This is a genomic window from Agrobacterium sp. El2ro-1b (genome assembly GCF_048298475.1).
Classification (GTDB): Bacteria; Pseudomonadota; Alphaproteobacteria; order Rhizobiales; family Rhizobiaceae; genus Agrobacterium; species Agrobacterium fabrum.
Window position 1 is genome coordinate 710001 of sequence record NZ_CP103459.1, and the last position, 115343, is coordinate 825343.

Here is a 115343-nt window from a genome sequence, read left to right on the forward strand (position 1 = left end):
GCAGCAGGGCCTGCGCCTTGTTTTAGCCCGCTTCCTCGCTAATTGCTTTGCTAACGAAGCGTTAAGAGGGGCCTGTTTGTGCGGGTCCCTATATAGTGCGCTGCAATGTATTTGCCTTGACGTCGATGGATTTGACTCACGGCTTTGAAAGTTGCACATCTTCGCCTGAAGTTTCTGGAGAGCGCATGACCGACGGGGCACAGCTAGTATGACTGCGGATCGCAACGTGATCCGGTCGCTAGGCACGGAGCCGCCAATTCTGGCGGAAGGACGCCGTGCACCCGATCGTCGCGAAATTTCGCTCCGATGGCTCTCCGGTACGTTCCTGACCGGTATTACCTCTTCCATATTGATGGGTGTTGCGCTGTTTGCCGCTCTCGACGGCCGCCAGCAGCTTGCCATTCCCGCCGAGGCCTTCGCCAAAGCGGATATGGGAAACAATGCGACCGAAGCTGCCCGCCGTGGCACGCGTCTCGTCGCACCGAATATCGCGGCCCGGCCGTCCGACCGGTCGATCATGGAAGTTTCCACCGTCATCAATGAAGGCGACAAGGAAGTGGTCCGCAAGGTCCCCTTCTCTCACGTCAAGATTCCGCTGGCTTCCAATTACGCCAAGCAGGACGACTATCCTGCCTTCGACCCTCTGAATATCTTTGCAAGCAATGACGACAAGGATGCTCCCGCCCCGGCGGCGAGCCGCACGGGCACGATCTACGGTTCCGAAGTGGAGTCCGAAGTCAGCCTGAAAACCGTCGCCTTTCCCGTCCAGCATTCCAAATATGCCTTTGCCGGCTCCCTGAGCTTCGATGAGGTCGAGGAGGCGGTACGTTCCAACGGCTCGATCCTGACCGACGGTAACGAGCAGGTTGCGGCCCTTTATTACATCGACCCGCGCCGTTTCGATAATGATGAGGGTGATGTCGACATTACTGCGGGCCTCGCTGCCCGCGTCGTTGAACAGAACATGTCGGTTTCCACTCCACAATCACCCTCGGTGCCGGTCAAGGAATATGCCGACGACGTGATCCCTTCCCGCCAGAACGAGACGATCGAGGCCGCCCTGTTCGGCGCCGGTTATTCGAAGGCGCAGTCGTCCGAGATTGCGAAGCTTCTGTCGCCGCAGATCCAGTCGGAGAATGTCGAAAGCGGCGATGTCCTGCGTGTCGGCATTATTCAGGAAGACGAAAAAAGCGACATCGTGCGCGTCAGCCTTTACCGCAAGGGCCGCCACATGGTCACCATGGCCATCGACGACCGCAAGAATTTCGTCAAGGCCAGCGAACCGCCGAAGCTCGACGCGGTGGCGACCGCCTTCGACAGCACACCGGCGCCGGCCGCTGGCCGCGATCTGCCCAGCGTCTATGACGGGGTTTACCGTGCGGCTCTCGCTTATGGCATGAACCAGAGCATGGTCTCCCAGCTGATCAAGCTTCTCGCCAGCAGCGTCGATTTCCAGGCGCAGCTTAAACCGACCGATACGCTGGAAGCCTTCTTCTCGGTGGAGGATGCGGACGGCAAGGCGACGGACAAATCCGAACTGCTCTACGTCAACGCCAAGTTCGGTGACAACGAGACACGTTTTTACCGGTTCCAGAGCCCGGAAGATAACAGCGTCGATTATTTCGACGAGAACGGCAAGAGCATCCGGCAATTCCTGTTGCGAAACCCCGTTCCGAACGGCCGCATGACCTCCGGTTTCGGCATGCGCCGCCATCCCGTCCTGAAATTCAGCCGCATGCATACCGGTACAGACTGGGCGGCAGCCCGTGGCACGCCGATCATCGCGACCGGCAACGGCACCGTGGAAAAGGCCGGCTGGGCCTCCGGTTACGGCAACCAGACCTTGATCCGCCATGCCAATGGCTATGTATCCTCCTATAATCACCAGAGTGCGATCGCCAAGGGCGTCACCGAAGGTTCCAAGGTCCGGCAGGGTCAGGTGATCGGTTATGTCGGTTCGACCGGCCTTTCGACCGGTGCGCATCTGCATTACGAGCTGATCGTCAACGGCACCAAAGTGGATGCGATGAAGGTGCGCCTGCCGGGCGGCAAGTCGCTTTCCGGTGTGGCGCTGGCGCGTTTCTCCGACGAGAGAAAACGCATCGACAACCTGCTCAACATCGATGAAAAGCCCAATCAGGTGGCGAGCCGCTGATCGCCAGCGAATTCCAGACCGACAGTGTCGACCAAATGAAAAGGGCTCCGTTTCCGGAGCCCTTTCGTTTTATGCCGCATCGGCCGTTTCAGTCTCGGCCTCACCCTTGGCGGGCTTGACCTTGAACAGCAACCGGTCGGTGCCCGAGGTTACCTTGACCCGCGAACCATCGGGGATTTCACCGCCGAGGATCATTTCCGCAAGCCGGTCCTGAACCGATTTCTGGATCACCCGCTTCAGCGGGCGCGCACCATAAGCCGGATCGTAACCCTTGTTGGCAAGCCAGTTGCGGGCATCCTCATCCAGTTCGAGCGTGATCTTGCGATCGGCCAGAAGAGAAACGAGGCGCGTCAGCTGGATTTCCACGATCGCACCCATTTCGTCACGCCGCAGGCGGTGGAACAGGATGATATCGTCGATACGGTTGAGGAATTCCGGCCGGAAATGCGACCGAACCCGCTCCATGACCAGTTCGCGAACCGAATCCACATCGTCGTTGTCGCCCATCTGCGTCATGAATTCCGAACCGAGGTTCGAGGTCATGATGATGATGGTGTTCTTGAAATCGACGGTGCGACCCTGGCCATCCGTCAGGCGGCCATCATCCAGCACCTGCAGCAGGACGTTGAAGACATCCGGATGCGCTTTTTCGATTTCGTCGAACAACACGACCTGATAAGGCCGGCGTCGAACCGCTTCCGTCAGGGCGCCGCCTTCTTCGTAGCCGACATAACCGGGAGGTGCACCGATCAGCCGGGCAACGGAGTGTTTCTCCATATATTCCGACATATCGAGGCGAACCATCGCGGTTTCGTCGTCGAACAGGAAGCGAGCGAGCGACTTGGTCAGCTCGGTCTTGCCCACGCCCGTCGGGCCGAGAAAAATGAACGAACCGATCGGCCGGTTGGGATCCTGCAGGCCGGCGCGCGAACGGCGAACCGCCTTGGACACAGCCTGAACGGCCTCACCCTGCCCGACAACGGACTTGGCAAGCTCGTCTTCCATGCGCAACAGCTTTTCACGCTGGCCTTCCAGCATCTTGTCGACCGGAATGCCGGTCCAGCGGGAAACGACATGGGCGATATTATCAGGCGTCACCACTTCCTGCACCATCGAACCGGCACCGCTGCTGTCGCGGGCTTCCGCCGCTGCCAGTTCCTTTTCGAGGCCTGGAATGATGCCATAGGTCAACTCGCCGGCACGCTGGAACTGACCGTTGCGCTGGGCGATCGCCAGTTCGTTGCGGGCCTCGTCGAGCCGCTTTTTCAGGTCAGCGGCATGGCCGAGCTTCTGCTTTTCCGCCTGCCAGCGGGCCGTCAGCGCATCCGCCTTTTCTTCCGTATCGGCCAGTTCGTCCTCGAGCTTTCTCAAACGGTCGACGGAGGACTGGTCCGTTTCCTGTTTCAGGGCTTCGCGCTCAATCTTCAGCTGGATGATGCGACGATCCAGTTCATCCAGCTCTTCCGGCTTGGAATCCACCTGCATGCGAAGACGCGAAGCGGCCTCGTCCATCAAGTCGATTGCCTTGTCCGGCAGAAACCGGTCGGTGATGTAACGGTTGGAAAGCGTCGCAGCCGCAACCAGGGCCGAATCCGAGATGCGGACCTTGTGGTGCTGTTCGTATTTTTCTTTCAGACCGCGCAGGATTGAGATCGTATCTTCGACGTTCGGTTCATCCACCAGAACGGGCTGGAAACGGCGGGCAAGGGCTGGATCCTTCTCCACATGCTTGCGATATTCATCAAGCGTGGTGGCACCGACGCAGTGCAGCTCACCGCGGGCAAGCGCGGGCTTCAGCAGATTGGACGCATCCATTGCGCCATCGGCCTTGCCGGCGCCGACCAGCGTGTGCATCTCATCGATGAACAGGACGATGCCGCCATTTTCGGCCTGCACCTCGTTCAGCACAGCCTTCAGGCGCTCTTCGAACTCACCGCGATATTTCGCACCGGCGATCAGCGCGCCCATATCGAGCGCCATCAGCTTCTTGTCCTTCAGGCTTTCCGGCACATCGCCATTGACGATGCGCAGCGCAAGCCCTTCGGCAATCGCCGTTTTACCGACGCCCGGTTCACCGATCAGCACAGGATTGTTCTTGGTGCGGCGCGAAAGAACCTGGATCGTGCGACGAATTTCGTCGTCACGACCGATGACAGGGTCGAGCCTGCCCTCGCGGGCTTCCTCCGTCAGATCGCGCGCATATTTCTTCAGCGCGTCAAAGCCCTGTTCGGCGTTGGCGCTATCGGCCGTGCGGCCCTTGCGAATGTCGTTGATGACCTGATTGAGCGCCTGTGCGGTCGCACCTGCTTTTTTCAGGGAAGCCGAGGTGGAAGCCGAGCTTTCGATCGCAAGCGCCTGCAGCAGACGCTCGACGGTCACGAAACTGTCGCCAGCCTTCTTGGCAAGGTCTTCTGCGGTTGAAAATACCTTGGCGAGCGGAGCCGTCAGCGAAAGGCCGCCATTGCCGCCGGAAACCTTGGGCAATTTTGCAAGCGCCGCGTCATTGGCGAGACGCGCTTCCTTGGCGTCGCCGCCCGCACGCTCGATCAGCGATGCGGCCATGCCCTGCTCATCATCAAGCAAAACTTTCAGAACATGTTCGGGCGAGAACTGCTGATGGTTTTCGGCAAGCGCAAAGGTTTGCGCCGATTGCAGAAAACCGCGAACGCGCTCGGAGTATTTATCAATATTCATAGTCGAACCTCCATAGACCGGCCCGCCCGCTTTCGGCACGGCTCCGGGTGTTAGGGTTGAGGCTCCCTCAAAGGCAAGCCCCGCTACGACAGCCGTGTTCAAAGGATTTCACGATCGTCGCCTCTCGATGGTCGGTCGCCGTCGAATGCGGTTTCCGTCCATCCTGCACGAATATGGGAGGCATTTTCATGGGTTTAAAGGGGCGAAAATCCACTGCGCGGGAAATTTTCGCCTGACTTGACCGGCATCAATTCCGCCCTGCGATCAGACTTGGACGGCGACCGGTCTCACACCCATCGCCAAAAACAAAAAAACTCCGGCAAGCCGGAGTTTTTCAATCGCAGAGCTTGTTTGATGACGCTGCTTATTCAGCAGCATTCTCAAGCGTCGTTGCTGCAGCATCTTCACCAGCCGGTGCTTCTTCACCGTCGGCACCTTCCGTAGCGGCGGTGCGACGCGGACGACGCGGACGCGGACCGGTTGCCCGACGCGTCTTGGGTGCTGCGGCCGGTGCTTCCACCTGCTGCTGCTCTTCCTCGACGGCCACTTCCATGGGCGTACCTTCGATGACGGGCTGTGGCGCCTGGCTGGCGTCGTAGACCGGCGGCTGCTGGTCAGTGGCCACCTGCGGCTGGCGCGGTTGACGCTCCTGCCGTTCGCGGCGTTCGGGACGCTCACGACGCTCCTGGCGTGGCTCGTTCCGCTCAGTACGTTCCTGGCGTTCCGGCTGCTGCGCGCGCTCGACCTGTTCGGCCTGCTGCTGCGGTGCAACGAAGTTATCGTCGCCGTCGTTCATATCCATCTCGTCGCCATCGGCGGCATTGTACTCGCCGCGGTCGTCGCGCTGGAAGCGTTCCTGCATCTGGGCCTGAGCCGACGCGATGATGCGGTTGTAATGTTCAGCGTGCTGCAGATAGTTCTCAGCGATCACGCGGTCGCCGGAACTCTGCGCGTCGCGCGCCAGAGCCGTGTATTTTTCCGCTATGTGCTGGGCTGTGCCACGGATTTTAACATCGGGGCCGGAGCTGTCATAAGTCCTGGTGAGCGGGTTACCGCCCTTGCGGTTAAAGTTGTTGTTGTTACCGCCACCATTGTTATTGTTGTTGCTTCCACGCCCCCGGCCGCGCTTGTTCTGCTGTCCTGGCCTCATCAATTGCTCACCTGAATTCTGTTTTGCTGACAATCTGATTATTTTCATGCAATTCCGGGCGGAAAACCGCTGGAAATTTTTCCTGAAATTGCTGCACCACGCGCCCTGCTGAAGATAACCCCAGACAAGACCTCGCGTATGACGACCGGTCGCGCAAAATGCTGCAACGAGCCACCTGCGAACAAAGTTTACTGATTCACATGCCGGAAACGCCCAGCCTTCAGGGCTCTAAAAGAACCCGCTTCGGGACTGAGACCCATACCCTGACGAATCTAAATTCGTGCTCAGCCACCCGGCATGTGGGCGCAAACTATCCCGCTTCCCGCGGAAATCCAAGCCTTTTCTTTTGCTGTGCAAAATATCCTTGCAAAAAATCCGCAGACATATCGCGAACAACTATCTCCGGAAGGTCAAAACTCTGTCGTTACCGCCATAATCCTTCACGGCATCCAGAAGAGAGAAGCCGTGGGACGCAAATATAGCGGAAACATCAAGCCTTTGATCGTAACCGATCTCCACACCGACAATCCCGTTTTCCACAAGAAAGCGGCCTGCGTCGGCAGCGATGAGGCGGTACGGTGCAAGGCCGTCCTGACCTCCGTCCAGCGCGGCCATCGGATCGTGGTTACGAACCTCTGGGTCGAGCGTTGCGACGATATCAGTTCTTATATAGGGCGGATTCGACACAATTATGTCAAAGCGACCAGAGATTTTTTCAAACCAGTTACTGCGAATGGTTTCGAAGCGTGAATCGAGACCATTTCGAGCGGCATTTTTAGCAGCCGTTTCCAGCGCATCGGCTGAAATATCACTACCGATACCGGACGCCTGCGCACATTCCTTTAAAAGCGCCAGACAGATCGCACCCGTTCCCGTGCCCAAATCCAGAATGCGGGCGCTACCCGTTCGGGAAACCGCCTCTTTTAACGCCGGTAACAGCGTATCGACGAGAACCTCTGTATCCGGGCGCGGTTCGAGCGTTTCCTTCGACAGAAGAAGATCAAGGCCATGAAATTCGCGGTGGCCGAGAATGCGATGCACGGGTTCAGCCTCAGCCCGCCTTTCGATCATAGCCGCAATACGAGCGCTTTCGTCCTGCGTGACTGGATGCTCAGGTTTCATCACGAAATCTGTCAGTGAGAAACCGGTGACATCAGCAATCAGCAGGCGGGCATCAACGAGCGGATCGGCGACACCAGCCGCCTGCAGCCGTTTGCGGGCGGCGATAAGCTCTGCCGAAACCGTCGCGTCACCGCCGCCTCTCAAAGCTGTTGTTCGCCAAGCTGGGCGAGTTGACCCGCCTGATAATCGGCGATCAAAGCATCCACAAGTTCATCGATCTCGCCTTCGATCACGCGATCGAGTTTATAGAGCGTGAGATTGATGCGGTGATCGGTAACACGGCCCTGCGGAAAATTATAAGTGCGGATGCGTTCGGAACGGTCGCCGGAACCGACCTGGCTCTTGCGGTCGGCCGAGCGTTCGCTGTCCACCTTCTGACGCTCGATGTCGTAAAGGCGGGAGCGAAGAACCTGCATGGCTTTGGCACGGTTCTGGTGCTGCGATTTTTCCGAGCTGGTGACGATCAGGCCCGTTGGAAGATGGGTGATGCGAACGGCGGAGTCGGTGGTGTTGACGTGCTGGCCACCTGCGCCCGAAGCACGCATCGTGTCGATGCGGATATCTTCCGGGCGAATTTCAACGTCGATGTCTTCCGCTTCAGGAAGGACTGCGACGGTGGCGGCCGACGTGTGAATGCGACCGCTCGCTTCCGTTTCCGGTACACGTTGCACACGGTGCACGCCGGATTCGAATTTCAGCTTGGAGAACACCCCACGCCCGGTGATCGTGGCGATGATTTCCTTGTAACCGCCCGCTTCGCCTTCGCTGGCGGAAAGCACTTCCACCTTCCAGCCCTTGGTCGCAGCGAAGCGCTCATACATGCGGAACAGATCGCCGGCAAAAAGGGCTGCTTCGGACCCGCCGGTGCCGGCGCGAATTTCAAGGATCGCGCTTTTTTCATCCGCCGCATCCTTGGGAAGCAAAAGGACCTGCATGTCCTTTTCAAGCTCACGGATGCGCGTCTCAACTTCCGGCAACTCCATTTCCGCCAGATCGCGCATGTCCTTTTCGGTGGTTTTATCGGCAAGCAGCGCTTCCAGATCGGCGGCCTCGGAAATCGCTTTTTCGTAGTCGCGGATTTTCTTCACCACCGGCTCAAGTTCGGAATATTCCGAAGCCAGCTTCACATAGACATCCGCTGCCGGCCCGGCCGACATACGCGCTTCGATCTCGCCGAAACGCCGTTCCAACTCGCGCATTTTTTCGACGGGAAGCTTCGCCACCAGTCACTCCAATAATGAAACAGGTCTTTTAGAGCGCTTTGGCTTTTCTTCGAAACGCGAAAACGCTCTAACTTTTTGCTTTAACGCATTTCCGGACGGAAAACCGGGGTCCACTTTTCCTGGAAATGCTCTAAATAGGAATGGAATGCGTCGCGGCAAAGCGTAACAACACCTCGCGCGCACTTTCCAGCGAATTGTGATCATCCAGCGCCGCGTTCAACTCTTCGGCAAGCTTTGCGGCATCGAGCCCGAGCAGCATCGCCTTCACCGGACCGATCGCCGTCGGCGACATGGAAACCGAGCGGAATCCGAGGCCGATCAACGCCATGGCCGAAAGTGGCTTGCTTGCCATTTCGCCGCAAAGTGTGACGGCGGTGTGGTGTTTCTCACCGGCGCGCACGATATCGCGCAGAATGCGCAGGAACGGCTTGCCAAGATTGTCGAAACGATCCGACACCCGTGCATTGCCACGATCCACCGCCATCGAAAACTGGAACAGGTCGTTCGAACCGACGGAAACGAAATCCACCTCCTGCATCAGCTCATCGAGCTGCCACATCAGCGACGGCACTTCCAGCATCGCGCCGAATTGCAGCTTTTTCGGCAGCGCGTGGCTGAATTTCGAAAGATGCTGCACTTCTTTCTGCAAAAGGTCGCGCGCGGCGCGGATTTCCGACACTTCCGTCACCATCGGCAACATCATGCGCAGTTCAGCACCGGAGGCAGCGCGCAGCAGCGCGCGCATCTGCGTGCGCATCAGGCCCGGACGGTCGAGCGACAGGCGGATCGCCCGCCAGCCGAGTGCCGGGTTTTCCTCTTCCTGGCCGCGCATATACGAGACGACCTTGTCGCCGCCTATATCGAGCGTGCGGAAGGTGACGCTCTTTCCCTTGGCCTGCCGCAGAACGGAGCGATAGAAAGCTTCCTGCTCCTCGCCCTTCGGCATGTTGGAGGCGATCATGAATTGCAGCTCGGTGCGGAACAGGCCAATGCCATCGGCGCCGGATTCCTCCAGCTGCGGCAGATCGACCAGCAGACCCGCATTCATCTTCAGATTGACCTTCTGGCCATCCTTGGTGATCGGCTCGACATTGCGCAGCGCGCGGAACTGCTCCTGCCGCTTGGCCCGCAGGCGCACTTTTTCCTCATAGGCGCGCTGCAAATCCGACATCGGACGCAGATGCACCTGGCCGTCATCGCCATCGATGATGATCGGATCGTTATTTTCGGCAAGTGCGACGATGCCGGTCGCCTGCCCGATGATCGGGATGCCCATGGCGCGCGCGACAATGACGACGTGGCTCGTCACCGCGCCGTCTTCGAGCACCAGTCCGCGCAACTTCTCACGCGGATAATCCAGCAATTCGGCAGCACCCATGGCGCGGGCAAGCACGATGGCATCGAGCGGAAAATCCTGCGCGGGATTATGACCGCCGAAACCGATCAACTGGCGCAGCAGCCGGTTGGCGAGATCGTCGAAATCATGCATGCGCTCGCGCAGATAGGGATCGGTCAGGCGCATCATGCGCGCCTTGGTGTCGCTCTGCACCTTCTCGACCGCGGCTTCCGCCGTCAGGCCGTTGCGGATCGCCTCTTCCATGCGCCGCACCCAGCCCTGATCGTGGGCGAACATGCGGTAGGTTTCCAGAACTTCGCGATGTTCGCCTTCCGTAGGCACGTCGCGGCGTTGCAACATGTCGTCGATGGAGAGCCGCAGCGAACCTATCGCATCGGCAAGACGCCGGATTTCCGTATCCGCATCCTCGTTCAGAAGATTGGTGACGACGATTCGGGGATCATGCAGCACGACATGACCAAGGCCGATGCCTTCGCCGTAGGCATCGCCATCGATGGACACGGCGCGCGTCAGGTCGAGTTCCACGCCGGGGCGGGTGATCTTCTTCAATTCACCGCTCGCCACTATTTCAGCGATGAGCATCGCAGTTGTCTCGAGCGCTTCAACCTCATCCTCCCGGTACGTTCGGCTGGCCTTGTTCTGGACCACAAGAACGCCAAGAGTACGACCAGAGCGCAAAATCGGCACGCCGAGGAAGGAATGATAAATTTCCTCACCGGTTTCAGGAAGATAGCGGAAAGCGGGATGTGCCTGCGCATCGGAAAGATTGAGCGGCTGGGCGGAAGCGGCAATGGTGCCGACAAGACCCTGCCCCATTTTCAGCTGGGCAAGATGCACGGCATCCTTGTTCAGACCTTCGGTGGCATAAAGCTCCAGCACGCTGTCGGAGCGCAGCACATAGACCGAGCAAACCTCCGCCACCATGTTGCTGGCTATCTGACGGACGATCTGGTCCAGACGCTCCTGCGGCTCAAGGTGCTCCGCCATCATTTCGCGCAGCCGCTTTAGCAGGACGCGCGGACCTGCGGAAAGATCTCTCATCGCGTTTGCTCCCCGACGCTTCCGATCCGAATGTCATAATATTCCGGAATCAAAACGTCATTTAAAAATTTATAGCGCGAGAAGCGCGTCCCGCAAGGGACACGCTTTCATGAAACGCCACATCGGAAGAACGCAACTCCGAAGAATCGGAGCATCGGGAACCGATGTCTCGGGTTCAAGCCTTATCGAGACCGTAAGCGGAATGCAAAGTGCGAACCGCAAGTTCGGCATAGGCGCCGTCGATCAGGATCGAAATCTTGATCTCGGAAGTGGTGATGGCCTTGATGTTGATGTTCTTCTCGGCCAGTGCCTTGAACGCGCTGGCGGCAACGCCGGCGTGGCTGCGCATGCCGATACCGATGACCGAAACCTTGGCGAGGCCCGTTTCGTTCTGCGCGACGTCAAAGCCGATCTGGGCCTTGTTGTCGTCGAGAACCTTGAGCGCCTTGACGACGTCACCGGAAGGAACCGTAAAGGTCATGTCTGTGCGCGAGCCATCTTCGGAGATGTTCTGCACGATCATGTCGACGTTGATATGCGCTTCGGCGAGCGGGCCGAAGATCGCGGCGGAGACGCCCGGACGGTCGGCCACGCGGCGCAGCGAAATCTGTGCTTCATCCTTGGCATAGGCGATGCCGGTTACGACTTCCTGTTCCACGATTTCATCCTCGTCACAAATCAAAGTACCGGGCGGGTTGATGAGGTCGCCCATGCCCGGCGCATCGGGATCCTCGAAACTGGAGCGAACGAAGGTGCGCACCTTGTGTACCATGGCAAGCTCGACCGAGCGAACCTGCAGAACCTTCGCGCCGAGAGACGCCATTTCGAGCATTTCCTCAAAGGCGATCTTCTTCATGCGACGAGCCTTGGGCTCGATGCGCGGATCGGTGGTGTAGACGCCATCGACATCGGTATAGATGTCGCAGCGATCCGCCTTGACGGCAGCGGCGATGGCGACAGCCGACGTATCCGAGCCGCCGCGGCCAAGCGTCGCGATGCGATTATCCGGGCCGATGCCCTGGAAACCGGCAACCACGGCAACCTGTCCCTCACCCATGCGCTTGACGATATCGGACCCGTCGATCTCGAGAATGCGGGCGGCGCCATGCGCATTGTCGGTGCGGATCGGGATCTGCCAGCCCTGCCAGGAGCGTGCATTGATGCCCATGGATTGCAGGGTGATTGCCAGAAGGCCAGAGGTCACCTGCTCGCCGGATGCGACAACCGCGTCATATTCGCGCGCATCATAAAAGGAGGCGGCATTGGTGCCGGCCACCTTCGCAGCATTCTGCACCCAGTCCACCAGCTCATTGGTTTTGCCGGACATGGCGGAAACGACCACGGCCACTTCATGGCCGGCATCCACTTCGCGTTTCACATGCCGTGCGACATTGTGAATGCGTTCGAGGTTCGCGACGGACGTGCCGCCGAATTTCATGACAATGCGAGCCATAGCCTTGACCAGTACCATCCCATTTTCCCGCCGGCTCCTTCAGGAAAACGGACGGACAAGAACAAACCCAGTCGGCCCTTTCTTAAAAAAGAGCCTCAAGTTGCGGGTCTCTTAGCGAAAAGGAGGGGGGCACGCAATGCCGTTTATGAACCATGCGGTACGCCTTTTTTGCCGCCTTCAAAACGGAGGAAGACGCCGCAGAACCGTTAGCAGGATAAAACACCCGTAAAAGAGCGTACCGCGGTGCACTGTACAAACGGGCCTATTCGCAGTATGAGCGCGGCAATGCAACCGGCCAAATGGCCGAAATGGCCTGTATCGGCTGCCCCGGAGACATTAGGACCTATTGGTTTCGGGCGGATGCGGGCAGCTTCATATCCGAAAGACGGTAGATGACAGACACCCAGGGTATCGCCCCGGCGATCGCGCAGGCGTTGGAAAAACGCGGCTATAAAGACTTGACCCCCGTGCAGCAGGCCATGCTTGCGCCCGAACTCGCCAACAAGGACGCGCTGGTTTCCGCGCAGACAGGCTCCGGCAAGACGGTTGCCTTCGGCATCGCGCTTGCGACCACGCTGCTGTCGGAAAATACCCGCTTCGGTCAGGCTTCCGCGCCGCTGGCGCTGGCAATCGCACCCACCCGCGAACTGGCCATGCAGGTCAAGCGCGAGCTGGAATGGCTTTATGAATTCGCCGGGGTCTCCATCGCATCCTGCGTCGGCGGCATGGATATCCGCAACGAGCGCCGGGCGCTGGAGCGCGGCGCCCATATCGTCGTCGGCACGCCTGGTCGCCTGTGTGATCACATCAAGCGCAATGCACTCGATCTGTCGTCGATCCGCGCTGTTGTGCTTGACGAGGCCGACGAGATGCTCGATCTCGGCTTCCGCGAAGATCTGGAATTCATTCTGGAAGAATCGCCCGACGATCGCCGCACGCTGATGTTTTCGGCCACCGTGCCGCGCAGCATCGCCAAGCTGGCCGAAAGCTACCAGAAGAATGCGGTGCGCATCGCCACAGCTTCTGAACAGAAGCAGCATGTCGATATCGAATATCGCGCGCTTCTGGTGTCGCCTTCCGATCGCGAGAACGCCATCATCAACGCGCTGCGCTTTTACGAAGCCCGCAACGCCATTGTGTTCTGCTCCACCCGCGCCGCGGTGAACCACCTGACGGCCCGCCTGAACAATCGCGGTTTTTCGGTCGTGGCTCTCTCCGGTGAATTGACCCAGAACGAGCGCACGCACGCCCTGCAGGCCATGCGTGACGGTCGCGCCCGCGTCTGCGTGGCGACCGACGTTGCCGCCCGCGGCATCGACCTGCCCGGCCTGGAACTCGTTATACATGCCGACCTGCCGACCAATTCCGAAACGCTTCTGCACCGTTCCGGCCGTACCGGCCGCGCGGGTCAGAAGGGCGTCAGCGCCGTCGTGGTACCTGTCAGTCAGCGCCGCAAGGCCGAGCGCCTGCTTGAGGGCGCCAAGGTCAGCGCCGCATGGGTGCGCCCGCCTTCGGTTGAAGAGATCGTGGAGCGCGATGGCGCCCGCCTTCTGGCCGACCCGACGCTGAGCGAAGCGGTAACAGATGACGAACGCGATTTCGTCAACAAGCTGCTTGAACAACACGGCGCGGAAAAAGTCGCCGCCGCCTTTGTGCGCCTTTATCATTCGGGACGTTCGGCACCGGAAGACATTTTCGAAGTCGCGCTCGACAACACTCGCAAGCCCCGCCGCGACAGCTTCGAAACAACCGAAAACAACGCGCCGCGCCGCGACCGCTCCGATTTCTCCGACAGCGCATGGTTCTCGCTGTCCGTCGGCCGCAAGCAGAGCGCCGAGCCGCGCTGGCTTATCCCGATGCTGTGCCGCTTCGGCAAGATCACCCGCCAGGATATCGGCGCGATCCGCATGCAGCAGACGGAAACCTTCGTGGAACTGGCGGCCGATGCCGTCGACCGTTTTACCTCCGCTATCGGCAAGGACATGATGCTCGAAAAGGGCATTCGCCTGAAGCAGATGGAAGGCAAGCCGGAAATGACCGGCAACGCCCGTGAAGACACAAGGCCCGCCACAGCGCAGCGCAAATTCGCAAAATCCGACAATGCGGGCGCTCCCCGAGACGACCGCAAGGCTGACGACAAGCCCTGGAAGAAGAAAAAGGCCTTCGGCGACAAGCCGAAATACGAAGGCAAGAAGGACAAGCCGTTTGAAAAGCGTGGGCCGAAGCCGACGAAAGGCTGAGATCACTCTGCCACTGACGACGACGGGGCGTACCTGCTCTCAACGTCATCCTCGGGCTTGTCCCGAGGATCTACTAACTATTGGTTTTTCAACGGGATTGGATCCTCGGCACAGGGCCGAGGAAGACGTCGCGTAGCTGGTTAGGCTCCTCTTTCCATCGACTGGCACTACGCCCGTTTTGCGTCCAGTGCGTGATAGATAAAGCCAAGAAAAAAGCCCCGCTTTCGCGGGGCTTTTCTGTCTCTATCCAGCAAGAATGCTGCGCTTAGAACTCCAGCGCGCGATCGCCGTTTTCGTCCTTGATGCGGTTCGGCAGGCCGATTTTGTTCAGGATGTTCAGGAACGGCTTCGGCGGCAGTTCTTCCACATTGGCCATCTGCTTCACGTCCCATTCGCCGGTGGCGATGAGCATAGCAGCGGCTACCGGGGGAACGCCGGCGGTGTAGGAAATGCCCTGCGAGCCAACTTCTTCGTAAGCTTCCTTGTGGTCGGCCACGTTGTAGATGAAGACTTCGCGTTCCTTGCCGTCCTTGATGCCCTTGACGATATCGCCGATGCAGGTCTTGCCGACATAGTCAGGCGCCAGCGAGGACGGATCGGGCAGCACGGCCTTGACCACCTTTAGCGGCACGACTTCCAGACCCTCGGCCGTCTTGACCGGCTTTTCCGAGAGCAGGCCAAGGTTCTTCAGCACGGTGAAGACGTTGATATAATGATCGCCGAAGCCCATCCAGAAGCGCACATCGGCACCGTCCATATTTTTCGACAGCGAATGCACTTCGTCATGGCCGGTCATATAGGCCTTCTGCTTGCCGACGACAGGCAGATCGAACTCCTGGCCGACTTCGAACATTTGGTTCGTCTGCCACTCACCCTTCTGCCAGGAATAAACGACGCCGGTGAATTCGCGGAAGTTGATTTCCGGATCGAAATTGGTGGAGAACCAGCGGCCGTGGCTGCCAGCATTGATATCGACGATATCGACCGAGGTGACCTTGTCGAAATAGTCATCCTTGGCAAGGCGGGCATAGGCATTGACCACGCCGGGGTCGAAACCGACGCCGAGAATGGCGGTAACGCCCTTTTCCTTGCACTCTTCAGCGCGCTTCCACTCGTAGTTTCCATACCACGGCGGCGCTTCGCAGATCTTGGTTGGATCCTCGTGGATCGCGGTATCCATGTAGGCAACACCCGTGTCCATGCAGGCACGAAGAACGGACATGTTGACGAAAGCCGAACCGACATTGATGACGATTTCCACGCCGGTTTTTTTGATCAAGGCTTTCGTCGCCTCGATATCCATAGCGTCAAGCGCATGGGCCTCAAGTTTCACATCTGTCTTGAGGCTCTTCTTTTCGCGTACGGACTCGACAATCTTGCGGCACTTTTCCAAAGTCCGTGACGCAATATGAATGTCTCCCAATACATCGCTGTTCTGGGCGCATTTATGCGCCACGACCTGTGCTACGCCACCGGCGCCGATGATCAGAACGTTCTTCTTCATTTCAGGTGATGCCTCCTTTTCCCCGCAGGGATAAGCTTCGTTGGATGTTGAAACAGGGTTTTAAGACAGGCTTTGCTCGAAATCGGCAAAGTCGAATTCACGAACGGCGCGCACGGTACCGTCGAGTTCCTTGATGGCGATCGCCGGCATCTTCACACCGTTGAACCAGTTCTTCTTGACCATGGTGTAACCGGCCGCATCCTCAAAGGAGATGCGGTCGCCCACCTTCAGCTCCTTGTCGAAACGGAAATCGCCGAAAATATCGCCGGCGAGGCAGGACTTGCCACAGACCATGTATGGGTGTTCGCCCTCGTTCGGCGATACCTTGGCGGTTTCGCGATAGATCAGCAGATCGAGCATATGCGCTTCGATGGAGCTGTCGACGATGGCGAGGTTCTTGCCGTTGAACAGCGTGTCGAGAACCGTCACCTCAAGTGTGGTGCTTTTGGTGATCGAGGCTTCGCCCGGCTCCAGATAGACCTGCACGCCATATTTTTCGGAGAAGGCGCGCAGACGGTCGCAGAACTGGTCGAGCGGATAATCGTCACCGGTAAAGTGGATGCCGCCGCCAAGGCTCACCCATTCGGCACGCGACAGCAGCGATCCGAATTTCTCCTCGATCTGCGTCAGCATGCGGTCGAACAGCGAGAAATCACCGTTTTCGCAATTATTGTGGATCATGAAACCGGAAATACGATCCATGACCTTATCGACCTTCGCGACATCCCACTCACCAAGACGGCTGAAGGGACGCGCAGGATCGGCAAGATCGAAGCTCGATGAGCTGACCTGCGGATTAAGGCGCAGACCACGGGTGATGCCCGATGCTTTATCCGCAAAACGCTCCAGCTGACCGATCGAATTGAAGATGATCTTGTCGGCATTGGCGATCACGTCGTCGATTTCATAATCGGCATAGGCAACGGAATAGGCATGGGTCTCGCCACCGAATTTCTCGCGGCCGAGGCGCACTTCATAGAGCGAAGACGACGTGGTGCCGTCCATATATTGCGACATGAAATCGAACACCGACCATGTGGCGAAGCATTTCAGCGCCAACAGCGCCTTGGCGCCGGATTTTTCCCGCACATAGGCAATCTTCTCCATGTTGCGAAGAAGTTTTGTCTTGTCGATGAGGTAATAGGGCGTCTGGAGCATGTCGTTTCACATATTGATTGAAGTCAAGGTCGGTCTTGGATGATGGGCCTTATATGATGCTTGTGACAGGAAAACAAATGTCCGGGGTCGAATTCCTCGAAAATCGCCCCCGACTGGAAATGCCGGTAAAGAAAACACATGGCCGCGCGGAACCAAGCCGCCATGGGCGCGTTTGAATGGCGGATAGACGGGTGTCTCGCCCGCCGAAACGAAGGTTCAGGAACGGTGGCAATCAGTGACATGCACTCGTTCCATCAACGGTGTTCAGGAAGGACTTCCCTATGGCAAGCGTGCGTAGCAGCGTTAACGACAAGATCCAGCAATCCCTCGAAAACGGTGATGCAGCCGATGTAGCGGCACAGCTGGCTCAGCTTCGCGAAGATCTGGCAAATCTTGCCAAGAGCGTGAAGGCTCTCGGCGTCGGAGCGTCGCACGAGTTGAAGGCGCAGGCTGCCCGCGTTGCCGATGACGCAATCTCGGCGTCGAGCGACATGGCCGACACGGTCCGCAACGAAATCTCCACGCTCAACGATAATCTGACGGACCAGGTTCAGAAGAACCCGCTCCAGTCGCTCGGTATTGCGGTCGGCGTCGGTTTCGTCCTTGCTCTCCTGACCCGCCGATAAGCCCATGCTTGAAGCATTGCTGGTCTATCTGGGGGAGACCCAGCGTGAAGGGCGCGTCGTCACGCGACGATTGCGCACGACGATCATCCTGTCGGTTCTGACCGCGATCTTCTTCCTGATCGCCTTCATTGCCGCGGTGGTGGCAGGATCGATCTATCTCGCCAAACATGTCGGCGCAGGCCCTGCGGCACTCGTTGTTGCCGGCTCTGCCTTCCTGCTCGGCGTCATCATGCTGGTGGCGCTCACCATCGTCAAACGGCCAAGAGTATATGCCGCAAGGCCCGCCTTTGCGCCCTTGACGGCGGCACCGCTTGCGGCAGCGCCCCTCGCCCTGCAATCGCTGCTGACGCTGGCCATTCAGGCGCGTCCCTATGCGACGCTTGCCGTGGCTGTTGCGGCCGGTTTTCTGGCCACGAGGGTCGGCACCAAAAAGACCAAGTAATTTCTTGGCGACACGCAAAAGGCAAACCGCGCATCCAGGCCATGGATGCGCGGTTTTTTTTATGTTACCGGCGAAGGATAGATTGGTTGATGGCATCCCGCGCCACGCCGCCCTTATTTGAACAAAGTGACATAGAGTCTCGGCGCGTCCGTAATTTTCTGAAAGGCCATTGATGAAGAAGAAAGTCCTTGTCGTCGGCGGTGCCGGCTATATCGGTTCTCACACCTGCCTTCTCCTGTCCGAGCGGGGATATGAACCGGTTGTTTTTGACAATCTCTCCAACGGGCATGAAGAATTCGTCCGCTGGGGGCCTTTCGAACAGGGCGATATTCGCGACCGGGCGCGGCTGGACGAGGTCTTCGCCAAGCACCAGCCGGAAGCCGTCCTTCACTTCGCCGCGCTGATCGAAGTCGGCGAATCTGTCAAGCAACCGGTCGCCTTTTACGACAATAACGTCATCGGTTCGCTCAACCTGCTTTCCGCCGCCATCGATGCCGGCGTCACATCGTTCGTTTTCTCCTCCACCTGTGCAACCTACGGATTGCCGGAACAGGTGCCGATCGACGAGACACACCGGCAGGCGCCGATCAACCCCTATGGCCGCACCAAATGGGTGGTGGAGCAGGCGCTGAAGGATTACAGCACCTATAAGGGGCTGCGCTCGGTGATGCTGCGTTATTTCAACGCTGCGGGCGCGGATTTCGAAGGCCGCATCGGCGAATGGCACAAGCCGGAAACCCACGCGATACCGCTCGCCATCGAGGCGGCCCTCGGCCGGCGTCAGGGCTTCAAGGTGTTCGGCACGGATTACGACACACGCGACGGCACCTGCGTGCGCGACTATATCCACATTCTCGATCTTGCCGATGCGCATGTGCGGGCAGTGGATTACCTGCTGGATGGCGGCGAGACTGTCGAACTCAACCTCGGCACCGGCACCGGCACTACGGTAAAGGAGTTGCTAGCGGCAATTTCCGAAGTCTCCGGCCGCCCCTTCCCCGTCGAATATACCGGACGGCGCAATGGCGATTCCACCACCCTCGTTGCCAATAACGACAAGGCCAGAGATGTTCTCGGCTGGGAACCGCGTTATTCCCTCTCGGATATCATCAAATCCGCCTGGGCGTGGCATTCCTCCCGCAATGCCGAGGACTGAACAACCTTAAACCAACATAAAAAAGCACCGGCCAAATGGCCGGTGCTTTCGCGGGACGACTGATAATCGCCTGTCCCGCTCCTGCCTCCCAGGTATGGGAATTAGGGCTTGGTTGCCGATGTGGTCGTGCTGTCAGGGGCGGCTGGCATTGCCGCATTCTTTTCGCTGGCCTTCTGTTCCAGCGTCTTGAATTCCGGCGCTGCCTTCAGCGTTTCCGCTGTTTCGGTCGTGGTCAGGCGGATAGTGCCGTCCTGCGTGTTGCGCGTCATCGTGACCTTGTCCATGGGAACGGCTACATCCTTGGCGCCGATGCCGAGGAAGCCGCCGACACCGATCACAGCTGCAACCAGACCGCCATCCTGTTCCATGATGAGATTGGTGACATTACCGATGCTCTCATCGGCGCCGGTATAAACGGACTTGCCGATGTAATCATTGGCGCTGACCTGATTTTCACCCTGTTGGGTGATGTAAGCACCACCAGTGGTCGCTGCGGCGCTATCGGCCGCGGTCGGGGCAGCCGGTGTCATCGGCGTTGCAGAAGGGCTTGCCGGCTCGGTCTGAGCGCTCGGGTTTGCCGGTGCAGGCTGTGCGGTTCCCTGAGCGATGGCGAGCGGCGCGAAAGCAGTCGTACCCATCAGTGCGGCGGTAAAGATAGTCGCGAATTTCTTGGTCATTTTCGTACCTTCCTTTCATCGTTCTCAACTGGCCGGCGGTGATATTTCCTCCCGCTCCTCGACCGGTTCGATTGGCAAACGGCACGGTTGTGGAAATAGTTCCGATTTTTTCGATCACGGCTTCGGGAGATACCGTGAACCGCAGCAACCAAAGGTAAAAAATCAGCCATTGCTAACGGAGGACAGCGCGCTATTATTCCTGCCGTAACAATGCCATGACTGCCGGAGTTTTTTATATGCCTCGACCCGGCAACAGACTGAAAGAAACCATTTCGGCTTTGCGTCGGCGCAGCGCCAATTTTTTCCCGACGGCCTCCATCGGCACCTATCTGGTGGTGATGGCGACCGTCATTACGCTGCCGCTTATCCTTTTCGTCGGTTATCTGATGCTGCGCCTCGAAGCGGAAAAACGCGACGACCTGCAACGGGAAACCATTGAGGATGTGCGGGTGGTCTCCCGCAATATCGACCGTCGCCTGCAGGAAATCGCCACGTCACTCAATCTGCTGTCGCAATTCCCGGAGCTTGAGAATGGCAACCTCGCGGCGTTTCAGGGGCGTGTGGCCGAAAGTTTGAAACGGGAGGGCCTCTATGCCCTTCTCGTCACCAAAGACGGTCAGCAGCGCCTTAACACGCGCGTTCCCTACGGTCAGCCGCTGGGCAAGATCCCGACCGAAGCAAATCTAGCCAAGGCGATTGAATCCCGCCGCATCACCGTCTCTGACCTGTTTTTTGGTTCCACCAGCAAGGAATGGGTATTCAACATCACTATGCCACTCGATCCGGAACTCGGATCGGCCGGAGACGCGTTGATCCTGACGCAGAATGCCAGTGATCTCAGCCGGCTCATTCCCACGGAAAACCTGCCGCGCCACTGGGCGGTCGCGATCATCGATGGCACCAACCGCGTGGTCGTTTCCAGTGCGCAGGATGAGGCGCAAGTGGGCCAACCATTTGTCAATCCCGCCATACTTTCGGAAATGCAGGCCTTCAGCGGCAATTTTTTCGACGGAAAGGGCAATCTCTACGCCTATGCGCAGCTGCCGGGCTGGCAATGGAAGACCGTGATGTGGGGGCCGCTTGCCGCGAGCCAGGCGGCGCTGATCGACACCTGGCGGCAGATGATGATCGGCAGCTTCGTACTGGTGCTGATTGCCATCGGCGGCGCCTATCTGGTCGGCCGGCAATTGCGCAGCTCCATCCGCGATCTGACCCACATGGCCGAGCGCATCGGTGAAGGCGAGATCGTGGCCCCCGTCGATACCAAGATCAAGGAGGCCAACCAGGTCGCCATCGCACTCTCCAACGCCTCCTTTGACAGAAGCCAGTCGGAAGAGCGGTTGCAGCTCTTGCTGCACGAACTGGTGCACCGCTCCAAGAATATTCTGACCCTGGTTCAGGCGATGATACGGCAGCTGGGCAGGGAGAATAAAAGCATTCCGGAATTCCAGAAGGAGGTGGACCACCGCCTGCGCGGCCTTGGGATGTCGATCCGCGCTCTCGCGGAAGTTCAATGGCAGGGTCTTCCGATCCGCAAGCTGATCGAAACCCATCTCGATGTCTTCGGCACGGTCGTGGAACGCTTCAGCCTGGAGGGCGACGATTTCATGCTGTCTCCGGAAGCGGCGCAGAACTTTGGCCTGGTGGTGCATGAGCTGACGACGAACTCCATCAAATATGGAGCACTTTCGGTTCCGCCGGGGCAAATAACCATAAGCTGGAAAGAGCTTGAAAAAGACGGCCGGCAGATGCTCCGTCTGGTCTGGACCGAGACAGGCGGACCGCCCGCAACCGAGCCAAGCCGCAGGGGCTTCGGCACCACCGTCATCAAACGCCATGCGGAAGGTGCTTTCGGCGGAAACGTCACCACCGAATATCGCAAGACCGGCTTTGAATGGTCGCTGGAGGCGCCGATGCGCTATTTCATCCCCAAGCGGACCGAGCAGACACACTGAGCCCTCATCCGATCAGCGAAAATTCGGTCATCGTCAAAAAAAATGCATTCTGTGGGAACCGAATGCGGCAGCGTGCATTTTTACTGCAGGCCAAGCAATTCCCCCGTCCCCGCCTGAAGCTTGGCTGACTATAACGGGTTTCGCCCCTGAAAACCCGTCATAAAAATAGCACGGCTCTCTAATGGGCCGTGCTTTTTTATTTCGGGCGTGGAAACGGCCGCGCGGCCTCACTCTTACCTCCGCAATCGTTGTCAGGCGACCGCTGCGTCACCCGAGGGGAATTTGAGACTATAGACGATCCGTTCCGGCGTCAGCTTGTATTCAGCAACGCCACCGAGAGCGGAAGGCACCACTTTTTCCAGCACCACGCTGCCAAAACTGCCACGTCTGGCCTCAGCCGGCTCCTTCGATGGCATCATCGGCTCGTTCCATTCGACGATGTAAAAATCACCGTCCTGGCGACACTGGAGAGAGATCGGCGGGTGATAGGCGAGATTGCCGCTGTGGCTGACGGTGTTGACGACCAGCTCATGGAAGGCGAGCCCGATATAAAGCGCACCATTCGGGTTGAGCAGCAGGTTTTCGCCTTCAATATGGATGAGGTTCGGATACTCAGGCACATAAAGATCGAATTGCTGCCGCAAAAGCTCGAATATGCGCGCACCGCGCCAGTCCGAATCCGTGATGAGATCCTGGCTCTGGGCAAGGGCATGCAGCCGGCCGCGGAACTTGCGCAGGAAATCATCCTTGGTGAGGCTGAAACGGGCCGTCTGGCCGGCAAGGCTCTGAATGATCGCCAGAAGGTTCTTGGAGCGGTGGCTGACCTCGCGCAGCAGCGAGCGCAGAAGCTGTTCGCGCCGCCTTTCCGCCGTCACCTCGCGGATGGTGGTCTTCATCACCACCTGGTTCGACTGGTTGAAGGTGGAGTGGACCTGAAACTGGAAGACGCGGTCATTGCCGGCATTGACTTCCAGCATTCCACGGCTGCCTGCCGTCTTCATGTCCCTCTTGAGTTCAGCCAGTCGGGCGGAGAGATCATTGCCGAACAGATTTTCATCCGTCGGGTGCGAATCCGCCGGAAGTTTCCAGACATCCGGCAGATTGGCCACGAATATATAGTCGCGGTTCCAGTCCTGCAGCATGACTGTCTCGCCCGAATCGAGCAAGGCAAGGACAAGCGAATCGTGAAGCTCGCTTTCGTCCCTCTCCGCGTTATGCCATGCCAGCCGATGCAAATTCATCTCCTTGCAGAAAGCCGCGGGAAAGCCCCACGACCATAACCGCCAACGCCCGGGCACCACACTGGTTCCCGGTCAGGCTGCGGTTTCGGCAAATTTCAAGCCGCGACGCGTGAGCTTTCGTTGAAAAACAGGGCCTGGCTGATAAGCGCTTTCACCATGTCCGGATTAAACGGCTTCGTCACGAGGAAGGTCGGCTCCGGTCGCTCGCCTGTCAAAAGACGTTCGGGGAAGGCCGTGATAAAGATCACCGGGAGGGTGGTCATCTGCAGGATGTCCTTCATCGCGTCGAGACCGGAGCTGCCGTCGGCGAGCTGGATATCGGCAAGGATCATCTTGGGCTGCGTGCGGTGGAAGAGATCGAGCGCTTCCGTATGGGTGCGGGCGATGCCCGTGACGCGATGGCCGAGATCGGTCACCATCTGCTCGATATCCATGGCTATCAGAGGTTCGTCCTCGATGATCATGATATCGGTTGCCACCTGCCTTGCGATTTCAGAGGCCGCCTCGTCGATCAGTCTGCTGACCTGATCTTCGGACACCCTCAGAACCTCTGCGGTTTCCGATTGCGTGAACTCTTCGACCGTCGTCAAAAGGAAAGCCTGACGGGCCAATGCCGGCACGGCGGAGAGGTTCGCGGAGGCGCGTTTTTCCCAGCCAGACAGGTTTTCGTCGGTCTTAATATTGATCGTGACGGAACTAAAGATCGATACGAACAATTGATAGAGCGAAACGCGATCGCTGCTTGTCTGCGGAAAAATGCTGATATCGGCGATCAGAGCTTCGAGTGTTGCCGCAACATAGGCATCGCCCGTTGATTGTGAGCCGCAAACGGCACGCGCGAACCTGCGAAGATATGGCAGGTGCGGTGCGATGCGTGTAGAAACTGACATGGAATTCTCCCCTTTCATGCGGTCTGCAACGCAAACCCAAGATAGCAACGTGTGTATCGCAAAAAAAGTTCCGGACCGCCGGAACTATTTTTTTAACCGCGCATTCTTGCCACGACACAAAAGGAATACCGGACGTTATGAGCATGTTTCAATCGGACCAAGATTCGCCGGACAACTCGGCGCCCCCCCAGGTTCCACATTCCGGGCGGGCGGTGATTTCCCGCAAGCTCAGGGAGCTCTATGATGCCGTTCAGGAAGAAGGCATCCCTGATAAATTCCTCGATCTTCTCGAAAAACTCGATGAAGCCGAAAGCAAAGCCAACATGAAGGCTTCGGAGGAATGATGGCGAAAGAGCCGGAGCAGACAGAATACAATTTCAAGCGGGAAATGCTGGCGGCTTTGCCGAACCTGCGCGCCTTTGCGATTTCGCTTATCCGCTCGAGGGACCGTGCAGACGACCTCGTGCAGGACACGATTATGAAGGCCTGGGCAAAACAGGACAGCTTTCAGCCCGGCACCAATATGCGGGCATGGCTGGTGACGATCCTGCGCAACGAATTCTACAGCCAGATTCGTAAATCCGGCCGTGAAGTGCAGGATACGGACGGGGTCTATACCTCGCGCCTCTCCGTGCCGCCGGAACAGCACGGTTCCGTCGACCTTCAGGATTTCCGCACCGCGCTTGCAAAATTGCCCGACGACCAGCGCGAAGCCATCCTGCTGATCGGCGCCTCGGGTTTTGCCTATGAGGAAGCTGCCGAGATTTGCGGTTGCCCGGTCGGCACGATCAAGAGCCGTGTGAGCCGTGCGCGGCTGCGCCTGCAGGAACTGCTCGGTATCGAAAACGAAAATGAATTCGGTCCTGATGCGCAGATGAGCGCGGTCACCGCCGCCGCCACGGCGGGCTGAAAGAACGGAACTGGCAATGACAATGAACGGGCGGACTCGCGTCTGCCCGTTTTTCCGTATCCGCTTTTCAAATACCCGTTTCCTTGACCGACTGCATGACCACGAAGGTCGAGGTATTGGCCACCGACGGCAGGCTCGAGATTTTTTCGCCGAGCACCCTGCGGTATTTGCGGATATCGCTGGTGCGCACCTTCAGAAGATAATCGAAGGCGCCGGCGATCATGTGGCACTCCTCCACTTCCTTGATCTTGCGCACCGCCGTGTTGAACTCTTCCAGCGCCTTTTCCCGCGTGTCGGAAAGCTTGACCTCGGCGAAGGCAATGTGATCGACGCCGAGCTTCTGCGGATTGAGCATGGCCCTGAAGCCGAGAATATAGCCCTCATCCACCAGCCGCTTCAGCCGTGTCTGGCAGGGCGTCTTGGAAAGGCCGACCGTTTTTGAGAGTTGCAATACGGACATGCGCCCATCTTCGCTGAGCGCCTCGAGAATCTTGAGATCGAAGTGATCCAGACCGTCTGTTTTTTGACTGTTTGCCATGCGATTTTACGCTGTTCTCTCATCATAAAAGTTCATATTGCCTGTTTTATCCTGAAAATAAGGCCATAGCAATTTTTGCGGTAATGATATTGTGAGTGCCAGGATGACAAGCGGCGGGCGGAGGACACGCTGCCGCCGACGATCTGCCTTCAACAGCGTTTTCAGGATTTTCAGAATGGCCGATGGTGCAAACAACGCCGCTCTTGCGATGAACGGTATCTTCCAGAATTTTGCGCCGCCGGTGCGCGAACAGAGCCTGCTGCGCAAGGCGGTCACTGCCGCATACCGCCGGGCAGAAGAAGAATGCATGGCGCCTTTGATCGAAACGGCGACGGTGACGGCTGACCAGGCGAAAGCCATTCGCGACACCGCCCGCAAATTGATCGAAGCATTGCGTGCCAAAACCAAGGGCACAGGCGTCGAAGGGCTGGTGCAGGAATATTCGCTTTCCAGCCATGAGGGCGTGGCGCTGATGTGCCTTGCCGAAGCGCTGCTGCGCATTCCCGACACCGCCACCCGTGACGCGCTGATCCGCGACAAGATCGCGCGCGGCGACTGGAAGTCCCACATCGGCGGCGGGCGCTCGCTTTTCGTCAATGCCGCTACCTGGGGTCTCGTCATCACCGGCAAGCTCACTTCGACCGTCAATGACAGCGGCCTATCGGCGGCCTTGACCAAGCTGATCGCCCGCGCCGGCGAACCCGTCATCCGCCGTGGCGTCGACATGGCGATGCGCATGATGGGCGAGCAATTCGTGACCGGCGAAACCATCGGTGAGGCGATCAAGCGGTCGAAGCCGCTTGAGGAGCAGGGCTTCCAATATTCCTACGACATGCTGGGCGAAGCCGCGACCACCGCAAAGGATGCCGAGCGTTATTACAAGGATTATGAAAACGCCATCCACGCCATCGGCAAGGCCTCCGCCGGCCGCGGCATCTATGGCGGGCCGGGCATCTCCATCAAGCTTTCGGCGCTGCATCCGCGTTACGCCCGCGCGCAGGCCGAGCGGGTGATGGCGGAGCTTCTGCCGCGCGTGAAATCGTTGATGCTGCTCAGCAAGACATACGATATCGGCCTCAATATCGATGCGGAAGAAGCCGACCGGCTGGAACTATCGCTCGATCTTCTCGAAGAACTGGCGCTCGACAAGGACCTTGCCGGCTGGAACGGCCTCGGTTTCGTAGTGCAGGCCTATGGCCGCCGCTGCCCGTTCGTTCTGGATTACATCATCAATCTCGCCCGCCGGTCGGGCCGCCGCATCATGGTGCGTCTCGTCAAGGGCGCTTATTGGGATGCGGAAATCAAGCGCGCGCAGGTGGAGGGGCTGGAAGACTTCCCGGTCTTTACCCGGAAAGTGCATACCGATGTCTCCTACATCGCCTGCGCCCGCAAGCTGCTCAACGCGCGCGATCTGGTCTTCCCGCAATTTGCGACCCACAATGCGCAGTCCATGGCGACCATCTATCACCTCGCCGGTCCCGATTTCAAAATCGGCGACTACGAGTTCCAGTGCCTGCACGGCATGGGCGAACCGCTTTACAGCGAAGTCGTCGGCAAAAAGAAACTCGACCGCCCCTGCCGTTTTTATGCCCCCGTCGGCACGCATGAGACGCTGCTGGCCTATCTCGTGCGCCGCCTTCTGGAAAACGGCGCGAACTCCTCCTTCGTCAACCGCATTGCCGATCCCGCCGTGCCGGTAGACTCACTGCTGGAAGACCCGGTCGCGGTCGTGAAGGCCCACGCCGTCCCCGGTGCACAGCACGACCGTATCGCCGCCCCCGCCGGTCTCTTCGGCCCGGAACGGAAAAACTCCGCCGGCCTCGACCTCTCCAATGAAACAACGCTCTCTGCCCTCGACAAGACCCTGAAGGCCGGCGCAGCAACGGAATGGAAGGCCGCCGCGCCACAGGCGGGCGGCCAGACGCGCCCGGTCCTCAACCCCGGCGACCACAGCGATATCGTCGGCCATGTGACGGAACCCACCGAGGCCGATGTCGAAGCAGCCATGCAGCGGGCGGCGGCCTCAAGCTGGCCCTATACGCCGGTGGAAGACCGTGCCGCCTGCCTGGAACGCGCGGCTGACGCCATGCAGGCCGAAATGCCCACGCTGCTCGGGCTCATCATGCGCGAGGCGGGAAAATCCATGCCGAACGCCATTGCCGAGGTGCGCGAAGCCATCGACTTCCTGCGTTATTACGCGGCAGAAGCCCGCAGGAACTTCAAATCGGATGAAAAATCGCTCGGTCCCGTCGTCTGTATCAGCCCGTGGAACTTCCCGCTCGCCATCTTCATCGGTCAGGTGACCGCAGCGCTGGTTGCCGGCAACCCGGTTCTGGCAAAACCCGCCGAAGAAACCCCGCTGATCGCCGCACAGGGTGTGCGCCTGCTGCATGAGGCGGGCGTTCCGCAAGACGCCGTGCAGCTTCTGCCGGGCGATGGCAAGACGGGTGCGGCGCTCGTCGGCTCACCACTGACGGCGGGCGTGATGTTCACCGGCTCGACGGAGGTAGCGCGGCTCATTCAGGGCCAGCTTGCCGGCCGGGTTCTGGCCAATGGCCAGCCGGTGCCGTTGATTGCCGAAACCGGCGGCCAGAACGCCATGATCGTCGATTCCTCCGCGCTTGCCGAACAGGTTGTCGCCGATGTCATCGCGTCTGCCTTCGACAGTGCCGGACAGCGCTGCTCGGCACTGCGCATCCTCTGCCTGCAGGAAGATGTGGCGGACCGCACGCTGACCATGCTGAAAGGCGCGCTGCACGAATTGCGCATCGGCCGCACGGATCGGCTTTCCGTCGATGTCGGCCCCGTCATCACCGCCGAGGCCAAGGGCATCATCGAACAGCATATTGACGGCATGCGGTCGCTCGGTCACCGCATCGAGCAGATCGCAATTGCGGGAGAGACCGGCAAGGGCACCTTCGTGCCGCCGACCATCATCGAGATGAAATCACTCGCCGATCTGAAGCGCGAGGTCTTCGGGCCGGTGCTGCACGTCATCCGCTTCAAGCGCGATCATCTCGACCGGCTGATCGATGAGATCAACGCCACCGGTTACGGCCTGACCTTCGGCCTGCACACGCGTCTCGACGACACGATCCAGCATGTGCTCTCCCGCGTTGCGGCCGGCAATCTTTATGTGAACCGCAACATCATCGGCGCGGTGGTCGGTGTGCAGCCCTTTGGCGGGCGCGGCCTTTCCGGCACCGGTCCTAAGGCCGGTGGCCCGCTTTATCTCGGCCGCATGACGGAGAAAGCGCCAAAGATAGACCGCATCGCCAGCCAGCAGGATCAGGCCGCCGTCGATCTCGCCCGCTGGCTGGATGAAAATGGTCAGACTGTTGCGGCAGAAGCCGCACGGCAGGCGGCAGCACTTTCCGGCCTAGGCTTTGAGACCGAGCTGACCGGCCCGGTCGGCGAGCGCAATGTCTATGCGCTGCATCCGCGCGGCAAGGTCCTGCTGGTGCCGGCAACCGAACAGGGGCTTTACCGCCAGCTTGCGGCAGCGCTTTCCACCGGCAACTCGGTTGTCATCGACAATGCTTCGGGACTGGAAAAGGCGATCTACGGCCTGCCGGCAACCGTCACCTCGCGCATCGTCTGGGCGGATGACTGGGAAAAATCGGCACCCTTTGCCGGCGCGCTGGTCGAGGGCGATGCGGAACGCGTGGTGGCGATCAACCGGAAGATCGCCGCCCTGCCCGGGCCGCTGGTTCTGGTTCAGGCCGCCACGACGGACGCACTTTCCGGTGAAAGCCAGCCCTATACTCTCGACTGGCTGGTGGAAGAGGTCTCCGTCAGCGTCAACACCACGGCCGCCGGCGGCAATGCCAGCCTGATGAGCATTGGCTAAAACATGGTCCCGGCAAGGTCTCGGCCCTGCCGCTCCATCCTTTATCCGTTGATATCACCACGGCCGAAGAGCTGGTTCAGAACCTGCTCTTCCAGCCTTGCGAATTCCGGCGTGCCGTGGCGGCGCGGGCGTGGCAGTTTTACATCGAGATCGAGCGCGATGCGCCCCTCATCGATGACGACGATGCGATCGGCAAGCGCCACGGCCTCCGACACATCATGGGTGACGAGCACGGCGGTGAATTTCTGCTTGCGCCAGATACGCTCCAACAGAAGCTGCATTTCAATGCGGGTCAGCGCATCGAGCGCGCCGAGCGGCTCGTCCAGTGCCAGGATTTGCGGATGGGCGACCAGCGCGCGCGCCAGCGCCACGCGCTGCTTCTGGCCGCCGGAGAGCACATAGGGCCACTCGCCCGCCCGGTCCTTGAGACCGACCTCTTCGAGAATGCCGAGCGCCTGTTCCCTTGCCGCTTCGCCTTTGGCGATGCCAGTCAGTCCCACCGAAACATTGTTTGCGATCCGTTCCCACGGCAGAAGCCGCGGCTCCTGAAACATCATGCGGGTGCGGTTCGATGGGTCTTTCGAGACGGTGCCGGTGGTCGGCGTGTCGAGACCGGCCAGGATGCGCAAAAGCGTGCTTTTGCCACAGCCGCTCTTGCCGATAACAGCCAGAAACTCGCCTTCCCGCACATCGAGATCGATGCCACGCAGGACCAGCTTGTCGCCAAAGCTTTTCGTGACGTTGCGAAAGCTGAAGGCGACCTTGCCTTCAGCCGGTTTGGCACGGTGTTCGATCTTCGCCTCGGTTCCGGCCGGAAGGGATGGCGGGGCTTCGGGGCGTCTCAGCGTCGTCACATTACCGGTCGACATGGGTTACCTCAGACTTTCTTGAAGGCTGGATGCCATTGCAGGAAGATGCTTTCGAGGAAGCGGGCGAAACTGTCGGCGAGCTTGCCGAGAAGCGCATAGATGAGGATCGACAGCACAACGACATCGATCAGCAGGAACTCGCGCGCCTGCATGGCCATGTAGCCGAGGCCGGAGGACGAAGAGATGGTTTCCGCCACGATCAAGGTCAACCACATGATGCCGAGCGCATAGCGCAGGCCGGTGAAGATGGACGGCAGCGCGCCAGGCAGGATCACCCGCCGGAACAGCGTGAAGGGCGACATGCCGTAGGTGCGGCCCATCTCCACCAGTTGCGGATCGACCCCCTGAATGCCGAGCAGCGTGTTGATGTAGATCGGGAAGAAGACCCCGAGCGCGACGAGAAAGAGCTTCGCTTCCTCATCTATGCCGAACCACAGGATGACGAGCGGAATGAGCGCCAGATGTGGAATATTGCGGATCATCTGCAGCGTCGTATCGGTGAAGCTGCGGGAAAATCTAGACAGGCCATTGGCGAGCCCGAAGATGAAGCCGATGGAGCCGCCGATGGCAAAGCCGGCCAGTGCGCGGGCGGAACTGACGCCGATATTGGCGATAAGCTCACCCGAGAGCAGAAGCCGCCAGAAGGCTTCCGCGACAGCGGAGGGGGCGGGAAGCACGTTGGCAGAAATCAGGCCGACACGCGCCGCCACTTCCCATCCTGCAAGGATGAGGGCGGGAAGCAGCCAGCCGGTGGCGGCGCCACCTATCTCGATACGCTTTCCAGTGCTCATGGCATCACCTCCGGTCCGGCTCAGTTGGTCGCACCCGACCAGATGGCATCCTTGATGCTGATCTGTTTCGGGATGAGGCCCAGGCGATAAAAGCGGTCGGCGGTTTCCTGCTGGCTGGCGACGATTTTGTCGTCGATCCTGGTGATGCCGAATTCCGAGCGGTTGGCGGCGAGCGTCTGCGCCTCCAGCGGAACGCCCGTCACCTCATGCAGCGCGGCGGCCACCTTGTCGCGGTTGGCGGCAGACCATTTCGCCGCTTCGCCCAGCGCACCGACGGTGGTGTTGATCGTATCCGCATGGGATTTGGTATAGTCGCGATTGGCGAGGAAATAGGTTTTGACGTCAAGGACCTCGCTGGTGCGGGCAAGAGTCACCGGTTTGTAGCGGGTTTCGGCAATCGCATAGAACGGATCCCAGACGGCCCAGGCATCGATCTTGTCGCTGGCGAAAGCGGCCGCGGCATCGGCGGGGCTGAGATAGGTCACATCGATATCACTGAGTTTCAGGCCGTTCTTCTCCAGCGCCGCGACCAGCAGATTATGGGCACTGGTGCCCTTGCCGACACCGACCTTCTTGCCCTTGAGATCGGCAACCGACTTGATGCCGCTCTCAGGCTTGGTGAAGATCGCCTCGCCCTTGCCGTTCGAAGGAAGCGCCGCGACATAAACGATGGCCGAACCGGCCGCTTGACCGAAAATCGGCGGCGCGTCACCTGTCCAGCCGACATTGATGGAACCGACATTCAAGGCTTCCACCAGCGGCGGACCTGCCGTGAATTCCACCCACGACACCTTCACGCCCTTGGCCACGAGCGCCTTTTCAATCACGCCCTGCTGCCTTGCGATAACAGGCAAGCCGGTTTTCTGGTAACCGATCTTCAGTTCTTCCGCAGCCTGTGCGGCAAAGGCCAGAGTTGAAAAGGCGGCGGCGGCGAGAAGACCGGTGGAAAGGGCGCGTCGGGTCATGGCTGGCATTTCATCTCCTATCACCAGCCCCTCTGGCCGGTTTGTGACATGGAGCAATGCTAGGGTTTTCGATAAAAACGATAGAGAGACAATAATTCAATATAACTGATATGGCGGGAATAAAATTCCGCCGCCATCGGGCTTTCCCGCAAATATTGGCGGCGGCTCATTTTTAGCCCCCAAACGAAAACGCCGGCGCAATATGCGCCGGCATAGGGATCAATCGGGATACGATCGACTTATTCGATATCGAAGGAAACACCCTGCGCCAAAGGCAGCGCCTTGGAATAGTTGATGGTGTTGGTGGCGCGGCGCATATAGGCCTTCCAGGAATCCGAACCGGATTCACGGCCGCCACCGGTTTCCTTCTCGCCGCCAAACGCGCCGCCGATTTCCGCACCCGATGTGCCGATATTGACGTTGGCGATGCCGCAATCCGAGCCTTCCGACGACAGGAAACGTTCCGATTCCTGCATGTCGCGGGTGAAGATGGACGAGGAAAGACCCGCGGCAACGGCATTATGCGCGTCGATCGCCTGATCGAGATCGCTATACTTCATGACATAGAGGATCGGCGCGAAGGTCTCTTCCAGAACGGGGCCAACCTGCTTCGGCATTTCGACGAGTGCAGGTTTCACGTAATAGGCATCTGCTGCACCGGTATCCACACGGCCGCCGCCATTCACCACGCCGCCGGCCGCCTTGGCAGCCTCAAGCGCCTTTTGCATGCCGTCAAAGGCTGCCTTGTCGACCAGCGGGCCGACGAGTGCGGAACTTTCCAGCGGATTGCCGACGGAGACGGACGCGTAAGCCTTTTTCAGGCGCGGCACGAGCTCGTCATAGACGCTGTCGTGCACGAAAAGCCGGCGAAGCGTCGTGCAGCGCTGGCCCGCAGTGCCCATGGCACCGAAGGCGATAGCGCGCAGCGCCATGTCGAGATCGGCAGACGGGCAGACGATGCCGGCATTGTTGCCGCCAAGTTCCAGAATGGCGCGGGCAAAGCGCTTGGCCAGACGCGGGCCGACATCACGGCCCATACGGGTCGAGCCGGTGGCAGAGACGAGCGGCACCTTGGCATTGTCCACCATGGCTTCACCCACGGCGCGATCGCCTATTAGCAGCTGCGACAGACCTTCCGGCGCATCGCCGAAGCGGGCGGCGGCGCGCTCGAAGATGCCCTGCACGGCAAGGGCCGTAAGCGGGGTCTTCTCCGAAGGCTTCCAGACCACCGAATTACCGCAGACGAGGGCAAGTGCGGCATTCCACGACCAGACGGCGACGGGAAAATTGAAGGCCGAGATGACGCCGACGACGCCAAGCGGATGCCAGGTTTCCATCATGCGGTGGCCGGGACGTTCGGTAGCGATGGTGAGGCCGTAAAGCTGGCGGGAAAGACCGACAGCGAAATCACAGATATCGATCATCTCCTGCACTTCACCGAGACCTTCGGACGGGATCTTGCCCGCCTCCAGAGACACGAGACGGCCGAGATCGGTCTTGAAGGCGCGCAGTTCTTCGCCCAGCAGGCGGATCAACTCACCACGACGGGGCGCCGGCACATTACGCCAGGTCCTGAAGGCCGCATCAGCCTTGTCGACAACCGCTGCGACACCCTCGACCGACACTGTCCTGAGGCTGGCGATCTGCTCACCGGTCACGGGGCTGAAGGACGCCATGTCGCCGCCGGTATAAAGATCGCGGGCAACACCCATCCTGTCGAGCAGAGCCGCGGCTTCCTGTTTCACGTCAAGCTTCGTCATCGCATCCATATCCATCGTCCTTTTGGTTGAAAAGGGGAGGAAAGGCCGTTTGGATAAGGCGCTTTCAACTCCCGTCACTCATCTTTCCCCGAATTTTTCATTCGTTCTCTGAAACTGGGTCCGGCAACGCCGAAAAGACCGTTCCATTCTTTCCCGTAATCATATATGCCCATAACAACCCTTTTCCAATGAGGAAATCGGGTAAGTTGATGCGAGAATGGAATGGATCCGCGCAGAAGACTGGTTCCTGATATCGTTACCCTGCAGGCGTTCGAATGCGCGGCCCGGCATGGCAATTTTACGCGCGCGGCTGAAGAACTCAACCTCACGCAGAGCGCTGTCAGCCGACAGATCGGCGAGCTGGAGGCGCAGACGGGAATGCAGCTCTTCGAGCGCATCCGCAGACGGGTCGTGCTTTCGGAAGCAGGGCGTAAATTCCTGCCAGATGTGCGACGCCTGTTGCAGCAATCCGAACAGTTGATGGTGCGTGCGGTTTCTGCCGGGACGTCGCATGCATCGCTCTCCGTCGCGACACTGCCAACCTTTGGCAGCCGCTGGCTGATGCCGCGGCTTCACCGCTTCATCGATGCCAACCCTGATATGACGATCACGATCGGCTCACGCTCGCACCCCTTCGATTTTGACGAGGAAGGTTTCGATCTCGCCATTCATTATGGCCAGCCAATCTGGGCGCATGGCACCTGCACGTTCTTATGCAACGAGGTGATCGTGCCGGTTGCGAGCCCTGCCCTGCTCCGTCGCGCCGGCGTGAGCCGGGCGCAGGATCTGGCCGGGCAACCGCTGCTGCATGTCACAACCCGGCCGAAACTTTGGACGGAATGGCTGGAAATGAACGGCGTGACCGCCGACAATGCCTATCAGGGCAGCCGTTTCGACCAGTTCTCGATGATCATCGAAGCCGCTGCAAGCGGCATCGGTTTTGCCCTTCTGCCGCGATATCTCATCGAGGCGGAACTGGCTTCCGGCCGCCTCGAAATCGTGTTCGACATCCCCCTGCAGACCGACAAGAGCTATTATGTCGCCCTGCCGGAAGGACGTCAGGACAATGTGCTTGCCCGCGCCTTTCAGGCGTGGCTGCTCGATCAGGTGGGCAAGCCGGTCTAGGCCGTTATGTACGCCTGTGGCGATAATCGACGATCAAAGTCGATTGCGGAAAAACGGGTTCCACCGGACAGTGCCGAGCCTGACCTTTTCGCGGATCATCGTCAGAAGCCCCGATGCGGCGATGACGGCGAGACCCAGCACCGCGATGGCATCGGGGTATTCGTGGAAAAAGGTCATGCCGATCGCCACGGCCCAGAGGATTTGCGAATAATGCGACGGCGCGATCTGGCTTGCCGGCGCGATGCGGGTCGCAACCAGAAGCGTGATCTGTCCCGTCGCCGTGCAAAGGCCGATGAAGGCAAAGGCCAGAAGCTGGTGCAGGTTGGGCATAACGAAATCGGGAATGGAAGCGATGCCGTTAAACGTCAGGCCGTAAATCAGAAGCACCCCCATGATCGAGGTGCGTTTTTCCTTGCCCGCCAGCGAGCGCAAAAGCACGATGGTCATGGCCGCCAGGAACGCGACGCCGATGGCGGCGATATGGCCGAGTTCCAGCGTCTTGAAGCCCGGCCGTACGACGAGGATGACACCGACGATACCGGCCAGAACCGCTGCCCAGCGCCATGGACCGATATTCTCCTTGAGCACCAAGGCAGAAAGCACGGTGACGAAAAGTGGCGACAGAAAGATCAGCGCATAGGCCTCCGCCAGCGGAATGGTGGTGAAGGCATAGATGCCGAAAATGCCGGCAAAGAGACCGGAGATCGCACGCCCATGCACCGCAAAGGGCCGGCTCATGCGCCAGAATTCACGCCATCTTTCCTCGCGTGGTTTGCTGAAGAAGATGAAGATGCCAGAGAAGAGAATGCTGAAAAAACCGATTTCGAAAACGCTGATCTGTGACCCGAGCGACTTGATCGTGGCATCGCCCAGGGAAAAGGTCGCATAAGCGAACAGACCGAGCAGAAAACCCTTTTGCATTTGACTTCCCCGAACATCGACCGCAACGCAAAGCATCCCCCGGCCGCGTGACGCGACCCGAGCACCCTATTTAAAGGGCAGACAGTCTGGCAGATTTGATCCTCGACCCTATGGCTAGACCCGGCTACCTATGAGTGCAAGCCGCAAAACAGGCAAAAATGGGCGATCTCACAGCATCGATGCAATCGGCTGCAAGGTGCGGCAAATTTGTCCCGCCACGGCCATCACATCACCGTCATGGAAAGAGGTTAGCCGGTGTTGATCGTGGCGCTTGGCGACGGACATGAAGGCGGCTAAACATCATCATGCGATTTTTCACCCGCCGATTTCCCCGGCCGGTGCTGCCGCGTTAACATGGCCTCGCTAACCGAAAGGAAAAAGAATGCGGATTGTGATGATCGGTTCGGGTTATGTCGGCCTCGTGTCCGGCGCGTGTTTTGCAGATTTTGGCCATGACGTGGTCTGCGTCGACAAGATGCCGGAGAAGATCGAGGCCCTGAAAAGCGGCCATATTCCGATCTTCGAGCCGGGTCTGGAGACCATCGTCGCCAACAACGCCAAGGCTGGCCGGTTGAGCTTCACGACGGACCTTTCCGCCGCCGTCGCCAATGCCGAAGTCGTCTTCATCGCGGTTGGCACGCCCTCCCGGCGCGGCGATGGCCATGCCGATCTCGGTTATGTCTATGCGGCAGCGAAAGAGATCGCCCATGCGCTTGATGGTTTCACCGTCATCGTCACCAAATCCACCGTTCCCGTCGGTACCGGCGACGAGGTGGAACGTATCATTCGCGAGGAAAACCCATCCGCCGATTTCGCCGTGGTGTCCAACCCGGAATTCCTGCGCGAAGGGGCTGCCATCGAGGATTTCAAGCGACCGGACCGCATCGTCGTCGGCCTTTCGGACGAGCGCGCCCGCCCTGTGATGACGGAGGTTTACCGGCCGCTTTACCTCAACCAGTCGCCGCTGCTCTTCACCACAAGGCGCGCTTCCGAACTCATCAAATATGCCGCCAACGCCTTTCTGGCGATGAAGATCACCTTCATCAACGAAATGGCTGACCTCTGCGAAAAGGTCGGAGCCAATGTGCAGGACGTGTCGCGCGGCATTGGTCTCGATGGCCGCATCGGCTCGAAATTCCTGCATGCCGGCCCCGGTTATGGCGGCTCGTGTTTCCCGAAAGATACGCTGGCGCTCGCCAAGACCGCGCAGGATTATGATGCACCGGTACGGCTGATCGAAACCACCATCGCCGTCAACGACACGCGCAAGCGCGCCATGGGCCGCAAGGTCATCAACGCGGTGGGCGGCGACGTGCGCGGCAAGAAGATCGCCGTGCTGGGCCTCACCTTCAAGCCGAACACCGACGACATGCGCGACAGCCCGGCCATCGCCATCATCCAGACCCTGCAGGACGGCGGGGCGAAGGTGGTGGGCTATGATCCGGAAGGCATGGCGAATGCCCGGCACCTGATGGAAGACATCGACTATGCGGCCGGCCCTTACGAGGCAGCGGAAGGCGCCGACGCCGTCGTGATCGTGACGGAATGGAACCAGTTCCGCGCACTCGACCTGCCGCGCCTCAAAGCCATCATGAAAAGCCCTGTTCTCGTGGATTTACGCAATATCTACCGCACGGATGAGGTTGCCGGCCATGGCTTCATCTATGCCGCGGTGGGTCGCCCGCATGAAGGCAGCCCGGGTAACGAAACCTGAAGGCTTCGCTTTCGCAATTTCATCAAAAGATTTTCCGCGCTTCGGTCTGACCGCAAACGCACCAACGGATTCGGGACATAGTCATCATGCGTTATCTGGTCACCGGCACGGCAGGCTTCATCGGTTTTTACGTTGCAAAACGGCTGCTGGATGCCGGACACTTCGTCACCGGCTTCGATGGCATGACGAAATATTACGATGTCAGTCTGAAGGAAAAACGTCACGCTATCCTTGCCCGCTCCAACGGCTTCCGGGCCGAGATCGGCATGCTCGAAGATACAGATGCGCTGAAGCGGGCGGCAGAAGCCGCCGAACCGGAAATCATCATCCACCTCGCCGCACAGGCCGGTGTTCGTTACAGCCTTGAAAATCCGCGCGCCTATATCGATTCCAATCTCATCGGCTCGTTCAACATGCTGGAGCTTGCGAGAAGCCTTAAGGTCAAACACCTGATGCTGGCATCGACCTCCTCCATTTACGGCGCCAATGAAAAAATCCCCTTTGCGGAAAGCGACAAGGCCGACGAGCCGATGACGCTTTATGCAGCCACCAAAAAATCCATGGAATTGATGGCGCACAGCTATGCGCATCTGCACAAGCTACCGACCACCGCTTTCCGTTTCTTCACGGTCTACGGCCCGTGGGGACGGCCGGACATGGCGCCGATCAAATTCGTCGACGCCGTCTCCAACGGCCAGCCGATCGATATTTACGGGCAAGGCAATATGAGCCGCGACTTCACCTATATCGACGATCTGGTCGAAGGCATCGTCCGGCTGAGCGCCGTGATCCCATCAGAGGAAAACCGCGTGACACAGGAAGGCGTGACCGACACGCTTTCGCACCATGCACCTTTCCGTGTCGTCAATATCGGCGGCGGCCAGCCGGTGGAGCTGATGCACTTCGTCGAAACGATCGAAAAGGCAGTCGGCAAGCAGGCGATCCGCAACATGCTGCCGATGCAACAGGGCGACGTGCCGCGCACCTTCGCCTCGCCCGATCTCCTGAGGGCATTGACCGGTTATGTACCGCAGACCCCGGTCGAAGAGGGCATCAAGGCCCTCGTCGCCTGGTATCGCGGGATGAACGGAAACCTCACGGAATAGTCAAAGCGTAGCCAGCAGCCTGTTCGACAGGGCACCACCGGATGCCGCCTGCATCGACACCTTGGTTTCCACCGCCTCGATGATCGTATCGCTGAAATCGACATTGGTGAGTTCAAGGATATTCGCCAGCCCGCCCGGCGAGAACACGTTCACCTCCAATATCTTGTCACCGACGATATCGAGGCCGACAAGGAACATGCCATCCTCCACCAGCTTCGGCCGCATCATTTCGGCAAGCTCGACGATCTCATCCGTCACCTTCACCGCTTCAGCCGTGCCGTTCGCATGAATATTGGAACGAAGGTCGCCCTTGGCTGGCACACGGCGAAGCGCGGCATATTGCCCATCGCGCATCAACGGCCTGCCGTTCATCATGAAGAACCGCACATCGCCCTCTTTCGCGGCCGGCAGATAAGCCTGCGCGATCAGATACCCCTCAAGGCTCACCGCCTCGAAAATCTGGTTGAGATTGGTCTCCTTGCTCGACCCGATCTTGAAGACGTTTTTGCCGCCGGAACCCTGCAATGGCTTGACGATGACGCCCTTGGGATGCGTATCGGCAAAGGCGCGGATTTCTTCGACATTGCGGGAAATCAGCGTCGTCGGGCGCACGATTTCCGGAAAGCTCTGGAAATAGAGCTTGTTCTGCGCAAGCGCCAGACCTTCGGGATCATTGAGCACCACGACGCCGCGCTGCTCGGCAAGCCGGCCAAACAGGATGCCCGCATGGACGGCCCATGGCCGCGTCGTCTGGTCGAGCGAAGGGTCGTTTCGCAGCATCAGTGCGTCGATTTCCTCCACATCCATGGTCATGCGCTCCAGCGCCTTGTCCTGGAGTGCCGCATGGAAAGCCTCGGACTTCTTGTATTTTCCCTTGCGGATGACAGTGGCGTGAACCGCCAGCGTGTCATCGGAGCGCAGGGTAAAATCCCCCGGTGTCAGATAGACCACATCATGGCCGCGATTGAGGGCCGCCATGGCCAACAGGCCCGTTGCGAATGTCGGCCCTTCGGTTTCGATGGAATTGACGAAAAATGCGATACGCATGAAGCCCCTCCTATAATGTCGCCAGTTCGGCGATTGATAATCCCGCCCGGATTTTCTCCAGGCGCTCATTGGCCTTGGCGGGCAATAAAAATGCAGGCCTGACCCCAGGTGGCCGTAACAGGCCGCGCAAGGCCAACTCCTGCATGACCGGAAAATGTTTGGCGGCGATCTTGCCCATCCAGAAGGGATCGAGCGCGCCACCCTTGCGCAGATGGTCCAGCACCTCGGCCAGCCCGCGCAGATAAATCGCATCCTTGGAAAGACCGCCGCCGCGATAGATGCGCAGCACCATGTTAAAGGCGCCCGCCTCATCAAACCCATGATCGCGGGTCATGATGCGGAAGGTGTCTACGAAAGTCGCGCCGTCCAGCATGGCGGCGCAGCCAACAACGCGGCCGGCGATCAGCCGCAGGCGCTCCCGCGTCATGCCGCCGGCCAGATGCTCCGCCAGTACCGCCAGCCCCTCCTGCACGCCCTCATAACCGGAAAGGCCGGTGCGGAAGAGCCTGAGGCCCTGGGACGAGCCATTGAAATAGGTGAGAAGATGCACGCCGATTTCATGCGACAACAGCGCCTCGACACGGCGTTCTTCCATGACCGTGTGACGGGAAATCAGCAGCTTTTCGCCCGTCACCATCAGACCGGGCGGCAGGTCGTCGCGGATTTCGACACGGGCCTTGAACTCCGGTTCCTCTGCCAGATAGGTCTCGACCATCTCCCGTGATTTCTTGGCGACCGCGTAACAATCCACCATGGCGATTTCGCTGGTTTCTTGCGCGCGCGGGCAATCCTCGAGCACACGAAGTGCAAGGGTCAGAAGCGCGGGTTCGACGGCGCCATAAAGAGCGCGCGAAAAATCGGTGAAGGTGCGACGGTGCAGGCTTGCAAGCATCGTCAGTTGCAGGTCGATCTCCTGCTGTTTCTCACGGTAGAGATGATAGAGAACCGGGTCTTCCAGATGATCGAAAACAACGGAATAGAGCTTGCGTTTCTGCTCTTCGACATCGACGCCCAGCGGCCGGTAAAGCAGGCGCGGCGCAAACTGGAAGCTGCCATCACGGAACTCCTCGAAGGCCCGGCGGGCATTGATCGGTGTGACGGATAGAAGAAAATCGAAGGATGACACGATCTCATCAACCGAGCGGTCAGCGCGCCGGACGGCGTCGACAAAGGCCTTGCGGCCGAGCGCCCGATGGCTGGTGACCGTCAGCGCATCCGTACCGGATGAAAATGACGAGAATGCCTGTAAACCCGCGTCGAAAAGATCGGCGATCATCGTCTCACGCAGGCCGGGATAATCCGCACCGGATTCCGGCTGGCGGTAGATCGGCGCAAAACGCACGCTGATGCACGGAAAATCCAGTCCGGCATTCTGAAACCGCAGGACCGGATCGGCTTCCGGCTCCGGCCGGGTGATACGCGGTGTGCGAAAACGCACTTCGGCATCACACACCGCCTTGATAAAGACCCGGCGGGCCTTCTGCGTTTCCGGTTCCGAAGTCGCAGAGACGGAAACCTCGTAATGCGGCAGGAAGGGGGAATCGTCAGCCAGCAGGATATCGTGTTCGAGTTCACCGATATCGAGCACGATGAAAGCGCCGAAGCGCCGCCGCATCGCAACTCCTACGGCCTCGATCAGGGGTGCCGCCTCCTGAATGTTCGAAGCGATGAGATAGGAGGCATGGGCGGCGGCGATATCGCGCGCGGCGAGATTTTTCGTACCCCCGGTCAGGTGCAGGCAGAGGAACGGCAACGGCCGATCGATATGCAGCCTGCCATCCTTTCCCACATCACGGCGGATCGCCTTGCCATCCTCAAGACAGGAGACGACGTCATCCACGAGATCGGCGACGAGGGAAGGTTCGCGGCGGGCGGGGGAACCGGCCATCACCGCGACCTCAGACAATCTTCGAGAACCGGCTGAAGGGCGGCGATCGTCTCTCTGATATCCGACACCACACGCCTGTCCGGTTCTCCCGTCCATTCATCCATGAAGAATTTCTTGAATTCGATCGCAATGGCGCAGCCATTTTGGGCAAAGCGTTCGTGGATGAAGCGGGTCTGTTCCCCCTTGCCCTGAAACGCCACGTTCTCGCGCACGTCGAGCCGCCGACCGCCGATGGTCGCGGATGCGAAATGCTCCCCGACCACACTGACGACATCGCTCCAGCGGCTGCGGTCCATGGAGAAGGTGCCGATATTGATATCGGGTGCTTCCGCCTGCGCCGTCGGCGGCTCGCCGGCGCCCTGGCGGCGATGATTGTAGCTGTGCACATCCAGCACCACGAAAGCCCCATGCCGCCGCTCGACGGCCAAGAGAACGCTCTCAAGCATCGCGTAATAATCCGCGTGGAAATCAAGTGACTGGCGAACAGCGTCTTGCGATGGCTCCTCGCTCCAGACCTCAAGCCCCCAGGATTGCTCCGGCTTCAGATAGATCGCCTGATCGGCCGCACGATTGAGATCGATTTCAAAACGCGAATGGTGAACGACGAGGCGGTTTGTCAGGCCCGCAATCATCTCGCCGGTGAAGGGGTCTTCCTCACGCAGCCTTTGTTCCGGAGAAAGCGCCATCAGATCGGCTATATCCGAACGGATGAAATGACCATCATGAATGGCCGTGCCGATGACTGGCGACCGGCCGAAGTCGATCGTCCAGAAACTTTTGTTTTCAGTATCGCCGCGATATTTGTCGTTTTGTCTGGCTGCCATGCTGCCTCCCTGCATGGGGTGTAAAACAATGGAAGACGCCGGTTTGTTCCGGTTAAAATTGCGCACTATTCATTTGCGCGTGGCGATAAAGCCGTTCGGAAAACTGGGGAACCATACCGGAAAGCCCACGTTGTTTTGGCAGGAGGGCCGCCGTGTCAAACGGACACGATGGTGCCGAAGAACACCGGGATTTTTCCGTTTTCTCCCGGTGGCCAACGAAATGGCAGCCGAGCTTCTCACCCATCCGGCGTCCCTCCGTCCACCCTTAAGGAGCCGCGACATGGAAAAGACCGAAACGCGCAAACTTGCGGAAGAATATCTTCGGCTTGGCGGCACACGTCAGGTGATGATCGACGATAACAAGACATTCGTGCGCCAGTGGGAGAACGAACCCGCCGACGCCGAACAGTTTTGGCAGGCGCACATCGAAAAACTTGATGCCGAGCGCCGCAAGGACGTGGAATTTTTCCTGCCATCCATCAATTCCGACGAAGAAGACTGAATTTAGAAGGAGACAGACATGACTGCCATTAATGCTGCAAAAATCCTCATTCTCGCAACCGACGGCTATGAGCGCTCTGAGTTGCGCGTGCCCTATGACCAGTTGAAGGCCAAGGGTGCCGACGTGAAGATCGCCTCCATCAAGGAGGGGGAAATCAAGAGCTGGGATGAAAAGAACTGGGGCGACAGCATCGCCGTCGACCTTTCCGCCAAGGCAGTGAAAGTGGATGATTTTGACGCGCTGGTTCTTCCCGGCGGCCAGATCAACCCCGATATTCTCCGCCACGACGAGGATGCGATGCGGGTCGTCCGGGATTTCGTCAAGTCCGGCAAGGTCGTTGCCGCAATCTGCCACGCGCCGTGGCTTCTCATTGAAGCTGATGCGCTCCGTGGCCGCGACGCCACCTCTTATTGGTCGATCAAAACAGACCTCAAGAATGCCGGCGCCAACTGGAAGGATGAAAAAGTGGTGACCGACAAGGGGATCATCACCTCCCGCAGTCCTGACGATCTCGACGCATTCGTCGCTAAGATCGTGGAGGAGGTCGAAGAAGGCCGCCACGAACGTCGCGCCGCTTAAGATAACAATACCTTATGGTGCCGCCGGCTTCCGGCGGCACTTTTTTGGGAGAGCGATATGAAAAGCAGATTACTGGCGGGCGGCGCGGAGCGCACCTTCATCCTCATCATAGACCCAGATGAGGAGGCCTTCGACGCTATCACCCGATTTGTCAGGGCAGAAAACGTCAACGCTGCTTCTGTGACCGCCATCGGCGCCTTTGCGACCGCGACGCTCGCATTTTTCGATCTTAGGACGCAGGACTATCAGAAAATACCGGTGGCCGAGCAGAGTGAGGTCCTGAGCCTGCTGGGTGATATCACGCTGGACGAGAACGGCGTGCCCAATCCGCATCTGCATGTGGTTCTCGGTTTTGCCGATGGGTCCACCAGAGGCGGACATTTTCTGAAGGGCGTGGTGCGCCCTACGCTGGAAGTGGTCATTCGCGAAACACCCGCAGAACTCCGGCGCAGCTATAACAGGGAATTCGGCATTGCCCTGATCGACCCTGCAAAATAAACCGGACGGAACCGGAAAAACGCCATCGCGTTATCTCCTCGCATGAGGGGTCGGGATGGCGGCAGCAGTCAATCGAAAACACGCAGATGATGACGAGGTCAGACAGTTTCTGACCGGCCTTGCGCGCGGCACCGCGGGCGCATTGTTGTTTGCGCTGCCCATGCTGATGACCATGGAAATGTGGTTCCTTGGATTATACGTCAATCCATGGCGGCTTCTGTTGCTTTGCATCCTCAATCTGCCGCTGCTCTTTCTGCTCGCACGCCGCATCGGTTTCGAAAAGACGGATTCCTGGCGCCAAGCGTGGCGCGACACACTAACCGCCTATGGGCTTGGCATCGTAGTGAGTGCAGCCGTACTCTTGTTGTTCGGCATTCTGAACGACCAGCTGACCGCCTCCAATATCGTCGCCAAGATCGCGTTGCAGGCGGTGCCGGCCAGCATCGGTGCCCTGCTCGGCCGCAGCCAATTGGGCCAGCACTCCGACGAGCAGGACGACGAGCAGGGCGAATATTCAGGCGAAACCGGTTATCTGCACGAGCTGTTCATGATGATGGTCGGCGCGCTCTTCCTCAGCCTCAATGTCGCTCCGACGGAAGAAATGATCCTGATCGCCTATAAGGTGACGCCCTATCACATCCTGGCATTATGCCTGCTGTCGATTGCCGTCATGCATGGCTTTGTTTACGCGCTTCACTTCAGGGGCTCGCATCGCCTGCACGAAGGCCAGCAATGGTGGCAAGCCTTCATTCGCTTCACCCTACCCGGCTATGTCGTTGCCATCGCCATCAGCATCTACACGCTCTGGACCTTTGAGCGCCTCGACCACACCTCGCTGTCCCAGATCATGAATGCCGCCGTTATTCTCGGCGTTCCAGCCTCTATCGGCGCGGCATCCGCCCGGCTGATCCTGTGAGGATAAGATGACAATATCGAAAGATGGAAAACAGATGGAAAGCGCCGACCCTCATTGGATCGAATGGGTGACGGGAACCATCTCCACCTTGCTCGTCGCCGCCATGCTCGGCTGGATCGCCTATGACATCTACCGCTATTCACCTGAAGAGGCCCGCTTCGAGATCGCCGTCACCGGCGTGGAGGGGCAGACCGGGCAATATCGAGTGAAATTCGCCATTCATAATCTTTCCATGACCACAGCGGCGCAGGTGCATGTGCGTGGCGATCTGGAGAAGAACGGCGCCTCATCCGAAAACGCCGACGTCACCTTTGATTATGTCGCCTCGGAATCAAAGGACTACGGCACGCTTTTCTTCCGCGGCGATCCCCGCAGCGGAACACTCACCCTCACTGTCGCCGGCTATACCGAGCCTTGACCCATCCAGGATACACCCATGCCGACATCGGAACTGACGAAAGAACGCGATCTCAGGGAATCAAAGTCGATCTGGGCCGATAGCCCGCGCATCGGCCTGCGCAGCACGCACACACCGGCGGCCAACCATTACGACACGATCGTCGTCGGCGCCGGCATCAGCGGTGCGCTGGTATCCCATGCGCTGCACAGGCCCGGACAGACAACGCTCATCATCGACAGGCGCGAACCTGTCATGGGCAGCAGCGTGGCCAGCACGGCGATGATACAGCACGAGATCGACACGCCACTGACGGAACTCAGAAAGATGATCGGCAAGGACGCCGCCGACAGGGCATGGCAGCGTTCCGCCCGCGCCGTCCTGCGTCTGGAGGAAATCGTTGCTTCGCTCGGAATTTCCTGCAGCATGAAACGCAAACAGGCGCTTTATCTTGCCGGAGACGAAATGGGATCGCGCGCACTGAAAGCCGAAGCGGCCGCGCGCGAAGAGGCCGGCATCGAAGCCCGCTTCCTCTCCACCGGGGAATTGCGGGAACAATATGGGCTGGATCGGACCGCCATCCTCAGCGACATCTCGGCCTCCGCCAATCCCGCGCAGCTGACGGCCGGCCTGTTGCGCCATACGGCAGCGGCAGGCGCCGAAATCGTCTCGAAGCTTGAGATTACCGATCTCAGAAATCTCGGCGACGAGGTGGTCCTCGCCACCGCCGACGGCAAAATCCTTTCCGCCCGCAGCGTCGTCTTCTGCACCGGTTATGAATTCCTGAAAATGCTGGAAAGCCCGAAACATCAGATCATTTCCACCTGGGCGCTGGCGAGCAAAAAGGGGCTCGATCTGCCCGACTGGCTGGAGAGCCATATCGTCTGGGAGGCGTCCGATCCCTATCTCTACCTGCGCACCGACCGCGACGGGCGAGTGATCGCGGGAGGCGAGGATGAGGAAAACCCCACCGCCTATCAGTCGGAGCGCAAACTGGCCGCCAAGGCGGAGGCGATCCGCCGCAAGGTCGAAAAGCTTCTCGGCATCGACATGGGTGAGCCGGATTATCGCTGGGCGGCAGCCTTTGGCACCACTACGACCGGCCTGCCACTGATCGGCGCCGTGCCGGGCATGAAAAACGTCTATGCCGTGATGGGTTTCGGCGGCAACGGCATCACCTTCAGCCAGATCGCTGCCGAAATCGTCGCAGCCGCCGTCAATGGCGGCAAGGACCCCGACGCCGATCTCTTCCGCTTCGGCTGATACCCGTTAATCCTCCTTGATGCCGGCGGTTACGGCTCCCACCATCAGGATGGGATCGAGCCCTGCCGCACCGGGTTCGCAGGAAGATGTCGGTTCCGCGCGACAATATAAAGGTTGCACGCAACGGAGCCGGAACCATCACAGCGGCGAAAGGTTTGCCTCCCGTGCGCATGGACGCACGTCATACATTTTCACTTCATGGGAGAAGAAACGATGGCCGAGAAGAAACTCGACGACCTGTTTTACGACACGCTGAAGGATATCTATTACGCCGAAAGGCAGATCCTGAAAGCCCTGCCAAAAATGGCGCGGGCAGCGACTGATCCGAAGCTGAAACAGGCTTTTGAAAAGCACAAGGAAGAAACCCAGGGCCACATCGAACGCCTGCAGGAAGTGTTCGAGATCATCGGCAAGCGGGCACAGGGCAAGACCTGCGAGGCCATTCAGGGCATCATCGCCGAAGGTGAAGAGATCATCGAGGATTTCAAGGGCACGCCCGCCCTCGATGCTGGTCTGGTGTCCTCGGCACAGGCGGTCGAGCATTATGAGATCGCCCGCTACGGCACGCTGAAAGCCTGGGCGGAAAAGCTGGGCCACACGAAGGCGGTCTCGCTGCTGGATGCCACGCTCAAGGAAGAATCCAAGACCGACGATGCGCTGACGGCACTCGCCAAGACCTCCGTTAACGCTGCCGCTGAGAAAAAGGCGGCGTAAGGTGCACAGCCAAAACAAAAACCGGAATGGTCACCCATTCCGGTTTTTTTGTGCCTGAAAGTCCGTAGACCCTACGGCAGCGTATAAGCGACGACGTAATCACCGGGCTTGGTTCCAACCGAACCGTGACCACCCGCCACCATCACCACATATTGCTTTCCGTTTTCGAGCGAATAGGTCATGGGCGTTGCCTGACCGCCGGCCGGCAGACGCGCTTCCCAGAGCTCTTTGCCCGTGGTGAGATCATAGGCGCGCAGATAGTTGTCGACGGCCGCACCGAGGAAGGCGACGCCGCCCTTGGTGATCATCGGTCCGCCAATGCCCGGCACCCCCACCTTGAAGGGTAGCGGCAGCGGCGTCATGTCATAGACCGTGCCGTTCTTGTGCTTGTAGGCGATATCGCCGGTCCGCAGATCGGCACCAGCGACATACCCCCATGGCGGCGCCTGGCAGGGAATTTTCAGCGGCCCAAGGAAGGGTCCCATGAAGACGCCATAGGGAGCACCGTCATTGCGGTTGAGGCCCTGTTCGCTGCCCTTTTCATCCTGTCCCTTCGGCGGAATGTCGGCGCGCGGCACGAGCTGCGAGGTGAAGGCGAGATAGGTCGGCATGCCGAACATCACCTGCCGCTCGGGATCCACCGCCACGCTACCCCAGTTGAACGTGCCGAAATTGCCGGGATAGATGATCGAGCCGTTGAGCGAAGGCGGTGTATAGCGGCCCTTGTAATTCAGCTGATGGAAGCGGATGCGGCAGGCGAGCTGGTCGAACATGGAGACGCCCCACATGTTCTTTTCCTGCAGCGGCTCCGGCTTAAACGACAGCGCCGAGGTTGGCTGCGTCGGGGATGTGAAGTCTTCAGGGATGGCTCCGGTCGGCGCCGGTTCCTCGGTAATCGGCAGAAGCGGCTCACCGGTGCGCCTGTCGAGCACATAGATATCGCCCTGCTTGGTGGGGCCGACGAGGGCCGGAACCGTCTGGCCATCCTTGGTGATGTCGAGCAGCACCGGCTGCGCTGGCACATCCATGTCCCAGAGATCGTGATGGACCGTCTGGCGCACCCAGCGGTCCTTGCCCGTATTGATATCGAGCGCGACAATCGAGGAGGAATATTTCTCCACATTCTCACTGCGGCCCATGCCAAGCTGATCCGGCACCTGGTTTCCGAGCGGTACGTAGACGAGGCCGAGACCTTCGTCATAACTCAGCACCGACCAGCTGTTGGGCGAGTTGGTCGTGTAGGTCTCACCCGCCGCGATCGGCTCGGTCTTCTGTGGATTGCCGGAATCCCAGTTCCAGATGAGAGCACCGCTGTTCACATCGAAAGCGCAGATGACGCCGGACTGCTCCTGCGTCGAATAATTGTCGTTCACCGCGCCGCCGATGATGATCTTGCCCGCCGCGATGACCGGCGGCGAGGTCGAGTAATAATAACCGGCGGGATTGTATTTCATGCCCTGTTCAAGATGCAGCACACCCTGATCCGCAAAAGAGGTGCAGACCTGGCCTGTGGCTGCATCGAGCGCGATCAGGCGAGCATCCGAGGTCGGCAGGTAGACGCGCTGGGCGCAGGCAGTGCCGGCAGCAGCGTTCGGTTCGGCATAATAGGAAACGCCACGGCACGTCTGGTGCTGGCGATCAGGATTGAGACCGACATTGGGGTCGTATTTCCATTTTTCCTTGCCGGTGGCGGCATCGATGGCGATCGCCCAATTATGCGGCGTGCAGATGTAAAGCGTTTCGCCGATCTTCAGCGGCGTGACCTGATAGGTGGTCTCGCCGACATCATCAGGCAGCTTCACATCACCTGTCTGATAACGCCAGGCTTCCTTGAGCTGCGAGACATTGTCGATATTCACCTGCGTCAGCGGTGAATAACGCTGACCATAGGGTGTGCGGCCATAATGATGCCAGTCACCGTCAGGCACTTCGCCGCCATAGACGGGTGCCGCAGATGCAATCTCCTGCGGCAGCGAACCCGCCTGATCATGCGGATCCTGCGCCATGGAATAGCCGGCAACGGCGAAGGAGGCGAGAACGGAAAGCACCAGCGGCCAGGCGTTAGGGCCGTAACTCAGACCGGTCGGGCTTGAAAAACCGAGCGGTTTTCTGACCCATGGCACCAGCAGCCAAAGGCCAATGAGAATAATGACGCCGCCGCGCGGTCCAAGCTGCCACCAGTCAAAGCCGACTTCCCATACCGCCCAGGCAAGCGTCGCTCCAATAAAAACGGCATAGACGTGAAGGGCGGCGCGATTGCGATTGAACAGCAGAACGGCGGTGGCAAGGAAAGCCAGTCCGGAAAGCAGATAATAGAAGCTCCCGCCCAACATGACGAGCTGAGAGCCGAAACCGAACAGCGCAAGGCCGATCAGCGTGAGAATGACCGCAGTGACGGTGACTGCCATGAATGAAACCCCCGATTCCTGTCACTTTGTGTGAAATGGAATCGGGCGCAATCTGGTTCCATACAAATTATCATCATGAGGATTTCACGCCGTGGTCATGGATTTCGCGGCGCTCCGGTCGAATCCTGCGGCGCAGGATTGGTCTCGGTCGATGCCGGCGGTACCGCGCGACCGTTGGCCGGATTATTGTCGAAGGTGCCTGATCCGGACGGCTGCTGCGGAACCGGTGCAGTCTCGGTCTGCGGGTTCTGCGGCAGGTTCTCATCCGGTTCGAAAACCGAATATTCGACGACAGCCCACACAACCAGCGCAAGCAACACGCTGACAATCAAGATGACGAGAACGGGACGTCCGCGGGATCCCTGCCGTACGCGCGTTGCCGTCTCGCTTTTCGGCGCATCCCGACTGTCGAGATATTCGGTATTTTCCCTGGCCATGTCTTTCACTCCCTGTGACCCTTTGGGACCTAATCCCCCGGGATAGGGTTTTGTTCCAGACGGCAGAAGACCGACCTTAACCGCACTCGACCGGCAGACGGGATCGGTTTGAACCGTCACAGTCCGCCACCTCCACCGCACTGAAGCTTTGCCCGACGCCGAGCCAGGAGACGGGCTGCCGGGCTTCGTCCTCATCCGTTTCCCACGGACAGTCTGCGGAACTGCCGAAACCCGCCAACGGCAAGGGTGGCGTCGCACTTCGGAAGTCCGAGCCGAAACGGGCAAAGGAAAGGTATTTTCTCGCCGCGGGGCGCCATCCGCGCCAAAGGGTCAACAGGTCCAGAAAAGCAGGCATTCGCAACATCATGATCATCAGGCAATATTTCTATGAAAAATAACCCGCAGATTTTGACATGTTGGACGCGCATTTGCACCCCTGTTGCAACGCAACCGGGACGAATGGTTAAATTGTGCCAGCGAACCGTCATAAAGTGCCAGCTAAAATGCGACCGATCTGTATCAGCGACCCAGTTGCACGATCCAGCGCGTCCACTCCGCACTATCAGGCTTCAGAATATCCGAGGTGACGTCACGGTTTTCCGACGCGAAATGCCGCATCTGGCGCGGGGAGAGGCCGAAGGTCTTTTTAAAGACGCGGCTGAAATTTTCCGGATTGGCGAAACCGTAAGCCGCCGCCACATCGGCAATCGTCATGTGTGATGATTGCGGTGCCCGCAGAAAATCCATGGCGCGTTCGAGACGGCGATGGGTGATGCAGGCCGAAAAGCCGCCAAGCGGCTCGAAGAGTCGATAGACAGTGCGGCGCGACACACCGAATTCGCCCATCACCTTTTCCACCGACAGGTCGGGATCGAGCAGGTGATTGTCGATATAACGCCGGATGGAGGCCTGCAGCGCCCGCTGCACGCCCTGCGCATTGTCTTCCCGGACGTGGTTGTTAATGGCGGCGGTTGCGAGCTCCAGAAGCGGCGAGACCGTGGCCGCGCCGTCATTGGCATTCATGACGTCGAAATGGCGATAGATGCTCGTCATCGTTTCCCGCAGGAGCGATACCAGCGGCAGACCGGCCGGCAGCACACGTTCGTGATGATTGCCGGAGCCGATAAGCCTGCCTTCCAGCAACCGGCGCGGCACCACCAGGCTCAGATGATCATGATCGCTCGTCGCGGTGGCGAGCGGTTGCGCCATGTCGATGATATAGAGGTCTCCCGGGCCGGCCGTTTCACCCGTGCCTCGCCGCGACATGCTCTTGCCGCTGGCATAAAATTGCAGGAGAAAACCGTCCATGCCGTCACGGGCGAGCTTGTTGCGCGACCGGTCGAAATCCTGCGCGGAGGATTGCGTGCGGCCGAGTGCGACATTGCCGATGAACGCGGCATCGACGCTGGCGAAGAAACCATCATCCTGCGAGCTGCGCAGCCTGGCATCGAACAGCACGTTGATCGAATCCCGCCACAACCCCATCGCATCGCGCTTCGGCACCTTGCGCGTATCGAAGCGCGATCGCGCCAGCGGCGCTTCAAAAGACTCTGTGTTCATCATGCCGCTTTTCCGCGAACACGGCGCTGACCTCGCCGTCCACGAAAACTATACAGGATTGAAATCGCCTAACAATGCCGGAAGCCGGCGAGACGGTTCGCAAAGGGCAGACGCATAAAAATTATTTCGCCGTCCAGCCGCCGTCGATGGAAATGGTCGTGCCGGTAATGGAGCGCGCCATATCGCCTGCAAGATAAAGCGCCATTTCCGCCACTTCCTCCGGCTGCACGAACCGTCTGGTCGGCTGTGGCGCAAGCATCACCTTCTTCACCACATCGTCCTCGCTCATGCCATGCACCCGCGCCTGATCAGCCACCTGGGCTGCGACAAGAGGGGTCCAGACATAACCGGGGCAGATGGCGTTGCAGGTGATGCCGAGTTCGGCCACTTCCAGCGCCACGCTTTTCGTGAGGCCGACCACGGCGTGTTTGGTCGCCACATAAGGCGCTTTGAAGGGGGAGGCGCGTAGTCCGTGCGCGGACGCGATGTTGACGATGCGGCCCCAGCCCCTTTCCTTCATGCCCGGCAAGGCCGCGTGGATCGTATGAAAAGCGCTGTCGAGCGAGATGGCGACGATGCGGGAGAAATCGGCAAAATCGAATTCGTCTATCGGCGCGACCTTCTGGATGCCGGCATTGTTGACCAACACATCGATATGGCCGAACTCGGCGATGACTTTTTCCGGAAGGTGCGCGCTCTCGTCGTAATGGGCGAGATTGGCGGAAAAATAGACCGGCCGGTGGCGCGCCACTGTCGCAACCGCTTCAAGGGCCTGCGCGCCCTCCTCCGCCGTCTCCACACCGTGGACGGCGACCAGAAACCCGGCTTCGGCAAAACGTTTGGCGATGGCAAGCCCGATGCCGCTGGTGGAACCCGTGACCAGCACGGTTTTTGGTTGATCCTCCATCGGTCTAGTCCTTTAGCTGCGGCAAATTGCGGAAAAGTTCGAGCGATTCCGGATTTGCGAGTGCATCGGTATTTTTAACCGGCCGGCCATGGATGGTATCGCGCACCGCGATTTCGGAAATCTTGCCCGAACGGGTGCGGGGAATGGCGCTGACGGCGATGATCCTTGCCGGCACATGCCGCGGCGTCGCACCTGAACGGATGCGGCTGCGAATGGTCTTTTCCAGCTCCTCCGTCAGGACCGCGCCTTCCTTCATGCGTATGAAAAGGATCACCCGCTGGTCGCCGTCAATATCCTGCCCGACGGCAATGGCCTCCTCGACATCAGGCACGGTTTCCACCTGTCGATAAATCTCCGCCGTGCCGATACGCACCCCGCCGGGATTGAGCGTCGTGTCCGAGCGGCCATGGATGACATAACCGCCGGAAGGACGCAGTTCGGCGAAATCGCCATGCGCCCAGATGCCGGGAAAACGATCGAAATAGGCGGCCTGATAGCGTGAGCCATCCTCATCGCCCCAGAATCTGACCGGCATGGACAGGTGAGCATTGCGGCAGACAAGCTCAGCGGCGACGCCGCGAACGGAACGGCCTTCATCATCGAGCGTATCGATATCCATGCCGAGCATCGCGCCCTGCAATTCACCGCGATGAACGGGCTGCAGCGGATTTCCGCCAAGAAAACAGGCGCAGATATCGGTGCCGCCGGAAATGGAGGCAAGATGCACATCCGCCTTCCAGTCGCGATAGATATAATCGAAGGATTGCGGGATGAGCGGCGAACCGGTGGAAAGGATCGTCCTCAGAGAGGACAGGTCATGGCTTTCACGTGGTTTCAGCCCGGCCTTCAGGCAGGCATCGATGAACTTGGCCGAGGTGCCGAAGGTAGCGATCCGTTCCGCGTCGATGAGATCGATCAGCCGCGCAGGGTTGGGATAACCAGGATTGCCGTCATAGGTGACGAGCGTTGCGCCAAGCGCCAGACCGGAGACCTGCCAGTTCCACATCATCCAGCCGCAGGTGGTGAAATAGAAGAAGCGCTCCCCCTGCCTGATATCGCATTGCAGCTTCTGCTCCTTCATGTGCTGAAGAAGCAGCCCGCCGCCGGAATGGGTGATGCATTTCGGCTTGCCTGTCGTGCCGGAGGAATAAAGGATCGCCAGCGGCGCCTTCACGGGCAGAGGGTTGAACGCAATCTCGCCCGCCACATAGGGCGCGACGAAATCCGCAAGCGTCACGCAGCCAAGATCGGCGAGGCTTTCGCGAACGGCGTTACCAATCAGCACGATCTTTTCAGGCCTGGCACTTTCCGCCACGGCGCGGATGGTGGGGCCGACATCGATGCGTTTGCCGGCATAACCATATTCCGGCACGGCGATCAGGATTTTCGGATCGATCTGCGACAGACGGTCTGAAGCCCCTGCCGGGCCGAAATCCGGCGAGCAGGACGACCAGATGGCCCCGATGGCGCTGACGGCTAGATAGCTGGTGATCGCCTCGATATCATGGGTAACGATGGCGCCGACACGGTCGCCCTCTTTCACGCCCGCATGGACCAGCGCCTGCACCATACGGGACACGTCATCATAAAGAGCCCTACGGCTTATCTCTCGCCGTGTGCCATCGTCGCGATGGGCGATGATGGCGAGCCGCTCATCGGCATCGCGCAGCAGGTTTTCCGCATAATTGAGCCGCGCGCCCGGATAAAATTCGGCGTCCCGGATCGTCGCACCGGCTTTGAATGCCGCTTCGCCGCGCGTACCGATGATCGCGAGTTCGTCCCACAGCGCATCGTAAAACTCATCCGGGGCATCGATGGACCAGCGCAAGAGGCCGGCGTAATCATCGGCAGCCAGCCCGTGCAGCGGTGCGGTTTTCGCCGCGAAAGCAAAAAGCGCCGAGTGCTCCAGCCTTTGCCGCGGCGGCACCCACAGAATATCGGATGGCACGGCCTCCATCATGCTTCGCCTCCGCGCAGCATTTCGACAATGGCGGAAAAATCCCGCCCGCCGCCACCTTCGCCGACGAAGTTTTCATAAAGCGCCGATGCCGCAGCTCCGAGCGGGGTGGAAACACCCGTGCCATTGGCTGCTGCCTGCGACAGCTTCAGATCCTTCAGCATCAAGGCCGCCGCAAAGCCGGGCTGGTAATCCTTGTTGGCAGGCGATGTCGGCACGGGCCCGGGCACCGGGCAGTAGGTGGTGAGCGACCAGCACTGCCCCGAGGAGGTGGAGGCGACATCGAACAACGCCTGATGCGAAAGGCCGAGCTTTTCGCCAAGCACGAAGGCTTCCGAGACCGCGATCATGGAAATGCCGAGGATCATATTGTTGCAGATCTTCGCCGCCTGGCCGTTGCCGCCCTTGCCGCAATGGACGATCTTCTTGCCCATCGCCTCCAGCACCGGCCTTGCCGCCGCAAAAGCCTCCGGCTCGCCGCCGCACATGAAGGTCAGGGTGCCGGCCGCCGCCCCGCTGGTGCCGCCGGATACGGGAGCATCGACCGAAGAGCAACCGGCGGAAGCGGCCAGTTCATGCGCCTTCAGCGCGCTTTCCATATCCACCGTCGAACAATCGATCAGCAGCGTTCCAGCAGATACCTTTTGGACCAGATCGCCATAGACCGAAACGACATGTTCGCCCTTGGGCAGCATGGTGATGATCACCTCCGCCGCGTCGGTCGCTTCGGCAGAATCCGCTGGCACGGGAATGCCCGCCTCCTTGGCCGCCGCACGGCAGGCTTCGGCAAGATCATAGCCCCTAACGGTGTAACCCGCCTTGACGAGATTGGCGGCCATCGGCAGGCCCATATGTCCCAGCCCGATAAATGCGACGGTCTTCATCGGTGCGTTCCTTTCAGCGATTATCCGCAAGGATCATGTCGGCGGCCTTTTCGGCAATCATGATCGTCGGGGAATTGGTGTTTCCGGAGGTGATGCGCGGCATTACCGAGGCGTCGGCAACGCGCAGCCCGGCGAGCCTGCGGAATTTCAGCCGCGCATCGACGACGCTCTCCACATCCGACCCCATGCGCAACGTGCCGACGGGGTGGAAGATGGTGGTGCCGATATCGCCCGCCGCCCTGGCCAGATCATTGTCGTTTTCGAAAGACGGGCCGGGCCGGTATTCCTGCGGGTTGAAGCGGGAAAATGCCGGCTGGGCAACGATGCGGCGCGTCAGCCGCATGGCGTCGATGGCCACCTGACGGTCGCCTTCGGTGGAAAGATAGTTCGGGCGGATTTCCGGCTGCATGGCGAAATCCGGTCCTTTCACATGCACTGAGCCGCGGCTTTCCGGCCGCAGATTACAGACACTTGCGGTAATGGCCGGAAAAGTGTGAACCGGATCACCGAACTTGTCGAGCGAAACCGGCTGGACATGATATTCCAGATCAGCGGTTTCCTTTTCCGGCGAAGAACGGGTGAAAACGCCAAGCTGGCTCGGCGCCATCGACATCGGTCCGGAGCGGGTCAGCGCATATTCAAGGCCAATCCTCGCCTTGCCGAACAGGGTGGAGGCCCGTTCATTCAGCGTCAGGACACCGGAGACCTTATAGACCATGCGCAATTGCAGATGGTCCTGCAGGTTTTCGCCCACGCCCTGAACCTCTGCCACCGTGTCGATACCGGCGGCCTGCAAAACGTCGCCACGGCCGACACCGGAAAGCTCCAGAATATGCGGCGAACCGATCGCGCCGGCTGATAGCACCGTCTCGCGCCGTGCGCGCATCTTTTTCAGGACGCCGTCATGGTGGAACTCGACGCCCGTAACCCGGCCCTCCTCGATGATCAGCCGCTTGACATGCGCCTTGGTCAGGACCGTGAGGTTCTTGCGGCCAAGCGCCGGTTTCAGAAACGCCTTGGCCGTGTTCCAGCGCCAGCCAGAGCGCTGGTTGACGTCGAAATAACCCGCACCTTCATTGTCGCCCCGGTTGAAGTCATCGGTCGAGGGAATGCCGGCTTCGCCTGCCGCCTTCTGGAAGGCATCAAGCACATCCCAGCGCACCCGCGCCTTTTCCACCCGCCACTCACCGCCGGCGGAATGCAGGTCGCTTTTGCCGCGATAAAAATCTTCCGACTTCATGAAATAGGGCAGGATGTCGCTCCAGCCCCAGCCTTCGCAGCCGAGCTGACGCCAGACATCGTAGTCCCGCGCCTGGCCGCGCATGTAGATCATGCCGTTGATGGAGGAGCAGCCGCCCAGAACCTTGCCGCGCGGATAGATCAGCGCGCGGCCGTTAAGGCCCGGCTCTTCCGCGGTCTTGAAACACCAGTCGGTGCGGGGATTGTTGATGCAATAGAGATAACCGACGGGAATATGGATCCAGTGGTAATTGTCATTGCCACCCGCCTCCAAGAGCAGGACACGGTTGTTCGGATCCTTTGAAAGGCGGTTGGCAAGGACACATCCGGCACTCCCCGCCCCGATGACAATATAGTCATATTCGCCCATGTCGTTCTCCATGCGCCACCCTTGCCGCGTCGTCCCGGACGCGGAGGAGGCATTTCAAGTGTTTTCAAAAATATCTAGCCGCGGTGCTGGAAGCCGAGTTTTCTCCCAAGCCGCGACGCGTAAAATTCGCCGATCAAACCGCGCCGGAACACCAGGACGCAGGCCATGAATACAAGGCCGGTGATGATGGTGACCGGGAAATCCGATGTTGCGAGATAGTTCTGCAAGGTGACGACGAGGCCCGCGCCGAAAATCGGGCCAATCATGGTGCCGATACCGCCGAGCAGCGTCATCAGGATCACTTCGCCGGACATCTGCCAGGTCACATCCGTCAGCGTCGCAAACTGGAAGACCAGCGCCTTCAGGCCGCCCGCAAGACCGGCCAGCGCCGCCGACATGACGAAGGCGCCGAGCTTGTAACGCTGCACGCTATAGCCGAGCGAAATGGCGCGCTGTTCGTTTTCACGGATGGATTTCAGGATCATGCCGAAGGGCGAATTGACGAAACGCCAGATGACCAGCAGTGCCAGCACGAAGGCTGCCAACACCGTGTAATAGATGTTGAGCGGCGCATTAAGGTCGAGAAGGCCGAAGAGATGGCCACGCGGCACGCCCTGCAAGCCGTCTTCGCCATGGGTAAACGGCGCCTGAAGGCAGAAGAAATAAAACATCTGCGACAGCGCCAGCGTGATCATGGCGAAATAGATGCCCTGGCGACGGATGGCGAAGAAGCCGATGACGAGGCCAAGAAGGGCCGCACCGGCCATGCCGATGACCAGACCGATCTCCGGCGTCACGCCCCATTCCTTCACCGAATAAGCGGTGAAATAGGCCGCACCGCCGAAAAATGCCGCATGGCCGAAGGACAGCAGTCCCGTGTAACCGATCAGCAGATTGAAGGCGCAGGCAAACAGTGCAAAGCACAGGAGCTTCATCAGAAAGATCGGATAAACGAACATCGGCGCGGCTATGAGGACGGCAAGCCCCGCCAGAATGAGCACGGTCTTGATGGTGCCCGCAGTCGTCGAAACTTCGGCCTGGGGCATCGCACCGGCAGTGGGGTTATGGGAGGCTTTGGACATATCAGGCGTCCTTTCCGAAAAGTCCGGCGGGGCGGATGAGCAGCACAAAGGCCATGATGACGAAGATGACGATATTGGAGGCCTCGGGGTAGAAAACCTTGGTCAGGCCTTCGGCGATGCCCAGCATGTAACCGGTGACGATGGCCCCCATGATCGACCCCATGCCGCCGACGACGACCACGGCGAAGACCACGATGATGAGGTTGGTGCCCATCAGCGGTGACACCTGATAGATGGGTGCGGCCAGCACGCCGGTGAAGCCTGCAAGGCCGGCACCCAATGCGTAGGTCAGCGTCAGGAGCACCGGCACGTTGATGCCGAAAGCCTGCACCAGCGTCGGGTTTTCCGTCGCCGCCCGCAGATAGGAGCCGAGCCGCGTCTTTTCGATCAACGCCCAGGTGGCGATGCAGGCGACCAGCGAGATGACGACAACAAAGGCGCGATAATTCGGCAGGAACATGAAGCCGAGATTGGTGCCGCCGGCAAGCTCACGCGGCACCGAATAGGGCTGGCCCGCTGCACCGTAAAGCCAGCGGAACGTGCCTTCCACCACAAGCGCCAGGCCGAAGGTGAAAAGCAGCCCGTAAAGCGGGTCGAGATCATAAAGCCGCGACAGCATGAAACGTTCGACGATCGCACCGAAAAGCGCGACGACGAGCGGCGTCACGATGAGCGCCATCCAGAAATTGATGCCGAAATATTGCAGGCCGAGGAAGGCGACAAAAGCGCCGAGCATATATTGCGCCCCATGCGCAAAATTGATGACGCGCAGCAGGCCGAAAATGACGGCAAGGCCGAGCGACAGCAGCGCATAAAACGAGCCGTTGATCAGGCCGATCAACAATTGCCCGAGCAGGGCCTGAATTGGAATGCCGAAGATCATCGTCATCGTTAAACCCCCAGCACTTTATTGAGTTCGCCCATGCGGGCCGAAAGCTCGCCCACCGGAAAATTGCTGACCATCTGGCCATGATCCATCAGGTAGAAGCGATCAGCGATACGGCTGGCAAACCGGAAATTCTGCTCGACCAGAACCACGGTCATGCCTCGGCTCTTCAGTTTTTGCAGCACTTCGCCGATGCGCTGCACGATAACAGGCGCAAGCCCTTCGGTCGGCTCATCGAGCAGCAACACTTTCACGCCGGTGCGCAGGATGCGCGCCATGGCCAGCATCTGCTGTTCGCCGCCGGAAAGCTTGGTGCCAGGGCTGGTGCGGCGTTCGTAAAGGTTGGGAAACAGCTCGTAGATTTCATCGAGCGTCATGCCGCCGGATGCGACGACGGGCGGCAGCATCAGATTTTCCTCGACGCTCAGCGTCGCGAAGATACCCCGTTCTTCCGGCACGAAACCAATGCCGTATTTCGCCGTGCGATGCAGCGGCACCGGCATCATGTCCTTGCCGCCAAGCTTGATCACGCCCTTGCGGTTGCGGATGATGCCCATAATGGTGCGCAGCGTCGTGGTTTTGCCCACACCGTTGCGGCCGAGAATGGTGATGGTTTCGCCTTCGCCGACGGTCAGATCGACGCCGTGCAGGGCCTGGCTTTCGCCATACCAGGATTTCAGGTTGGAGACTTCGAGCATTGCCGCCATATCAAGCCTCCTCCGTGCCCATATAGGCCGTGCGCACGCGCGGATCGGCGGAAACGGCGGCGTAATCGCCCTCCGCCAAGATTTCACCGCGTTGCAACACCGTGACCTGATGGCAGATATCGGCCACGACCTTCAGATTATGTTCGACCATCAACACCGCGCGGGTTTTGGCCACCTCGCGGATGAGTTCGGCGACGTGGGAGACATCTTCCCCACCCATGCCGGCCATCGGTTCGTCCAGCAGCAGAACCTTCGGATCGAGCGCCAGCGTGGTGGCGATTTCGAGAACCCGCTTGCGACCGTAAGACAGATCGGCCGCAAGCGCATTTTTTTCCCGCGTGAGGCCGACCATGGCGATCAGTTCCTCGGCACGGGCGTTCAGCCTGTCGAGCGAGGAGAGCGGCAGCCAGAATTGCGTTGCAAGACTATTGGGCCGCTGTAACGCCACCCGCACGTTCTCGAGAACCGTCAGATGCGGAAACACTGCCGATATCTGAAAAGAACGCACGAGGCCGAGACGCGCCACCTTGTCCGGCGGCGTCTTTGTTATGTCAGTTCCCATGAAGGTGATCGCCCCGCCAGTCGGCTGGAGAAACTTGGTCAATAGATTAAAGACCGTCGTCTTGCCGGCGCCGTTCGGACCGATCAGCGCATGCACGCGGGCATGATGCACGTCGAGATCGACGTTTTTCACGGCCGCGAATGCGCCGAAGGTTTTGGTGAGACCACGCGCCGAGAGAACAACGCGTGGTTCGGCCTGCCCGGCGGGGGCGGGAGCGATCATCATGAAACTTTCCCCTTTTTTACGTCAGTCTTTTATTGCGTCACCAGCGGGCAACCGCTTTTTGTGGGGTCCATGAAGGCTTCCTTGCCGGGGATGGTGGCGAGCACCTTGTAATAATCCCAGGGCTGTTTGCTCTCATCCGGCTTCTTCACTTCCATGAGATACATGTCGTGGATCATGCGGCCGTTTGCGGCCACATGGCCGTCCTTGGCGAAGACGTCGTTAACAGGCATTTCCTTCATGGCCTTGGCAACGGCATCTGCATCGTCAGTGCCAGCCTTTTCAATGGCTTTCAGATAATGAAGCACGGCGGAATAAGTGCCGGTATGGATCATGTTGGGCATGGCGCCGGTGCGTTCCTTGAAACGCTCACCAAATTTGCGCGATTCATCGTCGCGGTCCCAATAAAATCCTTCCGTCAGCGTCAACCCTTGAGCCGCCTCAAGACCGAGGCCATGCACTTCCGCAAGCGTGAAGAGGAGAGCGGCAAGCCGCTGGCCGCCCGCCACGATGCCGAATTCGGACGCCTGCTTGATGGCGTTGGAGGTATCGAGACCGGCATTGGCAAGACCGATGACCTTCGCACCCGAGGACTGCGCCTGCAGCAGGAACGAAGAATAATCCGTCGTCGCCAGAGGATGGCGCACCGAGCCGAGCACCTTACCACCATTGGCCTTGACGAAATTGCTGGTGTTTTCTTCCAACGAATAACCGAAAGCGTAGTCGGCCGTCAGGAAGAACCAGCTGTCACCGCCCTGCTTGACGAGCGCGCCGCCGGTGCCGACCGCCAGCGAATAGGTGTCATAAGCCCAGTGGAAACCATAGGGGCTGCACTGTTTGCCGGTCAGTTCGGTGGTTGCCGCACCGGTGTTGATGGTAATCTTCTTCTTGTCTTTCGAGAGCGCCTGTACGGCAAGACCCACCGACGACGAGGTCAATTCCATGATCGAATCGACCTGCTCGGTATCGTACCATTGCCGGGCAATGTTGGAGGCGACGTCCGCCTTGTTCTGGTGATCGGCGGTCACGACATCAACCGGCGCACCCAGCACCTTGCCGCCGAAATCCTCGACCGCCATCTTCGCGGCTTCATAAGAGTATTTGCCGCCGAAATTGGCGTAGACGCCCGACTGGTCGTTCAGGATACCGATCTTGACCTTGCCGTCCGAAATCTCGGCCGCATAAGCGGCAGTGCCGGCGGCCAGTGCCATGGCCGTGGATAAAACGATACTCTTGCGCATGACTTCTCCTCCCAGAGATGATTGCGAGCCTCAGATTGTATGTGCAGCGGTGAACCGAAACCGTTGCACCCGAATGGCCGCACCGCCCTCCTCAAAGCGATGCATCCTCAGCCTAGACTTCTCGAATTCGGCCGTTGACACAAGAGCCGGGCATCATCAAATTGCGAACAGGAACTGTTCATTTTTGAACAGAACTCTTGACGGGAGACGGAAATGGCCACGCCTTTTACCTGGGACGACCTGCAATATTTCCTAGCGGTGGCCCGCACCGGACAGCTCTCATCGGCCGCCCGCAGCCTGCGCACCAGCCACGCCACCGTCTCCCGCCATATCGATCGGCTGGAATTTTCGCTTAAAACCAAGCTGTTCGAGCGAAACCCGCGCGGTTACGAGCTGACGACAGTGGGACGGCGGCTGGTGGATACCGTCGAGCGCATCGAGGCAGAGGCGGAACGGCTGCAATCGGATATTTCCGAAAGCGGCAGCCTGCTGCGCGGCGTGGTGCGCTTGAGCGCTCCTGAAGGTTTTTCCAATTTTTTCTTCGTGGAAAGGCTGAAGGACTTCGCCGCAACCCATCCCCACATCATGGTGGAAATGGTGACGATCCAGCAGATCATGGCTTTGTCTCGGAAAGAGGCGGATGTGGCGGTCACACTCGATCCGCCGAAAGCCGGTCCATACATCAACGAACAGATCATCGATTACACGCTGCATATCTATGCCTCGCGCTCCTATCTTGCTGGCCACCCGAAAATCACCCGGCGCGAGGATCTGCCGAATCATTTCTTCATCGGTTACGTGCAGGACCTGATCTTCTCGCCCGGCCTCGATTATATGCGCGACGTGTGGCCCGGCCTGCGCCCCAACTTCCAGTCCTCGAGCATTTTCGCGCAGCTGACCGCCACGCTGAGTGGCCGTGGCCTTTGCATCCTGCCGAACTTCATCGCCGCTCGCTTTCCTGATTTGCAGATGGTGCTACCAGGCGATGTCGAGCTGCGGCGCGGTTACTGGCTGACTAGCCATCAAGATTTTGCCAACGTGCCGCGTGTGCGCTCGCTGATGGATTTCATTCTCACCACCGCGCGTGCGCATGAAAATCTCTTCATTCTCAAGCGCGGAATGATGGTCTGAAATACCGATCGTTCACATTTCGGCAACACCCTGTCTATGCCTGGCAGGTTGGAGGATGCGGGCCGTTGCTTATATGAGTGACAACAACGATGTCGCTGCAATAGCCGACATCCTCCAAAATCTGGAAGGTCATTATGAAAAAGATTGGATTTTTATCCTTTGGCCACTGGACGCCCTCGCCCCAGTCGCAGACACGCTCGGCGGCCGACACCCTGCTGCAATCGATCGACCTCGCCGTGGCTGCGGAAGAACTGGGGGCAGATGGAGCCTATTTCCGCGTGCACCATTTTGCCCGCCAGCTGGCCTCGCCCTTCCCACTTCTGGCCGCCGTCGGCGCCCGCACGAAGAAGATCGAGATCGGCACCGGCGTCATCGACATGCGTTATGAAAACCCGTTCTACATGGTGGAGGATGCCGGCTCGGCAGACCTCATCGCCGGTGGGCGCCTGCAGCTCGGCATCAGCCGCGGTTCGCCGGAGCAGGTGATTGATGGCTGGCGTTACTTCGGTTATCGCCCGGCCGAAGGTGAGAGCGAAGAGGACATGGCCCGGCAGCATACCGAGGTCTTCCTCGAACTTCTGAAGGGCGAAGGTTTCGCTGAGCCGAACCCACGGCCGATGTTCCCGAACCCGCCCGGTCTTCTGCGCCTTGAACCGCATTCAGAAGGGCTGCGCGAGCGTATCTGGTGGGGATCGAGCTCCAATGCGACGGCTGTCTGGGCGGCAAAGCTTGGCATGAACCTGCAAAGCTCCACCCTGAAGACGGACGAAACGGGTGAGCCTTTCCACGTCCAGCAGGCGCAGCAGATCCGTACCTTCCGGGAAGCCTGGAAAGAAGCCGGCCATACGCGTGATCCGCGCGTTTCGGTCAGCCGCAGCATCTTCGCGCTCGTTAATGATCGTGATCGGTCCTATTTCGGCTACGGCAACGAAGGCGACGACAAGATCGGCTATATCGACGACAAGACGCGCGCGATCTTCGGGCGCAGCTATGCCGCCGAACCCGAAAAGCTGATCGAACAGCTGAAGGCCGACGAAGCCATCGCTGAAGCCGATACGTTGCTTCTGACCGTGCCGAACCAGCTGGGCGTCGAATACAACGCCCATGTGATCGAGACGATCCTGAAGCAGGTAGCGCCGGCTCTCGGCTGGCGATAACGGCTAGTTCTCGAAATGAGTAAGGCGGCGCATTCTCTGCGCCGCCTTTTTTTATTTCACCGCCTTGCCATAACGGGTGAAGCTTTCAGCCAGCGGCGTGGTGCTCGCGCCCGGCTGCTCCGGCCGTTTGTAGACACCGTCACGCACATGGATCGGCTCTTCGAAATGATCCTTGATCCACGGAATATATTCGAGGATGGTCGACGCCGGGTGCCAGTAGCTTAGATGCACATGCACCTGGCTCATCTCACCCGCATGCGGCACGACGGGCAGGCGGTGGGCGAGTGCGAGATCAGCCACCTGGATATATTCGGTGATGCCGCCAAGCCGCGTCACGTCAGGCTGGACATAGGCAACCGCGCCGGCATCGATGAAGGAACGGAACGCATCCACCGTATAAAGCTGCTCCCCCAGCGCAATCGGAATGGAGGTGTTGCGCGCCAGCCGGGCATGGCTGGTGACGTCGTCATACCAGAGCGGTTCCTCAAACCAGTAGATATCCAGATCTTTCGCCGCCGCGCAGAAACGCTGGCAGGTTGGCAGGTCCCACTTGCCGTTGCCATCAATGGCAATACGAACAGCGGAACCGACACGTTTGCGAACGGCGGTAAGGCGGGCAATATCTATATTCGGATCGTCATGTCCGACCTTGATCTTCAGGCGCGTGAAACCGTCTTCCTCCACCGCCCTGGCGCTGCCCGCCAGCAAGTCTTCCAGCGAGAAGGAAAGCCAGCCGATATCGGTATTATAGGCCTCCACCCCTGCCGTGCGGGCGCCGCCGAGATAGTGCCAGAGCGGCACGCCGGCCTTTTTTGCCTTGATATCCCACAGCGCCACGTCGATCGCGGCGAGCGCCAGATGGGTGATCCCGGCCCGGCCGACCCATTGCAGAGAGGGATAACGGGCTAGTTTCGTCCAGAGCCTTGAATGGTCAGATGCATCCTCGCCCAGCAGAAGGGGCGCATAACAATCGCTGATGCAGGATGTGATCAGCCTGTCGGACGGCAGATGCGCGTGCGTACCTGTGAAACCATAACCCGCGATCCCGTCGCTCGTCGTGATTTTCGCACCGACAACGCCCCAATGGGTGATGCTGTGGGTGGAATCGGAAATGGACTCCGATGTCAGCGGCAGATGCAGGATGAAAGGTTCGACAGCAGTTATTTTCATGATCGGTCATTCCTCGTTGCTTGAACGGTTTGCGAGGAGAAACGACACGCTTCCGCGATCCACGAACGCGGTGACGGTTTTGGTGAAGCGACCTCCCGCCCTCCTCCGGCGGTTGGTATCCAATGGAGATAGAGCTAACGGAAAAACAATCTTTGTAAAATAAAAAATTTTTTATTTTTAATATTCAGCCATTGCCTGTCCCGCGAAGCTGGGGGATGATGCCCTCATGAACACGCTGGTCAAAGTCACACTCGCCGATCAGGCACATCGGGAATTACGCGCCCGTATCGTCAGCGGCAGATTACGCGGCGGCGAACGCCTGCTGCCGAATGAGCTTGCCGCCGATCTCGGCATCAGCCCGACGCCCGTCAAGGAAGCCTGCCTGAAGCTCGAGGCCGATGGCCTGGTGGTCAATTCCTCCAGACGCGGCATGGTGGTGCGTGATTTTACCGTGGAGGATGTGGAGGAGCTCTACGCCGCCAGAATGCTGCTCGAAAAAGGTGCTGTGGAAGTGGCTTTCGATGCCGGGCAATTAGACGACGCCTTGCATGCGCAACTCGTGGAAAGCCTTGCGCAACACCGCGCATTCGCCAAGGGCTCAACGCTCGATGAATTGTCGAAAGCGCTTTTTTTCGATCGCAGCTTCCATGCAACCCTCGTTTCCGCCGCTCGCATTCCGGTCATTTCCGGCACGCATGAACGTATTCTCGACCAGACCCACACGGTGTTCGTGTCGATTCTTGGCGATTACGCCCGCTCTGTCGAAGAACACCAGAATATCGCCGACGCCATCGCCGCCCGCAGCAAGGTCCAGATCGTCGATGCGCTTTGGCGCCATCTGGAGCGCAGCCGGCAGAACACGTTGCGGCAAGTTCGTCTGCTGAAAGAGGCCGTTGGCTAAGCCGAAAAAAGAAAAGGCCGGAAATCCGGCCCTTTCGACTGTTGATCGTTCCACCCATCGACCTCAGGCCGTCGCGGCCTGCCGTGCCGCCTTGCGGCGCTCCACGCGGGCGCGGATGGCGTCGACATCCGTGATCGGTGTCGCGGCAAAAAGCTGACGCGTATAGGGATGCTTCGGATTAGCGAAAAGTTCCTCGCGCGAGCCCTGTTCGACGGCCTCGCCCTTGGAGATGACCAGCACGTCGTCCGCGATATAGCGGACCACGGAAAGATCGTGGCTGACGAAAACATAGGTCAGTTCGAACTCTTCCTGCAGATCGCGGAGCAGGTTCAAGACCTGCGCCTGCACCGAAAGATCGAGCGCCGAGACCGGCTCATCCAGAACCAGCAGCGCCGGGTTCAGCATCAGCGCGCGCGCAATGGCGATGCGCTGGCGCTGGCCGCCTGAGAACATGTGCGGATAACGGTTGAAATGCTCAGGGCCGAGGCCGACTTTGACCAGCATGGCCTCAGCCCGCTCGCGGCGCTCGGCAGCCGGTATTTTTGTGTTTATGACGAGCGGTTCCATCAGCACGTCGCCCACTTTCTGGCGCGGGTTGAGACTGCCATAGGGGTTCTGGAACACCATCTGCACCTTGGAGCGCATCTGCGTGTCCGGCCGACGCTTGGAGATATCCACCGGCTTGCCGTCGATCTTGAGCTCACCGCCCGATGCCGGGTCGATCAGCGCGATGATACGGGCAAGCGTCGACTTGCCCGAACCGGATTCGCCGACAATGGCCAGCGTCTTGCCGCGCTCAACGGCAAAATCGATGCCCTTCAGGGCCTGAACCGTCTTTGCGCCGCCGAACAGGCCGCCCGGAACGTGATAATGGCGGGTAATACCCTTGCCTTCGACAACGATACTCATCGAACGCCCTCCTTGCCGAAGAAATCGGAGACCGTGGGCAGACGGTCGCCGGTGGCATTTTCCGGCAGGGCCGAAAGCAGTGCCTTGGTATAGGGATGCTGCGGGGCTTCGAAGAGACTCAAGACATCCGCCTCCTCCATTTTGCGGCCCTTATATTGCACGACGACGCGGTCGGCGGTTTCCGCCACCACACCCATGTCATGGGTGATGAGGATCAGCGCCATGCCATATTCTTCCTGCAGCTTCATCAGCAGGTCGAGGATCTGCTTCTGGATCGTCACGTCGAGCGCGGTCGTCGGCTCGTCGGCGATCAAAAGGCGCGGCTTGGAGGCAATCGCGATGGCGATCATCACACGCTGGCACTGGCCGCCCGACATCTGATGCGGATAAGCCTTGAGCTTGGTTTCCGGCTCGGGAATGCCAACGGCCTGGAAGAGTTCCAGAGCACGCGCACGCGCGGCAGCACCGCTCATGCCGAGATTGAGGCGCAGAACTTCCTCGATCTGGAAACCGACCGTGAAGGACGGGTTGAGCGAGGCGACGGGTTCCTGGAAGATCATGGTGATCTCCCGGCCGATCACCCTGCGGCGCTCCTGCGACGACATGTTCAAAAGGTTCTTGCCGTCGAAGGTCATCTCATCGGCGGTGATCGTCGCCGTATCGGGCAGGAGCCCCATGACGGCAAGCATGGATACCGACTTGCCGGAACCGGACTCACCAACGATGGCCAGTACCTCGTGCTTGTCGACGGAAACATCGATGCCGTCGACAGCCGTGAAGGCACCGGTGGCAGTGGCGAATTTGACGGTGAGGTTCTTGATTTTCAGCAGGCTCATTGCTCAGCTCCGCTTCAGTTTGGGATCGAGCGCATCACGCAGGCCGTCACCCATCAGGTTGATGGCCAGCACCGAGATCAGGATCGTCAGGCCGGGAAGGGTCACGACCCACCAGGCACGCAGGATGAACTCCCGCGCTTCGGCGAGCATCGTGCCCCATTCGGAGGCGGGCGGCTGTGCACCCATGCCGAGGAAGCCGAGCGCCGCAGCATCGAGAACGGCGGACGAGAAGGACAGCGTCGCCTGAACGATCAGCGGCGCAAGGCAGTTCGGCAGGATCGTCTTGAACATCAGCCGCAGATTGCCGGCACCGGCCACGCGGGCAGCGGTGACATATTCACGTCGCAACTCGCTCATGACAGCGGCGCGCGTCAGGCGCGCAAAATGCGGCTGATAGACGATGGCGATGGCGATCATGGCGTTGGTCAATCCGGGACCCAAGATCGCAACCAGCACCAGAGCGAGCAGCAGCGACGGAAACGCCAGGATGACGTCCATCACGCGCATGATGACGGTATCCACCCAGCCGCCGAAAAAGCCGGCGACGAGACCGATGACGATGCCGCCAACAAGGGCGATGGAAACGACGACGACGCCGATGAACAGCGAGTACTGCGCGCCGTAGATCAGCCGGGACAGCATGTCGCGACCGACGGCGTCGGTGCCGAAGAAGAAGCCCGCACGGCCACCTTCCTGCCAGACCGGCGGTACGAGCAGCGCATCGCGATATTGCTGGGTTGGATCATGCGGCGCGATCAGCGGCGCAAAAACCGCCACCAGCACCAGCAGAATGAAAACGGCAAGGCCGATGACGGCACCGCGGTTCTGGCGGAAATAGAACCAGAAATCGGCGATCATCCGGCGGCGGATGGCAGCGTCCGAAAGGCGGACGCCGGGGGTGGTGATCACATCGGTCATTTGTGACGGATCCTCGGATTGATGAGGCCATAGGTCAGATCGACGAGCAGGTTGACGATCATCACCAGACCCGCGATCAGAAGCAGGCCGCTCTGCACGACGGGATAGTCGCGGCGCGAGATGGAATCGATCATCCACTTGCCGATGCCCGGCCAGGAAAAGATGGTTTCGGTCAGGATGGCACCAGCCATCAGCACGCCGATCTGCAGGCCGATGGTGGTGATGACCGGGATCATGGCGTTGCGCAGCGCATGAATGCCGACGACGCGGGAGGCCGACATGCCCTTTGCCCGTGCCGTGCGAACATAATCCTCACCCAGGACTTCCAGCATCGCCGAGCGCGTCTGGCGCGCGATCACCGCCAAGGGAATCGTGGCAAGCACCACCGAGGGCAGGATGAGATGCGATAGGGCAGACGCGAAAGCGCCCTTCTGTCCTGAAATCAGGCTGTCGATCAGCATGAAACCGGTGACGGAGGGGAAGAAATACATCAGCGAAATACGGCCCGACACCGGTGTCCATTGCAGGATGCCGGAGAACATGATGATGAGCAGCAGCCCCCACCAGAAGATCGGCATGGAGAAACCGACAAGCGCCGTCGTCATGGAAATCTGGTCGAACCAGGAACCACGGCGAATGGCGGCGATGACGCCGACCGGCACGCCGATCAAGGTTGCAATGATGATGGCGACAAGGCCAAGCTCGACCGTCGCGGGGAAGAGCGCCAGGAACTCGGTCAGAACGGGTTTCTTGGTGACCAGCGAATTGCCGAGGTCGCCCTGAAGCAGCCGTCCGAGAAAATGAAGATATTGCTGCCAGATCGGCTGGGCGAAGCCGAGCTGTTCGGCAAGCTGCGCATGCCGCTCAGGCGATATGCCACGTTCGCCCGCCATCAGCAGCACGGGATCTCCCGGCAGGACGCGTACGAAGGCGAAGGCGACGATGGTAATCCCGAGGAAGGTCGGAACGAGATAGAGAAGTTTGCCGAAAATGAACCGGATCATGGTTTTTTCCTGAAAAGACGCGCGGAAGAACAGGGTTCTTCCGCGCGTCCAGTTGTTTGGGATTACTCAGCGATATCGACGTTTTCGAAGGTGAAGTCGCCAAGCGGGCTCATGGTGAAGCCGGAAACCTTGGCGGACATCGGAACGAACTGCGTGGAGTGCGCAAGCGTCGCCCACGGAGCCTGTTCCTTGAAGATCACCTGCGCCTGCTCATAAAGCTTGGTGCGCTCGGCAACATCAGTGGTCTGCTTTGCCTTGGAAAGAAGTTCGGAGAACTCCTTGTTGCACCATTGCGCACGGTTTGCACCGCCTTCGCCGGTTGCGGCGCAGGAGAGCAGAACGCCCATGAAGTTGTCAGGGTCACCGTTGTCGCCGGTCCAGCCGAGAATGACGGCACCGTCGCGGTTCACTTCGGTCGACTTCTTGAGGTATTCACCCCATTCGAAGGAGACGATCTCGGCCTTGACGCCAACCTTTGCGAAATCCGACTGGATCAGCTCGGCGGTGCGGCGGGCATTCGGCATGTAAGGACGCTGAACCGGCATCGCCCAGATCTTCATCGTCAGATCCTTGACGCCAGCAGCTTCGAGAGCCTTCTTGGCCGCTTCCGGATCATACGGATCGTCCTTGATGCTGTCGTTATAGGACCACATGGTCGGCGGGATCGGGTTCTTGGCAACCGTGCCGGCACCCTGGAACACGGCGTCGATGATAGCCTGCTTGTTCATCGCCATGTTCAGCGCCTTGCGCACTTCCGGCTTGTCGAAAGGCGCGACGGTCGTGTTGTAGGCGAAGTAGGCGACGTTCAGACCCGGCTGCTCGTCGAGCTTGAGGTTCTTGTCGGCGCGGATCGTGGAAAGGTCAGCAGGAGCCGGGTAAGGCATCAGGTGGCATTCGCCGGCCTTCAGCTTCTGCAGGCGAACGGCGGCATCCGGCGTGATCGCGAAGATCAGATCGTCGATCTTCGGTGCATCACCCCAGTAGTCGGCATTCTTCTGGTAGCGGATGACCGCGTCCTTCTGATAGGCGACGAACTTGAACGGACCGGTGCCGATCGGCAGGTTGTTGAAGTCTTCCTTGGTGCCGGCCTTCTCAAGCGTATCGGCATATTCCTTCGAGACGATCGACGCGAAAGGCATGGCGATGTTGGCGAGGAACGGCGCTTCCGGGCGGGTCAGCACGAACTTGACGGTGTAATCGTCAACCTTGACGATTTCCTTGATCAGCGACGGCATTTCCATGGAGTTGTAATATTCGTAGGTGATGCCTGCGATATACTGGTTCCACGGGTTCTTGGTATCACCCTGACGGTTGTAGCTGAAGATCACGTCATCGGCGTTGAAATCGCGGCTCGGCGTGAACTTGTCGTTGGAGTGGAACTTCACACCCTTGCGCAGGTGGAAGGTATATTCCAGACCATCGCTCGAAACGTCCCATTTTTCGGCAAGGCCCGGCTCGACCTCGGTCGTGCCCTTCTTGAACTCGGTCAGACGGTTGTAGACCGGATGCGCGGAAGCGTCGAAGGTGCCGCCTGCGGTATAAGGCGACGGATCGAAGCCCTCCGGCGATGCCTCGGAGCAATAAACGAAGGTCTTTGCCATGGCTGGCATGGCGGAAGCCATGGCAAGCGCAGAGGCGATAAGCAAACTGCGGGTCAGCGTTTTCATCTGGTGGTCCTTTCCCTCTTTTTCTAAGTTCCTGCGGCCCCGTTGGGGGCCTACCTCTTCTGGTCAGCGACGACGCGGAAACCCGTGTCGCCGTTCGGTCTTTCGCCTTCCGACCAATTACCCGGCGACCGGCTGAAACAGCCGGTCGAGGTTCGTTTCCGGTGGGCAGAACCAGCGTGGCCCCGCCTCCGTCATGTAAGCAATATCTTCGAGACGGACGCCGCACTCGCCATAAACGCACAACATCGGCTCGATGGAAAAACACATGCCCGGCTCAAGCGCCGTGGCATTTCCTGCAACGATATAGGGTTCTTCGTGAATATCCAGCCCAAGCCCGTGACCGGTGCGGTGCGGCAGGCCGGGAACCTGATAATCGGGGCCGAAACCGGCCGCTTTCAGGCTGTCGCGCGCCGCCTTGTCGACATCCTGGCAGGCGGCACCCAGTGTGGCGGCCGCAAAGGCCGCAGCCTGCGCGTCGCGTTCGGCGTTCCAGAGAAAACGCTGGCGCTCGGTCGGCGTGCCGAAGACATAGGTGCGGGTGATATCAGAACGATAGCCGTGAAGAATGGCGCCGAGATCGACCAGCACCATATCGCCTTCTACAAGCGTCTGCGCATAGGGCACGCCATGCGGATAGGCCGTCGCCTCGCCGAACTGCACCGCCACGAAAAGCGGCTTCAGGCCGAGCGCAATATGGGCGGCGTTGACGAAATCGGCGACTTCGGTGGTCGAGATCCCCGGACGCAGCCCTTCGAAGACGGCCTTCTGCACGCCGTAGCTCGCGTCCATAGCGGTCTGAATGAGCGCGATCTCGGCAGCGGACTTGACCTGCCGCTGGGCGACGATCATCGGCTGGGCGGAAATGATCCGGCCTTCCAGGCGCTGCATCAGGGCGGATGCGAAGACAAACGGGGTTGCGGGATCGATGGCGACAAGATGACCGGGACAGGAAAGCGCGCCAATGCGGCTTGCCATCAGGTCGAAGGGACTCTCATCCTCTTCCCACACGGCAACGTCACCCGCAATGCGGATGAGTGTCTGCAGTTTCGGCTCTTCGAAGGTCGGGCTGATATAAAGCGGCGCACCCTCGGCTGGAATGAGAGCACCGTGAATGCGCTCGGAAAGGCCAAGCGAGAGACCAGTATAATAGGTCAGCGACGACGATGCATCGAGCCAGACCGCCTTCACATTTTGCTGGATCATCCGCGCCTGAAGGCCGCGTAGTCGCAATCTGAACTCGTCTTCAGCGATCGATGAAACCGCGATCGGCTGAAATCGCTTCAGCGCCTCTTGAAACTCTGCCATTCTCTCCCCGCCGCTTTCGGGCTCACGGACACAAGCGTGCCGGCAGCCTCCCAAGCGTTCTTTTCCACATGCTTAAACACAGGCATGGGCCTAAGCAATGGGCTGACAGGGTGCAGCGCCATAAAACTGTGCATATTTATCTAGACATAACGAAATCGTGATCGACGCACGCCGGATTCCCGCGCAGCTTGCCTTGACGCCGTAATATGAAATTCCCCCGGAAATCCAAGGGTAATATGCCCCACGTCCCGAACAGAGCCGGGACGCCGCAAAAAACACCAGAAGAAAAAAGATGCCCAGAAAAGGAAAAAGCCTGCCGCGGGAGGAGGTGCGGCAGGCTTCAAACTTGATCGGTGATTGGGAGGAGGAGTACCACCGATCCACATCGAGCGACACTGGGAGGAGGAGTGCGTCGCTTCGATGATTTAAATATAGCGGTCTCAGCGATTTTTTCCAGAGCAAGTCTCGCAATGCAGCATTGCATTTTTGCATAGCTCGAAAATTCCTGCTTTGTTTTTTAGCACTCCCACAGAAATCGTTGAGAAATCAGCTTTCCCGATAGACCTGGAAACCGGCGAAGGACTGGTTGACGGGCATCAGTTCAAGGCTGTTGATGTTGATATGCTTCGGCTGCGAGGCGACCCAGTAGATCGTATTGGCGATATCGTCGGCCGTAATCGGATTGACGCCCTTGTAGAGATTATCCGAGGCTTCCTGATTGCCGCCGGTGCGCACCAGCGTGAATTCCGTTTCGCACATGCCGGGTTCGATCGAGGTCACCCTGACACCCTTGCCGTGCAGGTCGGAGCGAAGACCGAGCGAGAACTGCCGCAGGAAGGCTTTGGTGCCACCATACACATTGCCACCCAAATAGGGGTAATGGGCGGCCACCGACGAGAGGTTGACGACAATGCCCTTCTGCTTGATCAGGGTCGGCAGAAGATGATGGGTGATGTTCAGGAGACCGGTGATGTTGGTATCCACCATGGTCTGCCAGTCCTTCAGCGCCACCTGCGGCGCGGGCGCGGTGCCAAGTGCCAGACCGGCATTGTTGACGAGAATGTCGATATCCCTGAAATCAGCAGGCAAAGTCGCCAGCGCCTTTTCGGTCGCATCCTCGTCGGTGATGTCGAAGGCGATACCATGAAAGGCCGGGCCGAGTTCAGCCGCCAGCGCCTCCAGCCGCTCCGCCCGCCGGCCCGTGCCGATGACCTTCCAGCCTTCCTTGACGAAACGCCGTGCCGTGGCCTGCCCGAAACCAGACGTCGCGCCGGTGATGAGGATGGTGCCGCTCATGATGATGCCTCCACTATATCAGTTTTTTCAGGGTCAGTTTGTGTCAGTAGTTTTTCAGCGGCCGCCGCGAGACAACGTTTATAGGCGGCCAGATCCGTATAAAGCGCCGCTTCCGGCGCATCGCCAACGATGATGATACCATCGCGCCGCAAAATTCCGCCATGCAGCATGAGATTGTCGACCATGTCGAAATTCTCGATCGACAGCCCGTCCGGTCCACGATACCGGCCTGTTTCATCCAGCGCCACAACGTCGCTATAATGCGCCTTGATGCGGGTGAAATGATTGGCGGCGACGTTGGTATAGGCGAAAACCGGCTTGCCCAGCGCGCACATGAAGCCCAGCTCGTAGCTCGTGCCGGTATCGGCGGCGATGCCGCGGAACGGGGTGAGATTGGCAATCACCGCATCGGCTTCCAGCATCATCCGCTCGTCGACTTCATTGATATTGCAGCCATGGCCGATCCGCGTATCCGCCGGCGGAATCTGCAGGTCACCCGGCGACAGCGGGATAAATCCTGCCTCCCGCGCCAGCGACGCCTTGAGGTCGAGCATTTCACGCGCATTCGGGAGAAAGACTTCCGGGCCGGCGAGATAGATTTTCTTTGTCATCGGGAATTCATGCGATCTGTCAGGAAAGGATGATCCGAAACTAACCCGGGGTGTTTCGCAAAGGCAAGCCGCAGCAGCACGGAAACGGTCCATAAAGCGGTATCGCCCAGACGCTCTTTCCTTTATAGCCGGTGCCACAGACAGGAAATTTCCGGAGCAAGACATGGCAGCCACCATCCGTTATCACGAAGGCGATATTTCCGCCGAAGATGCCGCGCGCTACAAGGGCGCCATCGCCATCGATACGGAAACGCTGGGGCTGGTGCCGCGACGCGACCGTCTCTGCGTCGTGCAGCTTTCGTCCGGCGACGGCACGGCGGATGTCATCCGCATCGCGGCCGGCCAGAAGCAAGCCCCGAACCTCGTCCACATGCTGGCCGATCCCGCCCGCCAGAAGATTTTTCACTATGGCCGTTTCGATATCGCCGTTCTCTTCCACACGTTCGGGGTCACGACCACGCCGGTCTTCTGCACCAAGATCGCCTCGCGCCTCTGCCGCACCTACACAGATCGGCATGGGCTGAAGGACAATCTCAAGGAAATGCTGGAAGTCGATATTTCCAAGGCGCAGCAATCCTCCGACTGGGCGGCCGAGACGCTGTCGCCCGCGCAGCTCGAATATGCCGCCTCCGACGTGCTCTATCTGCATGCCCTGCGCGACAAGCTGACGGCGCGTCTTATCCGCGATGGCCGCATCGAGCATGCCGACGCCTGTTTCGCCTTTCTGCCGACCCGTGCGAAGCTTGATCTTCTCGGCTGGGACGAGACGGATATTTTCGCCCATAGCTGAGCGTGTCTGCACTTGGCTTAAGCACTGATTTACCGAAATTGCCTATTCTCGGCCGCAACTTGGACGGCCGGGGACTTTAAAGGATGATCACTCCGCTACAGCAGACGGCGGGCATTGCAGTCAACGACATCATGCGGTCGATGGTGGAAGCCATCGAGGACCGCCAGCGCGAAGAGCGTGAAAAGGCGAACGGCACCAAAAAGGACGATGCGGTCAAAACCCAGCCGCAACCGGACGAAAGCCATCGCGTCGCCAATGAAAAGATAAGTTCCTACCTGTTCGGCATCATGAAGCCGGACGCCGATGCTTTCGCCTCCCTCGTCTCGCGCTTTTCCTCCGCTCTCGGCGTCACGCAGGAAGCCGACGAGTCGAGTTTCTCCTTCGCCCGGCGACTTCAGGATGCGCTGACCCTCACCGACAATTTCGAAAAGACCGATGCGCAGGGAAAAGCCACGACGATTTCCCTGACCTCCTTCGGCGTTTCGGAAACGCAGGTCACTGATGTGCTGAACAACGGCGTCACCGCCAAGACCGATCCCATGGCCGCCCTCGCTGCCCGTATCGCAAAGGGTGCCGGACTGACGGGCAAGGAAGAGGATTTTGGCGAGCAGATGTCGAAAGCCATCATGGCGATGCGCGCGACCTTGCCGAAAAATGTCAGCGATCTCGAAGAATCTACCGGCCTCAAACAACTCGGCATCTCCGCCCGGCAGATGATCGCCGCCATCGCCAACCCCTATGGCGACGAGGCGCGCGCCGTGAAGGATGCCCTGAACGATCAGGCGCAGGGCACCCGCTTCATGACGCGGGAAACCCTGAAAATCATCCAGCGCCTCGAAGACGTCGCGGACCCGAAGACCAAGGAAGAGTTGCAGGCCGAGCGTGGTGAAGAACGCATCGGCGAAATCAATGATGCCGAAGTGAAGGCCGAGCGCGAAAAAGATATCAAGGCACTCGATGTGCAGGGCAAGCTTGAAGACGTACAGGAACTTCAGGATGTCGTGAAGGAGCATATCGATGCTTCCAAGAACGACAAGACCGAAGGTGCCGACACACAGAAGCCGGTCGATATTTCACCGGAAACCGCCCTGATCTCCGTACTTGCGGCAACACCGAAGGAAGAAGCCGGCCCGGCTGAAAACGAAAATGAACCCGCAAACACAGAGGCGGCCGCCAATCCCGCCGATGCGGAAAACGAGGCCAAAAAACTGCTCAATGCGCAGGGGCTCGTCAAAGACGCCCGCACTGCGATTTTGCCGATCTCGATCGACGATAATGGCCTTTACGAACTGCTGAAGAAAAAGGCGGCATGATAGCCGTTTGCGACGTCACTTGAGCGAAACATGATGTGAGTTCAGACATGACCGATATTTCCGGCCTATCCCGCAGCGTCGTTTACGACAACGAGCCCGATGCGGCGCAGGCACTGCTGTCCATGGCCGCCCCGCCACTCGTTCCCGATGACGCGGCCTTTGCCGCAGCCGGTGACGAGGACCAGCCCATCGCGCCCGTGGAGATGCAACCGGAGCGACGCCTTCCCAAAGCAAGCTGGCTCGACGCCATGCCACCAGAAGCTTTTGAGGATGCAACCAGCGACCCCGACCATATTTCCTCTGTCAACTCCGACGATAATGGCCTTTATCGCATGTTCATCGGTATCTCGCCCTGAGCGCGCCGTCGCGCGCAATGCGTTGGTTAGCCAAATCTTAATATCTGCAAGCCAAGATTGAACCAGATGATTCTATATGCGCAGAAACCGGGATAACGGCCGGGGCGCATATGGCGCTCCCGCATGAGCGGGCGAGATGACACCTGTACATCACCGGCGCGGCGATTTTTCAACATTCAAGCCAGATGCGGATCAGAGAGCCAATGGGGATTGGTCCTTTCGCAGCCAGCCGCGGTCACCGATAGGAACGGAGCGCAGCATGTTACCGCCTGTACAGAAAATTGCGGCTGCCGATGCCGCCTATGGCACGAACTTACCGCTGACACCGCGTGCACAGGTGAAGGATGGCGTGCCACCGCAGACGAGCAATCCTGTCCCCGAAAATAGCAGCAGCCTTTTCGCCCGCGCGGCAATCGCCTCCCTTACCAGCGAATTCCAGCTTTCCCGCAGCACGGCAGTTCTGGCGGAAGCGCTGGGCAAGCTGATGAACCTGCCCCGGCGGGATGGTGAAGCCATAGAGACCTATGTGACGCGGCTGACGGAGGCCCTGCGCACCCTGCCCGCTGCCCAGCGTATGGCGCTGGAACAGCAGGTCGGAAAAGCCCTGCAAGGCCTGACCCTTGCGATGCTCGCCGAAATCCTGAAACAGCCGACCGGGCCGGATGCCGCCCGCCTGGCGCTACTGATCGAGCTTTCTCGATACAGGGGAATGGATCTCGCGACCAAGGCGGTCGTGTCTTCCTACCAGCAGAACAATCCCGCTCCTGCACAGCCCGTCCAGCCGAAACAGCCGAACGCTCCGAGCCAGCATGCGGAAAGCCGACAAAACCCGGCGGCGACGGCACAGCCGGCGAGTTCCGCGATGGCGAGCCGGCTGCTGCCCCTGCTTATCGGCCCGCTTGCCTTCAGCGGAGCGGCGGTGAAGGCCACGGTGGCGGCGCTGACCGCACAGCAGGATGTACGCGTCCCTCTTGCCGCCCCGCCTGCCGACACAGCCGAACCGCCCAGCGATGCGACGAAACCCGGTGCGAAAATGGAAAACACCCTGCGTCCGCTTCCGCCGCAAACGGACAGCGCGCCCAAAGAAATCCCGGCAGAGCCACGCCCGGCCGATGTACCACACGCGGAGACCAGCGAGACACGCCCTGCCCTTCCGCATCGCGAGGTGATGAAGATCGAGCAAAAGGAAGCCCGCCCAGTCTTGCCGTCCATCATCGGCCAGGTGGAAGGCGACGGCGAGACCGTCGCCAATCTTCTGCTGGCCGCCGCGACCGGCAAACTCCCTGCCAGAGCGAACACGACTCAGCAGCTCCCGGTCATGCCACAGGGCGCTCCAGCGCAGCCTCTTGAAGACCAACCCTCCGAAAAAGCCGCCTTCGCCACGGCCAATGCCCGCCCTTCGGGCGACGACACTGAAACCATGACCGCTCGCCCCGATGCCCAGCCGTTGCCCCGCGGCACATTGGATCCGGAAGCGAAAATGGCCATGCTGGAGCAATCGGCCTCGCAATCCCTGATCGCCGCTGCCCTCGTAAAGGACGGCACGCCATTGCCGCTCGTCGCTTATCCGCCGGCGGATGAAGATCATGAATCGGAAACACCGCCCCGTGGTGGCGGTCCATTTTCCGAGGATGAAGCAGAAGGCGAGGCCGAGGCCGGCGCTGACAGTTCCGATGATCAGGGGGAAACGGAAGAACGCATCGCCGCCAATGACGCGATCGACGAGCAGGAAAGCGCGCCCGCAGCGGCTTCCGACGACAGTGCGGAGAATTATTATCTCAGGATGAGCGGCATGCTCTGAGAGGAGTGCGGCTGTTCCCGCTCACCTGCTCAACATGCGAGCAATAAAAAACCCGCCGGAAAATTCCGGCGGGTTCTTCATGTCATAAGATCGAAGCGATTATTCGCCGCGGTTCTTCAGAGCCGCGCCGAGGATGTCGCCGAGCGAAGCGCCCGAGTCGGACGAACCGAACTGTGCGACGGCTTCCTTCTCTTCAGCGATTTCCAGAGCCTTGATCGAAAGCATGACCTTGCGGTCCTTCTTCGAGAAGTTGACGACGCGGGCGTCGAAAACCTGGCCAACTGCGAAACGCTCCGGACGCTGATCGTCACGATCGCGTGCGAGGTCGTTGCGGCGGATGAAGGAGGTGATGTCCTCGTGGTTGACGAGCTTCACTTCCACGCCACCGTCGTTAACGGCGATGACTTCGCACGAAACGACTGCGTTCTTGCGCAGGTCGCCGGATGTTGCGGCTTCACCGACAGCATCCTTGCCGAGCTGCTTGATGCCGAGCGAGATGCGTTCCTTCTCGACGTCAACATCGAGAACGACAGCCTTGACCACGTCACCCTTGTTGAACTCTTCGATGACCTGTTCGCCCGGACGGTTCCAGTCGAGATCCGACAGGTGAACCATGCCGTCGACATCGCCTTCGAGGCCGATGAACAGGCCGAATTCGGTCTTGTTCTTGACTTCGCCTTCGACTTCAGTGCCGGCCGGATGGCTGAAGGCAAATGCCTGCCACGGGTTTTCCAGCGTCTGCTTGAGGCCGAGCGAGATACGGCGCTTGGACGGATCGACTTCGAGAACGACAACGTCGACTTCCTGGCTCGTGGACAGGATCTTGCCGGGATGGACGTTCTTCTTGGTCCAGGACATTTCGGAAATGTGGATCAGGCCTTCGATGCCCGGCTCCAGCTCAACGAATGCACCGTAGTCGGTGATGTTCGTGACGGTACCGGAGATCTTCTTGCCAACCGGGTACTTGGCGGAGATGCCATCCCACGGATCGGACTCGAGCTGCTTCATGCCGAGCGAGATACGGTGAGTTTCCTGGTTGATGCGGATGATCTGAACCTTGACCTGCTGGCCAATGTTGAGGATTTCCGAAGGATGGTTGACGCGGCGCCATGCCATGTCGGTAACGTGCAGCAGGCCGTCGATGCCGCCGAGGTCAACGAACGCACCGTAATCGGTGATGTTCTTGACGACGCCGTCAACAACCTGGCCTTCTTCGAGGTTCTGAACGATTTCAGAACGCTGCTCGGCACGCGACTCTTCGAGAACCGTACGGCGCGAAACAACGATGTTGCCGCGACGCTTGTCCATCTTGAGGATTTCGAAGGGCTGCGGGTTGTGCATCAGCGGGGTAACGTCGCGGATCGGACGGATGTCGACCTGCGAACGCGGAAGGAAGGCAACAGCGCCGTCCAGATCGACGGTGAAACCACCCTTGACCTGGTTGAAGATAACGCCTTCGACGCGCTCGCCAGCTTCGAACTTGGCTTCGAGCTTGACCCAGCTTTCTTCGCGGCGAGCCTTCTCGCGCGACAGAACGGCTTCGCCGAGGGCATTTTCGATGCGCTCGACGTAAACTTCGACTTCGTCGCCGACCTTCAGCGTGCCGTCCTTGGACTTCGCGCCGAATTCCTTGAGCGGAACGCGACCTTCGACCTTCAGACCGACGTCAACGATCGCGACGTCCTTCTCGATTGCCGTGACGATACCCTTGGCAACATAGCCTTCGGCAAGATCGTTGGAGGCAAAGGATTCTTCGAGAAGCGCTGCGAAATCGTCGCGCGTGGGGGTAGATACTGACATGAAATCTCCTGAATGCATCCGCGCAGAGGCGAATACAAAGCGCCGGTGGGCTAGTGTTGTTGATACCCGAACCCATGCCCGCCTTTTTAAAAGGCTTTCCGGCGCAAGGACATGTCTTCAGGCAATTCCGGACTAAACGCAGACGGCGGCAAGCCGTTCCGCGAAAAACCTATCTCTTCAGAGCGGCGTCGATAATCGTGCGCGCGGCCTGAAACGCCGCCTCTATACTCATTTCCGACGTATCTAGCAAGTGCGCGTCTTCAGCCGGCCTCAACGGGCTGTCGGCGCGGCCCATGTCGCGCTCGTCGCGTTTTTTCACCTCGGCGAAAATGGCATCATAATCGCCACCACCGCCATTAGCCAGAATCTCATCGTAACGGCGCCGCGCCCGAACGTCGGCAGAGGCCGTGACGTAGAGCTTCACCGGCGCGTCAGGGCAAACCACGGTGCCGATATCGCGTCCGTCAAGCACCGTGCCCGGCTCCCTCAAGGCAAAAAGCTGCTGGGCTTTGACGAGCGCACGCCTCACCGGCGTCATGACAGCAATTTTCGACGCCGCCTCGCCAATCTCGTGCCGGGAGAGAACGGCGCGGTCGAGCCCCGCAAGGTCCAGCTCCAGCGCCATTTTTTCCGCGACCGCTTCATTATCGAGCGGCAGGCCGGCATCGAGAAGAGCCTTGGCGGTTGCCCTGTAGGTCAGCCCGGTATCGAGATGATGAAAACCATAGGTCTCCGCGATCTTGCGCGAAAGCGTTCCTTTGCCCGCCGCAGCCGGCCCGTCTATGGCAATCGTAAAGGTCATGAAGCGTCCCGTCCGTGCATCCGTTATAGATATAATAAAGTGTGTCATGCCTCTCTTTTTATATCAGCATTCACACATGGGGCTTGCGCCATGGGAGGCAGCACCCGAAGTTTGTCTTTGACACGAAAGAGCGCAACGATTAAGGGGACCGGCTATAAATTTTACCGTCTATGCCGGTTTTACGGCGTACACACCGAAACTCATTCGACAATTTGAGGCTTAGACAGTGGCAAAAACGGAACTTGGTACCAAGCGTACAGACCCCGATACCGGCAAGAAATTCTACGATCTGAACCGCGACCCGGTCGTTTCTCCCTATAGCGGCAAGTCCTGGCCGCTCTCCTTCTTCGAGGAAAGCACGGCTCAGGCCAAGATGGAGCAGGCTGAGGAAGAGGAAGTGGCGGAAGTCGACGCCGAAAACACGGAAGTCGAACTCGTGTCGCTGGAAGATGCCGATGGCGACAACAGCGGCGACGATATCCCTGATCTGGGCGACGACGACGATGATGTCGAAATCGACGACGACGACGACACCTTCCTCGAAACCGATGACGAAGATGACGACGACGACATGTCCGGCATCATCGGCGTACCGGGCGACGACGAAGAAGCTTGATTTCACTTGATAATTCGGCCCGACGACAAAAAAATGACGCCGGGCCGTTTTTTATGCTTGCACTCGCCGGAAAGCCGCAGTAGTAAGCCGCCACCGAACGGAACAACAACCGCTTCGGTTCCCGGAACCGGAAGAAATGCCGGAACCCTTATGGGGCTATAGCTCAGCTGGGAGAGCGCTTGCATGGCATGCAAGAGGTCAGCGGTTCGATCCCGCTTAGCTCCACCAAATCTTCCAAGACAGAATATATCGCATATGGCCAAAAGGTTTATCACGTTGCGCAACGCGGCTTGAAGCAATCGTTATTGCAACAACGCCCGCACATCCTGCCCGTTGATACGGCATTCCACAGATCGGGGCGCACTGCCCTTTTCCCCCATCTCGCGACACTCCAGATATCGGCCGCGCAGACGGTTCTGCAGCGCCTTGAAGGCATTCAGCCCGCAGGCGTAACGGCGGCCGTCGGGACCGGTGCAGACGCGGTTGCGTTCGATCTCCTCCACGCCGGCGAGTTGGAATTCCTCACCCTTGAAGGTGAAGCGGCTGCTGGAGATCACCCGCAGGCGCTGGTCGGCATGCATTTTCAGCTGATAGAGATCGGGCGGTGTCGCAATACGCTCGTAAGTCTGGCTGCGAGGATCCACCCGCACCGGCTCGGTCGTCCACAGCAGCTCCGTATTGGCGGCCAGACCCGTCGGCGCGGAGGTCGCCTCGCCATCGACCAGCGAGGCGATACGGATGCCTGCTATGCCGAGGCCTATCGCCAGAAGGATCTGAAACAGCAAAATCGCGATCTGCCGGACCATGTCACCGCAACATCAAATAATGAACGACATAAAATAGATGGACCGCCTCATAAACCTGCGGCCACGGCAATCACATCAATAAAATCTTGCCCGCGCTGACATCCCGCACCGTGCCCATGGCCATGATCGGGATACGGTCGCCATCCAGGATCACTCTGCCCGTCGTCCGCAACCAGCGAAAACCGCCGGATTTGAGCCGAATGCGGTATTCCTGATCGTAGAACACGCCATTCGTCAGCGAATTATAAACCGCCTTGGCGACGCGGGCCCGCGAGCCGCTTTCGATCTGCGCAATGAAGTCTTCAACCGGAATGCCTTGGGCGGCTTCTTCCGGGGAGAATTCACGCAGGCGGGCGCTTACGGCATCCAGATAGACCAGATTTTGCCCGACGTTCCAAGTGTAGTAACCCACAAGTGTCTCTTCGAGAGATATGTTTTCCAGCATCGGCCTTCTACAGTCTGAAATGCTTGTGTGGGGTCTGTAACACACATGACGGCAGACGGCTAACCACAAGAATTCATCCTTTTGTCTGATGAAATCCCGTTTTCGCGCCGCCATTTATCGACAGGCCTTTTCGGCCGCCATGTTGGCGAAGCAACCTTCCTGTGCCAAGAAGGCTGATACCGCAGCCAGTGACCAGAGGAGCCGCCGTGACCATCGGGCTTGCCCATGCCGAACTCATCGCCGTCGTCACCGCCATCACCACGGATGAACCACGCGTCATGACCGTTCGCGAAGGGGCGGCCCTTCCCTCGGGTCCGTTCGAATTCGGACACAGGACGCTCCAGAGCGGGCTGCGGGAATGGATCCACGAACAGACCCACCACCCCGTCGGTTATCTCGAACAGCTCTATACTTTCGCCGATCGCGACCGCAACAACGAGATTTTGGGCGGCAGAACCATCTCCATCGGTTATCTCGGTCTGGTGCGCGAGCAGGAGGCGCCCAGTGGCAAAAGCGCCTTCTGGCACGGCTGGTACGAATATTTCCCGTGGGAGGACCATCGCCAGGGACGCCCCGATATTCTCGACGGCATTATCGACAGGCTGCGCGCCTGGGCCGATTCCGAGTCCGATAGCAGGGCCCAGCGTCACCTGCGCGCCGATTTCACCTTCGGGCTGGATGGCGGCGGCTGGAACGAAGAACTGACCCTGCAGCGTTACGAGTTGCTGTATGAGGCGGGACTTGTCGAGGAAGCGCAGGGCGAACCGCGGATCAATTTCGGCAGGCCGATGTTTGCCGACCATCGCCGCATCCTTGCCACCGGCATCGCCCGTCTGCGCGCCAAGATAAAATACCGGCCAGTGGTCTTCGAGCTTATGCCCGACAGCTTCACCCTGCTGCAATTGCAGCGCGCCATCGAGGCGCTGGCCGGGCTGACGCTGCACAAGCAGAATTTCCGCCGGCTGATCGAACAGCAGCAGCTGGTGGAAGAAACCGGCGACATGGCGACCGAAACCGGCGGCCGCCCGGCGAAGCTTTTCCGCTTCCGCCAGACCGTTCTCGATGAACGCGCCCTTTCCGGAACGAAACTGCCCCTCTCCCGCAATTGACATATACTCACAATGAGAATATGCCTTTGTGCTAAATATACTCAAAAAGAGTATAAATGGGAGAGCACCGTGAACGAGCAGATTTCCGCCGCCAGCCTTTACGACCGCGTTGCCCGTGTCATTCCCAAGGCCGAATGGATGGGCTTTCAGGATGATGTGGAGGCAATCCTTGAATTGAAGCGCAAGCGCAACGCCGTCATCCTCGCCCATAATTACCAGACACCGGAAATCTTCCACGGCGTCGCCGATATTGTCGGGGACAGTCTCGCCCTTGCCCGCAAGGCAATGGAGGTGGAAGCGGATGTGATCGTTCTGGCCGGCGTGCATTTCATGGCCGAGACGGCAAAGCTGCTCAATCCGGAAAAAACCGTGCTCATTCCGGATATGGCCGCTGGCTGCTCGCTCGCCGATTCCATCACGCCGGAAGACATCGCGCTTCTGCGCAAGGCCTATCCCGGCGTTCCTGTCGTCACCTATGTGAACACGTCAGCGGCGGTGAAGGCGGCGTCCGACATCTGCTGCACGTCAGGCAATGCCCGCCAGGTGGTGGAATCGCTCGGCGTGCCGCGTGTGCTGATGCTGCCGGATGAATATCTGGCGAAAAACGTCTCCAGGGAAACCAATGTCGAGCTGATCGCCTGGCGTGGCCATTGCGAGGTACATGAGCTTTTCACCGCCGATGACATCAGGGAACTGCGCGAGAGCCATCCCGGCGTTATCGTGCTGGCGCATCCCGAATGTCCGCCGGAGGTCGTAGACGCTGCGGATTTCTCAGGCTCCACCGCCGTCATGTCTGACTATGTCGGCCGAGAGCGCCCTGCCCGCGTGGTGCTTCTGACGGAATGCTCGATGAGCGACAACGTCGCCGTGCATCATCCCGATGTCGAATTCATCCGCCCCTGCAATCTCTGCCCGCACATGAAGCGCATCACGCTTGGCAATATCCGCACGGCACTGGAGGAAAATCGCCATGAAGTGACGGTCGATCCGGCCATCGCCGGTGCAGCCCGCCGCGCCGTGGAAAGGATGCTGCAGATATGAGCGAGTTTTTGCCGCAGCGGGACTGGACGGTCATCGTCGGCAGCGGCATTGCCGGGCTGATGGCGGCGCTGACGCTGGCGCCGCAGCCCGTGCTGCTTGTGACGCGCGGCGCGCTCGGCGGCGAAACCTCAAGCGCCTGGGCGCAGGGCGGCATCGCGGCCAGCCTCGGGACCGATGATCGCGCAGCCCTGCATGTCGCCGATACGCTCGCTGCGGGCGATGGCCTTTGTGATGAAGATGTGGTGGTTGGCATCGTTTCCGCCGCCCCCGCCGTCATCGATGCACTGGAGCGGGCGGGCGTTCGCTTCGACCGGGACGCCGGCGGCAACTATGTCTTCGGGCTGGAAGCCGCCCATAGCCGGCGGCGCATTCTGCATGCCGAAGGCGACGGGTCGGGTGCGGCCATCGTCAGGGCTCTTGCAGATGCCGTTCGCCGTACGCCTTCGATCACGGTTCTGGAAGGCACGGAAGTGCGCCGCCTGTTGACGGAAGACGGCGTCATCGCCGGTCTCGCCTGCGCCGGCCCGAACGGCAGCTTCCTTCTGCCGGCAAGCCGGGTGGTTCTGGCCACCGGAGGCCTCGGCGGGCTTTATGACGCCACGACCAATCCCTCCGGCAATTTCGGACAGGGCATCATGCTCGCCGCCCGCGCCGGCGCCATCCTTGCCGACATGGAATTCGTGCAGTTTCACCCGACAGCACTTTCCTCTCCCCGGCGACCGCTGGCGCTGGTGAGCGAGGCGGTGCGGGGTGAAGGCGCCCTGCTTCTCAATGAAAACGGCCAAAGGTTCATGGCGGCGGTGCCGGGCGCGGAACTGGCGTCGCGCGATATTGTCGCCCGCGCCATCGACCGTGAAATCCTGCGCGGCGGCAGGGTCTTTCTCGATGCCCGCCAGGCGCTCGGCTCCGGTTTTGCCAGCCGTTTCCCGTCGATCGACCTGCTTTGCCGCGAGGCGGGCATAGACCCCGCCCGCGAACTCGTGCCGGTCCGTCCGGCCGTGCATTACCACATGGGCGGCGTCGCCACGGACGATAAAGGCCGAAGCTCGGTGCCCGGGCTCTGGATTGCCGGAGAAACCGCCTGCACGGGCCTGCACGGCGCAAACCGGCTTGCCAGCAACTCCCTGCTGGAGACGGCCGCGATGGGGATGCGTGCGGCGCAGGATATTGCCGGCCGGCCCGCATCTGCGGCAAGGCCAGAGGCTGCCGTTTCGCTCAAAGCTACAGCTGATTTTTCACGCGCCGATCTCACCGCTGTCAGGCCCATCGTTTCCCGTCATCTCGGCATCGTCAGACATGCCGCGGGATTGGCCGAAGCCGTCAGGGATTTGCTGCCGCTTGCCGAGCGGAACGGCCCGGCATCCGACCCGGCGGTGGTCGCCCTCTGCATCGCCGTCTTCGCAGCCCTGCGGAAGGAATCGCGCGGCGCGCATTTCCGTGACGATTTTCCGCAAAGGGACGCCAAGGCCATGAGACGCCGACTGAGCCTGAACGACGTCGTCACCGTCGCCCATGAGCTTTCTTCTTCCAGCCTTTCAACAGCCGGTTTCGCGCGGAGCGCCTGACATGACCCTTTCCCCCCTGCCCCGTCTCATCATCGAACCGCTCGTGCGTAATGCCCTTCTGGAAGACCTGGGCCTCGCGGGCGACATCACCTCCACCGCCGTCATTCCCGCCGATCACCGCTCGGTCGTTGTCATGGCCGCGCGGGAGCCGGGCGTCATCGCCGGGCTCGATGCGGCGGAACTTGCTTTCCAGCTTGTGGACCCGGCGATCAGGATGAGCAGGCACATTGCGGATGGGGCAGCCGTGGCACCCGGCGATATCATCGCAACCATCGAAGGGCCGTCACGGGGGCTTCTGACCGGGGAACGCACGGCGCTGAATTTCCTCGGCCATCTCTCGGGCATCGCCTCCGTCACTGCAGAAATCGTCACCGCCATTGCCGGCACCAAAGCGTCGGTTGCCTGCACCCGCAAGACGACGCCGGGGCTGCGGGCGCTGGAAAAATATGCCGTACGCGCCGGCGGCGGCATGAACCACCGTTTTGCACTTTATGATGCCGTTCTCATCAAGGACAACCATATCGCCGTTGCCGGCGGCGTGCGTGAAGCCATCAACCTCGCAAGGCAGGGCGTCGGACATCTCGTCAAGATCGAGGTCGAAGTCGATACGCTCGTGCAGTTGCACGAGGCCATGGAAGAGGGCGTGGATGCGGTTCTTCTCGATAATATGACGCCGGAACAGCTGCACGAGGCGGTAGCGATCGTTGCCGGTCGCGCCATCACCGAAGCCTCCGGCCGCATCAATCCGCAGACGGCGGCAGCCATCGCCACCACAGGTGTCGATCTTATCTCCATCGGCTGGATCACCCATAGCGCGCCGGTTCTCGATATCGGGCTGGACTTTGAGAACCACGGTTGAGTTTGCGGTAACGTACACGCCTTACGGAACAAAACCTCCGCGTCTTCGTTAATGATCGCCTGGGGTCAATTCAAGGCGGGGGGACGTGCGCAAAAAATGCGGGTCCATATGCCTATGACCTCTCTCTAGAAAGGAAAGGCTTGTTATGGAAGACGCACAAGTTGGCTGGATTGCAGCAATCATCATCGGCGGCGTGGCCGGTTGGCTCGCCGAACAGTTCATGAAAAGCAATATGGGTGTTTTCATGAACATCATCCTCGGCATTATCGGCGCCATCGTCGCCAATTTCCTTCTGGGGCTCATCGGCGTCTCGCTCGGAGGCTGGATTGGCTATCTCATCGCCGGTTTCATCGGCGCCTGCATACTCATCGCCATTGGGCGGGCATTTCGCAGATAAGGGGAGGACAGAATGAGCTTTTTCAACAAGATCAAGGACGCGATTTTCGGCAAGGCCGAGGCCGCGCCGCAGACTTCGGCTCCGGCCGGCACATCCACAACCACCGCAAGCCCGGCAGCACCGGCCCAGCCTGCCTCACCGGCACCGACAGCTGCGGCTCCCGCGCCCACCGGCACCGTCGACGTCGCCTCCATCCTGGATGCGGCAGTCAAAAAGAACGGACAGAAACTCGACTGGAAACATTCCATCGTCGATCTTCTGAAGGCGCTCGATCTGGACAGCAGCCTCACTGCCCGAAAGGAACTGGCGAGCGAACTGGGCTACACCGGCGACACCTCGGATTCGGCGACCATGAATATCTGGCTGCACAAGGCGGTCATCAAAAAACTCTCCGAAAACGGCGGCAAGGTTCCGGCCGACCTTCTGGATTGAACCGATAAACGGGAGAACCGCGATGGACGACTATTCCAGCCTGAGAGAGCAGATCGGCCAGGATCTCGACACCCTGCACAGGACCGAGAACCCGAAGTCGATTTTCGAAATCGCCGATGACTATCTGCTGGGAGATCCAAATCTCAAGCGAGCCATCGTCGAAGACATCATCAAGGAAGAAGCGGACAAGCGCGGTATCGCGATCCACTGAACACACGCGACAAGCGCGGCTGTTTCACACGAAGGGCGGCATCCAGACCGGGTGCCGCCCTTTTTGCTTCAAGCGTCATTTTTCCGGCTTCGCTTCGGCCTTCTTCGCGTTTTCTTCCATCAGCTCATACCACATGGCGTTCATGACGGCGAAGATGGCGGCGAGAGGCAGGCCGAGCAGCCAGGCGAAATACCACATATTCGATCTCCTTCTTTTCAAACTTTTCCTGGAATTGCGTCAATAAGCGTGGCCGCTATCGTCACGGATTGCCTTCTCATCCACCTTGCCCCACAGCACGCGATAGACCCACGAGGTGTAGGCAACGATCATCGGAACGAAGATAAGCGTGACGACCAGCATGTTGAACAGCGTCATGTGGCTGGACGAAGCATCCCACACCGTCAGGCTCGACTTCGGATCAACCGAAGACGGCAGGATGAAGGGAAACATCGTAAGTCCGACGGTGGCGATGATGCCGAAAATCGCGAGCGAGCTGGACAGCAGAGCCAGGACTTCCCTGCGGGCCCTGAAAAGGATGAAAGCGACGAGCGGGAACACAAGACCGAGCGCCGGCGCCAGCATCATCCACGGATGTGCCGCATAATTGGCAAACCAGACACCACCCGCAACCTCGACCGTCTTGGACAGCGGGTTGGAGGGACCATCGGTCACGACTTCAGAGGTGAAGCGATACCCATCGACCCCGAGCCAGAGGAAGACACCGCCGAGCGCGAAAAGAACTGTGGTGGCAAGGGCCGCAATGCTGCCGAAACTGCGCGCACGGGCAGCCACCGGACCTTCGGTCTTCAGTACCAGCCACGCCGCACCATGCATTACCAGCATGGCGACGGAAACGAGGCCGCAGAGAAGGGCATAAGGGTTCAGAAGCTCGAACAGCGTCGTGCCGTCGTAGAAAATCCTGAGATCGTCGTTAAAGTGGAAAGGAACACCCTGCAGGACGTTGCCGATAGCCACGCCAAAGATCAGCGTCGGCACGAAGCCGCCGACGAACAGGGCCCAGTCCCAAGCGCTGCGCCATGCCGTGCTCTCCCGCTTGGAGCGATATTTGAAACCGACCGGCCGCAGGATCAGCGCGAACATGATGGCGGCCATCGCCAGATAAAACCCTGAAAACGACACCGCATAAAGTGGAGGCCAGGCGGCAAAAATCGCGCCGGCACCGAGGATCAGCCAGACCTGGTTGCCCTCCCAGACCGGGCCGATGGAATTGATGACGACACGGCGCTCGATATCCGTTTTCGCCACGAAGGGCAGCAGCGCGCCCGTGCCAAGATCGAAACCGCCCGTCACGGCAAAACCGATAAGCAATACGCCGAGCAGCAGCCACCAGATGACGCGAAGGATTTCATAGTCGATGAGTTGATGCAGGATCATGATATCTTACTCCGCAGCGACGAGTTTTTCAGGAACGAGCGGTGCCTCCGGCTCATGGTCCGGATCCGGCCCCTTGCGGATCGCCTTCAGCATCAGCCCCATTTCGACGATGAACAGCACCGTGTAGATGGCGATGAAACATAAAAGCGTAATCAGGACCGTCGAAGCGCTGAGGCTGGAGACGGCAGCGGCCGTTGGCAGCACGCCCTCGATGATCCACGGCTGGCGGCCAAATTCGGCGACCACCCAGCCCATTTCGGCGGCAATCCACGGCAGCGGAATGGCAAAGACCGCCACTTTCAGCAACAGCGGATAATGATCCAGCCGGCGGCGGGCAGAGAGATAGAAGAAGGTCGCCGTCAAAAGGATGAAGAACATGCCGAGGCCGACCATGATCCGGAACGACCAGAACAGGGTCGGCACATGCGGGATGGTATCAGCCGCAGCTTTCGCGATCTGTTCTTCGCTCGCCTGACGCGGATCGTCGACATAGCGCTTGAGCAGCAGCGCGTAGCCAAGTTCATGGCCGACTTCGGCGAAGGTGCCGCGCACCTCTTCGGGCAGCTGTGCGCCCTTGCCGGTGGCGCGGATCTGCATCAGCGCGTCATAGGCCTTGATGCCGTCGCGGATGCGGGTCTTGGCCTGCTCGACAAGATCGTTGATGCCTGGGATTTGCGTATCGAGCGAACGGGTGCCAATGAGGCCCATCACCCACGGGATCTTCACCGCAAAATGCGTCTCGCGCGCTTCCTGATCGGGAAAACCGATGGCCGTGAAGGGGGCGGGCGCCGGCTCGGTTTCCCACATGGCCTCGATGGAGGCGAGCTTCATCTTCTGGTGTTCTGTCGAGAGATAACCGCTTTCGTCCCCCAGCACGACGACCGAAAGCGCAGACGCTAGACCAAAGGAGGCGGCAACCGTCATCGACCGCTTGGCGAGATCGACGTGGCGGCCTTTCAGCACATACCAGGCGGAAACGCCGAGTACGAAGATGGAGGCCGTCACGTAGCCGGCGGAAACGGTGTGTACGAATTTCGCCTGCGCCACCGGGTTGAACAGGACCGCGAAAAAGTCAGTCACTTCCATGCGCATGGTCTGGGGATTGAAGGCGGAGCCCGTCGGGTTCTGCATCCAGCCATTGGCGATCAATATCCACAGCGCTGAGAAATTCGAACCGATCGCCACGCACCATGTCGCGACGAGATGGCCGAGTTTCGACAGCTTGTCCCAGCCGAAAAAGAACAGGCCGACGAAGGTGGCTTCCAGGAAGAAGGCCATCATGCCCTCGATCGCCAGCGGCGCGCCGAAGATATCGCCGACATAATGGCTGTAATAACTCCAGTTCATGCCGAACTGGAACTCCATGACGATGCCGGTGGAAACACCGAGCACGAAATTGATGCCGAACAGGGTGCCCCAGAATTTCGTCATCTGTCGCCAGATCGCCCGGCCGGTCATGACATAGACCGTCTCCATGATGGCGATCACCACCGACAGCCCGATCGTCAGGGGAACGAACAGGAAGTGATATAAAGCCGTCACTGCAAATTGCAGGCGCGACAGCGCTACTATGTCGAGTTCCATAGTCTTACCCACCTTTTCCGGAAGGCCGGCCTTCCATTTTCAAAACGACGCCGGCTCTCAAAAAATCTCAGTCCGGGCGCAGTGTCTCAAGCACTACGCCGTATTCCGGGGTGCCGCTTTGACATTGATCAAGTTGGCGTCCCTCTCTCAGCACGATGATACGATCGGCAAATTCCGCCTCGCGGCGATTATGGGTGATGATCAAGACAGTCTTTCCCTCTGCCCTCGCAAAGAGCCGGCCGAGCACGTCCCGGGCGGTTTCGCCGTCCAGCCCTTCCGTCACCTCGTCGAGAAGCCAGAGCGGCCTGTCGGCAAGCAGGAAACGGGCAAGCGCCAACCGGCGCGACTGGCCGCCGGAAAGACCCTGCCCGGCCTCGCCGAGCCTCGTTTCCAGCCCTTTCGGCAAGGTTCTGACGTGCTCGGCTAGACCCGCCGCCTCGAGCGCGTCCCATAACTCACGCCCCGTGGCCGCAGGTTTTGCCAGCCGCAGATTGTCGGCGATGCTGTCACGGAAAAGCTGGCTGCGCTGCGTCATCAGGGTGGATGGCAGAGCACGGACCGAACCCGCAGCCGGGCGCAACTCACCCGCCACCAGTTGGATGAGGCTCGTCTTGCCCGCGCCGCTTGCACCGACGATCGCGACCCGTTCCTCGCAGGCGATTGCAAGGTTGATATTCGTCAGGATCGGATTCTCATTCCCCTCCCGCTCCAGACGCACGCCTCTAAGCTCCGCCGCGATGCCACTCGCGGGCAAGGCAGGACAGTGTGCCTCGGCCGTTGCAGAAAGGCGCGGCGCAATACGCCTTGCGGAAAACAGCGTGCGGCCCAGCTCCATCGCCCCGCGGCGCAGCGCCGTGAAAGGCTCCAGCGCAGCGAAACAGACCAAAAGGCCAAGTGCGGCGGCCGGTGCGCTCACCGCCCCATGCTCCGCCAGCCAGGCCATGCCGAGAAGGGCGGCGCTCACGAGAATGGCCGCTGAAAGACCAAAGGAGAAACCGGCATTGGTCTCGATGCGGTTGAGGCGATCATCACAGGCGGCGAGATAGTCATCCGCCCGCTTTACCGCGGCAATCTGCGCGGAAAGCCGGCCCGTGGTCAGCAATTCCGTCTGTCCGCTCACCAGATCGGCCGCGCGGGCGCGTAACGCCTCGAGCCCGATGGCCCGCCGGCGCGAGAATTTTTCCGCTCTCAAGGCAGAGCGCGCAGAAATGCCCAGCCCCGCCGCAATGAGGAAGGTTGCCGCCAGCACACCGGCAAGCGGGTGCAGGAAAGCAAGCCCGAAGCCGGTCACGAGCGCGGCAAGGATGGCGACGGCGGCGGGAACCAGGACGCGCAGATAAAGTGAATCCAGCGCATCGATATCCGCCGTCAGCCGATTCAGCAGGCGCGCGGGCCGCGCCTCCAGAGATTTCGCCGCCTGCGGTGCGGCAAAACCGCGAAACAGTTTCTCCCGAAGCGCCGCAAGCACGGAAAGCGTGGCTTCGTGGGTCGTCATGCGCTCGCCATACCGGGCGGCGGTGCGCGCCAGCGCCAGAAGCCGAATAGCCGCTGAGGGGGCAAAAACATCAAAGGCGAAGGCCGTCGCCGGAAGCAGGCCGGCAATGGCCGTCGCGGTAATGAACCAGCCGGACACGCCGAGAAGACCGATGCCTGCCAGAACAGTCGTGACCGCCAGAACCGCACCCGCAAGCAGCATGCCGCGCCGTGTCGACCAGAACAGGGCGATGACGGGTCTCAATATGGCAAAACGCGTGATCATGGCTGCCCCCTCGAATGGATCGCCGTCATATCCACGATCCTGTCCATGCGTGCCGCAAGCACCGGATCATGGGTCGCGACGATCAATGTCCTGCCCTTTGCCAGTTGCAGCAGGTTATCCGTGACGAGAGCCGCCGTTTCCCGATCAAGATGCGCGGTCGGCTCATCGGCCAGGACAAGCTGCGTTGCCGGGTCTGCGAAAGCGCGCGCTATGGCAAGCCGCACCGCCTCCCCACCCGAAATGCCATATCCGCCGTCACCGATCTGCAAATGCCGGCGCGCCTGCGTCAATCCATCCAGCCCGGTGCGGTGCAGGGCCTCTTCCACCATGGCGTCGCTGACATCAGGGCGGCCAAAACGAATATTCGCCTTCAGGGACCCCGTAAAAAAGAACGGTTTCTGACTGACCCAGCCGATCGTTCCGCGCAACCCATCCGCCGTTGCATCATCAAGCGTGATACCGCCGATCCTGATTGCGCCCTCATCCGCCTCGGCCAGTCCGGCAATCAAGGAGAGTACAGTGGATTTGCCACAACCGGAAGGCCCAAGAATCGCAACTCTCTCACCCTGCTGAACCATCAGGTTGAAATTGCGGATGACAGGGGGAGCATTCGGGTAGGCAAAGGACAGGTCGTCCATCTCCAGCAGGCCTGATGTCGAAGATGGCGCGCGCACCACATCCGCACCCTCACCCACGATGGAAGCACCGCCGGCCGTTAAAGTGGCGAGCGCATTAAGTGACGCCTCGCCAGCCGCACGATCATGCCAGACGGCGGAGAGCTCGCGCAATGGCTCGAAAAAAGCGGGTGCAAGCAGCAGGATGAAGAGGCCTTCGGCCAGCGTAAGCTTTTCGCCCCAGGCGCCGAAATCGAGAAAACCGAGCAGGTGGAAACCGATATAAACGGCGGTCATGGCAACGCCGATCGCAGCGAAAAGCTCCAGCACGGCGGAGGAGAGGAAAGCGATCCTCAGAACGGCCATCGTTCGCTTCTTGAGGTTCTGGGCATCGGCACCGAGACGGGCCGCCGTCAGGTCAACGGCCTTGAGCGTGCGGATCGTTTCCAGCCCGCGCAGGCGATCGAGCAGGAAGGCATTCATATTGCCCGTCTCGGCCAGCTGCTTTTCACTGGCGGCCTTCGCCTGCCAGCCGATCAGGGCCATGAAAAGCGGGATGGTGGGCATGGCGAGCAGAAGCACAAGCGCCGCAATCCAGCTAAAGGGCAGGATGGTGAGCACGAAAACCAGGGGGACAATCGTGGCCTTCATGCGCGCCGGCTGGAACCGGGAAAGATAGGGTACCAGCGCTTCCGCAGCCTCCGCCACGATACCTGCCGCCTCACCCGAGGCCGTGCGCGACAGATCGAGCGGGGAAACCTTCGCCACCGCCTGCAACGCCTCGAACCGCCGCTGCGAAAGTGCTGCGCGCGCGGCCCGGAAGGACAGCCGCCCCGCGACTTTTTCCAGCCACGCCTTGAGAAGCCCGAGGATAAGGACCGCAACGGCCGCCGGCATGATCGCCATCATCGGCTCACCATCGGCAATTTTTCCAACTGAAAAGGCCAGCAGGCCAGCCTGCGGCAGCCAGAGCAGCGCCGGCAACACATGCAGCAGGGCGACGGATCTGCCAACCGCGGGCGCATGTTGCGTTTTTACCGCAGTCTTGTCGGGGGCAACGTTGCGCCGGGCTCTACCGAAGAACCGCCTTTGCCCGGCACCGGGCACGGGACAGTTTGCTGCATCACCATCGGCCGACCGGGGGATGTGTGCGGACATGGTCACGACCGATCACCTCACCCTTTCTTCTTCGTGCCGCGGGGTCTGGCAAGCGAGACGATCTTGTCTTTCGCCTCCAGAAGCTTCGTGACCTTGGAACCGAGCGCCAGAAGCGAGGCCAGCCTCTCCGTCTCCAGCCGCTTCACATCGTCATACCAGCCGGTCAGTTGCTCGATCAGCGTCTTCATCTCGTCGATGCGCCTTTGCGCATGCCGCTCATCTTCGTTTTCCGGCGTCTCCATCAGGATTTCGCGCAGCACGCTGAGGGTGGGATCGATCTCGCGCTTTTTCCGCTCTTCGGCTAGCGTGCGCAGAATCTGCCAGACATCATCAGGCGTCGTGAAAAAATCCCGCCTGTCGCCAGGAAAGTGCTTGAGAATTGCAAGGTTCCACGCCTGAAGTTCCTTCAGGCTCATCGACACGTTGGAACGGGAGATGCCAAGCGCCTCGACGATCTCGTCCGCACAGAGAGGCTGCGGCGAAATGTAAAGCAAAGCATAGACTTGCCCGACGGTGCGGTTGATTCCCCAGCGGCTGCCCATCTCGCCAAAATGCAGCACGAAGGACTGGACAAGCGGTGACAGGCTGGTTGGCATTTCTTCACTTCCTGAATTTTCAGTAATTTCTGAAATTTCGATAACGCAAAAAACCGCAGGCGGCAAATCACCTTTTTGACCTGCGTCAAAATGTGCAAACCGGTGGAGCGGATCGGCAAAGGACGGTCAGGGGCCGCAAAATATGAGACTGGAATCTCAGCACCAGAGCGGATTGCGCCGGTTGGGGCCGCGGCCTCATCGCAAATCCATGATATCGGTAACAGCGCCGCTGGATCGCGCCACGCCCAAAACCATGCAAAAAATCGGCGGCGGAATTATCCGCCGCCGATTAAAAATGGCTTCATCCCTGTTAGCAGCAAATGCTCTTAGGAAAAGGCGATCTGCACCTTCATGGCGCGGCTGCGATCCGAGGCGAATTCGAAGGCCGAGATGGCGTCGGCAAGATCGACGGTCTGGGTGATGAAAGGTTTGACGTCGATCAGGCCCTTGCGCATCAGCTCGACGCCGGTGGCGAATTCCTCGTGGAAGCGGAAGGAGCCGCGCAGGTCGAGTTCCTTGGCGGTAATCGCCATCATCGGCAGGCTCATATCGCCGCCAAGCCCGACCTGGACGATGATGCCGCGCGGCCGCAGTGCCGTAATGCCGCCGGCAAGCGCCACGGCCGCACCCGAGCATTCATAGAGAACATCGAAGGTGCCCTTGTTTGCGCCATAAGCGGCGAGCGCATCGGGCTCATCCTTGCTGTTGATGACACGGTCCGCCCCCGCTTCCCGCGCCTTGGCGAGCGTGAAGTCGGAAAGGTCGGTGGCGACGATTTCAGCCGCACCCGCCCGGCGCGCAGCCAGAATGGAAAGAATGCCGATGGGGCCGCAACCCGTGACGAGCACACGTTTTCCCAGCAAATCGCCGGCCCGGCGTGTGGCATGCAGCGTCACCGCCAGCGGTTCCGCCATGGCGGCTTCCCCGGCGCTGAGACCATCGGCCGGCACGCATTGCAGGGCGTCCGCCACCAGGATTTCACGGAACGCGCCCTGAATATGCGGGAAAGGCATGGCGCTGCCATAAAACCGCATGTTGAGGCACTGATTGTGCAGACCCTCCTGGCAGAAGCGGCAGGTTCGGCATGGGCGCGACGGCGAAACCGCCACCAGACCGCCGATCTTCAGCCCCTCAACGCCTTCGCCCAGTTCCTCGATGACGGCCGAAACCTCATGGCCCAGCACCATGGGTTCACGAAGCCGCACGGCGCCGAAACCGCCATGATTGTAATAGTGCAGATCACTGCCGCAGATTCCGCCCCTCGCCAGACGGAGCCGCACCTCGCCCTGACCCGGCTTTTCCTCCGGCCGGTCTTCGATGCGCACATCCTTTGCCCCGTGGGCGACAATCGCTTTCATGACAACTCCCGTTCAAGCGCCCGCCACTGCGGCGCATATTCCGCATCCAAATTGCTGCCACAAAGCGGACCTTGACCCGCCTTGCCAGTTCGCCACCGGCCCGATACGTACCGAAAACGGGCGCATCAGCCTTGACATCCGCCCTCAAACGGATGAATGTTATCGGTAACATATATCTTCAAGAATGAAATGTCGAGAGACTGGAGGAAACAGTGGGCCTTAATTTGTTCGATCTTTCCGGCCGCCGCGCCCTGATCACGGGTTCGTCCCAGGGCATCGGTTTCGCGCTGGCGCAAGGGCTTTCGGAAGCCGGGGCGGAAGTGGTGCTGAACGGGCGCGACGAAGCGAAGCTGAAAGCAGCCGCTGCCGGCATCAAGGGCGCGAGGACACTTGCCTTCGACGCCACCGATCATGGCGCGGTGCGCGAGGCCGTCGACCGCTTCGAGGCGGAGGTTGGCGCGATCGACATTCTCGTCAACAATGCCGGCATGCAGCACCGCACGCCGCTCGAGGATTTTCCGGCCGACGCCTTCGAGCGCCTGCTGCAAACCAACATCGCCTCGGTATTCCACGTCGGACAGGCAACCGCGCGCCACATGATTTCGCGCGGGCGCGGCAAGATCATCAATATTGCCAGCGTGCAGACAGCGCTTGCCCGTCCCGGCATCGCACCCTACACCGCCACCAAGGGTGCCGTCGGCAATCTGACCAAGGGCATGGCGACGGACTGGGCCAAATATGGCCTGCAGTGCAATGCCATTGCGCCCGGTTATTTCGATACCCCGCTCAACGCCGCCCTTGTCGCAGACGAGACCTTTTCGGCCTGGCTTGAAAAGCGCACGCCGGCCGGCCGCTGGGGCAAAGTGGAAGAGCTTGTCGGAGCCTGCATTTTCCTGTCGTCGGACGCGTCGTCCTTCGTGAACGGCCATATTCTCTATGTCGATGGCGGCATCACCGCCTCGCTCTAAAATGCCGTTTCCGGATGGGTGGCCCGCAGCCGCCATCCCGATGCAACCTGACGATACCACGACACCTTGGGAGGAGGCCGTGAACAGCATGACCGAGAAGAATAAAGTCGCCCTCATCGGTGCCGGCGCCATGGGCGGCGCGATTGGCACGCGGCTGGTCGAGACAGGCAATCACCTGACGGTTTTCGATCTGGACGCCGAAAAGGTCGCAGCACTGACCAGCCTTGGCGCGGAGAGCGCCCGCACCGCGGCGGAGGCGGCCGCCGTTTCCGACGTGGTCATCCTCAGCCTTAATTCGCCGAAAATCGTGCGCATCGCCGTCTTCGGCAAGGATGGGGCGGCGGCAGGCGCAAAACCCGGCACGCTGATCATCGACATGTCCTCCATCGACCCGGAAGCGACCAAGGAACTGGCGGCCGATGCTGCTGACAAGGGTCTGCGCTGGGTGGATAGCCCGCTTTCAGGCGGCGCACCCAAGGCGCTCATCGGGCAATTGACGCTGATGGCCGGCGGCAGCGAGAAGGATGTGGCCGATGCCCACCGCGTGCTGCAGCATGTGGCCAGCAACTACACCCATATGGGCCCCTGCGGCGCCGGGCAGACGACCAAGCTCATCAATCAGGTTCTTTGCGCCCTGAACTTCCTTGCGGTGGCGGAAGCAACGCAGCTTGCGCTGGATGCCGGCGTCGATGCCGCCAAAATTCCGCAGGCGCTGAAGGGCGGTCGCGCCGATAGCGCCATCCTTCAGGAATACATGCCGCGTTATGTGGCGAAGGATTACCGTCGCACCGGCCGCATCGACAATATGGTCAAGGACCTGAACGGCGCGCAGGATCTTGCCCGGCGCACCAACACGGCCATGCCGCTGACGGCGGTTTGCGCCGAGGTGCACCGCATGCTGACGGCGGCGGGGCTCGGCGGAGAAGACCAGGCCGCGCTGATGGAATTTTTCAGCGGCGCAAAACGAACCTTCCCTGACATTTTCATCACGAGCGCCACGGATGTGTGCGGCGCATCATAGCCATTGCGAAATGTCGCTGCAGCGAAGATGATCGGGCGAATCGGCGAGGCAATCGGCCCGGCCGTCGCAGATGCGTGCATGCAAAGGACAATTCCCGATGACCACTTCCGCAACAGGCACGGGGATTGCCGGTCTGACCGTTTCCGGCACCGGTTTTTGCGCCGATATCGCTTATGAGGGCGCAACGCTTCTCAGCTGGCGACCGCTCTCTGCCGATGGCGAAAAGGGCGAGGATTTGGTTGACGGATATCTGACAGCCGCAGAATTACAGTCGCAGAACGGCGTGAGAAACGGCATTCTTGCACCCTTCACCAACCGCATTCCGCAAGGCCGATATGATTTCGGCGGAGAAACGCACCACATCGAGCCGGTGCTTGACCATGAAGACCTTGTTTTCCACGGCTTCGCCCGCGCCCTGCCCTTTGTTCTCGACCAGTCATTCGAGGAAAATGGCGCGCAAATTCTCGTCTTCCGGACGGAAATCGCGCCTGGCGATTTCAAGGGTTACCCCTATCGGCTCACCATCGAGGTGGAGTATCGTTTTGCTGGCCACGACGTCACCATCGACATACGCGGCATCAATCGCGGCGACCGGCCTTTGCCTTTCGCCGCCGGCTGGCATCCCTATTTTCGCCTGCCCGGCACGACCTCCATCGATGACCTTCTTCTCACGCTGCCCTCGCGAACCGCGATCGAAACGGACGACAATCTCATTCCCCTGCGGGATCAGCAGGGCGGCATCGTCACACGGGACGACACCCGCTTTCTTGATGCGCCGCTATCCGGTCATGTGGCGGATGTCTGTTTCACCGACCTGATCGCATCCGAAAGCGGACTTTACGAGACGCGGTTAGAAAACTGGCATAACGGTTCGAGCCTCACGGTCTGGCAGGAGCGTGGCCACATGCATGTCTTCACCGGCGATACGCTCGCCCGCGACAGGCGGCGATCCATCGCACTCGAACCGGTGGAAACGCCCACCAATGCCTTCAACCATAGGGAACTCGCAGCTGCAATTACCTTGCAACCGGGCGAAACGCGCAGCTTCCGCTTCGGCGTCCGTTTTGAGGCGGGCCGCTGAGAGGGGCGCCGACAGGAGCTCAATGATCCCTCAGATATGCGTCGTCGGCAGCGACGAAGACAGCTTCACCGTCTCCATGGAGATATAGGCGGACATGTCGTAAAGCTGGACGCGGCGCAGGATCTGTTTGTAGACCGTGTCGTAATATTCGACATTCGGCAGCACCAGTTTCAGAATATAGTCGAAATTGCCGGTCAGCCGGTGAACCTCGACGATCTCAGGTATGGTGCTGACGGCGGCATGGAACCTGTCCAGCCAGTCTTCCGCATGCAGGCCCGTCCTCACGAGTAGAAAAACCGTGGTCGGAAGGTTGATCTTCCGCCGGTCGAGCAGTGCCATCGTGCCCGTCACGTACCCCTCCGTGCGCAGCCGCGTGATACGGCGCGAACAGGCGGATAACGACAGGGAAACCTGCTCCGCAATGTCGGCGAGCGGCGTTTCGGCATTTTCCTGGAGAATCGCAAGGATTCGGCGGTCGCGATCATCAATCATCCGGAAAGAATGCACAGGTTAACGCAATAACGCAAGAATTTTGCAGAGTTTGCGCAAATACCGCCTCTTACTTGCATACGCAGCCTGAAAACCATGAAAAAACGCACGCCGTTTTCGTGGCGGCGATGGCATTCTTGTCTTCAATCAAACTCGATAAGGGGAAACTTATGAAACGCATCGGCCTGATCGGCGGCATGAGCTGGGAATCCACCGCAACCTATTACCGCATGATCAACGAGGCCGTGCGCGACAGTCGCGGCGGTCTGGTCTCGGCTGATATCGTCATGCATTCGCTCGATTTTTCCGAGGTTGTCGCCCTTCAGAAGGCTGACCGCTGGGATGAGGCCGGTGCGCTTCTGGGCGCTGCCGGTGCGCGCCTTGCCAATGCCGGTGCCGATTGTGTGCTGATCTGCACCAACACCATGCATCTCGTTGCGGACACCGTTGAGAAGATGTCGGGCGTCGCGCTCATCGACATCATCGACGAAACGGCCGCCGCCCTGAAGGCGGACGGGCGCCGCAAGCCGCTGCTGCTTGCCACCCGCTACACGATGGAACATGGTTTCTATACCGATCGCATGCGCCACCACGGCGTCGACGTGGTCGTGCCCGAAGCGGACGACCGCGCTGCGATCCATGACATCATTTTCGGCGAACTGTGCCAGGGCGAAATCAAGTCCTGCTCGCGCGAACGCTACCTTGCCGTCATCGAAAAGGCTCGTGCACTGGGCGTCGATTCCGTCATTCTCGGCTGCACGGAAATTTCACTGCTGATCGATCCCGATACGCTGCCGCTGCCGGGGTATGATTCGACCGCCATTCACGCGAAGGCCGCCGTCGACTTCGCGCTCGGAGACAAGGCATTCGACAGAGCCGCATGAATGTGCCGCCTTTTTGCCTATTCCGGTAAACCGGTCTGGCTCGACAGCCTGCTGATCGAGCCGGAAGCGTCATTGGTCAGCCAGTCCATGGCCGCAAGAGAAGCAAAAACCGTCGTCAACGGCGATGGCTGCGGCCTTGGCTGGTATGGCGAACGGGGAACGCCCGGCGTGTTTCGCGACACCAGGCCCGCCTGGTCCGATGCCAATCTGGCAGCGCTCTGCCAGCAATTGCGCTCCGGCATGTTCATGGCCCATGTCCGCTCCGCCACATCTGGCGAGGTATCCCGCGCCAATTGCCATCCCTTTGCGCATGGCCAATATCTGTTCATGCATAACGGCCAGATCGGCGGTTACGAGCAGATAAGGCGCGACATCGATTCCCTTATCCCTGACGATATCTACGCATCCCGGCGGGGCACCGGCGACAGCGAAGCCATTTTCCTGATTGCCGCCGGCCTTGGTCTCGATGCCGATCCGGTTCGCGCCATTTCTACCGCGCTTCGCCTCTGCCAGGAAAAGATGGTTGCGGCGGGCGTCTCTTCGGCTCTGCGCTTCAGCGCGGTGCTGATGGATGGCGATTGCGTGCATGCCTTCCGCTGGTCGAGCGACGACAAACCGCCGACCCTCTACTGGCGCGGGTTGGAAGAGGGCATTGCTTTGAGTTCCGAACCCTTTTCCTTCGATTGCACTCCCTGGTGCGCCGTTCCACCGAACACCAGCGTGACGATCCGCGCAGGCGAAATGGTGGCGCGGCCTTTTTGCCTGGGTTGAACACGTTATTATCGCCCGGTTTCGCGTAACCGCCACCAGGGACCGGTGCGGCTGCGGCGAACACCCATTTATTTTCATTGAACTTTTGCAGCCGCGAAGGCTAGTGTGTGGTTCAGGGCATCAGACTGAAACCGACAAGCGGTTTTCGATCCGGTGTTTAAACATGATAATTGAGCGAAACAGATTTCAGGACCGGTGAACCATTTATAAAGTGTTGCAGCCTCTTTCCCTTTTTTGAACGATGCCCGGCATCGCAACGACCACGCAAACCTCTTCGGTAACGGCGGATAAAGGGCCGGCAATGCCTTGCGCGATCCTTGGGACGCGGAAGAAAAAGTCTTATTTTTCATAATCCTAAGCCGTTCAACTTTCTGTAAAAATTGCTGTTGCCACGCCTCCATATCGATGCATAAACTGGCATCAGCAAAGGCAACACGGATCGACCTCTCAGACCCTCTCCTCCCACCAAGGTGCTGACCGACCAATGATCAATAATCTTACCGCCGCCGATCTTCCCCGCCCCGCCCCGCGCAGTTCCAACCCGGAAATCATGGCCGCGGAAATCATCGAGCGACTGACCTACCGCATCGGCAAGGACGTCAAGGTTGCGAAACCGCACGACTGGCTTACCGCAACCATCCTCGTCGTGCGCGACCGCATCATCGACAAATGGATGGCATCCACCCGCAAGGCCTATGCCGACAATTCCAAGCGCGTTTATTATCTGTCGCTGGAATTCCTGATCGGCCGCCTGATGCGCGACGCCATCTCCAATATCGGCCTGATGCATGAAATCCGCGATGCGCTGTCCTCTCTTGGGGTCGATCTGGATGTCATTGCCGGTCTTGAGCCGGATGCCGCACTCGGCAATGGCGGCCTTGGCCGTCTCGCCGCCTGCTTCATGGAATCCATGGCGACCGTCGATATCCCCGCCTATGGTTATGGCATTCGTTACGTGCACGGCCTCTTCCGCCAGCAGATGGCCGATGGCTGGCAGGTGGAACTGCCGGAAACCTGGCTGGCGCATGGCAATCCCTGGGAATTCGAGCGCCGCGAAAGCTCCTATGAAATCGGCTTCGGCGGATCGGTAGAGACGATCGGCGGATATGAAGATCCGCAGCGTTTCGTCTGGAAACCGGCCGAACGTGTGATCGCCATGGCCTATGACACGCCGGTCGTCGGCTGGCGCGGCACCCGCGTCAACACGCTGCGGTTATGGTCCGCGCAACCTATCGACCCCATTCTCTTGGCCGCCTTCAATGCCGGCGACCATATCGGCGCATTGCGCGAGAGCAACAAGGCGGAAAGCCTGACGCGGGTTCTCTACCCTGCGGACGCGACCCCGGCCGGGCAGGAACTGCGCCTGCGGCAGGAATTCTTCTTCTCCTCCGCCTCGCTGCAGGACATTCTGCGCCGTCACCTGCAGCAATATCCTGACTTCACCTCGCTGCCGGACAAGGTCTCGATCCAGCTCAACGATACACATCCGGCCATTTCCATCTGCGAAATGATACGCCTGCTCTGCGATGTGCACGGTCTTGAATTCGACGAGGCCTGGAAGATTACCCAGGGCACCTTCTCCTACACCAACCACACGCTTCTGCCCGAAGCGCTGGAAAGCTGGCCGGTGCCGCTGCTCGAGCGTCTTCTTCCAAGACATATGCAGATCGTCTACGCGATCAATGCCAATACGCTGCTCTTTGCCCGCAAGGAAAAGAAGATGGCAGATCAGCAAATCCGCTCGATCTCGCTGATCGATGAAGGCGGCGAGCGCCGCGTGCGCATGGGCAATCTCGCCTTCATCGGCTCGCATTCCATCAATGGCGTTTCGGCGCTTCATACCGAGTTGATGAAGGAAACGGTCTTTGCCGACCTGCACAGCCTCTATCCTGAACGGATCAACAACAAAACCAACGGCATTACACCACGCCGCTGGCTGATGCAGTGCAACCCCGGCCTCACCGGGTTGATTCGGGAAGCGATCGGCGACGATTTCCTCGACGATGCGGAAAAGCTCATCGCGCTTGACCGTTTCGCCGACGATGCCGGTTTCCGTGAGAAATTCGCCGAAGTGAAGCGCCTGAACAAGGTGCGCCTCGCCAACACGGTGGCGCAGCGCATGGGCATCCGCGTCGACCCTTCCGCCATGTTCGACATCCAGATCAAGCGCATCCACGAATATAAGCGCCAGCTTCTGAACCTTATCGAAACGGTGGCGCTTTACGACCAGATCCGTTCCCACCCGGAACTGGATTGGGTGCCGCGCGTTAAGTTCTTCGCAGGCAAGGCGGCGCCGAGTTATCACAACGCGAAGCTGATCATCAAGCTTGCCAACGATATTGCCCGGGTCATCAACAACGACCCGGCCGTGCGCGGGCTTTTGAAGGTGGTGTTTATTCCGAACTACAACGTCTCGCTTGCGGAAATCATGGTTCCCGCCGCCGATCTTTCGGAACAGATTTCGACCGCCGGCATGGAAGCGTCCGGAACCGGCAACATGAAATTTGCCCTGAACGGCGCGCTCACCATCGGCACGCTCGATGGCGCCAATGTCGAAATGCTCGAACATGTCGGCGCTGACAACATCGTCATCTTCGGCATGACGGCGGAAGAAGTCTCCAGGGCTCGCGCCGAAGGCCACAATCCCCGCGCCATCATCGAAGGGTCTGCGGAATTGTCGCAGGCGCTGTCATCAATCGCGTCGGGTGTGTTTTCACCGGATGACCGTTCGCGGTTTTCCGCCCTGATGGATGGCATCTACAACAGCGACTGGTTCATGGTGGCTGCCGATTTCGACGCCTATGCCGATGCACAGCGCAAGGTGGACGCGATCTGGAGCGATCAGGATAGCTGGAATACGAAAGCAGTGCGCAACACGGCGCGTATGGGCTGGTTCTCGTCCGACAGGACGATCCGCCAATATGCCACCGAGATCTGGAGAGCCTGATGAAAAAACCGCTCAATTCGGCCGAAGAGAAAAAGACTGGCGACATCACGAAGGCTGAAATCGAGGCGATCAAGAGCGGTTTGCACTCCAATCCCTTTGCCCTTCTCGGCGTTCACGAAACGCCGGAAGGGTTTTCCGCCCGCTGTTTCATTCCCGGTGCCGAGGAGGTTTCCGTCCTGACGCTGGACGGAAATTTCGTGGGCGAATTAAAGCAGATCGATCCGGACGGTTTTTTCGAAGGCCGGATCGATCTTTCAAAGCGCCAGCCGGTGCGTTACCGCGCCTGCCGCGATGATGCCGAATGGGCGGTGACCGACCCTTACAGCTTCGGCCCGGTTCTCGGCCCCATGGACGATTATTTCGTCCGCGAGGGTTCGCATCTGCGGCTGTTCGACAGGATGGGCGCGCATCCGCTGAAGCTTGAGGGCGTGGAAGGTTTCCACTTTGCGGTCTGGGCTCCCAATGCCAGGCGCGTTTCCGTCGTCGGCGATTTCAACAATTGGGATGGCCGCCGGCATGTGATGCGCTTCCGCAAGGATACCGGCATCTGGGAAATCTTTGCGCCTGACGTCTATGCCGGCTGCGCCTACAAATTCGAAATCCTCGGTGCGAACGGCGAGCTTCTGCCGCTGAAGGCCGACCCCTATGCGCGGCGCGGTGAATTGCGGCCGAAGAACGCTTCGGTCACTGCGCCGGAACTGACGCAAAAATGGGAAGACCAGGCCCATCGCGAACATTGGGCACAGGTGGACCAGCGCCGCCAGCCGATCAGCATCTATGAGGTGCATGCCGGTTCCTGGCAGCGCCGTGAGGACGGCACCTTCCTCAGCTGGGATGAACTGGCCGCGCAGCTCATTCCCTATTGTACCGATATGGGCTTCACCCATATCGAGTTCTTGCCGATTACCGAACATCCCTATGATCCCTCCTGGGGTTACCAGACGACCGGCCTTTATGCCCCGACCGCCCGTTTCGGTGATCCGGAAGGTTTTGCGCGTTTCGTCAATGGCGCCCACAAGGTCGGCATAGGTGTTCTGCTGGACTGGGTTCCCGCGCACTTCCCCACCGACGAGCACGGGCTGCGCTGGTTCGACGGCACGGCGCTTTACGAACATGCCGATCCGCGCCAGGGTTTTCATCCCGACTGGAACACGGCCATCTATAATTTCGGCCGCATCGAGGTGATGTCCTACCTCATCAACAACGCGCTTTATTGGGCCGAGAAATTCCATCTCGACGGCCTGCGTGTCGATGCAGTCGCCTCGATGCTCTATCTCGATTATTCCCGCAAGGAAGGCGAGTGGATCCCCAACGAATATGGCGGGCGCGAAAACCTCGAATCCGTCCGTTTCCTGCAGAAGATGAATTCACTGGTCTACGGCACTCATCCGGGCGTTATGACCATTGCAGAGGAATCCACCTCCTGGCCGAAAGTGTCCCAGCCCGTTCACGAGGGCGGGCTTGGTTTCGGCTTCAAATGGAACATGGGCTTCATGCACGACACGCTGAGTTATTTCTCGCGTGAGCCGGTGCACCGCAAATTCCACCATCAGGAACTGACCTTCGGGTTGCTTTACGCCTTCACCGAAAATTTCGTGCTGCCGCTTTCCCATGACGAGGTGGTGCACGGCAAGGGATCGCTGATCGCCAAGATGTCGGGCGACGATTGGCAGAAATTCGCCAATCTCCGGTCCTATTACGGCTTCATGTGGGGTTATCCCGGCAAGAAGCTGCTGTTCATGGGGCAGGAGTTCGCCCAGTGGAGCGAATGGAGCGAAAAGGGATCGCTCGACTGGAACCTTCGCCAATATCCGATGCATGAAGGCATGCGCCGCCTCGTGCGCGATCTCAACCTCACCTATCGATCCAAAGCCGCCCTGCACGCCCGTGACTGCGAACCCGACGGCTTCCGCTGGCTTGTCGTCGACGATCACGAGAATTCCGTCTTCGCCTGGCTGCGCACGGCGCCAGGCGAAAAACCGGTGGCGGTCATCTGCAATCTGACCCCGGTCTATCGGGAAAACTATTATGTGCCGCTGCCCCAGGCCGGGCGGTGGAGGGAGATTCTCAACACCGATGCCGAAATTTATGGCGGCAGCGGCAAGGGAAATGGCGGACGCGTTCAGGCGGTCGATGCCGGCGGAGAAATCGGGGCGATGCTCGTCCTGCCACCGCTTGCCACGATCATGCTCGAACCGGAAAACTGACAGACAGAGAGGGAGGACACCATGTCGGAAAAAAGAGTTCAGCCTTTGGCGCGTGATGCAATGGCCTATGTCCTCGCAGGCGGAAGAGGAAGCCGCCTGAAGGAACTGACGGACCGCCGGGCAAAACCCGCCGTTTATTTCGGCGGCAAGGCGCGCATCATCGATTTTGCGCTCTCCAACGCGCTCAATTCCGGCATTCGCCGCATCGGCGTCGCCACGCAATACAAGGCGCATTCCCTTATCCGACACCTGCAGCGTGGCTGGGATTTCTTCCGCCCCGAACGTAACGAGAGCTTCGACATTCTGCCGGCCTCCCAGCGTGTTTCCGAAACGCAATGGTACGAAGGCACCGCCGACGCGGTTTACCAGAACATCGACATCATAGAGCCCTATGCCCCGGAATATATGGTCATTCTGGCCGGCGACCATATTTACAAAATGGACTACGAATACATGCTGCAGCAGCATGTCGATTCCGGTGCCGACGTCACGATCGGCTGCCTTGAAGTACCGCGCATGGAAGCGACCGGCTTCGGCGTGATGCATGTGAACGAAAAAGACGAGATCATCAACTTCATCGAAAAACCGGCCGATCCGCCCGGCATTCCCGGCAATGAAGGTTTTGCGCTCGCCTCGATGGGCATCTACGTCTTCCACACGAAGTTCCTGATGGAAGCGCTGCGTCGCGATGCCGCCGACCCGACCTCCAGCCGCGACTTCGGCAAGGACATCATTCCCTATATCGTCGAACACGGCAAAGCCGTTGCGCACCGCTTCGCGGATTCCTGCGTGCGTTCGGATTTCGAGCACGAACCCTACTGGCGCGACGTCGGCACCATCGATGCCTATTGGCAGGCCAATATCGACCTCACGGATGTGGTGCCGGACCTCGATATCTACGACAAGTCCTGGCCGATCTGGACCTATGCCGAAATCACCCCGCCGGCGAAATTCGTGCATGACGATGAAGATCGCCGTGGTTCGGCCGTATCGTCGGTCGTCTCGGGCGACTGCATCATTTCCGGTGCAGCGCTCAACCGCAGCCTGCTGTTCACAGGCGTGCGCGCCAATTCATACTCCCGCCTTGAGAATGCCGTAGTACTGCCGAGTGTGAAGATCGGGCGTCATGCCCAGCTCAGCAATGTCGTCATCGACCATGGCGTGGTCATTCCGGAAGGACTGATTGTAGGAGAAGACCCCGAACTGGATGCCAAACGCTTCCGCCGTACGGAAAGCGGCATCTGCCTTATCACCCAATCGATGATCGACAAGCTGGACCTGTAGAGCCCATGAATGTCCTTTCGGTTTCATCCGAAGTCTATCCCCTGATCAAGACCGGAGGGCTCGCCGACGTTGTTGGCGCTCTCCCCATCGCGCTCGAAGCCCATGGCGTCAGAACGCGGACATTGATACCCGGCTATCCGGCAGTGAAAGCCGCCGTGACGGACCCCGTCAAATGTTTTGAGTTCACCGATCTGCTTGGCGAAAAAGCCGATGTGCTCGAAGTGCGGCATGAGGGGCTGGACCTCCTCATTCTTGACGCGCCGGCCTATTACGAGCGCTCCGGCGGCCCCTATCTCGACCAGACCGGCAAGGATTATCCCGATAACTGGAAGCGCTTTGCGGCGCTGTCCCTGGCTGCGGCCCGCATTGCCGCCGGCGCGCTTCCCGGCTGGCGGCCGGATATGGTGCATGCGCATGACTGGCAGGCTGCGCTCGCGCCGGTCTATATGCGTTATGCCGAAACACCTGAGATACCGAGCCTTCTCACCATCCACAATATCGCCTTTCAGGGCCAGTTCGGCGCGAATATCTTCGCCAAGCTTGGGCTTCCCGCCCATGCCTTCGGCATGGATGGCGTCGAATATTATAATGATGTGAGCTTCCTCAAGGGTGGCCTGCAGACGGCATGGGCGCTCAGCACCGTCAGCCCGTCCTATGCCGAGGAAATCCTCACCCCGGAATTCGGCATGGGACTGCACGGCGTCATCGGCAGCCGCGCCCATGTGCTGCACGGCATCGTCAACGGCATCGACGCTGACGTCTGGAACCCGGCCACCGATCATCTGATCCACGACAATTTCTCAGCCGCCAACATCAAGAACCGTGCCCTCAACAAGAAGGCGGTCGCCGAACATTTCCGCATCGATGATGATGACAGCCCGCTATTCTGCGTCATCTCCCGCCTGACCTGGCAGAAGGGCATCGACCTCATGGCGGAAGCCGTGGACGAGATCGTTGCCCTCGGCGGTCGTCTCGTCGTGCTGGGAGCGGGCGAAGTGGCGCTGGAAGGCGCGCTTCTGGCGGCGGCATCCCGCCACCATGGACGCGTCGGTGTTGCCATCGGTTACAACGAGCCGCTGTCGCATCTCATGCAGGCGGGTTGCGACGCGATCATCATTCCCTCTCGCTTCGAGCCCTGCGGCCTGACCCAGCTTTACGCATTGCGTTACGGCTGCATTCCGGTGGTCGCGCGCACCGGTGGCCTTGCCGATACGGTGATCGACGCCAACCACGCTGCCATCGCCCATAAATCGGCGACCGGCGTGCAATTTTCACCCGTCACACTCGACGGTCTGAAACAGGCGATCCGCCGGACCGTCCGTTATTATCACGACCCGAAACTGTGGACACAAATGCAGAAGCTTGGGATGAAATCCGATGTTTCCTGGGAAAAAAGCGCCGGCCTCTACGCCGCGCTTTACAGCCAGCTTATTTCGAAAGGCCATTGAACCAATGATCAAGACTATCAAGACGACGCCCTATCAGGACCAGAAGCCGGGCACTTCAGGCCTGCGCAAGAAGGTGCCGGTCTTCGCCCAGGAAAATTATGCGGAGAACTTCATCCAGTCGATCTTCGACGCGCTTGAAGGTTTTGAGGGCCAGACGCTGGTGATCGGCGGCGACGGCCGTTATTACAACCGCGAAGTCATCCAGAAGGCAATCAAGATGGCCGCCGCCGCCGGTTTCGGCAAGGTTCTGGTCGGTCAGGGCGGCATTCTCTCCACGCCCGCCGCCTCCAACGTTATCCGCAAATACAAGGCCTTCGGCGGCATCGTGCTTTCCGCCAGCCACAATCCCGGCGGCCCGAACGAAGATTTCGGCATCAAATACAATATCGGCAATGGCGGTCCCGCACCGGAAAAGATCACCGACGCGATCTATGCCCGCTCGAAGGTCATCGACAGCTACAAAATCTCCGATGCAGCCGACATCGATCTCGACAAGATTGGCAGCTTCAAGGTGGATGAGCTGACGGTCGACGTTATCGATCCGGTTGCCGATTACGCTGCGCTGATGGAAGAGCTGTTCGATTTTGGCGCCATCCGTGCTCTCATCGCCGGCGGCTTCAAAGTCGTCGTCGATTCCATGAGCGCCGTCACCGGCCCCTATGCCGTTGAGATTCTCGAAAAGCGTCTCGGCGCTCCCAAGGGCTCCGTCCGCAACGCAACACCGCTGCCCGATTTCGGCGGCCACCATCCCGATCCGAACCTTGTCCATGCCAAGGAGCTTTATGACGACGTCATGAGCCCGGAAGGCCCCGATTTCGGCGCGGCTTCCGATGGCGATGGCGACCGCAACATGGTTGTGGGCAAGGGCATGTTCGTCACCCCGTCCGACAGTCTGGCGATCATCGCCGCCAATGCCAGACTGGCGCCCGGTTACGCCGCCGGCATTTCCGGCATCGCCCGCTCGATGCCAACGAGTGCGGCAGCCGACCGTGTCGCCGAAAAGCTCGGCCTTGGCATGTACGAGACACCGACCGGCTGGAAATTCTTCGGCAACCTCATGGATGCCGGCAAGGTAACGATCTGCGGCGAAGAAAGCTTCGGCACCGGCTCCAACCATGTGCGAGAAAAGGATGGCCTCTGGGCCGTGCTCTACTGGCTGAACATTGTCGCCGCCCGCAAGGAAAGCGTGAAGGACATTGTTACCAAGCACTGGGCGGAATATGGCCGCAACTATTATTCGCGCCACGACTATGAGGAAGTGGATTCGGATGCCGCCAACACGCTGGTGGCCATCCTGCGCGAAAAACTCGCGACGTTGCCCGGCACCAGCTACGGCAATCTGAAGGTCGCGGCGGCGGATGATTTTGCCTATCACGATCCGGTCGACCAGTCAGTCAGCAAGAATCAGGGCATCCGCATCCTGTTCGAAGGCGGCTCGCGCATCGTGCTGCGCCTTTCCGGCACCGGGACTGCGGGTGCGACGCTTCGCCTTTACGTCGAGCGTTACGAGCCAGATGCGGCCCGCCACGGCATCGAAACGCAGACGGCGCTCGCCGATCTGATTTCCGTTGCCGATACCATCGCCGGCATCAAGGCCCATACTGGCCGCAGCGAACCGACTGTCATTACCTGATAATGTCCGCCCGCTGATGAGGGACGCGCAAGCGCCCCTCGTTCGGCCTTGCCTCTGCTTTCTCCCGTCTGGAGGAGGCACACCATTCTCCGGAGAGACAGACCATGCAGATACCACCCGTTTTCCCCAAAGGCGCAACCCGAACGGAAAACGGAGTGGAGTTCACTGTCTATTCCCGCCACGCCTCGCAAATCGATCTCTGCCTGTTCGATGACGCTGGCGAGAAAGAGACGGCGCGCCTACCGATGATGCGCGGCGAAGACGACGTTCATCGGCTCACACATGAGAATGCCGGGCCCGGCACGCGATACGGCTTCCGTGCCCACGGCATTTACGCCCCCGAACATGGCCTGTGGTTTGATCCTGCAAAGCTGCTGCTCGACCCCTATGCCACCGAGATCGACCGCCCCTTCCGTCATGACGCATCGCTTTACACCTTTGGCGCTGAAACCGGCACGATCATGCCGAAGACGATCCTTTCCGAACATGAGCCGGTCAAGCGCCAGCCGCCTCGTTTTGCCTGGGGCGGGTTGATTTACGAACTTGCCGTCAAATCCTTCACCCAATTGCACCCTGATGTGCCCGAGGCCATCCGCGGCACCGTCGCGGCACTGGCGCATCCCGCCATTCTCGCGCATTTGAAAAAAATCGGCGTCGATGCCGTGGAACTGATGCCGACTACCGCCTGGATCGACGAACGCCACCTGCCGCCGCTCGGGCTTTCCAATGCCTGGGGTTATAATCCGGTCGGCTTCATGGCGCTCGATCCGCGCCTCTGCCCCGGCGGCGTGCGGGAACTGCGCGATACGGTTGCGGCGCTGCACGCGGAAGGTATTGGCGTCATTCTCGATCTGGTCTTCAACCATACGGGTGAGAGCGATATCGAAGGCTCTGTCCTGTCGCTGCGCGGCCTCGATAATCTCACCGCCTTCCGTCACCCGCAGGGAAAGCCGGGCGTGCTGGTTAACGATACCGGCACCGGCAATACGGTCGCCTGCGACCATCCCTATATCCGCCAGCTCATCATCGATTCGCTGCGGCATTTCGTTCTGCATGCCGGCGTGGATGGCTTTCGTTTCGATCTCGCGCCGGTGCTCGGGAGAACAGCCGCGGGTTTCGACATGGCGAGCGAGACGCTGGCCGCCATGCATTCGGACCCGGTGCTTTACGACCGCCTACTCATCGCCGAACCCTGGGATATCGGCCCCGGCGGTTACCAGCTCGGCAATTTCCCAGAGAGCTTCCTGGAGTGGAACGACCGCGCCCGCGATGACATGCGCCGGTTCTGGCGTGGCGATGCCGGCACGACCGGGGCGCTTGCCAATGCGCTGTCCGGCTCCTCGCCGATCTTCTCCCGCCATGGCCGCTTAAAAAGCCGCAGCGTCAATTTCCTTGCCGCCCATGACGGTTTCACCTTGTTCGATCTCGTCAGCCATGAACGCAAACACAATGACAAGAACGGCGAGAACAATCGCGATGGCCATAATGACAATCATTCCTGGAATAATGGTTTTGAAGGCCTGACCGACGACCCCGCCATTGTCGCCGCCCGCCTTGCGGATGTGAAAGCGCTGCTTTCCACGCTTTTCGTCAGCCGCGGCACCCTGATGCTGACGGCGGGCGACGAGGGTGGCCGCAGCCAGCAGGGCAATAACAATGCCTATTGCCAGGACAATGAGATAAGCTGGGTCGACTGGTCATCGCTTGTCCCTGAGTTGATCGACCACACGGCGTTTCTCGCCGCCCTGCGCAAGCGCTTCGGTGTATTTTCTGAAAGTGGCTTCTTCTCCGGCAGGGGCGACGTGACATGGCTTGCCCCGGGCGGCGAACCCATGGCGGTTGCAGACTGGGAGAGGCCGGATGGGCCGGCCTTCGCCATGGTGCTTTCCACCCCGGACCGGAAAACCGGCAAAGCCACCGAGCTTGCCGTGCTCATCAATCGCGGCCGTGACATCGTTCCCTTCACCTTGCCGGGCGATGGCTGGCGCGCCATCGGCACGGATTTCGGCAATCCCGCCTTCCTGCCCGCCCGTTCCGTGGTGTTTTATCTGCGCGGTTGATCCCTTCGCGTCACCAGCCGTATAAATCGTGGGAAACAATGCGGACGAGGTAACATGACAAAAGAAATTGCGCTGGCGGAAATAAAGGGCCGCGTCGGCACGGAAATGGGTGTTTCCGACTGGATCACCGTCGACCAGACGATGATTAATGCCTTCGGGAAAGCGACACTGGATGAACAGTTCATCCATATGGACCCCGAGCGCGCCCGTGCGGAAAGTCCTTTTGGCGGCACGATTGCCCATGGTTTCCTCACGCTCTCGCTGCTTTCGGCGCTGAATTACGACGCACTGCCCCGCATTCGCGAGCAGACCATGGGCATCAATTACGGCTTCGATGCCGTCCGGTTCGTCACTCCGGTGAAAAGCGGTGCGCGGGTGCGTGGCCGGTTCACGCTGGCGGAAGCGCGTTTTCGCGGCGCGGCCATGCTGATGACGACCTATGATGTGACGGTGGAGATCGAAAACGAAAAAAAGCCGGCGCTAACCGCCCGCTGGACCACCATCAGCCAGTTCAATCCGGAAGACAGGCCCGAAGACGCCTGAGATATGGCAAGGGAGAGATCGCATGCATGACGAAGCCGTAAGGAATGCGTTTCTCGCGCAGGCAAGGGCCTGCGACAGCCTCGGGTCTCCCTTTACCGCACGGCTTTGTCGCGCCGTGGCCGCAAGGCTCGACCGCCAGACGGAGGTGGGCGAGACGATCCTGTCCTGGCCCGGCGATGTCGGCCCCTCCGGTGATTCCGTTCCCCTGCGGCTGGCGGGGGCGCTGCACGCGCTCGCCATTCAAGAAAAGATCGCGCCACTTGTCGATATTGCGCCTGATGACGAGGAGGCGCTGTGGCAGGCCTGCGCCAGCGCCCTGCGGTTCCATCAGGTTTTTATCCTCGAAAGGCTGAAATCACCGCCGCAGACCAACGAGGTCCGCCGTTCCGCCGTGCTGTTGCCGGGCTTTCTTTCGATAGCCGAGCGCACCGACAAGCCGCTCGTGCTGTCCGAGGTGGGGGCGAGCGCCGGGCTCAACCTGCAATTTGACCGATACCGCTATCGTCTCGGTGACTTTGCATGGGGCGAACAATCCGATGTTTTCCTGTCGCCGGAATGGCGCGGCGGCACCC

General features: G+C 59.7%; 100 protein-coding genes and 1 tRNA gene (1 of these 101 only partly in view). 48 read left to right on the top strand and 53 right to left on the bottom strand.

The genetic code is table 11. The features are described 5' to 3' along the window. Positions 1–208: 208 nt before the first annotated feature. The gene (locus NYR50_RS17515) at positions 209–2155 is read left to right on the top strand and encodes a M23 family metallopeptidase (protein ID WP_174011222.1); all 1947 of its coding nucleotides are present in this window, start codon (positions 209–211) and stop codon (positions 2153–2155) included. A 69-nt stretch (positions 2156–2224) separates the two neighbouring features. On the opposite strand, the gene clpB is transcribed toward NYR50_RS17515, so the two are convergent. The 6 genes from clpB to NYR50_RS17545 all read right to left on the bottom strand — a co-directional run bounded on the left by clpB (position 2225) and on the right by NYR50_RS17545 (position 12195). After that, on the bottom strand, positions 2225–4849 hold the full coding sequence (clpB, locus tag NYR50_RS17520) for an ATP-dependent chaperone ClpB (RefSeq protein WP_418137710.1): 2625 nt from the start codon (positions 4847–4849) through the stop codon (positions 2225–2227). Between the two features lie 364 nt (positions 4850–5213). Next, the gene (locus NYR50_RS17525) at positions 5214–5999 is read right to left on the bottom strand and encodes a DUF4167 domain-containing protein (RefSeq protein ID WP_006313939.1); all 786 of its coding nucleotides are present in this window, start codon (positions 5997–5999) and stop codon (positions 5214–5216) included. 396 nt (positions 6000–6395) lie between these two features. Beyond that, positions 6396–7265 (bottom strand): peptide chain release factor N(5)-glutamine methyltransferase, encoded by an 870-nt coding sequence (gene prmC / locus NYR50_RS17530; RefSeq protein ID WP_418137711.1) that lies wholly within the window; start codon positions 7263–7265, stop codon positions 6396–6398. Next, complete coding sequence (prfA, locus tag NYR50_RS17535; RefSeq protein WP_418137712.1) at positions 7262–8344, bottom strand: peptide chain release factor 1; 1083 nt, start codon at positions 8342–8344, stop codon at positions 7262–7264. The genes prmC and prfA overlap by 4 nt, the downstream gene beginning before the upstream one ends. 130 nt (positions 8345–8474) lie before the next feature. Beyond that, positions 8475–10742 (bottom strand): phosphoenolpyruvate--protein phosphotransferase, encoded by a 2268-nt coding sequence (ptsP, locus tag NYR50_RS17540; protein ID WP_418137713.1) that lies wholly within the window; start codon positions 10740–10742, stop codon positions 8475–8477. 175 nt (positions 10743–10917) lie between these two features. Then, positions 10918–12195: an aspartate kinase gene (locus NYR50_RS17545; RefSeq protein WP_418138268.1), complete on the bottom strand. Its 1278-nt coding sequence runs from the start codon at positions 12193–12195 to the stop codon at positions 10918–10920. 392 nt (positions 12196–12587) lie between these two features. On the opposite strand from NYR50_RS17545, the gene NYR50_RS17550 reads away from it, so the two are divergent. Then, positions 12588–14435 (top strand): DEAD/DEAH box helicase, encoded by a 1848-nt coding sequence (locus tag NYR50_RS17550; protein WP_418137714.1) that lies wholly within the window; start codon positions 12588–12590, stop codon positions 14433–14435. A 265-nt stretch (positions 14436–14700) separates the two neighbouring features. Here the strand turns inward: NYR50_RS17550 and NYR50_RS17555 are convergent, their stop codons facing one another. Continuing rightward, positions 14701–15939 (bottom strand): saccharopine dehydrogenase family protein, encoded by a 1239-nt coding sequence (locus NYR50_RS17555; protein WP_174011210.1) that lies wholly within the window; start codon positions 15937–15939, stop codon positions 14701–14703. A 60-nt stretch (positions 15940–15999) separates the two neighbouring features. Next, complete coding sequence (gene nspC, locus NYR50_RS17560) at positions 16000–17097, bottom strand: carboxynorspermidine decarboxylase (RefSeq protein WP_418137715.1); 1098 nt, start codon at positions 17095–17097, stop codon at positions 16000–16002. A 281-nt stretch (positions 17098–17378) separates the two neighbouring features. Between nspC and NYR50_RS17565 the strand changes: the two genes are divergently transcribed. The 3 genes from NYR50_RS17565 to galE all read left to right on the top strand — a co-directional run bounded on the left by NYR50_RS17565 (position 17379) and on the right by galE (position 19321). After that, a complete protein-coding gene (locus tag NYR50_RS17565) occupies positions 17379–17723 on the top strand; it encodes a DUF883 family protein (RefSeq protein ID WP_174011207.1) in 345 nt (114 codons plus the stop codon). 4 nt (positions 17724–17727) lie between these two features. Next, entirely contained in the window at positions 17728–18165 is a 438-nt protein-coding gene (locus NYR50_RS17570) for a hypothetical protein (protein ID WP_418137716.1), read from the top strand. A gap of 172 nt (positions 18166–18337) precedes the next feature. Beyond that, entirely contained in the window at positions 18338–19321 is a 984-nt protein-coding gene (galE, locus tag NYR50_RS17575) for a UDP-glucose 4-epimerase GalE (RefSeq protein ID WP_418137717.1), read from the top strand. 101 nt (positions 19322–19422) lie between these two features. Here galE and NYR50_RS17580 read toward each other — a convergent pair whose 3' ends face one another. Next, positions 19423–19998: a PRC-barrel domain-containing protein gene (locus NYR50_RS17580; protein WP_418137718.1), complete on the bottom strand. Its 576-nt coding sequence runs from the start codon at positions 19996–19998 to the stop codon at positions 19423–19425. Between the two features lie 236 nt (positions 19999–20234). On the opposite strand from NYR50_RS17580, the gene NYR50_RS17585 reads away from it, so the two are divergent. Then, the gene (locus tag NYR50_RS17585; protein WP_418137719.1) at positions 20235–21953 is read left to right on the top strand and encodes a sensor histidine kinase; all 1719 of its coding nucleotides are present in this window, start codon (positions 20235–20237) and stop codon (positions 21951–21953) included. A gap of 251 nt (positions 21954–22204) precedes the next feature. Here NYR50_RS17585 and NYR50_RS17590 read toward each other — a convergent pair whose 3' ends face one another. Both NYR50_RS17590 and NYR50_RS17595 read right to left on the bottom strand, forming a co-directional pair. After that, positions 22205–23194: a sensor histidine kinase gene (locus NYR50_RS17590; protein WP_418137720.1), complete on the bottom strand. Its 990-nt coding sequence runs from the start codon at positions 23192–23194 to the stop codon at positions 22205–22207. Positions 23195–23289: 95 nt separating this feature from the next. Beyond that, complete coding sequence (locus tag NYR50_RS17595; protein ID WP_418137721.1) at positions 23290–24084, bottom strand: response regulator; 795 nt, start codon at positions 24082–24084, stop codon at positions 23290–23292. Between the two features lie 137 nt (positions 24085–24221). On the opposite strand from NYR50_RS17595, the gene NYR50_RS17600 reads away from it, so the two are divergent. Together NYR50_RS17600 and NYR50_RS17605 are read left to right on the top strand one after the other, a co-directional pair. Then, entirely contained in the window at positions 24222–24428 is a 207-nt protein-coding gene (locus tag NYR50_RS17600) for a NepR family anti-sigma factor (RefSeq protein WP_006313923.1), read from the top strand. Next, positions 24428–24994 (top strand): RNA polymerase sigma factor, encoded by a 567-nt coding sequence (locus tag NYR50_RS17605; protein ID WP_006313922.1) that lies wholly within the window; start codon positions 24428–24430, stop codon positions 24992–24994. The genes NYR50_RS17600 and NYR50_RS17605 overlap by 1 nt, the downstream gene beginning before the upstream one ends. 67 nt (positions 24995–25061) lie before the next feature. On the opposite strand, the gene NYR50_RS17610 is transcribed toward NYR50_RS17605, so the two are convergent. Further along, the gene (locus tag NYR50_RS17610) at positions 25062–25532 is read right to left on the bottom strand and encodes an Lrp/AsnC family transcriptional regulator (RefSeq protein WP_092773067.1); all 471 of its coding nucleotides are present in this window, start codon (positions 25530–25532) and stop codon (positions 25062–25064) included. A gap of 175 nt (positions 25533–25707) precedes the next feature. Between NYR50_RS17610 and putA the strand changes: the two genes are divergently transcribed. Beyond that, positions 25708–29382: a trifunctional transcriptional regulator/proline dehydrogenase/L-glutamate gamma-semialdehyde dehydrogenase gene (putA, locus tag NYR50_RS17615; protein WP_418137722.1), complete on the top strand. Its 3675-nt coding sequence runs from the start codon at positions 25708–25710 to the stop codon at positions 29380–29382. Positions 29383–29423: 41 nt separating this feature from the next. Here the strand turns inward: putA and NYR50_RS17620 are convergent, their stop codons facing one another. The 4 genes from NYR50_RS17620 to NYR50_RS17635 all read right to left on the bottom strand — a co-directional run bounded on the left by NYR50_RS17620 (position 29424) and on the right by NYR50_RS17635 (position 33776). Next, the gene (locus NYR50_RS17620) at positions 29424–30251 is read right to left on the bottom strand and encodes an ABC transporter ATP-binding protein (protein WP_418137723.1); all 828 of its coding nucleotides are present in this window, start codon (positions 30249–30251) and stop codon (positions 29424–29426) included. Between the two features lie 8 nt (positions 30252–30259). Beyond that, positions 30260–31042, bottom strand: a complete 783-nt coding sequence (locus NYR50_RS17625; RefSeq protein ID WP_006313917.1) for an ABC transporter permease subunit — start codon at positions 31040–31042, stop codon at positions 30260–30262. Positions 31043–31062: 20 nt separating this feature from the next. Then, entirely contained in the window at positions 31063–32016 is a 954-nt protein-coding gene (locus NYR50_RS17630; protein WP_418137724.1) for an aliphatic sulfonate ABC transporter substrate-binding protein, read from the bottom strand. A gap of 230 nt (positions 32017–32246) precedes the next feature. Next, positions 32247–33776, bottom strand: a complete 1530-nt coding sequence (locus NYR50_RS17635; RefSeq protein ID WP_418137725.1) for an aldehyde dehydrogenase family protein — start codon at positions 33774–33776, stop codon at positions 32247–32249. Between the two features lie 213 nt (positions 33777–33989). Between NYR50_RS17635 and NYR50_RS17640 the strand changes: the two genes are divergently transcribed. Then, positions 33990–34892 (top strand): LysR family transcriptional regulator, encoded by a 903-nt coding sequence (locus NYR50_RS17640; RefSeq protein ID WP_418137726.1) that lies wholly within the window; start codon positions 33990–33992, stop codon positions 34890–34892. A 33-nt stretch (positions 34893–34925) separates the two neighbouring features. Here the strand turns inward: NYR50_RS17640 and NYR50_RS17645 are convergent, their stop codons facing one another. After that, the gene (locus NYR50_RS17645; protein WP_092773057.1) at positions 34926–35813 is read right to left on the bottom strand and encodes a DMT family transporter; all 888 of its coding nucleotides are present in this window, start codon (positions 35811–35813) and stop codon (positions 34926–34928) included. Positions 35814–36195: 382 nt separating this feature from the next. On the opposite strand from NYR50_RS17645, the gene NYR50_RS17650 reads away from it, so the two are divergent. After that, complete coding sequence (locus NYR50_RS17650) at positions 36196–37527, top strand: UDP-glucose dehydrogenase family protein (protein WP_230060245.1); 1332 nt, start codon at positions 36196–36198, stop codon at positions 37525–37527. A gap of 86 nt (positions 37528–37613) precedes the next feature. After that, positions 37614–38633 carry an NAD-dependent epimerase gene (locus NYR50_RS17655; RefSeq protein ID WP_418137727.1) on the top strand — a complete coding sequence of 340 codons (1020 nt, stop codon included), beginning with the start codon at positions 37614–37616 and terminating at the stop codon, positions 38631–38633. Here NYR50_RS17655 and NYR50_RS17660 read toward each other — a convergent pair whose 3' ends face one another. From NYR50_RS17660 to NYR50_RS17670, 3 genes are read right to left on the bottom strand one after another with little or no spacing between them, the layout of a single operon-like run. Then, positions 38634–39680 (bottom strand): glutathione synthase, encoded by a 1047-nt coding sequence (locus NYR50_RS17660; RefSeq protein WP_418137728.1) that lies wholly within the window; start codon positions 39678–39680, stop codon positions 38634–38636. It abuts the gene before it with no gap. Positions 39681–39690: 10 nt separating this feature from the next. After that, positions 39691–41568, bottom strand: a complete 1878-nt coding sequence (locus NYR50_RS17665) for a flavohemoglobin expression-modulating QEGLA motif protein (protein WP_418137729.1) — start codon at positions 41566–41568, stop codon at positions 39691–39693. Further along, positions 41568–42392: an N-formylglutamate amidohydrolase gene (locus NYR50_RS17670; RefSeq protein WP_418137730.1), complete on the bottom strand. Its 825-nt coding sequence runs from the start codon at positions 42390–42392 to the stop codon at positions 41568–41570. Before NYR50_RS17670 ends, NYR50_RS17665 begins: the two co-directional genes overlap by 1 nt. Before the next feature lie 280 nt (positions 42393–42672). Between NYR50_RS17670 and NYR50_RS17675 the strand changes: the two genes are divergently transcribed. The 7 genes from NYR50_RS17675 to NYR50_RS17705 all read left to right on the top strand — a co-directional run bounded on the left by NYR50_RS17675 (position 42673) and on the right by NYR50_RS17705 (position 47261). Then, positions 42673–42894, top strand: a complete 222-nt coding sequence (locus tag NYR50_RS17675; protein ID WP_174011171.1) for a hypothetical protein — start codon at positions 42673–42675, stop codon at positions 42892–42894. Positions 42895–42912: 18 nt separating this feature from the next. Then, complete coding sequence (locus NYR50_RS17680) at positions 42913–43473, top strand: type 1 glutamine amidotransferase domain-containing protein (RefSeq protein ID WP_418137731.1); 561 nt, start codon at positions 42913–42915, stop codon at positions 43471–43473. A 57-nt stretch (positions 43474–43530) separates the two neighbouring features. Further along, a complete protein-coding gene (locus NYR50_RS17685; RefSeq protein ID WP_418137732.1) occupies positions 43531–43971 on the top strand; it encodes a PPC domain-containing DNA-binding protein in 441 nt (146 codons plus the stop codon). 55 nt (positions 43972–44026) lie between these two features. Then, positions 44027–44887, top strand: a complete 861-nt coding sequence (locus NYR50_RS17690) for a TIGR02587 family membrane protein (RefSeq protein WP_418137733.1) — start codon at positions 44027–44029, stop codon at positions 44885–44887. Positions 44888–44894: 7 nt separating this feature from the next. Then, positions 44895–45305, top strand: a complete 411-nt coding sequence (locus NYR50_RS17695) for a TIGR02588 family protein (protein ID WP_418137734.1) — start codon at positions 44895–44897, stop codon at positions 45303–45305. A gap of 18 nt (positions 45306–45323) precedes the next feature. Then, complete coding sequence (locus tag NYR50_RS17700) at positions 45324–46547, top strand: NAD(P)/FAD-dependent oxidoreductase (RefSeq protein ID WP_418137735.1); 1224 nt, start codon at positions 45324–45326, stop codon at positions 46545–46547. 213 nt (positions 46548–46760) lie between these two features. Further along, complete coding sequence (locus NYR50_RS17705) at positions 46761–47261, top strand: ferritin-like domain-containing protein (RefSeq protein WP_386908579.1); 501 nt, start codon at positions 46761–46763, stop codon at positions 47259–47261. A 71-nt stretch (positions 47262–47332) separates the two neighbouring features. Here NYR50_RS17705 and NYR50_RS17710 read toward each other — a convergent pair whose 3' ends face one another. The 12 genes from NYR50_RS17710 to NYR50_RS17765 all read right to left on the bottom strand — a co-directional run bounded on the left by NYR50_RS17710 (position 47333) and on the right by NYR50_RS17765 (position 61723). After that, positions 47333–49669, bottom strand: a complete 2337-nt coding sequence (locus NYR50_RS17710; protein ID WP_418137736.1) for a glucose/quinate/shikimate family membrane-bound PQQ-dependent dehydrogenase — start codon at positions 49667–49669, stop codon at positions 47333–47335. A 95-nt stretch (positions 49670–49764) separates the two neighbouring features. After that, entirely contained in the window at positions 49765–50106 is a 342-nt protein-coding gene (locus NYR50_RS17715; protein WP_418137737.1) for a hypothetical protein, read from the bottom strand. Between the two features lie 519 nt (positions 50107–50625). Beyond that, entirely contained in the window at positions 50626–51669 is a 1044-nt protein-coding gene (locus NYR50_RS17720; protein WP_418137738.1) for a helix-turn-helix domain-containing protein, read from the bottom strand. Between the two features lie 118 nt (positions 51670–51787). Beyond that, positions 51788–52573, bottom strand: a complete 786-nt coding sequence (locus NYR50_RS17725) for a 3-hydroxybutyrate dehydrogenase (RefSeq protein WP_418137739.1) — start codon at positions 52571–52573, stop codon at positions 51788–51790. A 4-nt stretch (positions 52574–52577) separates the two neighbouring features. Further along, positions 52578–54533, bottom strand: a complete 1956-nt coding sequence (locus tag NYR50_RS17730) for an acetoacetate--CoA ligase (protein ID WP_418137740.1) — start codon at positions 54531–54533, stop codon at positions 52578–52580. Beyond that, positions 54530–55414, bottom strand: coding sequence for a 3-hydroxyisobutyrate dehydrogenase (gene mmsB, locus NYR50_RS17735; RefSeq protein WP_418137741.1), 885 nt, complete (start codon positions 55412–55414; stop codon positions 54530–54532). The genes NYR50_RS17730 and mmsB overlap by 4 nt, the downstream gene beginning before the upstream one ends. 13 nt (positions 55415–55427) lie before the next feature. After that, on the bottom strand, positions 55428–57023 hold the full coding sequence (locus NYR50_RS17740; protein WP_418137742.1) for a GMC family oxidoreductase: 1596 nt from the start codon (positions 57021–57023) through the stop codon (positions 55428–55430). A gap of 74 nt (positions 57024–57097) precedes the next feature. Then, entirely contained in the window at positions 57098–58105 is a 1008-nt protein-coding gene (locus NYR50_RS17745) for a branched-chain amino acid ABC transporter permease (RefSeq protein WP_418137743.1), read from the bottom strand. A gap of 1 nt (position 58106) precedes the next feature. After that, positions 58107–58994 (bottom strand): branched-chain amino acid ABC transporter permease, encoded by an 888-nt coding sequence (locus NYR50_RS17750; protein ID WP_006313872.1) that lies wholly within the window; start codon positions 58992–58994, stop codon positions 58107–58109. Positions 58995–58996: 2 nt separating this feature from the next. Further along, positions 58997–59698, bottom strand: a complete 702-nt coding sequence (locus tag NYR50_RS17755) for an ABC transporter ATP-binding protein (protein ID WP_418137744.1) — start codon at positions 59696–59698, stop codon at positions 58997–58999. A gap of 1 nt (position 59699) precedes the next feature. Beyond that, on the bottom strand, positions 59700–60485 hold the full coding sequence (locus NYR50_RS17760) for an ABC transporter ATP-binding protein (protein ID WP_418137745.1): 786 nt from the start codon (positions 60483–60485) through the stop codon (positions 59700–59702). A gap of 29 nt (positions 60486–60514) precedes the next feature. Beyond that, a complete protein-coding gene (locus NYR50_RS17765) occupies positions 60515–61723 on the bottom strand; it encodes an ABC transporter substrate-binding protein (protein WP_418137746.1) in 1209 nt (402 codons plus the stop codon). A gap of 213 nt (positions 61724–61936) precedes the next feature. Between NYR50_RS17765 and NYR50_RS17770 the strand changes: the two genes are divergently transcribed. Together NYR50_RS17770 and NYR50_RS17775 are read left to right on the top strand one after the other, a co-directional pair. Beyond that, positions 61937–62854, top strand: coding sequence for a LysR family transcriptional regulator (locus tag NYR50_RS17770; protein WP_174011137.1), 918 nt, complete (start codon positions 61937–61939; stop codon positions 62852–62854). 134 nt (positions 62855–62988) lie between these two features. Next, positions 62989–64011 carry an LLM class flavin-dependent oxidoreductase gene (locus tag NYR50_RS17775; RefSeq protein WP_418137747.1) on the top strand — a complete coding sequence of 341 codons (1023 nt, stop codon included), beginning with the start codon at positions 62989–62991 and terminating at the stop codon, positions 64009–64011. Positions 64012–64062: 51 nt separating this feature from the next. On the opposite strand, the gene NYR50_RS17780 is transcribed toward NYR50_RS17775, so the two are convergent. Then, positions 64063–65181: a mandelate racemase/muconate lactonizing enzyme family protein gene (locus NYR50_RS17780; protein WP_418137748.1), complete on the bottom strand. Its 1119-nt coding sequence runs from the start codon at positions 65179–65181 to the stop codon at positions 64063–64065. 226 nt (positions 65182–65407) lie between these two features. On the opposite strand from NYR50_RS17780, the gene NYR50_RS17785 reads away from it, so the two are divergent. Then, a complete protein-coding gene (locus tag NYR50_RS17785) occupies positions 65408–66082 on the top strand; it encodes a GntR family transcriptional regulator (protein WP_418137749.1) in 675 nt (224 codons plus the stop codon). A 63-nt stretch (positions 66083–66145) separates the two neighbouring features. On the opposite strand, the gene NYR50_RS17790 is transcribed toward NYR50_RS17785, so the two are convergent. The 8 genes from NYR50_RS17790 to NYR50_RS17825 all read right to left on the bottom strand — a co-directional run bounded on the left by NYR50_RS17790 (position 66146) and on the right by NYR50_RS17825 (position 74628). Further along, complete coding sequence (locus NYR50_RS17790) at positions 66146–66991, bottom strand: ATP-binding cassette domain-containing protein (RefSeq protein WP_418137750.1); 846 nt, start codon at positions 66989–66991, stop codon at positions 66146–66148. Beyond that, the gene (locus tag NYR50_RS17795) at positions 66988–67827 is read right to left on the bottom strand and encodes an ABC transporter ATP-binding protein (RefSeq protein WP_006313845.1); all 840 of its coding nucleotides are present in this window, start codon (positions 67825–67827) and stop codon (positions 66988–66990) included. The genes NYR50_RS17790 and NYR50_RS17795 overlap by 4 nt, the downstream gene beginning before the upstream one ends. Positions 67828–67830: 3 nt before the next feature. Next, complete coding sequence (locus NYR50_RS17800; protein ID WP_006313844.1) at positions 67831–68745, bottom strand: ABC transporter permease subunit; 915 nt, start codon at positions 68743–68745, stop codon at positions 67831–67833. Further along, positions 68742–69749: an ABC transporter permease subunit gene (locus tag NYR50_RS17805; protein ID WP_418137751.1), complete on the bottom strand. Its 1008-nt coding sequence runs from the start codon at positions 69747–69749 to the stop codon at positions 68742–68744. The genes NYR50_RS17800 and NYR50_RS17805 overlap by 4 nt, the downstream gene beginning before the upstream one ends. Before the next feature lie 62 nt (positions 69750–69811). Further along, complete coding sequence (locus tag NYR50_RS17810; protein ID WP_418137752.1) at positions 69812–71416, bottom strand: ABC transporter substrate-binding protein; 1605 nt, start codon at positions 71414–71416, stop codon at positions 69812–69814. A gap of 117 nt (positions 71417–71533) precedes the next feature. Further along, positions 71534–72721 (bottom strand): M24 family metallopeptidase, encoded by a 1188-nt coding sequence (locus NYR50_RS17815; RefSeq protein ID WP_010973573.1) that lies wholly within the window; start codon positions 72719–72721, stop codon positions 71534–71536. A 546-nt stretch (positions 72722–73267) separates the two neighbouring features. Beyond that, positions 73268–74017, bottom strand: coding sequence for an SDR family oxidoreductase (locus NYR50_RS17820; protein WP_418137753.1), 750 nt, complete (start codon positions 74015–74017; stop codon positions 73268–73270). Continuing rightward, complete coding sequence (locus NYR50_RS17825; RefSeq protein WP_418137754.1) at positions 74014–74628, bottom strand: nucleoside 2-deoxyribosyltransferase; 615 nt, start codon at positions 74626–74628, stop codon at positions 74014–74016. Before NYR50_RS17825 ends, NYR50_RS17820 begins: the two co-directional genes overlap by 4 nt. 163 nt (positions 74629–74791) lie before the next feature. Here NYR50_RS17825 and NYR50_RS17830 point away from each other — a divergent pair, with 163 nt between their 5' ends. The 4 genes from NYR50_RS17830 to NYR50_RS17845 all read left to right on the top strand — a co-directional run bounded on the left by NYR50_RS17830 (position 74792) and on the right by NYR50_RS17845 (position 78888). After that, complete coding sequence (locus NYR50_RS17830; RefSeq protein ID WP_010973569.1) at positions 74792–75418, top strand: ribonuclease D; 627 nt, start codon at positions 74792–74794, stop codon at positions 75416–75418. An 83-nt stretch (positions 75419–75501) separates the two neighbouring features. Then, on the top strand, positions 75502–76731 hold the full coding sequence (locus NYR50_RS17835; RefSeq protein WP_418137755.1) for a hypothetical protein: 1230 nt from the start codon (positions 75502–75504) through the stop codon (positions 76729–76731). A gap of 47 nt (positions 76732–76778) precedes the next feature. Then, complete coding sequence (locus NYR50_RS17840) at positions 76779–77087, top strand: hypothetical protein (RefSeq protein WP_418137756.1); 309 nt, start codon at positions 76779–76781, stop codon at positions 77085–77087. A 259-nt stretch (positions 77088–77346) separates the two neighbouring features. Next, on the top strand, positions 77347–78888 hold the full coding sequence (locus NYR50_RS17845) for a hypothetical protein (protein ID WP_418137757.1): 1542 nt from the start codon (positions 77347–77349) through the stop codon (positions 78886–78888). Positions 78889–78987: 99 nt separating this feature from the next. On the opposite strand, the gene rpsA is transcribed toward NYR50_RS17845, so the two are convergent. Together rpsA and cmk are read right to left on the bottom strand one after the other, a co-directional pair. Next, positions 78988–80688 (bottom strand): 30S ribosomal protein S1, encoded by a 1701-nt coding sequence (gene rpsA / locus NYR50_RS17850; RefSeq protein ID WP_006313829.1) that lies wholly within the window; start codon positions 80686–80688, stop codon positions 78988–78990. Between the two features lie 169 nt (positions 80689–80857). Next, positions 80858–81490 carry a (d)CMP kinase gene (cmk, locus tag NYR50_RS17855; RefSeq protein WP_174011118.1) on the bottom strand — a complete coding sequence of 211 codons (633 nt, stop codon included), beginning with the start codon at positions 81488–81490 and terminating at the stop codon, positions 80858–80860. Positions 81491–81716: 226 nt separating this feature from the next. Here cmk and NYR50_RS17860 point away from each other — a divergent pair, with 226 nt between their 5' ends. Together NYR50_RS17860 and NYR50_RS17865 are read left to right on the top strand one after the other, a co-directional pair. Beyond that, a complete protein-coding gene (locus NYR50_RS17860) occupies positions 81717–82106 on the top strand; it encodes a TIGR02300 family protein (protein WP_006313825.1) in 390 nt (129 codons plus the stop codon). A gap of 152 nt (positions 82107–82258) precedes the next feature. Then, positions 82259–82334, top strand: a tRNA-Ala gene (locus NYR50_RS17865). A 74-nt stretch (positions 82335–82408) separates the two neighbouring features. Here NYR50_RS17865 and NYR50_RS17870 read toward each other — a convergent pair. Next, positions 82409–82912, bottom strand: coding sequence for a thermonuclease family protein (locus NYR50_RS17870; protein WP_174011116.1), 504 nt, complete (start codon positions 82910–82912; stop codon positions 82409–82411). 70 nt (positions 82913–82982) lie between these two features. Then, positions 82983–83357 (bottom strand): PAS domain-containing protein, encoded by a 375-nt coding sequence (locus NYR50_RS17875; RefSeq protein WP_174011114.1) that lies wholly within the window; start codon positions 83355–83357, stop codon positions 82983–82985. A gap of 206 nt (positions 83358–83563) precedes the next feature. Here NYR50_RS17875 and NYR50_RS17880 point away from each other — a divergent pair, with 206 nt between their 5' ends. The 7 genes from NYR50_RS17880 (at position 83564) to NYR50_RS17910 (ending at position 88971) form a co-directional block, all read left to right on the top strand. Further along, positions 83564–84466, top strand: a complete 903-nt coding sequence (locus NYR50_RS17880; RefSeq protein ID WP_174011112.1) for an NUDIX hydrolase — start codon at positions 83564–83566, stop codon at positions 84464–84466. A gap of 69 nt (positions 84467–84535) precedes the next feature. Further along, a complete protein-coding gene (gene nadA, locus NYR50_RS17885) occupies positions 84536–85507 on the top strand; it encodes a quinolinate synthase NadA (RefSeq protein ID WP_174011110.1) in 972 nt (323 codons plus the stop codon). Then, positions 85504–87072, top strand: a complete 1569-nt coding sequence (locus NYR50_RS17890) for an L-aspartate oxidase (RefSeq protein WP_418137758.1) — start codon at positions 85504–85506, stop codon at positions 87070–87072. Before nadA ends, NYR50_RS17890 begins: the two co-directional genes overlap by 4 nt. A 1-nt stretch (position 87073) precedes the next feature. After that, entirely contained in the window at positions 87074–87931 is an 858-nt protein-coding gene (nadC, locus tag NYR50_RS17895; protein WP_418137759.1) for a carboxylating nicotinate-nucleotide diphosphorylase, read from the top strand. Between the two features lie 145 nt (positions 87932–88076). Beyond that, positions 88077–88328 (top strand): GlsB/YeaQ/YmgE family stress response membrane protein, encoded by a 252-nt coding sequence (locus tag NYR50_RS17900; protein WP_418137760.1) that lies wholly within the window; start codon positions 88077–88079, stop codon positions 88326–88328. 12 nt (positions 88329–88340) lie between these two features. Then, entirely contained in the window at positions 88341–88760 is a 420-nt protein-coding gene (locus tag NYR50_RS17905) for a DUF3597 domain-containing protein (RefSeq protein ID WP_010973558.1), read from the top strand. Between the two features lie 22 nt (positions 88761–88782). Next, positions 88783–88971: a hypothetical protein gene (locus NYR50_RS17910; protein WP_006313812.1), complete on the top strand. Its 189-nt coding sequence runs from the start codon at positions 88783–88785 to the stop codon at positions 88969–88971. 75 nt (positions 88972–89046) lie between these two features. Here NYR50_RS17910 and cydX read toward each other — a convergent pair whose 3' ends face one another. From cydX to NYR50_RS17945, 7 genes are all read right to left on the bottom strand, one after another. Then, entirely contained in the window at positions 89047–89169 is a 123-nt protein-coding gene (cydX, locus tag NYR50_RS17915) for a cytochrome bd-I oxidase subunit CydX (protein WP_006313811.1), read from the bottom strand. Between the two features lie 39 nt (positions 89170–89208). Beyond that, positions 89209–90366, bottom strand: a complete 1158-nt coding sequence (gene cydB / locus NYR50_RS17920) for a cytochrome d ubiquinol oxidase subunit II (RefSeq protein ID WP_418137761.1) — start codon at positions 90364–90366, stop codon at positions 89209–89211. Positions 90367–90372: 6 nt separating this feature from the next. Continuing rightward, a complete protein-coding gene (locus NYR50_RS17925; protein ID WP_418137762.1) occupies positions 90373–91950 on the bottom strand; it encodes a cytochrome ubiquinol oxidase subunit I in 1578 nt (525 codons plus the stop codon). Between the two features lie 67 nt (positions 91951–92017). Continuing rightward, positions 92018–93709 (bottom strand): amino acid ABC transporter ATP-binding/permease protein, encoded by a 1692-nt coding sequence (locus NYR50_RS17930; RefSeq protein WP_418137763.1) that lies wholly within the window; start codon positions 93707–93709, stop codon positions 92018–92020. Next, positions 93706–95481 carry a thiol reductant ABC exporter subunit CydD gene (cydD, locus tag NYR50_RS17935; RefSeq protein WP_418137764.1) on the bottom strand — a complete coding sequence of 592 codons (1776 nt, stop codon included), beginning with the start codon at positions 95479–95481 and terminating at the stop codon, positions 93706–93708. The genes NYR50_RS17930 and cydD overlap by 4 nt, the downstream gene beginning before the upstream one ends. A 17-nt stretch (positions 95482–95498) precedes the next feature. Beyond that, positions 95499–96077, bottom strand: a complete 579-nt coding sequence (locus NYR50_RS17940) for a GbsR/MarR family transcriptional regulator (protein ID WP_006313806.1) — start codon at positions 96075–96077, stop codon at positions 95499–95501. 326 nt (positions 96078–96403) lie between these two features. Next, positions 96404–97435, bottom strand: a complete 1032-nt coding sequence (locus NYR50_RS17945; protein ID WP_174011094.1) for an L-idonate 5-dehydrogenase — start codon at positions 97433–97435, stop codon at positions 96404–96406. Positions 97436–97647: 212 nt separating this feature from the next. Here NYR50_RS17945 and NYR50_RS17950 point away from each other — a divergent pair, with 212 nt between their 5' ends. From NYR50_RS17950 to NYR50_RS17960, 3 genes are all read left to right on the top strand, one after another. Continuing rightward, the gene (locus tag NYR50_RS17950; protein ID WP_174011092.1) at positions 97648–98403 is read left to right on the top strand and encodes an SDR family oxidoreductase; all 756 of its coding nucleotides are present in this window, start codon (positions 97648–97650) and stop codon (positions 98401–98403) included. Positions 98404–98491: 88 nt separating this feature from the next. After that, on the top strand, positions 98492–99424 hold the full coding sequence (locus NYR50_RS17955; RefSeq protein ID WP_418138269.1) for an NAD(P)-dependent oxidoreductase: 933 nt from the start codon (positions 98492–98494) through the stop codon (positions 99422–99424). Positions 99425–99521: 97 nt separating this feature from the next. Beyond that, complete coding sequence (locus NYR50_RS17960) at positions 99522–100505, top strand: aldose 1-epimerase (RefSeq protein WP_418137765.1); 984 nt, start codon at positions 99522–99524, stop codon at positions 100503–100505. A gap of 30 nt (positions 100506–100535) precedes the next feature. On the opposite strand, the gene NYR50_RS17965 is transcribed toward NYR50_RS17960, so the two are convergent. Further along, positions 100536–100997, bottom strand: a complete 462-nt coding sequence (locus NYR50_RS17965; RefSeq protein ID WP_006313784.1) for an Lrp/AsnC family transcriptional regulator — start codon at positions 100995–100997, stop codon at positions 100536–100538. Between the two features lie 167 nt (positions 100998–101164). Here NYR50_RS17965 and NYR50_RS17970 point away from each other — a divergent pair, with 167 nt between their 5' ends. From NYR50_RS17970 to NYR50_RS18015, 10 genes are all read left to right on the top strand, one after another. After that, positions 101165–101878: an aspartate/glutamate racemase family protein gene (locus tag NYR50_RS17970; RefSeq protein ID WP_418137766.1), complete on the top strand. Its 714-nt coding sequence runs from the start codon at positions 101165–101167 to the stop codon at positions 101876–101878. Further along, positions 101879–102649, top strand: a complete 771-nt coding sequence (locus NYR50_RS17975) for a class II glutamine amidotransferase (protein ID WP_418137767.1) — start codon at positions 101879–101881, stop codon at positions 102647–102649. Between the two features lie 484 nt (positions 102650–103133). Then, a complete protein-coding gene (locus tag NYR50_RS17980) occupies positions 103134–105596 on the top strand; it encodes a glycogen/starch/alpha-glucan phosphorylase (RefSeq protein ID WP_006313780.1) in 2463 nt (820 codons plus the stop codon). Further along, the gene (gene glgB, locus NYR50_RS17985; RefSeq protein WP_174011084.1) at positions 105596–107803 is read left to right on the top strand and encodes a 1,4-alpha-glucan branching protein GlgB; all 2208 of its coding nucleotides are present in this window, start codon (positions 105596–105598) and stop codon (positions 107801–107803) included. The genes NYR50_RS17980 and glgB overlap by 1 nt, the downstream gene beginning before the upstream one ends. A gap of 21 nt (positions 107804–107824) precedes the next feature. Continuing rightward, positions 107825–109087, top strand: coding sequence for a glucose-1-phosphate adenylyltransferase (gene glgC / locus NYR50_RS17990; protein ID WP_092734090.1), 1263 nt, complete (start codon positions 107825–107827; stop codon positions 109085–109087). 5 nt (positions 109088–109092) lie between these two features. Further along, positions 109093–110535, top strand: a complete 1443-nt coding sequence (gene glgA, locus NYR50_RS17995; RefSeq protein WP_174011082.1) for a glycogen synthase GlgA — start codon at positions 109093–109095, stop codon at positions 110533–110535. A gap of 4 nt (positions 110536–110539) precedes the next feature. Further along, positions 110540–112168: an alpha-D-glucose phosphate-specific phosphoglucomutase gene (locus NYR50_RS18000; RefSeq protein ID WP_174011080.1), complete on the top strand. Its 1629-nt coding sequence runs from the start codon at positions 110540–110542 to the stop codon at positions 112166–112168. A gap of 104 nt (positions 112169–112272) precedes the next feature. Beyond that, on the top strand, positions 112273–114228 hold the full coding sequence (gene glgX, locus NYR50_RS18005) for a glycogen debranching protein GlgX (protein ID WP_174011078.1): 1956 nt from the start codon (positions 112273–112275) through the stop codon (positions 114226–114228). 54 nt (positions 114229–114282) lie between these two features. Continuing rightward, positions 114283–114771 carry a MaoC family dehydratase gene (locus NYR50_RS18010; RefSeq protein ID WP_092734102.1) on the top strand — a complete coding sequence of 163 codons (489 nt, stop codon included), beginning with the start codon at positions 114283–114285 and terminating at the stop codon, positions 114769–114771. Positions 114772–114793: 22 nt separating this feature from the next. Next, positions 114794–115343: the 5' portion of a DUF2332 domain-containing protein gene (locus tag NYR50_RS18015; protein ID WP_174011076.1), read on the top strand. 491 nt of this gene lie beyond the right edge of the window; 550 of the gene's 1041 nt are visible here — the first part of the coding sequence; it begins with the start codon at positions 114794–114796; the stop codon falls past the right edge of the window.

What these genes read in the sequence shown, in the direction of transcription:
- NYR50_RS17785 (WP_418137749.1), top strand. Translation starts at nt 65,408, where the DNA reads ATGAACACGCTGGTCAAAGTCACACTCGCCGATCAGGCACATCGGGAA.
- nspC (WP_418137715.1), bottom strand. Translation starts at nt 17,097, where the DNA reads ATGCTCCAGACGCCCTATTACCTCATCGACAAGACAAAACTTCTTCGC.
- NYR50_RS17955 (WP_418138269.1), top strand. Translation starts at nt 98,492, where the DNA reads ATGACCGAGAAGAATAAAGTCGCCCTCATCGGTGCCGGCGCCATGGGC.
- galE (WP_418137717.1), top strand. Translation starts at nt 18,338, where the DNA reads ATGAAGAAGAAAGTCCTTGTCGTCGGCGGTGCCGGCTATATCGGTTCT.
- NYR50_RS17835 (WP_418137755.1), top strand. Translation starts at nt 75,502, where the DNA reads ATGATCACTCCGCTACAGCAGACGGCGGGCATTGCAGTCAACGACATC.
- NYR50_RS17645 (WP_092773057.1), bottom strand. Translation starts at nt 35,813, where the DNA reads ATGCAAAAGGGTTTTCTGCTCGGTCTGTTCGCTTATGCGACCTTTTCC.
- cydB (WP_418137761.1), bottom strand. Translation starts at nt 90,366, where the DNA reads ATGATCCTGCATCAACTCATCGACTATGAAATCCTTCGCGTCATCTGG.
- NYR50_RS17595 (WP_418137721.1), bottom strand. Translation starts at nt 24,084, where the DNA reads ATGTCAGTTTCTACACGCATCGCACCGCACCTGCCATATCTTCGCAGG.
- NYR50_RS17555 (WP_174011210.1), bottom strand. Translation starts at nt 15,939, where the DNA reads ATGAAGAAGAACGTTCTGATCATCGGCGCCGGTGGCGTAGCACAGGTC.
- NYR50_RS17975 (WP_418137767.1), top strand. Translation starts at nt 101,879, where the DNA reads ATGTGCCGCCTTTTTGCCTATTCCGGTAAACCGGTCTGGCTCGACAGC.
- NYR50_RS17710 (WP_418137736.1), bottom strand. Translation starts at nt 49,669, where the DNA reads ATGGCAGTCACCGTCACTGCGGTCATTCTCACGCTGATCGGCCTTGCG.
- NYR50_RS17925 (WP_418137762.1), bottom strand. Translation starts at nt 91,950, where the DNA reads ATGGAACTCGACATAGTAGCGCTGTCGCGCCTGCAATTTGCAGTGACG.
- ptsP (WP_418137713.1), bottom strand. Translation starts at nt 10,742, where the DNA reads ATGAGAGATCTTTCCGCAGGTCCGCGCGTCCTGCTAAAGCGGCTGCGC.
- putA (WP_418137722.1), top strand. Translation starts at nt 25,708, where the DNA reads ATGGCCGATGGTGCAAACAACGCCGCTCTTGCGATGAACGGTATCTTC.
- cmk (WP_174011118.1), bottom strand. Translation starts at nt 81,490, where the DNA reads ATGACCTTTACGATTGCCATAGACGGGCCGGCTGCGGCGGGCAAAGGA.
- NYR50_RS17875 (WP_174011114.1), bottom strand. Translation starts at nt 83,357, where the DNA reads ATGCTGGAAAACATATCTCTCGAAGAGACACTTGTGGGTTACTACACT.
- NYR50_RS17870 (WP_174011116.1), bottom strand. Translation starts at nt 82,912, where the DNA reads ATGGTCCGGCAGATCGCGATTTTGCTGTTTCAGATCCTTCTGGCGATA.
- NYR50_RS17795 (WP_006313845.1), bottom strand. Translation starts at nt 67,827, where the DNA reads ATGAGCCTGCTGAAAATCAAGAACCTCACCGTCAAATTCGCCACTGCC.
- NYR50_RS17705 (WP_386908579.1), top strand. Translation starts at nt 46,761, where the DNA reads ATGGCCGAGAAGAAACTCGACGACCTGTTTTACGACACGCTGAAGGAT.
- NYR50_RS17810 (WP_418137752.1), bottom strand. Translation starts at nt 71,416, where the DNA reads ATGAAAACGCTGACCCGCAGTTTGCTTATCGCCTCTGCGCTTGCCATG.
- NYR50_RS18010 (WP_092734102.1), top strand. Translation starts at nt 114,283, where the DNA reads ATGACAAAAGAAATTGCGCTGGCGGAAATAAAGGGCCGCGTCGGCACG.
- NYR50_RS17635 (WP_418137725.1), bottom strand. Translation starts at nt 33,776, where the DNA reads ATGGATGCGATGACGAAGCTTGACGTGAAACAGGAAGCCGCGGCTCTG.
- NYR50_RS17970 (WP_418137766.1), top strand. Translation starts at nt 101,165, where the DNA reads ATGAAACGCATCGGCCTGATCGGCGGCATGAGCTGGGAATCCACCGCA.
- glgX (WP_174011078.1), top strand. Translation starts at nt 112,273, where the DNA reads ATGCAGATACCACCCGTTTTCCCCAAAGGCGCAACCCGAACGGAAAAC.
- clpB (WP_418137710.1), bottom strand. Translation starts at nt 4,849, where the DNA reads ATGAATATTGATAAATACTCCGAGCGCGTTCGCGGTTTTCTGCAATCG.
- NYR50_RS17890 (WP_418137758.1), top strand. Translation starts at nt 85,504, where the DNA reads ATGAGCGAGTTTTTGCCGCAGCGGGACTGGACGGTCATCGTCGGCAGC.
- NYR50_RS17700 (WP_418137735.1), top strand. Translation starts at nt 45,324, where the DNA reads ATGCCGACATCGGAACTGACGAAAGAACGCGATCTCAGGGAATCAAAG.
- NYR50_RS17960 (WP_418137765.1), top strand. Translation starts at nt 99,522, where the DNA reads ATGACCACTTCCGCAACAGGCACGGGGATTGCCGGTCTGACCGTTTCC.
- rpsA (WP_006313829.1), bottom strand. Translation starts at nt 80,688, where the DNA reads ATGTCAGTATCTACCCCCACGCGCGACGATTTCGCAGCGCTTCTCGAA.
- cydD (WP_418137764.1), bottom strand. Translation starts at nt 95,481, where the DNA reads ATGTCCGCACACATCCCCCGGTCGGCCGATGGTGATGCAGCAAACTGT.
- NYR50_RS17905 (WP_010973558.1), top strand. Translation starts at nt 88,341, where the DNA reads ATGAGCTTTTTCAACAAGATCAAGGACGCGATTTTCGGCAAGGCCGAG.
- NYR50_RS17565 (WP_174011207.1), top strand. Translation starts at nt 17,379, where the DNA reads ATGGCAAGCGTGCGTAGCAGCGTTAACGACAAGATCCAGCAATCCCTC.
- NYR50_RS17655 (WP_418137727.1), top strand. Translation starts at nt 37,614, where the DNA reads ATGCGTTATCTGGTCACCGGCACGGCAGGCTTCATCGGTTTTTACGTT.
- NYR50_RS17845 (WP_418137757.1), top strand. Translation starts at nt 77,347, where the DNA reads ATGTTACCGCCTGTACAGAAAATTGCGGCTGCCGATGCCGCCTATGGC.
- NYR50_RS17780 (WP_418137748.1), bottom strand. Translation starts at nt 65,181, where the DNA reads ATGAAAATAACTGCTGTCGAACCTTTCATCCTGCATCTGCCGCTGACA.
- NYR50_RS17965 (WP_006313784.1), bottom strand. Translation starts at nt 100,997, where the DNA reads ATGATTGATGATCGCGACCGCCGAATCCTTGCGATTCTCCAGGAAAAT.
- NYR50_RS17640 (WP_418137726.1), top strand. Translation starts at nt 33,990, where the DNA reads ATGGATCCGCGCAGAAGACTGGTTCCTGATATCGTTACCCTGCAGGCG.
- NYR50_RS17660 (WP_418137728.1), bottom strand. Translation starts at nt 39,680, where the DNA reads ATGCGTATCGCATTTTTCGTCAATTCCATCGAAACCGAAGGGCCGACA.
- NYR50_RS17600 (WP_006313923.1), top strand. Translation starts at nt 24,222, where the DNA reads ATGAGCATGTTTCAATCGGACCAAGATTCGCCGGACAACTCGGCGCCC.
- NYR50_RS17980 (WP_006313780.1), top strand. Translation starts at nt 103,134, where the DNA reads ATGATCAATAATCTTACCGCCGCCGATCTTCCCCGCCCCGCCCCGCGC.
- NYR50_RS17750 (WP_006313872.1), bottom strand. Translation starts at nt 58,994, where the DNA reads ATGACGATGATCTTCGGCATTCCAATTCAGGCCCTGCTCGGGCAATTG.
- NYR50_RS17900 (WP_418137760.1), top strand. Translation starts at nt 88,077, where the DNA reads ATGGAAGACGCACAAGTTGGCTGGATTGCAGCAATCATCATCGGCGGC.
- NYR50_RS17820 (WP_418137753.1), bottom strand. Translation starts at nt 74,017, where the DNA reads ATGAGCGGCACCATCCTCATCACCGGCGCGACGTCTGGTTTCGGGCAG.
- glgB (WP_174011084.1), top strand. Translation starts at nt 105,596, where the DNA reads ATGAAAAAACCGCTCAATTCGGCCGAAGAGAAAAAGACTGGCGACATC.
- NYR50_RS17745 (WP_418137743.1), bottom strand. Translation starts at nt 58,105, where the DNA reads ATGTCCAAAGCCTCCCATAACCCCACTGCCGGTGCGATGCCCCAGGCC.
- NYR50_RS17760 (WP_418137745.1), bottom strand. Translation starts at nt 60,485, where the DNA reads ATGATGATCGCTCCCGCCCCCGCCGGGCAGGCCGAACCACGCGTTGTT.
- NYR50_RS17740 (WP_418137742.1), bottom strand. Translation starts at nt 57,023, where the DNA reads ATGGGCGAATATGACTATATTGTCATCGGGGCGGGGAGTGCCGGATGT.
- NYR50_RS17755 (WP_418137744.1), bottom strand. Translation starts at nt 59,698, where the DNA reads ATGGCGGCAATGCTCGAAGTCTCCAACCTGAAATCCTGGTATGGCGAA.
- NYR50_RS17910 (WP_006313812.1), top strand. Translation starts at nt 88,783, where the DNA reads ATGGACGACTATTCCAGCCTGAGAGAGCAGATCGGCCAGGATCTCGAC.
- NYR50_RS17720 (WP_418137738.1), bottom strand. Translation starts at nt 51,669, where the DNA reads ATGATGAACACAGAGTCTTTTGAAGCGCCGCTGGCGCGATCGCGCTTC.
- NYR50_RS17815 (WP_010973573.1), bottom strand. Translation starts at nt 72,721, where the DNA reads ATGGCAGAGTTTCAAGAGGCGCTGAAGCGATTTCAGCCGATCGCGGTT.
- NYR50_RS17610 (WP_092773067.1), bottom strand. Translation starts at nt 25,532, where the DNA reads ATGGCAAACAGTCAAAAAACAGACGGTCTGGATCACTTCGATCTCAAG.
- glgC (WP_092734090.1), top strand. Translation starts at nt 107,825, where the DNA reads ATGTCGGAAAAAAGAGTTCAGCCTTTGGCGCGTGATGCAATGGCCTAT.
- NYR50_RS17525 (WP_006313939.1), bottom strand. Translation starts at nt 5,999, where the DNA reads ATGAGGCCAGGACAGCAGAACAAGCGCGGCCGGGGGCGTGGAAGCAAC.
- nadC (WP_418137759.1), top strand. Translation starts at nt 87,074, where the DNA reads ATGACCCTTTCCCCCCTGCCCCGTCTCATCATCGAACCGCTCGTGCGT.
- cydX (WP_006313811.1), bottom strand. Translation starts at nt 89,169, where the DNA reads ATGTGGTATTTCGCCTGGCTGCTCGGCCTGCCTCTCGCCGCCATCTTC.
- NYR50_RS17675 (WP_174011171.1), top strand. Translation starts at nt 42,673, where the DNA reads ATGGAAAAGACCGAAACGCGCAAACTTGCGGAAGAATATCTTCGGCTT.
- NYR50_RS17580 (WP_418137718.1), bottom strand. Translation starts at nt 19,998, where the DNA reads ATGACCAAGAAATTCGCGACTATCTTTACCGCCGCACTGATGGGTACG.
- NYR50_RS17790 (WP_418137750.1), bottom strand. Translation starts at nt 66,991, where the DNA reads ATGAGTATCGTTGTCGAAGGCAAGGGTATTACCCGCCATTATCACGTT.
- NYR50_RS17685 (WP_418137732.1), top strand. Translation starts at nt 43,531, where the DNA reads ATGAAAAGCAGATTACTGGCGGGCGGCGCGGAGCGCACCTTCATCCTC.
- NYR50_RS17590 (WP_418137720.1), bottom strand. Translation starts at nt 23,194, where the DNA reads ATGAATTTGCATCGGCTGGCATGGCATAACGCGGAGAGGGACGAAAGC.
- NYR50_RS17650 (WP_230060245.1), top strand. Translation starts at nt 36,196, where the DNA reads ATGCGGATTGTGATGATCGGTTCGGGTTATGTCGGCCTCGTGTCCGGC.
- NYR50_RS17605 (WP_006313922.1), top strand. Translation starts at nt 24,428, where the DNA reads ATGGCGAAAGAGCCGGAGCAGACAGAATACAATTTCAAGCGGGAAATG.
- NYR50_RS17630 (WP_418137724.1), bottom strand. Translation starts at nt 32,016, where the DNA reads ATGCCAGCCATGACCCGACGCGCCCTTTCCACCGGTCTTCTCGCCGCC.
- NYR50_RS17805 (WP_418137751.1), bottom strand. Translation starts at nt 69,749, where the DNA reads ATGATCCGGTTCATTTTCGGCAAACTTCTCTATCTCGTTCCGACCTTC.
- NYR50_RS17695 (WP_418137734.1), top strand. Translation starts at nt 44,895, where the DNA reads ATGACAATATCGAAAGATGGAAAACAGATGGAAAGCGCCGACCCTCAT.
- NYR50_RS17940 (WP_006313806.1), bottom strand. Translation starts at nt 96,077, where the DNA reads ATGCCAACCAGCCTGTCACCGCTTGTCCAGTCCTTCGTGCTGCATTTT.
- NYR50_RS17670 (WP_418137730.1), bottom strand. Translation starts at nt 42,392, where the DNA reads ATGGCAGCCAGACAAAACGACAAATATCGCGGCGATACTGAAAACAAA.
- NYR50_RS17945 (WP_174011094.1), bottom strand. Translation starts at nt 97,435, where the DNA reads ATGAAAGCGATTGTCGCCCACGGGGCAAAGGATGTGCGCATCGAAGAC.
- NYR50_RS17680 (WP_418137731.1), top strand. Translation starts at nt 42,913, where the DNA reads ATGACTGCCATTAATGCTGCAAAAATCCTCATTCTCGCAACCGACGGC.
- NYR50_RS17825 (WP_418137754.1), bottom strand. Translation starts at nt 74,628, where the DNA reads ATGACAAAGAAAATCTATCTCGCCGGCCCGGAAGTCTTTCTCCCGAAT.
- NYR50_RS17690 (WP_418137733.1), top strand. Translation starts at nt 44,027, where the DNA reads ATGGCGGCAGCAGTCAATCGAAAACACGCAGATGATGACGAGGTCAGA.
- NYR50_RS17770 (WP_174011137.1), top strand. Translation starts at nt 61,937, where the DNA reads ATGGCCACGCCTTTTACCTGGGACGACCTGCAATATTTCCTAGCGGTG.
- NYR50_RS17715 (WP_418137737.1), bottom strand. Translation starts at nt 50,106, where the DNA reads ATGGCCAGGGAAAATACCGAATATCTCGACAGTCGGGATGCGCCGAAA.
- NYR50_RS17725 (WP_418137739.1), bottom strand. Translation starts at nt 52,573, where the DNA reads ATGGAGGATCAACCAAAAACCGTGCTGGTCACGGGTTCCACCAGCGGC.
- NYR50_RS18000 (WP_174011080.1), top strand. Translation starts at nt 110,540, where the DNA reads ATGATCAAGACTATCAAGACGACGCCCTATCAGGACCAGAAGCCGGGC.
- NYR50_RS17570 (WP_418137716.1), top strand. Translation starts at nt 17,728, where the DNA reads ATGCTTGAAGCATTGCTGGTCTATCTGGGGGAGACCCAGCGTGAAGGG.
- NYR50_RS17585 (WP_418137719.1), top strand. Translation starts at nt 20,235, where the DNA reads ATGCCTCGACCCGGCAACAGACTGAAAGAAACCATTTCGGCTTTGCGT.
- NYR50_RS17930 (WP_418137763.1), bottom strand. Translation starts at nt 93,709, where the DNA reads ATGATCACGCGTTTTGCCATATTGAGACCCGTCATCGCCCTGTTCTGG.
- NYR50_RS17775 (WP_418137747.1), top strand. Translation starts at nt 62,989, where the DNA reads ATGAAAAAGATTGGATTTTTATCCTTTGGCCACTGGACGCCCTCGCCC.
- NYR50_RS17800 (WP_006313844.1), bottom strand. Translation starts at nt 68,745, where the DNA reads ATGACCGATGTGATCACCACCCCCGGCGTCCGCCTTTCGGACGCTGCC.
- NYR50_RS17620 (WP_418137723.1), bottom strand. Translation starts at nt 30,251, where the DNA reads ATGTCGACCGGTAATGTGACGACGCTGAGACGCCCCGAAGCCCCGCCA.
- NYR50_RS17730 (WP_418137740.1), bottom strand. Translation starts at nt 54,533, where the DNA reads ATGATGGAGGCCGTGCCATCCGATATTCTGTGGGTGCCGCCGCGGCAA.
- NYR50_RS17515 (WP_174011222.1), top strand. Translation starts at nt 209, where the DNA reads ATGACTGCGGATCGCAACGTGATCCGGTCGCTAGGCACGGAGCCGCCA.
- NYR50_RS17665 (WP_418137729.1), bottom strand. Translation starts at nt 41,568, where the DNA reads ATGGCCGGTTCCCCCGCCCGCCGCGAACCTTCCCTCGTCGCCGATCTC.
- NYR50_RS17765 (WP_418137746.1), bottom strand. Translation starts at nt 61,723, where the DNA reads ATGCGCAAGAGTATCGTTTTATCCACGGCCATGGCACTGGCCGCCGGC.
- NYR50_RS17545 (WP_418138268.1), bottom strand. Translation starts at nt 12,195, where the DNA reads ATGGCTCGCATTGTCATGAAATTCGGCGGCACGTCCGTCGCGAACCTC.
- NYR50_RS17550 (WP_418137714.1), top strand. Translation starts at nt 12,588, where the DNA reads ATGACAGACACCCAGGGTATCGCCCCGGCGATCGCGCAGGCGTTGGAA.
- NYR50_RS17830 (WP_010973569.1), top strand. Translation starts at nt 74,792, where the DNA reads ATGGCAGCCACCATCCGTTATCACGAAGGCGATATTTCCGCCGAAGAT.
- NYR50_RS17625 (WP_006313917.1), bottom strand. Translation starts at nt 31,042, where the DNA reads ATGAGCACTGGAAAGCGTATCGAGATAGGTGGCGCCGCCACCGGCTGG.
- glgA (WP_174011082.1), top strand. Translation starts at nt 109,093, where the DNA reads ATGAATGTCCTTTCGGTTTCATCCGAAGTCTATCCCCTGATCAAGACC.
- NYR50_RS17840 (WP_418137756.1), top strand. Translation starts at nt 76,779, where the DNA reads ATGACCGATATTTCCGGCCTATCCCGCAGCGTCGTTTACGACAACGAG.
- mmsB (WP_418137741.1), bottom strand. Translation starts at nt 55,414, where the DNA reads ATGAAGACCGTCGCATTTATCGGGCTGGGACATATGGGCCTGCCGATG.